This window comes from Streptomyces platensis, from assembly GCF_008704855.1.
GTDB lineage: Bacteria > Actinomycetota > Actinomycetes > Streptomycetales > Streptomycetaceae > Streptomyces > Streptomyces platensis.
The window spans coordinates 5,261,039-5,375,705 of sequence record NZ_CP023691.1 but is presented as its reverse complement, the minus strand read 5'-3'; the positions used below and the strand labels follow the sequence as shown (position 1 = coordinate 5,375,705).

Annotated in this window: 94 protein-coding genes, 1 pseudogene and 1 riboswitch (2 of these 96 cut by a window edge); of the genes and pseudogenes, 39 read left to right on the top strand and 56 right to left on the bottom strand. The window is 72.5% G+C overall.

Features of this window, described 5'->3' with window-relative positions:
• The 5 genes from CP981_RS23850 to CP981_RS23825 form a co-directional block, all read right to left on the bottom strand.
• Positions 1–516: the start of a hypothetical protein gene (locus tag CP981_RS23850; RefSeq protein ID WP_085927645.1), read on the bottom strand. Its footprint begins 1,002 nt before the window's first position; only the first 516 of its 1,518 coding nucleotides appear in the window; the start codon lies at positions 514–516; the stop codon falls past the left edge of the window.
• Positions 517–610: 94 nt separating this feature from the next.
• Positions 611–1,468, bottom strand: coding sequence for a hypothetical protein (locus CP981_RS23845; RefSeq protein WP_143659029.1), 858 nt, complete (start codon positions 1,466–1,468; stop codon positions 611–613).
• Positions 1,469–1,602: 134 nt separating this feature from the next.
• Positions 1,603–2,913: a VWA domain-containing protein gene (locus CP981_RS23840; protein WP_244329766.1), complete on the bottom strand. Its 1,311-nt coding sequence runs from the start codon at positions 2,911–2,913 to the stop codon at positions 1,603–1,605.
• Complete coding sequence (locus CP981_RS23830) at positions 2,910–5,360, bottom strand: DUF5682 family protein (RefSeq protein WP_244329765.1); 2,451 nt, start codon at positions 5,358–5,360, stop codon at positions 2,910–2,912. The genes CP981_RS23840 and CP981_RS23830 overlap by 4 nt, the downstream gene beginning before the upstream one ends.
• A complete protein-coding gene (locus CP981_RS23825; protein WP_085928719.1) occupies positions 5,357–6,511 on the bottom strand; it encodes an ATP-binding protein in 1,155 nt (384 codons plus the stop codon). Before CP981_RS23825 ends, CP981_RS23830 begins: the two co-directional genes overlap by 4 nt.
• A gap of 168 nt (positions 6,512–6,679) precedes the next feature.
• On the opposite strand from CP981_RS23825, the gene CP981_RS23820 reads away from it, so the two are divergent.
• Complete coding sequence (locus tag CP981_RS23820) at positions 6,680–8,035, top strand: SWIM zinc finger family protein (protein ID WP_085928720.1); 1,356 nt, start codon at positions 6,680–6,682, stop codon at positions 8,033–8,035.
• Positions 8,036–8,103: 68 nt separating this feature from the next.
• Complete coding sequence (locus CP981_RS23810; RefSeq protein ID WP_167536140.1) at positions 8,104–9,888, top strand: DUF5691 domain-containing protein; 1,785 nt, start codon at positions 8,104–8,106, stop codon at positions 9,886–9,888.
• Positions 9,889–10,031: 143 nt separating this feature from the next.
• Here the strand turns inward: CP981_RS23810 and CP981_RS23805 are convergent, their stop codons facing one another.
• Positions 10,032–10,490 (bottom strand): cobalamin B12-binding domain-containing protein, encoded by a 459-nt coding sequence (locus CP981_RS23805; RefSeq protein WP_042147443.1) that lies wholly within the window; start codon positions 10,488–10,490, stop codon positions 10,032–10,034.
• A gap of 372 nt (positions 10,491–10,862) precedes the next feature.
• Between CP981_RS23805 and CP981_RS23800 the strand changes: the two genes are divergently transcribed.
• Positions 10,863–11,795 (top strand): esterase/lipase family protein, encoded by a 933-nt coding sequence (locus tag CP981_RS23800; RefSeq protein WP_085926945.1) that lies wholly within the window; start codon positions 10,863–10,865, stop codon positions 11,793–11,795.
• A gap of 246 nt (positions 11,796–12,041) precedes the next feature.
• Positions 12,042–13,808, top strand: a complete 1,767-nt coding sequence (locus tag CP981_RS23795) for a M23 family metallopeptidase (protein WP_085926944.1) — start codon at positions 12,042–12,044, stop codon at positions 13,806–13,808.
• Between the two features lie 57 nt (positions 13,809–13,865).
• Here CP981_RS23795 and pcrA read toward each other — a convergent pair whose 3' ends face one another.
• The gene (gene pcrA, locus CP981_RS23790; RefSeq protein ID WP_085926943.1) at positions 13,866–16,346 is read right to left on the bottom strand and encodes a DNA helicase PcrA; all 2,481 of its coding nucleotides are present in this window, start codon (positions 16,344–16,346) and stop codon (positions 13,866–13,868) included.
• 290 nt (positions 16,347–16,636) lie between these two features.
• Positions 16,637–16,821, top strand: a riboswitch (cyclic di-AMP (ydaO/yuaA leader).
• 7 nt (positions 16,822–16,828) lie between these two features.
• Here pcrA and CP981_RS23785 point away from each other — a divergent pair.
• Positions 16,829–17,977 (top strand): C40 family peptidase, encoded by a 1,149-nt coding sequence (locus tag CP981_RS23785; RefSeq protein ID WP_085926942.1) that lies wholly within the window; start codon positions 16,829–16,831, stop codon positions 17,975–17,977.
• 118 nt (positions 17,978–18,095) lie between these two features.
• Here the strand turns inward: CP981_RS23785 and CP981_RS23780 are convergent, their stop codons facing one another.
• Positions 18,096–18,449: a hypothetical protein gene (locus CP981_RS23780; RefSeq protein ID WP_085926941.1), complete on the bottom strand. Its 354-nt coding sequence runs from the start codon at positions 18,447–18,449 to the stop codon at positions 18,096–18,098.
• Between the two features lie 324 nt (positions 18,450–18,773).
• Between CP981_RS23780 and CP981_RS23775 the strand changes: the two genes are divergently transcribed.
• Positions 18,774–19,958 carry a C40 family peptidase gene (locus CP981_RS23775; RefSeq protein ID WP_085926940.1) on the top strand — a complete coding sequence of 395 codons (1,185 nt, stop codon included), beginning with the start codon at positions 18,774–18,776 and terminating at the stop codon, positions 19,956–19,958.
• A 209-nt stretch (positions 19,959–20,167) separates the two neighbouring features.
• Here the strand turns inward: CP981_RS23775 and CP981_RS23770 are convergent, their stop codons facing one another.
• The 4 genes from CP981_RS23770 to CP981_RS23755 all read right to left on the bottom strand — a co-directional run bounded on the left by CP981_RS23770 (position 20,168) and on the right by CP981_RS23755 (position 25,420).
• Positions 20,168–21,292 carry an alpha/beta hydrolase gene (locus CP981_RS23770; RefSeq protein WP_085926939.1) on the bottom strand — a complete coding sequence of 375 codons (1,125 nt, stop codon included), beginning with the start codon at positions 21,290–21,292 and terminating at the stop codon, positions 20,168–20,170.
• A gap of 185 nt (positions 21,293–21,477) precedes the next feature.
• Positions 21,478–22,188, bottom strand: a complete 711-nt coding sequence (locus CP981_RS23765) for a LuxR C-terminal-related transcriptional regulator (RefSeq protein WP_085926938.1) — start codon at positions 22,186–22,188, stop codon at positions 21,478–21,480.
• Positions 22,189–22,277: 89 nt separating this feature from the next.
• Complete coding sequence (locus CP981_RS23760; protein ID WP_085926953.1) at positions 22,278–23,576, bottom strand: ATP-binding protein; 1,299 nt, start codon at positions 23,574–23,576, stop codon at positions 22,278–22,280.
• A gap of 128 nt (positions 23,577–23,704) precedes the next feature.
• Entirely contained in the window at positions 23,705–25,420 is a 1,716-nt protein-coding gene (locus CP981_RS23755) for a serine/threonine-protein kinase (RefSeq protein ID WP_244330068.1), read from the bottom strand.
• A gap of 331 nt (positions 25,421–25,751) precedes the next feature.
• On the opposite strand from CP981_RS23755, the gene CP981_RS23750 reads away from it, so the two are divergent.
• Together CP981_RS23750 and CP981_RS23745 are read left to right on the top strand one after the other, a co-directional pair.
• The gene (locus CP981_RS23750) at positions 25,752–27,182 is read left to right on the top strand and encodes a PspC domain-containing protein (RefSeq protein ID WP_085926936.1); all 1,431 of its coding nucleotides are present in this window, start codon (positions 25,752–25,754) and stop codon (positions 27,180–27,182) included.
• Entirely contained in the window at positions 27,179–27,409 is a 231-nt protein-coding gene (locus CP981_RS23745; RefSeq protein ID WP_085926935.1) for a hypothetical protein, read from the top strand. Before CP981_RS23750 ends, CP981_RS23745 begins: the two co-directional genes overlap by 4 nt.
• Before the next feature lie 91 nt (positions 27,410–27,500).
• Here the strand turns inward: CP981_RS23745 and CP981_RS23740 are convergent, their stop codons facing one another.
• From CP981_RS23740 to CP981_RS37850, 3 genes are all read right to left on the bottom strand, one after another.
• A complete protein-coding gene (locus CP981_RS23740) occupies positions 27,501–28,046 on the bottom strand; it encodes a TQO small subunit DoxD (protein ID WP_042147419.1) in 546 nt (181 codons plus the stop codon).
• 427 nt (positions 28,047–28,473) lie between these two features.
• On the bottom strand, positions 28,474–29,751 hold the full coding sequence (locus tag CP981_RS23735) for a hypothetical protein (protein ID WP_085926934.1): 1,278 nt from the start codon (positions 29,749–29,751) through the stop codon (positions 28,474–28,476).
• Between the two features lie 940 nt (positions 29,752–30,691).
• On the bottom strand, positions 30,692–30,850 hold the full coding sequence (locus CP981_RS37850; protein ID WP_158092681.1) for a hypothetical protein: 159 nt from the start codon (positions 30,848–30,850) through the stop codon (positions 30,692–30,694).
• Between CP981_RS37850 and CP981_RS23730 the strand changes: the two genes are divergently transcribed.
• On the top strand, positions 30,849–31,607 hold the full coding sequence (locus CP981_RS23730; RefSeq protein ID WP_085926932.1) for a bestrophin-like domain: 759 nt from the start codon (positions 30,849–30,851) through the stop codon (positions 31,605–31,607). The two genes, CP981_RS37850 and CP981_RS23730, sit on opposite strands and share 2 nt — an antisense overlap.
• A 127-nt stretch (positions 31,608–31,734) precedes the next feature.
• On the opposite strand, the gene CP981_RS23725 is transcribed toward CP981_RS23730, so the two are convergent.
• Positions 31,735–32,625, bottom strand: coding sequence for a class II aldolase/adducin family protein (locus CP981_RS23725; protein ID WP_280116722.1), 891 nt, complete (start codon positions 32,623–32,625; stop codon positions 31,735–31,737).
• A 37-nt stretch (positions 32,626–32,662) separates the two neighbouring features.
• On the opposite strand from CP981_RS23725, the gene CP981_RS23720 reads away from it, so the two are divergent.
• Positions 32,663–33,160, top strand: a complete 498-nt coding sequence (locus CP981_RS23720; RefSeq protein ID WP_085926930.1) for an SRPBCC family protein — start codon at positions 32,663–32,665, stop codon at positions 33,158–33,160.
• Between the two features lie 87 nt (positions 33,161–33,247).
• Here CP981_RS23720 and CP981_RS23715 read toward each other — a convergent pair whose 3' ends face one another.
• The 4 genes from CP981_RS23715 to guaA form a co-directional block, all read right to left on the bottom strand.
• The gene (locus CP981_RS23715; protein ID WP_085926929.1) at positions 33,248–34,189 is read right to left on the bottom strand and encodes an ornithine cyclodeaminase family protein; all 942 of its coding nucleotides are present in this window, start codon (positions 34,187–34,189) and stop codon (positions 33,248–33,250) included.
• The gene (locus CP981_RS23710; RefSeq protein WP_085926928.1) at positions 34,186–35,319 is read right to left on the bottom strand and encodes an aminotransferase class I/II-fold pyridoxal phosphate-dependent enzyme; all 1,134 of its coding nucleotides are present in this window, start codon (positions 35,317–35,319) and stop codon (positions 34,186–34,188) included. Before CP981_RS23710 ends, CP981_RS23715 begins: the two co-directional genes overlap by 4 nt.
• Positions 35,320–35,324: 5 nt before the next feature.
• Positions 35,325–35,969 (bottom strand): helix-turn-helix transcriptional regulator, encoded by a 645-nt coding sequence (locus CP981_RS23705; protein WP_085926927.1) that lies wholly within the window; start codon positions 35,967–35,969, stop codon positions 35,325–35,327.
• A gap of 137 nt (positions 35,970–36,106) precedes the next feature.
• Complete coding sequence (guaA, locus tag CP981_RS23700) at positions 36,107–37,693, bottom strand: glutamine-hydrolyzing GMP synthase (protein WP_085926926.1); 1,587 nt, start codon at positions 37,691–37,693, stop codon at positions 36,107–36,109.
• A 242-nt stretch (positions 37,694–37,935) separates the two neighbouring features.
• Between guaA and CP981_RS23695 the strand changes: the two genes are divergently transcribed.
• Positions 37,936–38,238 carry a chorismate mutase gene (locus CP981_RS23695; RefSeq protein WP_085926925.1) on the top strand — a complete coding sequence of 101 codons (303 nt, stop codon included), beginning with the start codon at positions 37,936–37,938 and terminating at the stop codon, positions 38,236–38,238.
• 885 nt (positions 38,239–39,123) lie between these two features.
• The gene (locus CP981_RS23690; RefSeq protein ID WP_107429569.1) at positions 39,124–40,215 is read left to right on the top strand and encodes an LPXTG cell wall anchor domain-containing protein; all 1,092 of its coding nucleotides are present in this window, start codon (positions 39,124–39,126) and stop codon (positions 40,213–40,215) included.
• 73 nt (positions 40,216–40,288) lie between these two features.
• Here CP981_RS23690 and CP981_RS23685 read toward each other — a convergent pair whose 3' ends face one another.
• From CP981_RS23685 to CP981_RS23675, 3 genes are all read right to left on the bottom strand, one after another.
• Positions 40,289–42,172: a GMC oxidoreductase gene (locus CP981_RS23685; protein WP_085926922.1), complete on the bottom strand. Its 1,884-nt coding sequence runs from the start codon at positions 42,170–42,172 to the stop codon at positions 40,289–40,291.
• A gap of 21 nt (positions 42,173–42,193) precedes the next feature.
• Positions 42,194–43,894 (bottom strand): succinic semialdehyde dehydrogenase, encoded by a 1,701-nt coding sequence (locus tag CP981_RS23680; RefSeq protein ID WP_244329764.1) that lies wholly within the window; start codon positions 43,892–43,894, stop codon positions 42,194–42,196.
• 130 nt (positions 43,895–44,024) lie between these two features.
• The gene (locus CP981_RS23675; RefSeq protein WP_085926921.1) at positions 44,025–45,947 is read right to left on the bottom strand and encodes a serine/threonine-protein kinase; all 1,923 of its coding nucleotides are present in this window, start codon (positions 45,945–45,947) and stop codon (positions 44,025–44,027) included.
• A 427-nt stretch (positions 45,948–46,374) separates the two neighbouring features.
• Between CP981_RS23675 and CP981_RS23670 the strand changes: the two genes are divergently transcribed.
• Complete coding sequence (locus tag CP981_RS23670) at positions 46,375–47,388, top strand: hypothetical protein (protein ID WP_244329763.1); 1,014 nt, start codon at positions 46,375–46,377, stop codon at positions 47,386–47,388.
• 70 nt (positions 47,389–47,458) lie between these two features.
• Here the strand turns inward: CP981_RS23670 and CP981_RS23665 are convergent, their stop codons facing one another.
• Positions 47,459–48,202: an MFS transporter gene (locus tag CP981_RS23665; RefSeq protein WP_244329762.1), complete on the bottom strand. Its 744-nt coding sequence runs from the start codon at positions 48,200–48,202 to the stop codon at positions 47,459–47,461.
• Between the two features lie 50 nt (positions 48,203–48,252).
• On the opposite strand from CP981_RS23665, the gene CP981_RS23660 reads away from it, so the two are divergent.
• Positions 48,253–49,584 (top strand): zf-HC2 domain-containing protein, encoded by a 1,332-nt coding sequence (locus tag CP981_RS23660; protein ID WP_085926915.1) that lies wholly within the window; start codon positions 48,253–48,255, stop codon positions 49,582–49,584.
• A 184-nt stretch (positions 49,585–49,768) separates the two neighbouring features.
• Here the strand turns inward: CP981_RS23660 and purU are convergent, their stop codons facing one another.
• Positions 49,769–50,659, bottom strand: coding sequence for a formyltetrahydrofolate deformylase (gene purU, locus CP981_RS23655; protein ID WP_085926914.1), 891 nt, complete (start codon positions 50,657–50,659; stop codon positions 49,769–49,771).
• Positions 50,660–50,691: 32 nt separating this feature from the next.
• Positions 50,692–51,150, bottom strand: a complete 459-nt coding sequence (locus tag CP981_RS23650; protein ID WP_085926913.1) for an SCO4402 family protein — start codon at positions 51,148–51,150, stop codon at positions 50,692–50,694.
• Positions 51,151–51,321: 171 nt separating this feature from the next.
• Between CP981_RS23650 and CP981_RS23645 the strand changes: the two genes are divergently transcribed.
• Entirely contained in the window at positions 51,322–52,668 is a 1,347-nt protein-coding gene (locus tag CP981_RS23645; RefSeq protein ID WP_085926911.1) for an ABC transporter substrate-binding protein, read from the top strand.
• 39 nt (positions 52,669–52,707) lie between these two features.
• Here the strand turns inward: CP981_RS23645 and CP981_RS23640 are convergent, their stop codons facing one another.
• Entirely contained in the window at positions 52,708–54,537 is a 1,830-nt protein-coding gene (locus tag CP981_RS23640; RefSeq protein WP_425282154.1) for a hypothetical protein, read from the bottom strand.
• Between the two features lie 207 nt (positions 54,538–54,744).
• Positions 54,745–56,139, bottom strand: coding sequence for an NsdA family TPR-like regulatory protein (locus tag CP981_RS23635; RefSeq protein WP_085926909.1), 1,395 nt, complete (start codon positions 56,137–56,139; stop codon positions 54,745–54,747).
• A 450-nt stretch (positions 56,140–56,589) separates the two neighbouring features.
• Between CP981_RS23635 and CP981_RS23630 the strand changes: the two genes are divergently transcribed.
• The 6 genes from CP981_RS23630 to CP981_RS23605 all read left to right on the top strand — a co-directional run bounded on the left by CP981_RS23630 (position 56,590) and on the right by CP981_RS23605 (position 64,508).
• Entirely contained in the window at positions 56,590–57,261 is a 672-nt protein-coding gene (locus tag CP981_RS23630; RefSeq protein ID WP_085926908.1) for a bifunctional DNA primase/polymerase, read from the top strand.
• A 131-nt stretch (positions 57,262–57,392) separates the two neighbouring features.
• Positions 57,393–58,277, top strand: coding sequence for an ABC transporter ATP-binding protein (locus tag CP981_RS23625; RefSeq protein WP_190142996.1), 885 nt, complete (start codon positions 57,393–57,395; stop codon positions 58,275–58,277).
• Positions 58,274–59,911 carry a transporter gene (locus CP981_RS23620; RefSeq protein WP_085926907.1) on the top strand — a complete coding sequence of 546 codons (1,638 nt, stop codon included), beginning with the start codon at positions 58,274–58,276 and terminating at the stop codon, positions 59,909–59,911. The genes CP981_RS23625 and CP981_RS23620 overlap by 4 nt, the downstream gene beginning before the upstream one ends.
• Before the next feature lie 114 nt (positions 59,912–60,025).
• Entirely contained in the window at positions 60,026–62,155 is a 2,130-nt protein-coding gene (locus CP981_RS23615) for a hypothetical protein (RefSeq protein ID WP_244329761.1), read from the top strand.
• Positions 62,145–63,458 carry a hypothetical protein gene (locus CP981_RS23610; RefSeq protein ID WP_085926905.1) on the top strand — a complete coding sequence of 438 codons (1,314 nt, stop codon included), beginning with the start codon at positions 62,145–62,147 and terminating at the stop codon, positions 63,456–63,458. The genes CP981_RS23615 and CP981_RS23610 overlap by 11 nt, the downstream gene beginning before the upstream one ends.
• A gap of 438 nt (positions 63,459–63,896) precedes the next feature.
• Positions 63,897–64,508 carry a hypothetical protein gene (locus CP981_RS23605; protein WP_167536238.1) on the top strand — a complete coding sequence of 204 codons (612 nt, stop codon included), beginning with the start codon at positions 63,897–63,899 and terminating at the stop codon, positions 64,506–64,508.
• Between the two features lie 63 nt (positions 64,509–64,571).
• On the opposite strand, the gene CP981_RS23600 is transcribed toward CP981_RS23605, so the two are convergent.
• Both CP981_RS23600 and CP981_RS23595 read right to left on the bottom strand, forming a co-directional pair.
• Positions 64,572–65,447 (bottom strand): alpha/beta fold hydrolase, encoded by an 876-nt coding sequence (locus tag CP981_RS23600; protein WP_085926904.1) that lies wholly within the window; start codon positions 65,445–65,447, stop codon positions 64,572–64,574.
• A gap of 495 nt (positions 65,448–65,942) precedes the next feature.
• Complete coding sequence (locus CP981_RS23595) at positions 65,943–66,635, bottom strand: iron-dependent transcriptional repressor DtxR (RefSeq protein WP_085926903.1); 693 nt, start codon at positions 66,633–66,635, stop codon at positions 65,943–65,945.
• A 185-nt stretch (positions 66,636–66,820) separates the two neighbouring features.
• Between CP981_RS23595 and CP981_RS23590 the strand changes: the two genes are divergently transcribed.
• Positions 66,821–67,588, top strand: a complete 768-nt coding sequence (locus CP981_RS23590; protein ID WP_085926902.1) for an SIS domain-containing protein — start codon at positions 66,821–66,823, stop codon at positions 67,586–67,588.
• Positions 67,589–67,601: 13 nt separating this feature from the next.
• On the opposite strand, the gene CP981_RS23585 is transcribed toward CP981_RS23590, so the two are convergent.
• Positions 67,602–69,041, bottom strand: a complete 1,440-nt coding sequence (locus CP981_RS23585) for a PAS domain-containing protein (RefSeq protein ID WP_425282219.1) — start codon at positions 69,039–69,041, stop codon at positions 67,602–67,604.
• A gap of 520 nt (positions 69,042–69,561) precedes the next feature.
• The gene (gene pdxH, locus CP981_RS23580) at positions 69,562–70,185 is read right to left on the bottom strand and encodes a pyridoxamine 5'-phosphate oxidase (protein WP_085926948.1); all 624 of its coding nucleotides are present in this window, start codon (positions 70,183–70,185) and stop codon (positions 69,562–69,564) included.
• Between the two features lie 469 nt (positions 70,186–70,654).
• Here pdxH and CP981_RS23575 point away from each other — a divergent pair, with 469 nt between their 5' ends.
• Complete coding sequence (locus tag CP981_RS23575; RefSeq protein WP_208852972.1) at positions 70,655–71,758, top strand: citrate synthase 2; 1,104 nt, start codon at positions 70,655–70,657, stop codon at positions 71,756–71,758.
• 542 nt (positions 71,759–72,300) lie between these two features.
• On the opposite strand, the gene CP981_RS23570 is transcribed toward CP981_RS23575, so the two are convergent.
• The 9 genes from CP981_RS23570 to CP981_RS23525 form a co-directional block, all read right to left on the bottom strand.
• Positions 72,301–72,924, bottom strand: coding sequence for a TetR/AcrR family transcriptional regulator (locus CP981_RS23570; RefSeq protein ID WP_085926231.1), 624 nt, complete (start codon positions 72,922–72,924; stop codon positions 72,301–72,303).
• Positions 72,912–73,697: an enoyl-CoA hydratase family protein gene (locus CP981_RS23565; protein ID WP_085926232.1), complete on the bottom strand. Its 786-nt coding sequence runs from the start codon at positions 73,695–73,697 to the stop codon at positions 72,912–72,914. Before CP981_RS23565 ends, CP981_RS23570 begins: the two co-directional genes overlap by 13 nt.
• Positions 73,698–73,865: 168 nt before the next feature.
• Positions 73,866–75,074 (bottom strand): RNA-guided endonuclease InsQ/TnpB family protein, encoded by a 1,209-nt coding sequence (locus tag CP981_RS23555; protein ID WP_085926233.1) that lies wholly within the window; start codon positions 75,072–75,074, stop codon positions 73,866–73,868.
• A 105-nt stretch (positions 75,075–75,179) separates the two neighbouring features.
• Positions 75,180–76,343 carry an acyl-CoA dehydrogenase family protein gene (locus tag CP981_RS23550; RefSeq protein ID WP_085926234.1) on the bottom strand — a complete coding sequence of 388 codons (1,164 nt, stop codon included), beginning with the start codon at positions 76,341–76,343 and terminating at the stop codon, positions 75,180–75,182.
• A 254-nt stretch (positions 76,344–76,597) separates the two neighbouring features.
• Positions 76,598–78,517 carry an acetyl/propionyl/methylcrotonyl-CoA carboxylase subunit alpha gene (locus CP981_RS23545; RefSeq protein WP_085926235.1) on the bottom strand — a complete coding sequence of 640 codons (1,920 nt, stop codon included), beginning with the start codon at positions 78,515–78,517 and terminating at the stop codon, positions 76,598–76,600.
• 7 nt (positions 78,518–78,524) lie between these two features.
• A complete protein-coding gene (locus CP981_RS23540; protein ID WP_085926293.1) occupies positions 78,525–80,123 on the bottom strand; it encodes an acyl-CoA carboxylase subunit beta in 1,599 nt (532 codons plus the stop codon).
• Positions 80,120–81,850 (bottom strand): acyclic terpene utilization AtuA family protein, encoded by a 1,731-nt coding sequence (locus CP981_RS23535; RefSeq protein ID WP_085926236.1) that lies wholly within the window; start codon positions 81,848–81,850, stop codon positions 80,120–80,122. Before CP981_RS23535 ends, CP981_RS23540 begins: the two co-directional genes overlap by 4 nt.
• Entirely contained in the window at positions 81,847–82,650 is an 804-nt protein-coding gene (locus tag CP981_RS23530; protein ID WP_085926237.1) for a TIGR03084 family metal-binding protein, read from the bottom strand. Before CP981_RS23530 ends, CP981_RS23535 begins: the two co-directional genes overlap by 4 nt.
• A 271-nt stretch (positions 82,651–82,921) precedes the next feature.
• Positions 82,922–83,806 carry an EamA family transporter gene (locus tag CP981_RS23525; protein WP_371874132.1) on the bottom strand — a complete coding sequence of 295 codons (885 nt, stop codon included), beginning with the start codon at positions 83,804–83,806 and terminating at the stop codon, positions 82,922–82,924.
• 189 nt (positions 83,807–83,995) lie between these two features.
• Between CP981_RS23525 and CP981_RS23520 the strand changes: the two genes are divergently transcribed.
• Positions 83,996–84,865 carry a LysR family transcriptional regulator gene (locus CP981_RS23520; RefSeq protein WP_085926239.1) on the top strand — a complete coding sequence of 290 codons (870 nt, stop codon included), beginning with the start codon at positions 83,996–83,998 and terminating at the stop codon, positions 84,863–84,865.
• Positions 84,866–84,899: 34 nt separating this feature from the next.
• On the opposite strand, the gene CP981_RS23515 is transcribed toward CP981_RS23520, so the two are convergent.
• On the bottom strand, positions 84,900–85,535 hold the full coding sequence (locus tag CP981_RS23515) for a MerR family transcriptional regulator (protein WP_085926240.1): 636 nt from the start codon (positions 85,533–85,535) through the stop codon (positions 84,900–84,902).
• A 235-nt stretch (positions 85,536–85,770) separates the two neighbouring features.
• Here CP981_RS23515 and CP981_RS23510 point away from each other — a divergent pair, with 235 nt between their 5' ends.
• Positions 85,771–86,307 (top strand): nuclear transport factor 2 family protein, encoded by a 537-nt coding sequence (locus CP981_RS23510; protein ID WP_085926241.1) that lies wholly within the window; start codon positions 85,771–85,773, stop codon positions 86,305–86,307.
• Here CP981_RS23510 and CP981_RS23505 read toward each other — a convergent pair.
• Genes CP981_RS23505 through CP981_RS23495 form a run of 3 tightly spaced genes read right to left on the bottom strand, consistent with a single transcriptional unit; the run spans position 86,292 to position 89,159 of the window.
• Positions 86,292–87,521 carry a cytochrome P450 gene (locus tag CP981_RS23505; protein WP_085926242.1) on the bottom strand — a complete coding sequence of 410 codons (1,230 nt, stop codon included), beginning with the start codon at positions 87,519–87,521 and terminating at the stop codon, positions 86,292–86,294. The genes CP981_RS23510 and CP981_RS23505 overlap by 16 nt on opposite strands.
• A 13-nt stretch (positions 87,522–87,534) precedes the next feature.
• On the bottom strand, positions 87,535–88,908 hold the full coding sequence (locus CP981_RS23500; RefSeq protein ID WP_167536138.1) for an NAD(P)/FAD-dependent oxidoreductase: 1,374 nt from the start codon (positions 88,906–88,908) through the stop codon (positions 87,535–87,537).
• The gene (locus tag CP981_RS23495) at positions 88,905–89,159 is read right to left on the bottom strand and encodes a ferredoxin (protein ID WP_425282153.1); all 255 of its coding nucleotides are present in this window, start codon (positions 89,157–89,159) and stop codon (positions 88,905–88,907) included. The genes CP981_RS23500 and CP981_RS23495 overlap by 4 nt, the downstream gene beginning before the upstream one ends.
• Positions 89,160–89,340: 181 nt before the next feature.
• Between CP981_RS23495 and CP981_RS23490 the strand changes: the two genes are divergently transcribed.
• Positions 89,341–90,000: a TetR/AcrR family transcriptional regulator gene (locus CP981_RS23490; protein ID WP_085926243.1), complete on the top strand. Its 660-nt coding sequence runs from the start codon at positions 89,341–89,343 to the stop codon at positions 89,998–90,000.
• A gap of 172 nt (positions 90,001–90,172) precedes the next feature.
• Positions 90,173–90,862, top strand: a complete 690-nt coding sequence (locus CP981_RS23485) for a hypothetical protein (protein ID WP_085926244.1) — start codon at positions 90,173–90,175, stop codon at positions 90,860–90,862.
• A gap of 89 nt (positions 90,863–90,951) precedes the next feature.
• Here the strand turns inward: CP981_RS23485 and CP981_RS23480 are convergent, their stop codons facing one another.
• The gene (locus CP981_RS23480; RefSeq protein ID WP_085926245.1) at positions 90,952–91,380 is read right to left on the bottom strand and encodes a hypothetical protein; all 429 of its coding nucleotides are present in this window, start codon (positions 91,378–91,380) and stop codon (positions 90,952–90,954) included.
• Between the two features lie 837 nt (positions 91,381–92,217).
• On the opposite strand from CP981_RS23480, the gene CP981_RS23475 reads away from it, so the two are divergent.
• The 3 genes from CP981_RS23475 to CP981_RS23465 are packed head-to-tail and all read left to right on the top strand — an operon-like array spanning position 92,218 to position 94,490.
• Positions 92,218–92,970: a DUF6879 family protein gene (locus tag CP981_RS23475; protein WP_085926246.1), complete on the top strand. Its 753-nt coding sequence runs from the start codon at positions 92,218–92,220 to the stop codon at positions 92,968–92,970.
• A 13-nt stretch (positions 92,971–92,983) separates the two neighbouring features.
• Positions 92,984–93,835, top strand: coding sequence for a helix-turn-helix domain-containing protein (locus CP981_RS23470; RefSeq protein ID WP_085926247.1), 852 nt, complete (start codon positions 92,984–92,986; stop codon positions 93,833–93,835).
• A 28-nt stretch (positions 93,836–93,863) separates the two neighbouring features.
• The gene (locus CP981_RS23465; protein WP_085926248.1) at positions 93,864–94,490 is read left to right on the top strand and encodes a DUF5753 domain-containing protein; all 627 of its coding nucleotides are present in this window, start codon (positions 93,864–93,866) and stop codon (positions 94,488–94,490) included.
• A 35-nt stretch (positions 94,491–94,525) separates the two neighbouring features.
• On the opposite strand, the gene CP981_RS23460 is transcribed toward CP981_RS23465, so the two are convergent.
• Both CP981_RS23460 and CP981_RS23455 read right to left on the bottom strand, forming a co-directional pair.
• Complete coding sequence (locus CP981_RS23460; RefSeq protein WP_085926249.1) at positions 94,526–97,468, bottom strand: FAD-binding and (Fe-S)-binding domain-containing protein; 2,943 nt, start codon at positions 97,466–97,468, stop codon at positions 94,526–94,528.
• A gap of 72 nt (positions 97,469–97,540) precedes the next feature.
• Positions 97,541–99,007 (bottom strand): FAD-binding oxidoreductase, encoded by a 1,467-nt coding sequence (locus CP981_RS23455; RefSeq protein ID WP_085926296.1) that lies wholly within the window; start codon positions 99,005–99,007, stop codon positions 97,541–97,543.
• A gap of 54 nt (positions 99,008–99,061) precedes the next feature.
• On the opposite strand from CP981_RS23455, the gene CP981_RS23450 reads away from it, so the two are divergent.
• Together CP981_RS23450 and serC are read left to right on the top strand one after the other, a co-directional pair.
• Positions 99,062–100,123 (top strand): helix-turn-helix transcriptional regulator, encoded by a 1,062-nt coding sequence (locus CP981_RS23450; RefSeq protein ID WP_085926250.1) that lies wholly within the window; start codon positions 99,062–99,064, stop codon positions 100,121–100,123.
• Between the two features lie 106 nt (positions 100,124–100,229).
• Positions 100,230–101,348, top strand: a complete 1,119-nt coding sequence (gene serC, locus CP981_RS23445; RefSeq protein ID WP_085926251.1) for a phosphoserine transaminase — start codon at positions 100,230–100,232, stop codon at positions 101,346–101,348.
• Positions 101,349–101,422: 74 nt separating this feature from the next.
• Here serC and CP981_RS23440 read toward each other — a convergent pair whose 3' ends face one another.
• Both CP981_RS23440 and CP981_RS23435 read right to left on the bottom strand, forming a co-directional pair.
• The gene (locus tag CP981_RS23440) at positions 101,423–102,286 is read right to left on the bottom strand and encodes an ABC transporter permease (RefSeq protein WP_107429551.1); all 864 of its coding nucleotides are present in this window, start codon (positions 102,284–102,286) and stop codon (positions 101,423–101,425) included.
• Positions 102,283–103,260: an ATP-binding cassette domain-containing protein gene (locus tag CP981_RS23435; protein ID WP_085926252.1), complete on the bottom strand. Its 978-nt coding sequence runs from the start codon at positions 103,258–103,260 to the stop codon at positions 102,283–102,285. The genes CP981_RS23440 and CP981_RS23435 overlap by 4 nt, the downstream gene beginning before the upstream one ends.
• Before the next feature lie 158 nt (positions 103,261–103,418).
• Between CP981_RS23435 and CP981_RS23430 the strand changes: the two genes are divergently transcribed.
• Both CP981_RS23430 and CP981_RS23425 read left to right on the top strand, forming a co-directional pair.
• Positions 103,419–104,189, top strand: a complete 771-nt coding sequence (locus tag CP981_RS23430; RefSeq protein ID WP_085926253.1) for a TetR/AcrR family transcriptional regulator — start codon at positions 103,419–103,421, stop codon at positions 104,187–104,189.
• A 37-nt stretch (positions 104,190–104,226) separates the two neighbouring features.
• Positions 104,227–104,646, top strand: a complete 420-nt coding sequence (locus CP981_RS23425; RefSeq protein WP_085926254.1) for a PPOX class F420-dependent oxidoreductase — start codon at positions 104,227–104,229, stop codon at positions 104,644–104,646.
• Between the two features lie 49 nt (positions 104,647–104,695).
• On the opposite strand, the gene CP981_RS23420 is transcribed toward CP981_RS23425, so the two are convergent.
• Entirely contained in the window at positions 104,696–105,691 is a 996-nt protein-coding gene (locus CP981_RS23420; RefSeq protein ID WP_085926255.1) for an esterase-like activity of phytase family protein, read from the bottom strand.
• Positions 105,692–105,833: 142 nt separating this feature from the next.
• Between CP981_RS23420 and CP981_RS23415 the strand changes: the two genes are divergently transcribed.
• Positions 105,834–106,538, top strand: coding sequence for a GDSL-type esterase/lipase family protein (locus CP981_RS23415; protein WP_085926298.1), 705 nt, complete (start codon positions 105,834–105,836; stop codon positions 106,536–106,538).
• A 27-nt stretch (positions 106,539–106,565) separates the two neighbouring features.
• On the opposite strand, the gene CP981_RS23410 is transcribed toward CP981_RS23415, so the two are convergent.
• Positions 106,566–107,150: a TetR/AcrR family transcriptional regulator gene (locus CP981_RS23410; RefSeq protein WP_085926256.1), complete on the bottom strand. Its 585-nt coding sequence runs from the start codon at positions 107,148–107,150 to the stop codon at positions 106,566–106,568.
• 119 nt (positions 107,151–107,269) lie between these two features.
• Between CP981_RS23410 and CP981_RS23405 the strand changes: the two are divergent.
• Positions 107,270–108,106 (top strand): annotated as a pseudogene (locus tag CP981_RS23405) (MFS transporter); the annotation flags it as partial.
• A gap of 468 nt (positions 108,107–108,574) precedes the next feature.
• Complete coding sequence (locus CP981_RS23400) at positions 108,575–109,573, top strand: aldo/keto reductase (RefSeq protein ID WP_085926257.1); 999 nt, start codon at positions 108,575–108,577, stop codon at positions 109,571–109,573.
• 221 nt (positions 109,574–109,794) lie between these two features.
• Here CP981_RS23400 and thpR read toward each other — a convergent pair whose 3' ends face one another.
• The 3 genes from thpR to CP981_RS23385 form a co-directional block, all read right to left on the bottom strand.
• Positions 109,795–110,364, bottom strand: a complete 570-nt coding sequence (gene thpR / locus CP981_RS23395; RefSeq protein WP_085926258.1) for an RNA 2',3'-cyclic phosphodiesterase — start codon at positions 110,362–110,364, stop codon at positions 109,795–109,797.
• Positions 110,365–110,455: 91 nt separating this feature from the next.
• Positions 110,456–111,883 (bottom strand): MFS transporter, encoded by a 1,428-nt coding sequence (locus tag CP981_RS23390; protein WP_085926259.1) that lies wholly within the window; start codon positions 111,881–111,883, stop codon positions 110,456–110,458.
• Between the two features lie 28 nt (positions 111,884–111,911).
• Positions 111,912–112,376: a MarR family winged helix-turn-helix transcriptional regulator gene (locus CP981_RS23385; RefSeq protein ID WP_018089673.1), complete on the bottom strand. Its 465-nt coding sequence runs from the start codon at positions 112,374–112,376 to the stop codon at positions 111,912–111,914.
• Positions 112,377–112,506: 130 nt separating this feature from the next.
• On the opposite strand from CP981_RS23385, the gene CP981_RS23380 reads away from it, so the two are divergent.
• Positions 112,507–112,698: a hypothetical protein gene (locus tag CP981_RS23380; RefSeq protein ID WP_085926299.1), complete on the top strand. Its 192-nt coding sequence runs from the start codon at positions 112,507–112,509 to the stop codon at positions 112,696–112,698.
• Here the strand turns inward: CP981_RS23380 and CP981_RS23375 are convergent.
• Positions 112,691–114,163, bottom strand: coding sequence for an NCS2 family permease (locus tag CP981_RS23375; protein WP_085926260.1), 1,473 nt, complete (start codon positions 114,161–114,163; stop codon positions 112,691–112,693). The genes CP981_RS23380 and CP981_RS23375 overlap by 8 nt on opposite strands.
• Before the next feature lie 294 nt (positions 114,164–114,457).
• Between CP981_RS23375 and CP981_RS23370 the strand changes: the two genes are divergently transcribed.
• Positions 114,458–114,667, top strand: partial view of a DUF2530 domain-containing protein gene (locus tag CP981_RS23370; protein ID WP_085926261.1) — the 5' portion only. Its footprint extends 48 nt past the window's final position; only the first 210 of its 258 coding nucleotides appear in the window; its start codon is at positions 114,458–114,460; its stop codon lies beyond the right edge, outside the window.

Below are 114,667 nucleotides of genomic sequence, written 5' to 3'. Positions count from 1 at the left end.
GGACGGGACGCCCGGGGTGGCGGGCAGCTTCGGAACGGCGGGCAGCGTGCCGTCCGTGAGGCGGCCGGCCTGGCCGAGGTCGGCGCCCTTGGCGGCCTTCTTGGCAGTCTTGACGGCCTTCTTGGCCTGCTTCAGCCCGGCGGCCTTACGCACCTCACCGGTGTCCGGCAGACCGGCACCGTTGACCTGCTTCTGCACGCCGTCGGCCGCACCGGACGCCTCGCCGATCTGCGGCAGCTTGCCGGTGGGCAGGTCCGGGGCCGACACGCCGCCGAGGGCGCCGGTGGCCTTGTCCGCCAGCTCGCCGGCCGTCTTCTTGGCGGTCTCGGTAGTCTTGGTCGTGGTGCCGGCCAGGTCGCCCGTGGGCAGCTGCTTGGCGGTGCCGGTGACCGTGCCGGTGGCCGGCAGGTCCGAACCGACGGGCAGCTCGGCGGCGTTGGCGGCCGCGGAGCCCAGGGCCCACAGACCGGTGGCGGCAGCGGCAACGACGATGGAACGACGGATGTGGGAGCGCATGGTGGTGAAGTCCTTCGAATTCGGAGAGGTTTGACGGGCAGACCTGTCCCGCCCCCGCGCGGCAGGTCCAGTTACAGACGCGGAGCGGTCTGCCCTAGCCCGGGAATTCGAGGATTTCTTCGGCACGCCGACGCGTCGGAGCGCCATCGGCCGTGCGGACGCCACCGGGCAGCAGCCGGAAGCGCGTGGGGTCCGCCGGGGCGGCGGCGTACTGGTCCCCGCCACGGGGGCCGTGGCCGTCACCGGCCGTGTGCGAGGCGGGCGCCACCGGGCCCTGCGGGTACTGCCCCGGAAGGCCGTCGTGGCCCGGGTCCCGCTGCTCGTGAACGGTGGCCGAGGGGCCCTCGGAGACCGGCTTGTGCAGGTCACCGAGGAGCTGAACCGCCGCGCCGGCGGCAGCGCGGCCGGCCGTGGCAGCAGTCCGCGAACCGGCCGACGGTGCCGTGCCCGGCGTACGGCCGTGGTGCGGGCCGCCGTCTCCGGGGTTTTCGGTGTGCTCACCGGACGGGAGGTGCACGGGCAGCGCGGCACCGGCCGAGTCCCCGATCTCCCGTACGACGCGGCCCACCGGATCGGTGACCGGTGCGGTCCGCTCGACGGCGGGCCGGACGGCCTTCGCCACCGCGTCGGACGCGGTGTGGGTGCGCTCGGCGAACCGCGCGCCGGTCTCCTCGCCCCGGTCGGTGACCGCGGCTCGGGAGCCGGACAGCCGGCTCGCCCCGTCCCGGGTGGCGGCCCGGTCCGGGGTCGGCACCTCGGCCGCGGGCCGCGCCGGGGCCGTGGCCCCGGGCAGCTCCGCGCTCTGCGCGCGGTCGTCGGCATGGGCGCCGGGACCGAAGGCGAAGCCGAGGGCGACGAAGCCCACCAGGAAGAGCCCGGCCAGCAGCGCACGCCGCACGGCCACCGTGCGCGGCAGGCGCACAGTGGCAGGCAGGGCGAACACAGCAGACAAGGGGGGACCTTCCCATACGGACGGGGACACCCGAGGAACCTGCCCTCGGAGTCACACGCGTCGCGGGCGATCGAGCGATGAGCTGATACTTGCATGAGCAACCAGGTGCCACGCAAGTCCCCCCGGGCTACCTGTCACCGTTGCTCCGCCATGTCCGGTATGGGCAGCGGCCGTTTCTCGATCGCGGCCGCCATCACGTCCGGGAAGAGGTCCGGAGTGCAGGCGAACGCCGGTGCGCCCAGGGCCGCGAGGGCAGCCGCGTGGTCCCGGTCGTAGGCGGGCGCCCCCTCGTCCGACAGCGCGAGCAGCGTCACGAACTGCACACCGGACGCCTTCATCGCGGCCACCCGCTTGAGCATCTCGTCCCGGATACCGCCCTCGTAGAGGTCGCTGATGAGGACGACGACGGTGTCGGCGGGGCGGGTGACGCGGGACTGACAGTAGGCGAGCGCGCGGTTGATGTCCGTGCCGCCACCGAGCTGGGTGCCGAAGAGGACATCGACCGGGTCGTCGAGTTGGTCCGTCAGATCGACCACCGAGGTGTCGAAGACGACCAGCCGGGTATCGAGGGTCCGCATGGAGGCCAGCACCGCGCCGAACACCGAGGCGTAGACGACCGAGGCGGCCATCGAACCGGACTGGTCGATGCAGAGCACCACGTCCTTCTTCACCGACTGCGCGGCGCGGCCGTAGCCGATCAGCCGCTCCGGCACGACCGTGCGGTACTCGGGGAGGTAGTTCTTGAGGTTCGCCCGGATCGTGCGGTCCCAGTCGATGTCGCGGTGGCGCGGCCGGCTGATACGGGCGGAGCGGTCCAGGGCGCCGGTGAGGGTGGCGCGGGTGCGCTGCGCCAGCTTCTTCTCCAGCTGTTCGACGACCTTGCGGACGACGGCGCGGGCGGTCTCCTTGGTCGTCTCCGGCATGACCTTGTTGAGCGACAGCAGGGTGCCCACGAGATGCACATCCGCCTCGACGGCCTCCAGCATCTCCGGCTCCAGCAGCAGCGCGGACAGCCCCAGCCGGTCGATGGCGTCCCGCTGCATCACCTGCACCACGGACGACGGGAAGTACGTCCGGATGTCGCCGAGCCAGCGGGCCACCCCGGGCGCCGAGGCCCCGAGCCCGGCCGAACGCCTGCCTCCGTCGGCCGTCTTGGCGCGGCCCTTCTCCCGTCCGTAGAGCGAGGCCAGCGCGCCGTCCATCGCGGCGTCCCGGCCGCTGAGCGCACACCCCGTCCCGTCCGCGCCGCCACCACCGAGCACCAGCCGCCAGCGGCGCAGCCGTTCGGCCTCGGGGGTGGGGGCGGGGGTGGGGGTTGGGGTTGGGGTCGGAGCGGTGGCCGGGTCGTCGGGCGTGGCCGGGGGCGGGGGCGTTGCCGGGGTGGCGGTCGTGGCCGGGGTGGCGGTCGTGGTGGTGGCCGTCGGGTCCGGTGTCGTGGTGGTCATGTCCGTGCCCCCGTGAAGTCGTCGGATGGGCGGGATGGGTCGGCCCGTCGGGATGGGTCGGCCGGTCGGGATGGGTCCGGTTGCTCGTCGTCGAAGCCGTGCTGTCCGATGCCCAGCAGCATGCGGAGCGTGGGGAGGACGGCCGCGGCACGGTCGCGGTCCAGGCCGGGGCCGAAGCCGGGCACGGCCGCGTCCGGGGCGTCGCCGGCCGGGTGGCGGGGTGCCGCCGCGGGACCGCGGCGGACCAGTTCGCCGAGGGTGCGCCGCACTCCGCTCTCGTACTCCGCGAAGGTGCGGCGCAGCAGCGGGAGGACGTCGGTGAACGCGGCGTCCGGCACACCCGTCAGCCAGCCGTCGACCAGCGCCAGCAGACGGGCGTCATGGACCAGCAGCATGCCGCCGTCCCCGCCGCCGGCGAAGCCCTCGATCCAGCCGGCGGCCTCGGTGGGCGGGGTGCCCGGCGACAGGGCGAGCCCCATCAGCCGCTCCGCTCCCCCGTCGCCCAACTCGCCGTCGTCCAGCAGGAGCCGGGTCGCCCGGCCACGGAGCAGACCGGGCACGGCGTCCCGTTCGCTGACCGCCCGGAGCACTCCGGCCCAACGGGTCCGCAGCTGCTTCCCTCCGGCCTGCCGCTCGCTCTCCGGCTGGCCGAGCAGACCGACGGCCTGGTGGGTGGCGTCGAGATGGCCGCGCATTTCGGCGGCACCGTCGGCGTCCAGCCCCAGGCAGGCCGGCGGCAGTCCGACGAAGACCCGCTCGGCCAGGCCCGTGGCCACCTCGCGGAGCGCGGCGGCGTCCGTGCCGCGCACATCGCCGTAGCGCACGGACCGTACGAGGGCGGGCAGCGCCTGGGCGAGATGGCCCACGTCCGCGTCCAGCGCCGCGCGGTCCGAGAGCGTCTGCATCACCACGGGGAGGGCGTCGGGGAGTTCGGCGAGCAGACAGCGCTCGGCGAGCGCCGTGACCTCGGCGAGGCCGGCTGCCCCGGCCGCCTCGGACGCGGCCTTGGCGGTGGCGGCCGAGAGCACGGTCGTGCCCCAGATGCCGGCCTCCGCGACCCGTACGGAGAGCTCCGGCTCCCAGCGCAGCCGCCAGGTCTCGCGGAAGGTGCCCGTGCTGCCGCGGGAGCGGGTGGGCTCGCCCCAGGGGATGCCGAGCAGCCGCAGCCGGTGCAGCAGTCTGCTGCGCCCGGCGTCGGTCTCCTTGCGCAGGTCCAGCTCCAGTTCCCGTTCCAGGGCTTCGGGTTTGAGCCGCAGGGTCCGGCGGCTGCGGTCGATGTCCTGTTGCAGCGGCACCGCGGGGGCGTCCTCCGGGACCTCGCCCAGCACCTCCCCGACCACCAGCCGGTCGTGGATCAGCGAGGACGGGGCGTCGGTGCCGTCGCCCATGACGGCGCGCACCGCGTCGTCCAGCTCCGTCAGCCCGGCGAGCGGACGGCCGCGCACCGTGGCCAGCCCCTCGGCGAGCCGTACCGCTTCGATGACATGCGCCGACGAGACGGCGTAGTCCTCCTCGCGGAGCAGCCCGGCGACCTTGGTCAGCCAGCGTTCGACGGGGCGGTCGGAGGCGCTGAACAGATGGCCGTACCAGCCGGGGGAGGCGATACCGGCGCCGTAGCCGCTGCGGCGGGAGAGCCGGCGGTGTGTCCAGGGCACCCAGGTCACCGCCGTCCTCACCTTCGGCAGGCCCTTGAGCAGCTGCCGGTCGGCGGTCATCGTGGTGCGCCGCGCCAGGGCCGGGACATGCCAGGCGCCACACACCACGGCGAGGTCGTTCCCGAACTCCCGTCGCGCGGCCCGCAGCCGGAGCCGCATATGGGCCTCCCGCACCGGGTCGCGGTCATGTCCCCCGTCGCCGTAGGTCTCCCGCAGTGCGCCCATCGCCTCGGCGAGCGCGGCGAACGGCGCCAGCGCGTCCGCGCCGGCTCCCCCGCTCCCGCGGTGCTCGATCACGTCCTCCCACCAGCGCTCGGGGTCGTCGTATCCGGCCGCCTCGGCCAGCACCCCGATCGGATCGATCCGCACCTCGGCGCCGGAGCGGGCCTCCTGCCCGCGGGTCGCCTCGTCCGCCGTCTCCTGATCGTCCGCCGTTTCCTCGTCGTCCCCCCGCGCCAGGGAGTGCGCCGCGGGCAGATCGATGAAGCGGACGGGGACGCCGTGTGCCAGCGCCCAGCGCATCGCGACCCACTCCGGGGAGAACTCGGCCAGCGGCCAGAACGCGGCGCGGCCGGGGTCGTCCTGCGCATGGGCGAGCAGCGCGACGGGCGGCCGCATCCCTTCCTGGGCGGCCAGCGGCACCAGTTCGTCCGCCTCCGGCGGCCCCTCGATCAGGACCGCGGCCGGCCTGCACTGCTCCAGGGCGGCCCGCACCGCCCGCGCCGATCCGGGGCCGTGATGGCGCACCCCGAGCAGCACCGGCCCGCCCCCGTTGGCCGTTCGCTCGCTCATGCGCTCACCTCGCGGCAGGCGCGGTAGAAGTCCTTCCAGCCGTCGCGCTCGCGCACCACGGTCTCCAGATACTCCTGCCATACGACCCGGTCGGCCGCGGGGTCGCGCACCACGGCGCCCAGGATGCCCGCGGCCACGTCGCCGGAGCGCAGCACACCGTCGCCGAAGTGGGTGGCCAGCGCCAGCCCGTTCGTCACCACCGAGATGGCCTCCGCCGTGGAGAGGGTGCCGGACGGCGACTTGAGCTTGGTCCGGCCGTCGGTGGTGAGGCCGGAGCGCAGTTCGCGGAAGACCGTGACGACCCGGCGGATCTCGTCCAGGCCCTCCGGTCCGGCCGGAAGGTCCAGCGAGCGCCCGATCTGCTCGACCCGGCGGGAGACGATGTCCACCTCCTCGTCCGGGGTGGCGGGCAGCGGCAGCACGACGGTGTTGAAGCGGCGGCGCAGCGCACTGGAGAGCTCGTTGACCCCGCGGTCGCGGTCGTTGGCGGTGGCGATCAGATTGAAACCGCGGACCGCCTGCACCTCCTGCCCCAACTCCGGGATGGGCAGGGTCTTCTCCGACAGGACGGTGATGAGGGTGTCCTGTACGTCGGCGGGGATACGGGTCAGCTCCTCGACCCGCGCGGTCATGCCCTGCGCCATCGCGCGCATCACCGGGCTGGGCACCAGCGCCTCACGGCTGGGGCCGTGCGCGAGCAGCCGGGCGTAGTTCCAGCCGTAGCGGATCGCCTCTTCGGGGGTGCCGGCGGTGCCCTGCACCAGGAGGGTGGAATCGCCGCTGACGGCCGCCGCCAGATGCTCGGACACCCAGGTCTTCGCGGTGCCGGGCACGCCCAGCAGGAGCAGGGCGCGGTCCGTCGCGAGGGTGGTCACGGCGACCTCGACGATCCGGCGCGGGCCGACGTATTTGGGGGTGATGACCGTGCCGTCGGCGAGGGTGCCGCCGAGGAGGTAGGTCGCGACCGCCCACGGCGAGAGCCGCCAGCGCTCCGGCCGCGGCCGGTCGTCGGCCGCCGCGAGGGCCCGCAGCTCGCCCGCGAAACTGTCCTCGGCATGCGGCCGCAGCGCCTCGCCGTCCGCGGCTTCCGGCGCCGCCCCCGCGGTCTGCCGGCTCTTGTCGTCGGTCGTCCCGAAGCTGTTCGCGGACATGGTTCCCCCTCGTCGCACGGTGTGCGGCCGGCACCCCGAAATCGCGGCGGCCGCTTGCGGAATCAACCCTGCACCACGCCACTGACAATCACCCGAAAAAGCAGCGCTGGCCTGCAAGTTCGTGGCGGACCACGGCGATTGTCAGTGGGGCGTCGTAGCGTCGGAGACATGAATCCGCAGGGGGAACGCTGGACGACGGATCAGGTGCTCGCACTGGCTCCTGACGAGGCATCACGCAAAGCGGGCGGCAAGCTCGCGGCGCCCGGGCCGTGGTCGGATACGGGCACGGACGGGGGCGCGGTGTGGGGGCAGTGCAAGGGCAGCGGCAAGAAGCCGTATCAGACGATCGTGGACATCAACGGTCCCGCCTTCAAGTGCAGTTGCCCGAGCCGTAAGTTTCCCTGCAAGCACGCCCTGGGGCTGCTGCTGCTCTGGGCGGGCGACGGCGGAGAGGTACCGGCCGGGAAGCCGTCCCCCTGGGCGGACGAATGGCTGGCCGGACGCCGGGAGCGGGCCGGACGGGCCACGGCCGCGCCTTCGGGCGCGGACGCCCCGTCGCGCGCACCCGCGGCCCCGGAGGCCGCCCGGCGGCGGGCCGAGCGCCGGATGCAGCGGATCGGCGCCGGCGCCACGGAGCTGGAACAGCGGCTGGAGGATCTGCTTCAGTCCGGACTGGCCTCGGACGGGGGCGGCTCCTGGGACGAGACTGCGGCCCGCATGGTCGACGCCCAGGCCCCCGGACTCGCCTCCCGTGTACGGGAGTTGTCGTCGGTGGTGGCGTCCGGACCGGACTGGCCGGCCCGGCTGCTGGAGGAGTGCGCCCTGCTGCACCTCCTCGACCAGGGGTTCCTCGGTATCGAGCGGCTGCCGGGCCCGCTCGCGGCGACGGTCCGCGCGCGCGTCGGGCTGACCACGGAGGCGGCGGATCTGCTGACCGGCCCCGATGCGGCGACGGTCCGGGACCGCTGGCTGGTGCTCGCCCAACAGGACAGCGACGACGGCATGCTGCTCACCCGCAGAATCTTTCTGCGGGGCGAGCGGACCGGCCGGATGGCGCTGCACCTCTCCTTCGGCGGCTCCACCGGCCGCCCCCTGGACCTGGCGCTGCCGCCCGGCCTGGTGCTCGACGCGGATCTCGCCTACTACCCGGGCGCCCGCCCGCTGCGTGCCACGTTCGGCGAGCGGCACGCCCCGGTGACCCACGGGCCGGTACCCCCCGGCGGTGGCATCGACGCCGCCCTGGCCGCGTACGGCGACGCGCTGCGCGACGACCCGTGGCTGGACTCCTGGCCGGTGGTGCTCAGCGAGGTCACCCCGATACCGAGCCGCGACGGGACGGGCTGGCAACTGGCCGACGCGGACGGCGAGTCGGCGCTCCCGCTGGACCCGCGCTGCGTCGGCCGGACGAGCCTGTGGCAGCTGGTCGCCCTGTCGGGTGGGGCCCCGATCACGGTCTTCGGCGAATGCGGCCATCGCGGCTTCCTGCCGCTGACCGCCTGGGACCCCACCCCGGTGCCCCTGTGACCCGCGCCCCGGCCACGACACCCCGGCCCACCCGGACGCCGTCCACCCCCGATGCCTGGAGGAAGGGCATGACGCGCACCACCCCCACCACTTCACCCACCCCCACCACGCCACCCCTCCCCTCCACTTCACCCGCCCCCTTCGCCGCGGCCACCCCGGCCGCACCCGCCCCCTGGTCCGAGCTCGTGAGCGCCGCGCTGCTGGGGACCGAGCGGCGGACACCGCCGGTGGCGGCGCGGCCGGGGCAGGGCGCCGCGACCGCGCTGCTGGACGCGGCCGCGGTGAGCACGGTGCGCCGCCGCGCCGCACTGCGCCCCGCGTTGGCCGGTGAGCGGCCCGCCCCGGCCCCGGTCGACCCGCGGCCCCTGCTGCCGCCCGCGGCCCGCCGCCGGCTGTCCCTGCTGCTCGCCGACCGCGGCGCCGGCGGGGGCGGCAGCCGCCGTGGCACGGCCCCCGACCTCACCGAACTGCTGCCCCAGTGGCTGACCGCCGCCGTCGACCACGGCTACCGCGCCCCGGAGGTCTTGCTGCCCGCACTGCTCGACGCGGCCCGCGCCCGTACGGATCTGCGGCCCGCCGCGCTCGCCCTGGCGGGGCCGCGGGCACTGTGGCTGGCCCGGCTCAACGACGAATGGAAGTTCGCACTCCGGGGGACCGGCAGCCGGGCCGGGCTCCCCGGTGACGGTGCCCCCGCGGCCATACGGCGCACATGGGAGGAGGGCCTGTTCGCGGAGCGGGTCGCCCTGCTGACCGCCCTGCGCCGCCAGGACCCGACCGCGGGCCTGGCGCTGCTGACCACGACCTGGTCCACGGAACGGGCGGAGGACCGCCTGATGTTCCTCGACTCGCTGCGCGAGGACCTCTCGGCCGCCGATGAGCCCTTCCTCGAACAGGCCCTGACCGACCGCAGCCGCAACGTCCGCGCCACCGCCGCCGAACTGCTCTCCACACTGCCCGGCTCCGCCCTCGCGGCCCGTATGGCGCAGCGGGCGCACACCTGCATCGGCCTGGACCGCACCGCCGGGACACCGGTGATCGCGGTGGAGGCGCCCCATGAGTGCGATCCGGGGATGCAACGGGACGGCGTGGCCGCCAAACCGCCCTCCGGGCGCGGCGAACGGTCCTGGTGGCTGAGCCAGTTGGTGGAGGCCACACCTCTGGACAGCTGGCACGCACGCTTCGGGGGCCGGGACGCGGCGGCGATCATCGCGCTGCCGGTGGGCGACGACTGGCGGACGGAGCTGCACGATGCCTGGTGCCGCGCCGCCGTGCGCCAGCGGAACGCCGACTGGGCGCGGGCGCTGCTGGGCGCTCCGGCCGCACCGTCCCAGGCCGCCGAGGTCGCCCCGGCCGGCTCGTCACGGGATCTGACGAAGCTGCTGACCGTACTTCCCGGGGACGAACGGGCCCGGTGGGTGGCGGAGTTCATCGCGGCCCACGGCCTGTCCGAGGCCTTCCGGATGCTCGGGGTGTGTGCGGTCCCATGGGCCGAGCCGCTCGGCGGAGCGGTGGTCGATGCCCTGGACATCGCCCGGGACGCGGGCAGCTATCCCTGGAGCTTCAGCGGGGTGATGGGCCTGGCCGAGCGCTGTCTGGACCCGGCCGCCGCGGACCGTCTCGACATGCTCACGGCCGTCACGGACGAGCCGGAGGGCGCCTCGCCCGGCTCCGGCGGCTACTGGTCCGAGGCCTTCCAGCGCCTGGTCGGCACCCTGCGCCTGCGCGCCACCATGCGTACGGAACTCACCCCGCCGCCTGACGGGGGCGACGCCGGCGCCGGTCCCGGTCCCGCACCGACCATCCCAGACGGGGCCACGCCAGGACCCCGCGCTCCAGCCCCCCGCGTGCCATGACCCCGCCCAGCAAAGCCGCGGGCACCAAGGCCAAGGACACCAAGCCCGCCCACACCGCGACCGCGCGTATCAGGGCCCGCCGCCGCGGGCCCCCGCAACGGCCCGGCCGCCGGGCCGGGCCGTTGCACCGGCTCCGCGGTGTCTCAGACCGCCAGCGAGCGGACGTTCGCGTGCACCCACTCCACGATCGAGGCGGTCGTGGCGCCCGGGGTGAAGATCTCCGCGACGCCCTGGGCCTTGAGCGGGGCGATGTCCGCCTCGGGGATGATGCCGCCGCCGAAGACCTTGATATCCGCCGCGTCCCGCTCCTCCAGGAGGGCGATGACCTTCGCGAAGAGGGTGTTGTGCGCCCCGGACAGGATGGACAGCCCGATCGCGTCGGCGTCCTCCTGGATCGCGGTGTCGACGATCTGCTCGGGGGTCTGGTGCAGCCCGGTGTAGATCACCTCCATACCGGCGTCGCGCAGCGCCCGCGCGATGACCTTGGCGCCCCGGTCGTGCCCGTCCAGGCCCGGCTTGGCCACGACCACACGGATCGGCCCCGACCTGCCCGCCGCGCCCTGGCTCCCCGCTTGCGCTCCGTCATGCCGAGCCACACTCATCACTGCCTCCAAGCCATGCACGGCACTGTGGTGCCGCCGAGCCGACAATCGATCGCGCGACCGCGATCCGGCGGCCACGAGCGTGAACGAACGTTATCGCCAGCATCCCGTACCCAGCCGTTTCGTGACATCCGGGGAGGGGGAAATCACACATGGGACACGTTCGCTACGCGCCGCGTCCCGCGTGTCGTGCCGCCGGAGCCGGGCGGCGCAGGACGCGGGCCGGGCGCACGGGGAGCCACCGCCGGGCCACCGAGCCGCCGGGCACGCATCAGCGCGGTCAGCCGCATGCCCGTCATCGCCACCCAGGGCTTCCCACGAGGGCATACGGGGGTCGACGCCGCCTTCCGCGTGCCGTTCGGGAGGTCGGCCATGCAGGCCCTGCCCTTTCTCTCCGCACCCCTTCTGATCGCGCGCCTGGTTTCGACACCGCTCCGGTGCGCGCGCCTGCTCCCCGACCGCGCCTCTTCACTTCTCCTGCGCAGCACGGTCGTGGACCTGGCGATCCTCGCCGGCCATCTCCTGCTCTATCCGACCGGCATCTCCCAGGAACGCCCCCTGCCACGGCCCGCACCCCACCCCGCGGCCGAGCCCCCGGAAGGACTCCTGGAGCCGGAGATTCCGCAGCCCGCCCCGGGCGCACCCACGATGCTGCCGACCGAGGGCCGGGCCCATCCGCCGGTCCTCCTGCTCCACGGCTTCATCGACAACCGCTCCGTCTTCCTGCTGCTGCGCCGCTCACTGCACCGGCACGGCTGGCGCCATGTCGAGGCGCTCAACTACTCCCCGCTGACCTGCGATCTCCGTAAGGCCGCCGAGTTGCTCGGCCGCCATGTGGAGGAGGTCTGCGCCCGGACCGGCCATCGCCGGGTGGACCTCGTGGGCCACAGCCTCGGCGGGCTCATCGCCCGCTATTACGTACAGCGGCTGGGCGGCGACACCCGCGTCCGTACGGTGGTCACGCTCGGCACCCCGCACTCCGGCACCCGGATCGCGCCCCTGCTGTCGGCGCACCCCCTCGTCCGTCAGATGCGCCCCGATTCCGAGGTGATAGCGGAGTTGGCGCGGCCCGCGCCGAATTGCCGCACGCAATTCGTGGCTTTCTGGAGTGCGGAGGATCAGGTGATGATTCCGGCCACGACAGCGAAAATCAGTCACCCTGATTTGCTCGCGTACAACGTGCATGTCGCCGGTGTCGGACATCTCGCCCTGCCGGTCAATGGCACCGTCGCCGCCGGAATACGGGAAGCGCTGACCGCGGCGGAAGCGGCGGAAGGAGCCGCGGACACCATTTCGGTGGCCTGACCGGGCGGCCGCGATGACCTGCCAGGCGTCCGCGGGAGGCCGTCACGACGCCGTATCGACGACATGATCTTGACGTGGAGTCGAACAAACATCGAACGAGGCGCCAAGAGCTCGCATGGGGACTGCCGAAAGGCGGCCAAATGCCCGATCTGGCCTAGCCCAAAACCAGTTGAAGATTGTCGCCGTCGCGTACCGCCGGGTACAGTCGCCGCTAATTCTCCTGCTGCCGAGGCGAAAGAGAAGTTGGTGAACGACCGTCACCCCTCGGAGGCCCAGCCTCCGACCGGCTCTCCTGCCGACGCCTCGTATGCGCATTACCCGGCTTACGACTCCTATGCACAGCAGGCCCCGGCCGGCGTCGCCGAATACGGCAACGGCGACCCCCTCTTCGGCTCGCTCCCCGGCTCGTACGAGACCGGTATGTACGACACCGGCACCTATGACACCGGGATGTACGACACCGGTACGCACGCGGCGGGCGCCTACGGCATGAGCGTCTACGGCACCGGCAGCTATGGCACCGACACCTATGACACGGGGACGTACCCGGCGGGCGACGGCTATGCCACCGGCGCGTACGACACCGGCGGCTACGCCTCACCCCAGTGGGACACCGGCGCGTGGGAGACCTGCGGGTGGGACACCGGCGCCTATGCCGCCGTCGACCCGCACGCGTCCGACGCGGGCTACGACCCGTACGCGCACACCGCCTACGACACCTCGGCGCACGACGCGACCGCGTACGCCCCGTCGGGACACGAGACGGCCGGTTACGACGCCACCGCGTACGGTCACGGCGGCTACGACACCGGCAGCTATCCCACCGGCGCGTATGACACCGGCCGTTACGCCACCGGCGCGTACGAGGCCACCGACTCCTTCGACGCCTTCGACCGGCAGGCCACCGCGCTCCAGGAGACCGCGAGCTACGAGGCCACCGCGATCTGGTCGACCACGGACCAGGACCTGATCGCCAATATCCCGGCGCAGGCCGGGCCGCCCCCGACCGACACCCTCCAGTGGGACAGCGCCACTTGGAACGAGGCCGGGCACTTCAGCAACGGCGGCCCCGACAGCGACCGGCCCGCGAGCGACCCGTACGACACCGGCCGGGCCGAGGCCGACGAGCACTCCCCCGGCGACGCCGAGGACTACAGCGAGGCCGCGGCCGTGGCGGACGCCATGACGCAGGCCATGCCGATCACCCCCGCGGCCCCCGCCCCCGCCCCCGCCGGCCGGCGGGTCGCCGGGCCGGACGCCGGGAAGGCCGTCCGCGGCCGGGGCCGGCGGCGTACGGCGAAGCGGTCGGCACTGCTGACGGTCGCGGTGCCCTCGGTCGCCGCCATGGGCGTGTGCGCCGCGGCCGCCGCTGCCGTCACCGATTTCGGCGGCGCCGAGAAGGACGAGGCGACCACCCAGGCCGCGCCCGACGCCGGGGCCGTCAAGCCGGCCGCGGCCAACAACAAGCTCGACACCCAGCTCGCCGGACTCAGCGCCAGCGCCGACGACTTCCGCGACCGGGCCAGCCGTACGCAGGAGCGGATCGACCTCAAGGAACGCCAGGCGCAGGAGCGCAAGCGCAAGGCGGAGGAGGCGGCCCGCAAGGAGGCGGCGCGGCCCAAGTTCCTGCTGCCGGTCAAGCAGCACGGGCTGAGCGCCCAGTTCGGCCAGGCCGGGGTGAACTGGATGTCGCTGCACACCGGTATCGACTTCCCGGTCAGCTACGGCACCCCGGTCATGTCCGCCACCGACGGCACCGTGCGCACCCAGTGGAACTCCGCCTACGGCAACATGGCGATCGTGACGGCGCCCGACGGCACCGAGACGTGGTACTGCCATCTCAGCAGCACCAAGATCCGCTCCGGGTCGGTCAAGGCCGGTGACCAGATTGCCTATTCGGGCAACTCCGGCAATTCCACCGGACCGCATCTGCACTTCGAGGTGCGTCCCGGCGGCGGCGCGGCGGTCGACCCGCTGCCCTGGCTGCGCGACCACGGCCTCGACCCGAACTGACCGCCGACGGCTCCGCCAAAGCCCCCGAGGCGTGTCCCCGGGGGCTTCCGGCTTCCGTTACAGCTTTTCCACCGGCGCATACCGCAGCAGCAGCCGCTTGGGCTTCTCGCCGCCGAAGTCGATCGTCGCCTCGGCGTTGTCACCGCTGCCCTTGACGCCGACGACCGTGCCGAGGCCGAAGCTGTCATGCGTGACGCGGTCGCCGATGGCCAGCGAGACGGCCGGGCGGTCCTGGGAGCGGCGGGTCGCAAAGCCGCTGGGGCCCTTGGCGCGCGACGACGAGAAGGAGGAGCCGAAGCCGCCTCCGCCGCCCGCCGACAGGCCGCCCATGGAGGCGGAGGGCGTCGCCGGGCCCGTCCGCTTCCACTCCACGTAATCGTCCGGGATCTCCTCCAGGAACCGGGAGGGCGGGTTGTACGAGGGCTGGCCCCAGGCGCTGCGCATCGTCGAGCGGGTGACATAGAGCCGCTCGCGGGCGCGGGTGATGCCGACATAGGCCAGCCGGCGCTCCTCCTCCAGCTCCTTGGTCTGGCCCAGGGAGCGCATGTGCGGGAAGACGCCGTCCTCCATGCCGGTCAGGAAGACGGTCGGGAATTCCAGGCCCTTGGCGGTGTGCAGCGTCATGAGGGTGATGACGCCGCTGCCTTCCTCGTCCTCGTCCGGGATCTGGTCGGAGTCGGCGACCAGGGCGACCTGCTCCAGGAAGTCCGAGAGGGTGCCCGGATTCTCCTCGCCGCGGTCCTGCTCGAACTCCAGGGCCACGGCGGCGAGTTCCTGGAGGTTCTCGATCCGGGTCTCGTCCTGGGGGTCGGTGGAGGCCTGGAGCTCGGCGAGGTAGCCCGTACGCTCCAGGACCGCTTCCAGGATGGTGGCGGGGCCGGCGCCGGACTCGACGATGGTCCGCAGCTCCTCCATGAGGACGTTGAAGCGCTTGACGGCGTTGGCGGAGCGGGCCGCCATGCCGTACGCCTCGTCGACCCGGCGCAGCGCCTGCGGGAAGGTGATCTTCTCGCGCAGGGACAGGGCGTCGATCATCGCCTCGGCGCGGTCGCCGATGCCGCGCTTGGGCACGTTCAGGATGCGGCGCAGCGGGACGGTGTCCTCGGGGTTGCTGAGCACCCGCAGATAGGCGAGCACATCGCGGACCTCCTTGCGCTCGTAGAAGCGCACCCCGCCGACGACCTTGTAGGGCAGCCCGACCCGGATGAAGATCTCTTCGAAGACACGGGACTGGGCGTTGGTGCGGTAGAAGACGGCGACATCGCCGGCCTTGGCGTCCTTGGCGTCCGTCAGCCGGTCGATCTCGTCGGCGACGAACTGGGCCTCGTCGTGCTCGGTGTCGGCGACATAGCCGGTGATCTTGGGGCCGGCGCCGGCGTCCGTCCAGAGGTTCTTGGGGCGGCGGTTCTCGTTGCGCTCGATGACGGCGTTGGCGGCGGACAGGATCGTCTGCGACGAGCGGTAGTTCTGCTCCAGCAGGATCGTGGTCGCGTCCGGGTAGTCCTCCTCGAACTGGAGGATGTTGCGGATCGTGGCGCCGCGGAAGGCGTAGATCGACTGGTCGGCGTCACCGACGACGCACAGCTCGGCGGCGGTTTCGGCGGGGCCGACCAGTTCGCGTACGAGGGTGTACTGAGCGTGGTTGGTGTCCTGGTACTCGTCGACGAGGACATGGCGGAAGCGGCGGCGGTAGTGCTCGGCGACATCCGGGAAGGCCTGGAGCAGATTGACCGTCGTCATGATGATGTCGTCGAAGTCCAGGGCGTTGGCCTCGCGCAGCCGTGCCTGGTACATCGCATACGCCTCGGCCAGCGTCTTCTCAAAACCTCCCCCAGACTCCGTCTGGGAGGTGCCCCCAGCCGCCGTCCCGGCGAAGGTCTCCTCGTCGATGAGCTCGTTCTTGAGGTTGGAGATCTTCGCGCTGAAGGACTTGGGCGGGTAGCGCTTGGGGTCCAGATCCAGATCGCGGCAGACCAAGGCCATCAGGCGCTTGGAATCGGCGGCGTCGTAGATCGAGAAGGACGAGGTGAAGCCCAGCTTCTTGGACTCGCGGCGCAGGATGCGGACGCAGGCGCTGTGGAAGGTGGAGACCCACATGGCGTTCGCGCGCGGGCCGACCAGCTCCTCGACGCGCTCCTTCATCTCACCGGCGGCCTTGTTGGTGAACGTGATCGCGAGGATCTGGCCGGGGTGGACATGGCGCTCCGCGAGCAGATGCGCGATGCGGTGGGTCAGCACCCGGGTCTTGCCGGAGCCGGCGCCGGCGACGATCAGCAGCGGGCCGCCGGTGTGCACCACGGCGGCCTTCTGCTCGTCGTTGAGCCCCTCCAGCAGCGCCGCCGGGTCGATGGCGGGGCGGGCGGCGCCATCGCGGTAATACGGCTCCCTGGGCGCGGGCGCGTCGAACCTCCCGCCGAAGAGGTCGGCGGGGATCTCCTCCGGGGCCGGGCCGTGCTCGTCCTCGGGGGGCGGGGGGTGCTCCTCCTCGCCCTTGTGGCCGAGGTCCGCCAGGAAGCTGTCGTCAAAGAGGCTGCTCATCGCCCACCGAGTCTAGGCCGCCGCACTGACAGTCCGCCGCGGAGTGGCGGATTGCGGGCCACCTCCGGGCGGTCCCCGGCGCAGCGCCAGGTCAGGAGGCCGGCGGCCGGGCGCCGGCCGGGCGGCGCTTCGTCTACCCGAATCCGACATCTGCCACAACAACCCCCGCATCGCGTTCAGGTCACGAAAAGGTTTCGGGCATATCGAACATCAGCCTTCACAGGAGCCACACGAGTTGGCTAACGTCCTCGCTCAGGCAGCCCGCCTCCCCGCGAACGACAGGTTCGCACGGGCCGCCGACGCCGAGTCCGGCCCTGCCCTCAGGCACCCGGAGCCGGGGACCCACCAGCACCACCGGGGTGAATCGATCCGTACGGCCGTCGCCAGTGGACGTCCGGACCGTAGGGCAAGCCTTCCGTCAGCGACACCGCCCGAACCCGACAGCTAACCCGGTAGGCGGTCCACGGAAGGAGTTGCCGGTCTTGGCGTCGCATCGCAAGCCGCGCACCAGCGTTCTCGCCTCACCCACAGGCCGCCGTACGGCGGCCGGGCTCACCACCGCCGCCCTCGCCTCGGTCACCCTGCTCTCGCAGTCCGCCGACGCGGCCCCCAGGGCACCCAAGCCCACCGTCGAAGAGGTCAAGCAGAAGGTCGACGACCTCTACCACCAGGCCGAGGTGGCCACCCAGAAATACAACGCCGCCAAGGAGCGCGCCGACGGACAGCGCCACACCGTGGACAGCCTGCTCGACGCCTCCGCCAAGCGCGCCGAGAAGATGAACGAGTCCCGGCGTCTGTTGGGCACCTTCGCCTCGGCGCAGTACCGGACCGGCGGCATGAACCCGACGGCGCAGCTGATGCTCGCCAAGGACCCGCAGCAGTTCGTCGACCGCAACCACCTCATGGAGCGGCTGACCGGCCGGCAGAAGCAGGCCGTCACCGACTACCAGGAGCAGCAGGCGGCGGCCACCAAGCAGCGCGCCGAGGCGACCCGCAGCCTGGAGCGGTTGCAGGCGTCGCAGGCCTCCCTCAAGGAGTCCAAGCGCTCAGTCCAGGACAAGCTGGCCGAGGCCCGGCAGCTGCTCTCCCGGCTGACCGCCCAGGAGAAGGCGCGGCTCGCGGAGCTGGAACGCCAGAAGGAGGCGGCGGCCAAGCGCCGGGCCGCGGAGGAGGCGCGCAAGCAGCAGGAGCGGGAGCGCCAGCGGCAGCAGGACGGCGGCGGCTCGACCGGAGGCTCCACCGGTGGCGGGTCCACGGGCGGCTCCACGGGCGACTCAGCCACCAGCAAGGGCGCCAAGGCGCTCGCCTTCGCCCGCGCCCAGATCGGCAAGCCGTACGTCTGGGGCGCGACCGGACCCACTTCCTACGACTGCTCGGGGCTGACCCAGGCGGCGTGGAAGGCGGCGGGTGTCGATCTGCCGCGGACGACCTGGGACCAGGTCAAGGTGGGCCAGCGGGTGGCCACCAAGGATCTTCAGCCCGGCGACCTGGTCTTCTTCTATGACGACATCAGCCACGTCGGCATGTACCTGGGCGACGGGAAGATGGTCCACGCTCCGAAGCCGGGCGCCAGCGTCCGGGAGGAGTCGATCTACTACATGCCGATATACGGGAGCGTCCGCCCGGGCTGACCCTGGCCCGCTCCCCCACCAGACCACCCCCCACGGTCACCCCCCACACGCCACCGCGCGGCCCTCGCTTCCGTATCCGGAGGCGAGGACCGCGCGGTGTGCCGTAGTGGGGCGCTCGTCAGGTCCAGAGCACCGCGATGAAGATGTTGGCCACGGTCAGGCCGCCGACCGCGCCGAAGAGCGGCTTGTCGACCGTCTCGTCGTCCCGCTTGACGTAGACCAGCGCCAGGATCACCACCAGGACGGCCATCTTGATGCCGAGCTTGATGTTGTTGAGCGGGTGGTCCTGGGCCTGGTTGAGGCCGACCAGCACGATGCCGGTGACCAGCATCGTCAGTGCGCCGTGCAGCATGGCCGGCACGAAGCGGGCGGTGCCCGCGCTCATCGCCTTCATCTGGGTCAGAAAGCCGCCCAGCAGGGAGGCGATGCCGATGATGTGCAGGCCGACGAAGATATTGGTTACTACGTCCATAGTGCTGGATCGTAGCCGCCGTATAGCACGGCCCTTCGGGCAGGGCGCCCACTATCGCCGCTTCGGTCAGGCCAGGCCGGTCCCGGCCGTACGGCCATGGCGCCGCGGTCACCCGCGTACCCGCCGCGGTCGAAAGCGGACAATGCCGGGCAAGCGCACTCACTGCCGCAACACCCAGGCTTAGCGTCCTCCTCCAGGCGGCCGACTCCCCGCCTCGCCGGTCTCCCACCGGCGTTCCGTCGGCCGCCCCCGCCGAGAGGTGCGGCGGCGGCCCGTTGCCCCCGTGACGGACCGCCGCCGGACCCGCGGCTCGAAGGGAAGGAAGTGACGGCCACCGTGGCCTCGCACCGCAAGCCCCGGCAGCATCCGCTCGCCTCGCTCACCGGTGGCGGCTCGCGCAGCGCGCGCACCGCCCGTACGGCCGCCACCCTGGCGCTGGCCGGTGCCGCCCCCACGTTCGGCCTCGCACAGGCGGCAGCCGCCCCCCTCACCCCCGACTTCGACGCCGCCGGCCACGCCGCACACCGGCTCACCCCCGCCCAGGTAAAGAACCGGGTCGACGCGCTGTACCAGGAGGCAGAGGTGGCCACGCAGAGCTACAACGGTGCGAAGGATTCCGCCGACACGGCACGCGAGGAGCTGAGCAGGCTCCAGGACGAGGCCGCCCGCAGGACCGGGAAGCTGAACGCCGCCCGCGCCGAACTGGGCGCCATGGCCGCCGGCCAGTACCGTTCCGGCGGCATCGACCCGAGCGTACGGCTGCTGCTGTCCGCGGACCCGCAGCGCTATCTGGACGGCGCCGCGGTGCTGGAGCGTACGGGCAGCCATCAGGCGACCGCCGTGGCCGGTTACGCGCGCCGGCTCGGCAGCGTCCGGCAGGTCCGGCAGCGGGCCGAGGACACCGTGGAGCGACTGGCGGACACCGAGGCGCAGCTGAAGAAGCACCGGGTCACCGTTGTGCACAAGCTGGACGCCGCCGAGCAGTTGCTGTCCCGGCTGACCGCGGAGCAGCGGCAGCGGATGGCGGCCCGGGACGGCGCACGGAGCGGGCCCGGCCAGGGCCGTACGGACCACGGGGACGGCAATGGGGGCGGCAATGGGGGCGGCACACTCAGCCGGCTTCCCGGCGCTGTGGGGGCCGCCGCGGCGCAGGCGCCCAACCCCCGCGCCGCCCGCGCCGTCTCCTTCGCCTACAGCGCCCTCGGCAAGCCGTACGTCTGGGGCGCGACGGGGCCCGCCGGCTACGACTGCTCGGGGCTGACCCAGGCCGCCTGGAAGGCCGGCGGGGTCGCCCTGCCGCGTACGACCTACACCCAGATCAGCTCCGGTCCGCGGGTCGCCCGCTCCCAACTCGCCCCCGGTGACCTGGTGTTCTTCTACTCCGGCATCAGCCATGTGGGGATCTACGTCGGGGACGGCCGGATGATCCACGCGCCGCACCCGGGAGCGCCGGTACGGATCGCGCCGATCGACCAGATGCCGTTCGCGGCGGCGACCCGGCCCGCGTAACCGGGGGGAGTGCGCGGCGGTACCACTCGACTGCCGCGCGCGGAAAGGGACTCGGGCCTTCGCGGCCCCGGTCCCGGTTTGCGGCGAGGGTCCGGTGGCGTCGCCGGTCCGGTTGCGGTCCCCGTTGCGGCGCGGGCCCGATGGCGTCCCCGGTCCGATGGCGTCCCCGGTCCGGTCGCGCCCGCGGGCCCGGCAGCGTCCCCCTGTGGTCACGACCTGAGCTGTGTCCCCAGCCAGCGGAAGATCTGCGGGACCTGCTGTTCCCAGACCGCCGTGGTGTGGCCGCCCGCGCTCGCCGGGATCAGCTGCACCGTCACCGTCGTCGGGAGCTGCGCGAACTGCCGCAGGGCGAGGCCGGACTGGTAGCCGTCACGGGCCGCGCCCGACACATACAGCGCGGTACGCGGCGGCTTGCCGGCCGCGTTGGCCGACTTCAGGATGTGCAGCGGGTTGGACTCGGTGCGCAGCTTGGGGTCCTTGCCGGCCAGCGAGTCGCGCTCCAGCGCCGGGTCGTTGTAGCCGGACATGGCGACCGCGGCACGGTAACGGTCGGGGTGGGCCAGCGCGAGCTTGGTGGCACAGTGCGCACCGGCCGAATACCCGGCCAGGGCCCAGGAGTCCGGCTTGTCGCCGGCCCGGAAGTTGTCAATGATCATCTTGCGGACATCGACGGTCAGCCAGCTGTCGGCGTTGACCTTGCCGGGGAGGTTGACGCATCCGGTGTCCACTCCGGGGAGCAGGTTGGTCCGGGGCGCCACCAGGATGGCCGGCTTGACCGCACCGCTCTGCATCAGCGGCATCAGCTGCTCGGCCGCGTGCAGCGAGCCCAGCCAGGACTTCGCCGAGCCCGGGTAGCCGGGCAGCAGCTGGACCACCGGGAACTTCTTGGTCCGGTAGGCGGGGTCGTTGTACTGCGGCGGCAGCCAGACGTACACCTCGCCCCGCACCCCCGAGATCTTGCCCTGGAGGTCGGTCATCTGGACACCGGCGCCCACCTTGGGGTCGTCGGCCGGGCGAAAGCGCTGGAGCTGCTTGGGCTCATGCGCGATCTGCCGGCCGCCCATGCCGTCGGGCCCGAGGTCGCGGGCCGCCTCGACATGGCTGTCGGTGCCGAGCAGATCGCCCCAGGTGTCGTAGAGGCTGTTGGCGTTGTTGACCAGGACGAAGACCACGGTGATGGCCGTGACCTGGGCGAACAGCAGCATCAGCAGCCGGGCGGCACCGCGCACCAGGGGCGGCCCGGCTATTCGGCCCCAGAGGGCGAAGGGCAGCACGACGGCGACGATCAGCAGCATGAGCGAGGTGAGGAAGAAGGGCGTGCCCGTCAGGCTCATCGGGATCTCGCTTCCAGGACAAACTACGCGAAGGACGTGGGGATGGTTCCGGCCCCGCCTTCGGCAGTGAGCCTCTCCGCGCCTTTAGATGGTGATCCGCGGGGTCCTGGTTGCCCTTCTTTGGTGCTTTGTTACTCCCTCGTCATGAAGCGGTGCGTGCGCCCGCCCCGGGCTGCTTCCGCAGGTCAGACCAGCCGCCGGGCCGCGGCCCACCGGGTCAGCTCATGCCGGTTGGAGAGCTGGAGCTTGCGCAGCACCGCGGAGACATGGGACTCGACGGTCTTCACGGAGATGAACAGCTGCTTGGCGATCTCCTTGTAGGCATAGCCGCGGGCTATCAGCCGCAGGACCTCCCGCTCGCGCTGGGTGAGACGGTCGAGGTCCTCGTCGATCGGCGGGGCGTCCGACGAGGCGAAGGCGTCCAGGACGAAGCCGGCCAGCCGCGGGGAGAAGACCGCATCGCCATCGGCGACCCGGAAGATCGCGTCGACCAGGTCCGTGCCCGTGATCGTCTTGGTGACATAGCCGCGGGCGCCGCCCCGGATGACGCCGATGACGTCCTCGGCCGCGTCGGAGACGGAGAGCGCCAGGAAGCGGACCGGGCGCTCGGCGTCGGTCATCATCGCGGCGCTGCGGCGCAGCACCTCGACGCCGCCGCCTCCGGGGAGGTGGACGTCCAGGAGGACGACCTCGGGGCGGGTGGCCGTGATGACCGTGAGCGCCTGGTCGACGTCGGCCGCCTCGCCGACGACCTCGACGCCGGTGCGCCCGGTCTCACCGATCTCGGCCTGGACGCCCGTACGGAACATCCGGTGGTCGTCGACCAGCACGACCCGTACGGTCCGGCCCTCGGCCGCCCCGCCGGTCCCGTCCTGCTGTGCGTCCTCGCTGCTCATCTCTTCCGCCCGTCCCTCGGTGTCTGCCCCGTCATCATCCCGTGCCCCGGCGCACGCTGTCGCCTCCGGCCGCCCCTCGCCCGGCCCGGTCATATCTCGCGCTCCGCCGCCGCGCGCTCGATTTCCAGCTCGACGACCGTGCCGCCCTCGGGAGCGGACCGGAGCCGGGCGGTGCCGCCATGGCGCTCCATACGGCCGATGATGGACTCCCGCACGCCCATCCGGTCCCCGGGGACCGCGTCCAGGTCGAATCCGGGGCCGCGGTCGCGCACCGAGACGAAGACCGTACGGCCCTCCACTTCGGCGAACACCTGCACCGCACCGCCCTCGCCGCCGTATTTCGCGGCATTAACCATCGCCTCGCGGGCGGCCTGCATCTGGGCGCCGAGCGGCTCGTCCAGCGGGCAGTCGCCGACGACCACGACCTCGATGGGGACTCCGTGGTGGTCCTCCACCTCGGCAGCGGACTTGCGGACCGCCTCCGCCAGGGTGGCCGGCTCCTCGTCCTCCTCCTTGCCGCGACCCTCGGGCTTGTAGAGCCAGGCGCGCAGCTCACGCTCCTGGGCGCGGGCCAGCCTCGCCACCTCCCGGGGGTCGTCGGCATTGCGCTGGATCAGGGTGAGGGTGTGCAGGACCGAGTCATGGACATGGGCGGCCACTTCAGCGCGCTCCTGGGCGCGGATGCGCATCAGCCGCTCCTCGGAGAGGTCCTGGGCCATCCGCACGAGATAGGGGCCCGCCAGCAGCGCTATGCCGACGACGACGGCGAGCGCGGCCTGAAGCACCGAACCGAGGTGGCGCACCGAGCCCTGAAGCACGACGATGCCCGTCACCCCGACGCCCACCAGCAGCACTCCGGCCGCACCCCGCACCATCGGCAGCAGGCCCTTGCGGCGGCCGAGCTCCAGCCACTGGGCGCGGCGGGAGTTGTCCGCCTGCCGCCACACCAGGGCGACACCGGCGCCGATCAGCAGCACCGGCCAGAGATAGCCGTCGGCCTGGCCCAGCTGGAAGCGGGAGGCGACGATCGAGGATCCGATGAGCAGCGCGATCAGCGCGAAGACCTGGCCCTTGTCGGGCCGGTGGCGCAGCAGGCGGCGCCTGCCGTCGGCCGGGGCGGGCTGCCGGTGCTCCACGCCTCCGACGCCCAGCGGGACGAAGAACCAGAACGCGGCATACAGCAGGGCGCCCATCCCGTCGGCCATGAACAGGGCCACGAACACGATCCGCACCCAGGAGACCGGCAGTCCGAGATGCCCCGCGAGACCCCGCGCGACGCCACCGAGCAGCCGCCCGTCGGCGCTGCGGTAGAGCTTGCGCACAGGCGGGTCGTCAGGGTCCGGCGCCGGGGCGTAGCCCGTCTCGGCGCGGGGTGGGGCGCTGGTCATGTCCCCGATCGTCACACGGTTCCCGAGCCCGGGGCATCAGGGTCGTCCCTGAGGCTGTCCCTGACGTTTCCGGGGAGAGGTCAGGGCCGGGGCCGTCGGCTGCTCGCGCCACCGTGCGACCCGGCACCTCAACTCAGCGGGCCGGTCCTGCGGAAGCCGTCCTTCACCGTCGCGAACACCTTCTCGTACTCCGCCCAGTCGGCCTCCGGTGCGGACACGTAGATCGCGTACTCCTTGCCGCCCTCACGGCCGAAGCCCAGGTCGATCCCCCGGAAGGTACGGGCCCGGCCGCCAAAGGTGAACTCCCAGATCGCGGCCGGATCGCCCTGGAAGACCGTGGGCTGCAAGCGCAGGTTCGTGTAGACGGGGTACTTCCGCTTGAAGGCCTTTTCCACCTCCTTGAAGTGCTGCACCTGGTCCCCCGAGGAGAAGTCCAGGACGCTGACAGTGAGCTGCGCGAGCTCCGAGGTGTAGACGATCTGCCGGCCGCCGTCCTGGGGCTCGCGCGTCCAACCGTCGGGGAGCGGGAACCTGACGCCAAGTGCGGTCTCCTTGACGCTGTGGTAACCGTCGGGCAGGGGCGGCGGCGGTCCGATGGTGTGGTCGGGGGCCTTGGGGAGCTCGGGTGTGGTGCTCTTGTTCGCCGTCGCCTTGCTGGAGCCACCGGATTCGGTGGGGTGCATCAGGTACCAGGTCGTGCCCGCGCCGCCGCCGGCGACCAGCACCCCGATGATGCTCCAGACCACGATCCGGGCGTGCTTCTTACGGGGCGCCGTGCCGCCGACCAGCACGTCGGCGCGGTCGGCGGACCGTCCGGCGCCGGTCACGTCCGGAACGGCGACCGGGCCGGTCACGGCGTCGCTGCCGGTGTTCGCAACGGCGCCGGCCCCCGCACCCGTGACCGCGCCCGTACGCGCCCCGTTGCCGGTGCCGCGGGCCGAAGTGGCCGCCACCTCGCCCGTATCGTGCACCGGGCGGGTGGGTGCCTCCGTCTCGCCGTCCGGGGTGGCCTGCTCGGGGCGGCGGCCCCGTCCGACCGTCCCCAGGGTCATCGTCGACCAGCCCATCAGCGCGGTCTCCGCGTCGGCTTCGGCCGCGCGCAGCGCCAGCTCGACGACCTCGGCCGTCGGCCGTTCCGCCGGCTCCTTGGCGAGCAGCGCCTCGATCAGCGGGGCCAGTGTCCCGGCGTTGCGGGGCGCCACCAGCGGGTCCATGGCGATCGCGTACGCCGTCTCGACCGCGGTGGGCTTCCGGAACGGCGAGCGCCCCTCGACCGCCTGATAGAGCGTCGCTCCCAGCGCCCACAGGTCGGAGGCGGGGCCCGGGGTGCCGCCCTTGACGCGCTCGGGCGCCAAGTAGTCGATGGAGCCCACCAGCTCGCCCGTCTTGGTGAGCGTGGAGGCGCCGGTGGCGACCGCGATGCCGAAGTCGGTGAGGACGACGCGGCCGTCCTCACCGAGCAGCACGTTGCCCGGCTTGACGTCACGGTGCAGCACACCGGCGGAGTGTGCGGCCCGCAGCGCCGCCACCATGCCCCGTCCGATACGGGCGGCCTCGCGCGGCTCCACCGAACTGTCGGTCCGCGCGGCCTCCTTGATGGCGTCGCCGAGCGTCGTGGAGGGCACGTACTCCATGACGATGCACGGCATCCCGGCGTCGTCCACGACGTCGTGGACGCTCACCACATTGGGGTGGTTGATGCGCGCAGCTGCCTGGGCCTCACGGGTGGTGCGCTCATAGCGCGTTGCCAGTTCGTCCTCGTCCAGCTGCGGTGAGACATGCAGACGCTTCACCGCGACCTGACGGCCGAGCAGCTCGTCCCGGGCCCGCCAGACGGTACCCATACCGCCCTGGCCTATCCGCTCAACCAGGCGATATCGCCCGGCGACCAGTCGCCCCTCGTCCACCGACGCCGCCTCCGTCACCGCACGCCCCTCCGGAAACCCGTACGTATCCAGGGCGCAACGATAGTCGCCGATGCCGCCGGGCAGCCCCCCGGCCACCACCCGTCCACATCTCTTCTTCCGCCCGGGCACGGGCGCAGGGGCATATGCGAGCGCACGAGGGGTTTCGGGACCCCCCTGGGGCATCTCAGGGCCGCCATCAGCGGATCTCAGGGATGTGCCAGGGTTTCCACGGATGTCGCGGCACTGTCGCCCTTGTCACCATGGCCTCATGAACGATGCAGCCCACATCGAGGAGTCGGCGCCCGCCGGCCCCGCCGGCCCCGCCTCGCATCCGCCGCTGCGCCGCAGCCGGCGGCACAAGGTGATCGGCGGAGTCTGCGGCGGGCTGGGCCGGCAGTGGGATCTCGACCCGGTGATCTTCCGGGTCGTGCTCGCCGTGCTCTCCGTCGGCGGCCTCGGGCTGATCGCCTATGGCTTCGCCTGGCTGCTCATCCCCCTCGACGGCGAGGACCAGAACGAGGGCCGCCGGCTGCTCTCCGGCCGAGTGGAGGGCCCCGCCCTGACGGCCCTGCTCTTCGCTCTGGTCGGCTGCGGACTGTTCCTGACGACCCTCGCCAAGGGCAGCATGATGTCGTTCGCCATCATGCTGACGCTGGCGGTGGCCGGTTCCGCCTATTGGTCGCGCCGGCGGCGGCTGGTGGAGGCCGAGGGCCCGCAGGCGATGGACACCGCCACGGCCCAGGCGGTGGCCGACGCCCCGCCCGAGACCAAGGCGCCCCCGGTGCCCGCCGGCCCCTCCTGGTGGCGCGCCCAGCGCGGGGAGGCGGCGGGCCCGGGCTATCTGTGGGGACCCGACAACACCCCGCTGCCCCTCGACCTCAGTTACCGGGGCGAGCACGGCACGGCCACGGCCCCGTACGGGCACGACGGCCGGTCCGACGCGGGCCGTCCGCCCGCGCCGCCGACCGGTGCGCCGCCGGCCCCGCGCCGGGGCCGCCGCGTCGGACGCCCGATCGGGGGCTGGACGTTCCTGCTCGCGCTGCTCGCCGGTGGCGGCACCGCGGTCGCCGTCTCCCGCCATGACGGCCTGGTGCCGTCCCTCCAGGCGGGCCTGGCGTGCGCATTGGTCGTCTTCGGCCTCGGGCTGGTGCTCAGCGCCTGGTACGGACGCACGGGCGGCGGCACGGTCTTCATGGTGGTGCTGACGGCCCTGCTGCTGGCGGGCGCGACGACGCTGCCTGCCAACATCACCACCCACTGGCAGAAGCTCACCTGGGCCCCCACCACGCTCAGCGCCGTCCGGCCGCAGTATGAGCTCGGTTCGGGAGAGGGGGAGTTGGACCTCACCGGCCTGCCCCTCAAGGCGGGCCGCACGGTCCACACCGGCGCGGAAGTGGGCGCCGGCCGCCTTCACGTGACACTGCCGCACGGGGTCACCGCCCGGCTCCATGTCTCGCTCGGCCTCGGCGATATCCAGCTGCCCGGCGAATCGCCGCACGACGTGGACCTCATGGCCGGACGGCGGACGGTGGACCTTCCCGCCGACGGCCTCAAGAAGGGCGAGAAGCCGCGCGGCTCGGTGGAGCTGAACGTCGAACTCGGCGCCGGCCAGGTCGCCGTCACCCGCGCCGAACCGGCCCCCGCCGCGCCGACCCCCGCCGCGCCGACCGCCCCGACCCCTGAGGGAGCCCACCGGTGAAGCGCCACCCCTTCGAACCGGCCCGCCTGATCTCCGGCCTCACCGCCCTCACCCTCGGCACGGCCTACGGCCTCGACGCCCTTGGCCTCTGGGATGCCCCCGGCCCATGGCTCTTCCTCACCCTCCCGGCCGGCCTGCTGCTCTCCGGCATCACCGCAGCCGTCTGGACCAGGACCCGCCGCCCGCTCCACCCGCACACCGACAGCACCTCCTCGAAAGGCTCCTGACACGACTACCGACGGCACCGCCACCGCGCCCCGGCATCAGCGCCCTCGCCCCGGCCCTCATGAACCGCCCCCGCCGCTTGCGGGACAGCCCTCAGCCGAACAACTGCGCCCCGTGCCGCTTACGGCGGTTCGCCAGGGCGGCGTCCAGGGAGAACCTCGGCGTACCGGCCAGCAGGAGCGGGATCCAGGCCACCAGGTAGGCGAGGTCATTGCCGTAGTAGTAGGGCGTGGTCGCCCAGCTCACGGTGAGCCACAGCGTCAGCGAGATCAGCGCACCGCCGAACGCCGCCAGCCGCCCCAGCAGCCCCACCAGAGTCCCGAGTCCCACCGCCAGTTCACCGGCCGCGATGGCATAGCCGAAGCCCACCGGACTCTTCTGCGCGATCTCCACGAGCTGCGGCAGCGCCGCCGCGTCATGGACCTGGCGCAGCATCTCGCCGAGCGAACCCGCGCCACCGGCCGCCAGGAACGCCGGATCCGTCAGCTTGTCGATGCCCGCATAGAGGAAGGTCGCCCCCAGAAAGAGCCGCAAGGGGAGCAGCGCATGCCGCGCCAGCTGCGCCCGCAATCCGGCGCCGGCACCCTCGACGCCCGCCCCTCCCAAGTCGGCACCGATCGTACGATTCGCGTGCACCATGACGTCCGCCTCTCCGTTGCCACCGGGCGCAGACGATTGTGCCCGCGCCCGCGCCTCCTGGGGAGATACGTACGCACGTGCGCGAGAGGTTCAACGGACCGATGCACTTCAGGCCACTGCGCCACACAGAATCGTCACGCAGCAGCACCCGGGCGCCACGGGCGGCACCGACCACGCCCGTCGCCGCCCGATGACCGGCGCCAGGCACCCGGCGAGGCGCCGCGCCAGGGTGCCGCGGGACCACCCATGATCCGCGGGACCCGACCCTGCCCCACAGGGCCGGGGACCCGCCCCCGCCCCGCAGGGCCCCACCGTCATCCGCAGGGCCCGACCATGACCCACCGGCCGGCCACGCCGCACACTCCGGCACCACCGAACCGCCGAATCCGCCGAATCCGCCGTCCCCACCGAACCCGCCCGCCATCGCCTAGTCCACGACGTCGATCACATACCCCTTCGTCTCCACGCCCGCCGCCGTGACCACGCGGACCTCCACCCGGCCGGGCTCGACGTCGACCGGTACCGGGACCGTCAGCACGCCGTCCGTCGGGTTGGTGAAGCCGCCGGCCACCGGGACCAGCGGGACGGGGACATGTACGTCTCCGATGCGTACGACGGTCCGGGCAAGCCGGTCGGGGGTCCCGGCGCCCGGCGGGACGAAACCGGCGCCGCGGATCTCGATGTCGTCGCCGGTACGGACCGGCGCGGCGAGATCGCCCAGCTCGCGGGAGCGGACGACCGAGAGGATCACCGGCCGCCCGCCCGCCACCGCCTTCCCCCACAGATAGGTCGCCCCGGAGAGCGCGAGGAGGACCACCAACCCCCAGGGGAGCTGCGGCAATTGCGCCGGTTGCCCGGCCAGCCGTACCAGCGCGCACCCCAGCACGGCCGCGTTCACCAGGACGTACTGCACGTCCAGGAGACTGCCCCGCCCCGCGTCGTCCGTCAGCAGATCGGCGGCCCGCGGCCGCTCCGCGGGCACCTTCTGAAGCCGTCCCGACCGCACCCGCGAGGCCACCAGCCCGTAGGCCAGCACGGCCACCGCGCACCCGAGGGCGAGCGCCACCAGCAGCGCGCCGGACCGTGCGAGCGCCACGCCCTGGAGCAGCGGGCGCCGCTCGTCCGGGCCCGCGGCCGTCACCTGCTGCACGACCACCGTCAGGACGGCGTACAGCACCGCGGCCGCCCAGCCCGCCGCGATCGTCCGTGAGGTGGACAGCCGCCCGTCCTCGCCGATCAGCGGCGCCAGCGCCCCGCCGTGCGCCCGGTGCCACCAGGCCGCCGCGGTGAGCCCCAGCGCCAGTACGACGGCTGCGGCCAGTCCCGCCGTGCGGGCGGCCGTCCAGCCGGTGCCGAGGGCGGTCAGCGCCTGTCCGAGCAGCAGCGCCACCGCCGCGCTCCAAACGGCGAGCAGGGTGCGCCACCGTACGGCCGCCAGCCAGGCGGCCTTTCCGGCGGCGCGCCGCCGGGCGACCTCCCTCGCGGACAGCGTGAGTTCGTCGGAGACCCACTGCCGGGCCGCACCGGCGGAACGCGCCAGTCCGGCCGGCACCCCGCGCCCGGCGGCGAAGTCCTCGCGGAGCGCGATGAACGCGGCAACCGCCTGCTGGTGCCCCGCCCGAGCGCCGTGCGGGCACCGTCCGCACCGGCACTCGCCGCCGGCGGCGCGCTCCGCGCCCTCCCCCGGCTCGCCCGTTCCGGCCATTCTGCCCGCCGCATCCACCGACACGTCCGTTACCGCCCGCCACCGCTGATCATCAACTTGAGTTCTCCGAAGGCGAATTGTGCCGCACCCCGCAGGAGGCGCCTCAAACGTCCAGTTGGTGGCGGGTGGCGGGCGCAGCGCTGTGTTGACGTCCGGCCGTGAACGGGCTCCGCCCCCGCGCCAGCCGCCCTCACAGCGGCGCCGGGCACCGCCCCACCGGCAGCTGAGCAACGGCACCTGCGCACCGAGGAACCCACGCCCCCGCACAGGGAATTCGCGGCCCCCGTACACCTGACCGGCGCGCCGGCCGGGGAACCGGGGCATGTCCCCTATTCGGGCGAACCGGGCCACCGCGAAGGCTGAGCGGTGGGCGCGTGGCGCAAGCTCTCGCCGTGCGTCAAATAATCGGAATTCACGGATCGCACAGCTGCGATGACCTGGTCAGACCGACTGCGCCGCGACGGCCGGACGGACCGCGCCCCGGCGGTCCCGGGCTGCGGACCGCCGCCGCGTTCCTTCTGCTGGCCGGGATCGCCGCGCTGCTCGTCATCGCGCCCGCGGCCACCGCGCTTGGCCGGCCCGACCGCCCGGTCACCGGCGACAATTGCGCCTACGCCGGAACGGCGCCGCCGGTGGACGTACCGACGGACTTCCCCATGCCGCGCGGCTGGCACTTCCCCTGTAGCCGGACCAAGCCCCCGCCGACGCCCTCCCACCGGCCGGCACCGCGCCCCCACGTCCCCAAGCCCGCGCCCCCGCCGCCCCGTGCCCATACCCCCCGGCCGGCACCTCCCCCGCCACCGCCACCACCGCCGCCACCGACACCGCCACCGCCACCCACTCCGCGCGCCCGTCCCACGGCGCCGCCGCCCCCGCCGAAGCCGAAGCCCCCACCCGTCGTCCGCCGCCCGGCGTCACCGCCACCCGTCCTGCCCCGCAGCTACGCACGGCCGTCCCACCGGCCGCGCGCCGGGCGCTCCGTGGTGACCACGACCCTGCTGCTCACCGCCCCGGCCGTGCTGGCCGGCGCCGCCCTCCGTCCCCGTTCGAGCTCCTCGTCCGGTTCCGCCGGGCGCCGTTCCTCGTAGGAGGTCTCCATGTCGCAATGGCTGGTATTGACCCTCGCCATGGCCGCTGCTTGCGGCGTCGTCCTGACCATCACGGTGCTGAAGGAGCGCCGGATCACCGAGGACGACGACCCGTCCGAAACACCCGATGTGATCGAGTATCTGACGATGATGGTGGGGGTGGTGTACGCGATCGTGCTGGGGCTGGCCATCGCCGGTGTGTGGGAGGCCAGAAGCGCGGCCGAGGACACCGTACGGACCGAGGCGCAGGCGCTGCACGAGGTCAGTGCGCGGGCCCGGGCCTACCCCGCACCGGTGCGGGACCGTATCCGCGCGGATGTCGATGCGTATGTGAGCCATGTGGTGCACAAGGAGTGGCCCGTGATGGCCGAGAAGGGGGAGCTGACCGGGCGCGGTACCGAGCTGCTGACGAAGGTCCGGGCGGATGTCACCGATTACCGTCCGCGCAATGACTTCGAGGGACAGTCGTACCAGCCCCTCGTCGACCAGGTCGCGGTGGCCGACGGGGCCCGCACCGCGCGGGCGAACGCGGCCGAGTCGACGCTGCCGGGGGTGGTGTGGTTCGGACTGATCATCGGGGGTGCCATCTCGATCGGTGTCATGTTCACCCTGCAAATCCGGCGTTCGGGGCGGGAGTTGCTGATGGCGGGCCTCTTCAGCGCGCTGATCGCCTTTCTGCTGTTCCTGGTCTGGGATTTCGACGCCCCGTTCAGCCGCGGCATCTCGGCGACGGCCTCGCCGTTCTTCGAACTGTTCCCGCATCCGTGAGGCGGGGTGCCCTGCGGGACCGCCGTACGCCCCGCAGGGCACCCACCCGGCCGCGGCCGCCGGGCCACCCGGCCACCCGGCCACCCGGCCACCCGGCCACCCGGCCACCCGGCCACCCGGGTGCGCCCTAGTCGAAGAGGTCCGGCTCGGTACGCACGATCTGCTGGTACAGCGGCTGGTAGTTGATCCAGGCGACCAGGTCGTTGCCCAGCTGTTCGCGCGTGTGGACGGCGTTGTGGTGGTCGATCAGCACCGGCTCGCCGGCGGCCTTGGCGGCCAGCTGGACCTGGCAGGACCGCTCCATCGTGAGGAACCACCACGCCGCCGCGTCCACCGAGTCGCCGACCGTCAGCAGCCCGTGGTTGCGCAGGATCACCGCCTTGTGGGGCCCGAGGGCGGCCGCGATCCGCCGTCCTTCCCCCTCGTCGACCACCACGCCCGTGTAGTCGTCGAAGAGCGCGTGGTCCTCATAGAACGCGCAGACGTCCTGGGTGATCGGCTCCAGCAGCTCGCCCAGTGAGGACAGCGCCCGGCCGTAGGTGGAGTGGCTGTGCGCCGCCGCGATGACGTCGGGGCGGGCCTGGTGGACCTGGGAATGGATGGCGAACGCCGCCTGGTTGACGTGGTAGCGGCCGTCGACGACCTTTCCCTCCGCGTTCACCATGATCAGATCGCTGACCCTGAGGTGCCGGAAGGACATCCCGAAGGGGTTGACCCAGAAGCAGTGCGGGAACTCCGGGTCGCGCACGGTGATATGGCCCGCGACGCCCTCCTCGAAGCCATGGCGCCCGAAGAGACGCAGCGCCGCGACCAGGCGCTCCTTGCGGTAGCGCCGCTCGCCCTCGACGGTCGCATGCGTCGGCGGCATCGCGAAGTGCAGCTGATCGGTGGGTATGGGCGTCGGCTCGGGCATCGCGGCCCTCCTCTGGCACGTACGGCGTGATGCTCGATGCGGAAGGTACCTTCCGCTACCGCAGGTAAACAGGGCCGCGACCGGCGCACTTCCCACTGCCTGCATGATGAGGGCACCAGGACCGGCAGCAGAGGGGCACACCATGAGGGCCATATCGGTCAGCAGGGACATCGTCGCCACACCGCGGGAGCTCTTCGACCTCCTCCGGGACCCGGCCCGGCACGCCGAGCTGGACGGCTCGGGAATGCTGCGCGGCCGCCCGCAGGGGCCGTCGCCGCTGGGGCCCGGCGACCGGTTCAGCATGGGAATGGCACAGGGCCGGATCGCGTACCGGTCGGTGAATGTCGTGGTGGAGTACGAGAAGGACCGGCTGATCGCCTGGGAGACCTGGGGCGAACTCCGTGGCCGGCGGCTGGTCGGCGGGCAGCGCTGGCGCTACGAACTGACGCCCGTGAACGGCACGGGCGGCACGGACAGCCCCGGCGACGGCAGCGAGGTCACCACCCGGGTCACCCACACCTTTGACTGGTCGCGCGCCCGGCTCCCCCGTCTCATCGTGGAACTCCCCGGCTACCCACGGCGGATGGGCCCGGCGATGACCACGACGCTGGAGCGGCTGGCCGCGGCCGTACGGAGCTGAGCACGCGGCTCCGCCGCACCGCCGTCCCCGCGGGCCACTACGGAGCACAGGAGCCGTGGCCCGGCCAGGGTGCCGGCTCCTGGGCGTTCACTCCCGGAGCCGGCCGAGGACGGCCGAGGCGAGCGCCGCGTCGAGCGCTCCGACACCGGTGAGGTCGGCGACCGTGATCGCGGCCTCCGGCCGGTCGACGGGCGCCTTGAGCAGCAGGCCGGCCGCGATGTCGCCGTCCTCGGCGGCGGCCCCGGCACGGACCGCGTGACCGAAGTCGCCGTGGTCCAGGCACTGGGCATGGTCGTCGGTGGCGATCAGCTGTGCGCGGTGGAAGAGGGCGGGCGGCAGCTCGTTCTTGTGCGGCATGTCCGTGCCGATGCCGGTCACATGGGCACCCGCACGCACCCGGTCGGCGTCCAGAACGGGGGACCGGGCCGGTGTCGCGGTGATGATCATGTCGGCCCGGGCCGCCTCTGCCGCCCCGGCGGGACGGGCGGCCAGGCCGTGCGCGCCGAGTGTGTCGCACAGGGCGTGGGCCTTGTCCGGGGTGCGGCCGTGGACCAGCACCAGGCCCACCGGCCGGAGTTCGGCCAGCCAGAGGGCCTGGAGGCGGGCCTGTTCGCCGGTGCCGAAGACGGCCAGCGTGCCGGCGGCGGGGCGGGCCATGGCATGGGTGATCAGCGCGCCCGCGGCGGCGGTGCGCCAGGCGGTCAGCAGACCGCGGTCGTCGAGGAGCGCGCGCGGCTGTCCGGTGCGGGCGCTGACGACGCAGACCAGACCGTGGTTGGCGGAGAGACCGCGCGCCGGGTTGCCGTAGAAGCCGGTCGCGATCTTGACGGTGAAGTCGGCGGCGCCGGTGATCCAGCCGGCTTTGACGTGGCAGTCCCCGTCGGCCTCGGCAAAGTCCAGATGCAGCGGCGGCGGCACGTGGGTGCGGCCTTCCGCGTGCGCGATGAGCGCGTCACGGATGGTGTCGAGGACCAGCCGCGAGGTGGTGGCCCGTTCGATGGCCGCCGCGTCGAAGACGGCGAGCGTCATCGGCGCGCCCGCATCCAGTCGGCGAAGGCCGCCAGGCCCTCTTCGGGGTTGCGGCGGCCGATGCCGATGCGGAAACGGTCGGCGGGAGTGGCGGTGAGTTCCGAGCGGTAGATACTCGCGGGCAGCAGCAGAACGCCGGCTTCCTCCACCAGGCGGGTGCAGAAGTCCTCCACGCCGTCGGCGCCGAGGTAGCGGGGGTAGGCGACGCATCCGCCGTCCGGCCGCTGCCATGCGAAGTCGTCGGCGAACTCGGCGAAGAAGGCCTCGAAAGCCGGCAGATTGGCCGCGATCAGGGCCCGGTTGCGGTGCAGGATCGTCTCGCGGGCCTTCAGCGCGATACGGGCCAGGACCTCGCTGGGCGCGGAGTTGCAGATGGTGGTGTAGTGCTTGGCCCGCTCCAGACGGGCACGCAGCGCGCGGTCCCGGCAGGTGATCCAGCCGATGCGCAGCCCGGGAAGCCCCAGGGACTTCGAGGTCACGTTCAACGACAGTGCACGCTCCGACACATCGGCGGCGTGCGGCAGGGTGCGGGCCGGGTCACGTTCCAGGCCGCGGTAGACCTCGTCGCTGAACAGGTGGATGCCGCGCTCGTCGCACAGACGGGCCAGGGCGAGGAAGTCAGCCGTGCCGAGGACTTTGCCGGTCGGGTTGTTGGGGAAGTTCACCGAGACGACCCGGGTATTGGGCCGGATCGCCGCCGCCACCTCGTCGAGGTCCAGGGCCCAGTCCCGGTTCGCGTCGAGGGCCACGCCGGTGACCTCGCACAGTGCCAGCGGCACGGTCTCGGCGGCCTGGTAGTTCGGGGTCACCACCACCGCGTGGTCACCGGCGCCGAGCAGCACATTCATCGCCAGATAGAGGGCTTCCTCGGCGCCCGCGAAACAGATGACGTCGTCCGCGCCGGCCTGCTCGTAGGTCTGGGCGATCACCTCGCGCAGGGCCGGGTCGCCGAAGGTCTCGGTGTAGCCCAGGGACAGGTTCTCGAAGGCTTCCCGGTCCGTGTCGTCGGCCAGCCCGAGCAGCTCGCCGAGTGTCATGGTCTGGACGTCGGAGGCGGTCAGATGGTGGCGGGCGGTGAACTCCCAGCGGGAGAAGTACGTTTCGAGGCGGAAGTCGGGCAGCCGGGTCATGGCGGTCAGTCCTTTGCGCTGGAGGCTCGGAGTTCGGCCAGCAGGCCGTAGACGGTGGACCGGGACACCCGCAGGGCCCCGGCGACGACCGGCGCGGCACGGCGCACGGCGAACACCCGGGCCTCGTCCAGCAGGCCGAGGACGGCCAGCCGGTCCTGGCGGGTCATGCGCTCGACGGGACGTCCCGTTTCGCGGACGTGGCTGCCGATGATGTGCTGGATGCGCTCGGCCCAGTCCTGCTCGAACAGCGGCTCGGGGCGCTGCACGGTGGGCGCGCCGAAGGCGGACAGGACCGCCGCGGCCTGTTCCAGCGGGGTGCGGTCAAGGTTGATGCACAGCACGGCCGACGGCCGCTCGTGGGCATCCCGCAGGACCGCGCTCACCGACGACAGCCGGCGGCCGTCCGCCAGCAGCTTCTCGTACGGCCCGTAGACGCCCTGCGGCGACGGGTCGAGCTCGTCCAGCTCACCGAGCAAAGAGGGGTCCCCCGGGCCGCGGGAGCCCATGGGGTTCCAGATCTCCAGGACCCGGTCGGTGTCCGGATCGTGCAGCACCACCTCGGCGTACGGACCGAGCAAACGCGCGACGGCCTGGCACACCGGCGCCCACATCCGCACCCGGGGGTCCTGGGCCTCTTCTGCATCTCCCATGCTTGGACTGTACGTCCAGACTGGACAGAAAGTCCATGGGCGGTGCCGCCCCCGCCAACGACAACGCCGCCGCTCAGCAGGCTGAGCGGCGGCGTCATCAAGCGACCGGCGGGATCACCCCGGCCCCATGGGTGGGATCACTCCCACTCGATGGTGCCCGGGGGCTTGCTGGTGACATCGAGGACGACGCGGTTGACGTCGGCGACCTCGTTGGTGATGCGGGTGGAGATGCGGGCCAGGACCTCGTACGGCATCCGCGTCCAGTCCGCGGTCATGGCGTCCTCGGAGGACACCGGGCGCAGCACGATCGGGTGGCCGTACGTCCGGCCGTCGCCCTGGACGCCGACCGAGCGGACATCGGCGAGCAGGACCACCGGGCACTGCCAGATCTCGCGGTCCAGACCGGCCGCGGTCAGCTCCTCGCGGGCGATGGCGTCGGCCTCGCGCAGCAGGTCCAGGCGCTCCTTGGTGACCTCGCCGACGATCCGGATGCCCAGGCCGGGGCCGGGGAACGGCTGGCGGTGGACGATCTCGTCCGGCAGGCCGAGCTCCGAGCCGACCATCCGGACCTCGTCCTTGAACAGCTGGCGCAGCGGCTCGACGAGCTCGAACTCGATGTCGTCGGGGAGCCCGCCGACGTTGTGGTGCGACTTGATGTTGGCGGTGCCCGTGCCGCCGCCGGACTCGACGATGTCCGGGTAGAGCGTGCCCTGGACCAGGAAGGCGACTTCCTCGCCCTCGGCGCCGGCCTCGGCGACCAGCTCGGCCTGGGCCTGCTCGAAGACCCGGATGAACTCCCGGCCGATGATCTTCCGCTTCTGCTCGGGGTCGCTGACCCCGGCCAGTGCGGTCAGGAAGCGCTCCTCGGCGTCGACGACCTTCAGCTGGACGCCGGTGGCGGCCACGAAGTCCTTCTCGACCTGCGCGGACTCGCCCTTGCGCTGGAGACCGTGGTCGACGTAGACGCAGGTCAGCTGGTCGCCGATGGCCTTCTGCACGATGGCGGCGGCCACCGAGGAGTCCACGCCGCCGGACAGCGCGCAGATGGCGCGCTTGGTGCCGACCTGCGCGCGGATCGCGGCGACCTGCTCCTCGACCACGCTGGTGGTGGTCCAGTTCGGCTCGATGCCCGCGCCGCGGTAGAGGAAGTGCTCCAGGACCTGCTGGCCGTGCGTGGAGTGCATGACCTCGGGGTGGTACTGGACGCCGTAGAGCTTCTTCTCGTCGTTCTCGAAGGCGGCGACCGGGACCACGTCGGTGGACGCGGTGACCGTGAAGCCCTCGGGGGCGGCGGAGCAGGCGTCACCGTGCGACATCCACACCGACTGCTCGGCGGGCGTGCCCTCGAACAGGGTGGAGCCGGGACGGGAGACGGTCAGCGGGGTACGGCCGTACTCACGGGCGCCGGTGTTGTCGACGGTGCCACCGAGGGTGGTGGCCATGAGCTGGAAGCCGTAGCACATGCCGAAGACCGGGACACCGGCCTCGAACAGCGAGCGGTCGAGGCTGGGGGCGTCTTCGGCGTAGACCGACGAGGGACCGCCGGAGAGGATGATCGCCTTCGGGTTCTTGGCGAGCATCTCCGCCACCGGCATGGTGGACGGCACGATCTCGCTGTAGACCCGGGCCTCTCGGACCCGGCGGGCGATGAGCTGGGCGTACTGTGCGCCGAAGTCGACTACGAGGACGACGTCCGGGGCAGCGGCAGGGGGCGCTGATGGCACTTCGGCGGCCTTCCGGCGGTGTGGAGCAGGGGTTGGACTTTCGATTCTAACGGGCTCATACTGAGCCCCATGAACAAGCAGCTGACCTTCGTCTTTACCTATGGCACCGGCCCAACCGGCTGCCATGGTCGTGCTGCTTGATCCACTGACGAGCAACTTCCCAGGCGCCCCGGGCCGAAAAGGTCCGGGGCGCCTGCGTCTGTCCGGGCCACCCGCGGCTCCGGGGCCACCCACCCCAGGAGATGACGGACATGAGCACCCCCACCAGCACCGCCCCCGACACCGGCGCCCGCTCCCCCGAGGCCGCCGGGATCATCACCGACGCCCGGCAGCGGATCGACGATCTCGACGGCCGGATCATCGGCCTCGTCCAAGAACGGATGGCCGTCTCGGCCGTCATCCAGCACGAGCGCGTCACCTCCGGCGGACGGCGGGTGAACCTCGCCCGCGAGATGGAGATCCTGACCCACTACAGCGACCAGCTCGGCAAGCCGGGCACCGCGCTGGCGATGACCCTGCTGGAGCTGTCCCGGGGCCAGATCTGAGGCGGCACGGGTCAGCAGCGTGGCCGGTTTTGGCTGGTGTGCGGTCGGTTTCGGGGCCGGGCGGGCGCGTGAAGGAACGCACGCGCCCCGGCGCAGCTGCCGGATCTGAGTTCGGTTGCCGACTCACCCATACGGCGCGTGACCGGCCGCTGCGAGGCTTCGTTGTTCCCGGTGCCACGCCAGCCAGGCGCGGCCTGCACGACTACGCGTAGACGCCGCCCCACGGGCGGAAACCCGGAGCGATGAGACGCCGGCCGCCAGCCGCGGCCCGCGTCGTGGGACCTCGCTCCGTGCCGTGGCCGGTCAGCAGGGGACAGCAGCCCGGTCACATCCGATGGGGTGGTCGGTCCTGGGGACGCCCGGGACCGACCGCATCCGGTCGAAACGGTTGCGCCAGGTGAGGCGCATCCAGGACGATGCTTGACGAACGACGCACCGCGTCCGGTAGGGACTGTGCACTGCCATGGGTCCGACCGTCGCGAGCTCCGCACCATCGCGCACCACCCCGAAAGCCAGCGGCGCTACCCCCCCCCAGCGCCGCCCCTCGGTGCCGGCGCTGCCCTGACGCCGGCACCGAAAGCCAAGGGCCCCGTGACCGTCCGCAACCCCCCTCGCGGATGGTGTCCGGGGCCCTTCGCTGTGCCCGGGGTGCGCCCGGCGCACGTCCGCCGTCGAGCGAATGCTGCGCACGGCCTTTGTGAAGCCTGTGAGGCTGCTGTGACAGGCGTGACCGGCATCACAACGGCTTTTCTGGTTGAGTGGACAACCTTTTTCGGCCATGGCCGGTCATGTACCTGCAATCGCACGGCCATACCGCGCCCCACCGCGACGGCCCGCAACCACTTGTGCCGGAAACCGGCACTTTGGACCCGAGAGGTCTTCTCGATGAAGCTTCGCCGTGCCCTGACGGCTGCCGCCGCGACGGCCGTCATAGCCCCCGCCGCCCTGCTGGCGGCCCCTGCCGCGTACGCGACCGGCCCCGAGACCGAGGCCGGCGCGAGTGCCGAGCCCACGCCGGGCACCCCTGGCTCGGAGCAGACCGACGCGCCCACCACGCAGCCGGAGACCCCGGCCGCCGGTGACGAGAACGCGACGGACGACACCACGCCGGGTGACACCACCCCCGGTGACGACACCAAGCCCGGCGAGGAGACCGGGGGCGGTGACGGCACCGGGCCGACCGCCCCGGCCACCCCCGGCGGCGACACCAAGCCGAGTGCCTCGCCCAAGCCCTCCACCTCGGCCAAGCCCACCGAGCCGGGCGAGCCCGGTGACGAGGACGAGTGCACGGTCGATGACGCCGCCATCAAGGTGACCGTCGCCCACCTGCCCTCCAAGCTCGTCGCGGGCGGCGGCTGGAAGGGCTTCAGCGTGCAGCTGGCCAACACCACGGACCAGACGCTGGACGAGGTCTACCCGGTCATCTACGCGGTGCCGACCGGCGACATCGACCACCCCAAGTCGCAGCTCGACCTGGAGTACCAGAACCCGGACACCGGCAAGTGGACCTCGTTCGACGAGTGGACCGACGGGGAGTACTTCGGCTGGTTCCAGCTCGACGCCCACCAGACCGCCGAGCTGAAGATGCGGATCCGTGCGGACAAGGGCGCCACGGCCGGTGACGGCTTCGCGCTGGTGGCGGGCGACTACCAGAACCAGGACGGCTCCTGCGGCTGGTCCGAGGAGCAGTGGTACGACTTCACCATCCTCTCGGCCGGCAGCAACCCGGGCGAGATCCCGCCGGCCAAGCCCGGTAAGCCCGGCAACAAGCCCGGTACGCAGGGCGGCGGGAAGCCGGTCGGCACCGGTAAGCCGAAGGACGGTATGGACAAGCTGCCGGTGACCGGCAACCTGGCCGAGACCGGTGCCTCCTCCGCGCTGCCGACCCTCGGCCTCGTGGGCGGAGTCGCCATGGTCGTGGGCGCGGGCGCGATCTTCGTCGTCCGCCGCCGCAAGACGGACGGCGCCGCCGCGTAACGGCAGGCGCAGAAGAGGAGGGCCGCACCCGGTTCGGGGTGCGGCCCTCCGTCGTACGTACGCAAGAGGCGCCCTAGGTGAGCGACTTCTTCGGCGGGACCGGCGGGACGGCCAGGAAGGGCAGGTTCAGCGCGCCGAACGCCTTCTTGGGGACGGCGGGGCGGACCGGCTCGACCGGTGCCAGCCGGCGGTACGCCCGGCCCGGGGCGGGGCGGGGGTCGGTCTCGCCCTTGTTGGGCCACAGCGACATCGCGCGTTCGGCCTGTGCGGTGATCGTCAGGGACGGGTTGACGCCCAGGTTGGCGGAGACCGCGGCGCCGTCGACGACCGAGATGCCCGGGTGGCCGTAGAGGCGGTGGTACGGGTCGATGACCCCGTGGTCGGCGTCGGCGCCGATCGGGCAGCCGCCCAGGAAGTGCGCGGTCAGCGGCGTCCCCATCAGCTCGCCGACATTGCTGCCCGCGAAGCCGTTGATCTCCTGCGCGAGCAGGGTGGCGGCCTCGGTGGCCTCGGGGATCTGCTCGGGGTTCGGTGCGCCGTGGCCCTGGCGGGCGGTGAGCAGGCCCTTGCCGAGGCCGTCCGGCTTGCGGTAGGTCGTCAGGGAGTTGTCCAGCGACTGCATCACCAGGCCGATGATGGTGCGCTCCGACCAGCGGCGGTTGGAGAGCGACCGGAGCAGCAGCAGCGGATGCCGCAGACAGTTCGCGGCCCACCGGCCGGCGCGGGAGCCGCGGCCGTCGACGGGCACCTGGAGGATGGACATCGCGCCCATCGCGTTGGAGCCCTTGCCGTAGCGGACCGGCTCGATATGGGTGTGCGCGTCGGGGTGGATGGACGAGGTGATCGCGACCCCGCGGGTGAAGTCGGCCTCGGTGCCGTGCCGTTTGCGGTAGCGGCGGTTGTCGGTCTGCGCGCCCACCAGCGCCTCGGAGTTCGTCCGGGTCAGCTCGCCCAGCCTGCCGGAGATGCCGGGCAGCAGTCCGCTGTCCTTCATCTTGTGCAGCAGGGTCTGGGTGCCGTAGGTGCCGGCGGCGAGGACGACCCGGCGGGCGGTGAAGGTGCGGCCCCGGCCCTTGCGCTTGTTGTCGGTGGGGAGGGTGGCGACGGCGAAACCGCCGCGGGAGTCCTCGGTGACGGTGACGACGGAGGTCATCGGGTGGATGACGGCGCCGGCCCGCTCGGCGAGGTGGAGGTAGTTCTCGTTGAGGGTGTTCTTGGCGCCGTGCCGGCATCCGGTCATGCACTCGCCGCACTCCGTACAGGCCTTACGGGCCGGGCCCTGGCCGCCGAAGTAGGGGTCGGGGACCTCCGCGCCCGGTGCCGCCTTCGACGTCCCGTCCGCGTCCTCGCCGTCCCCGAAGAAGACCCCGACCGGCGCCAGATGGAAGGAGTCGCCGACGCCCATCTTGTCCGCGGCCTCCTTGAGGTGGACATCGGAGGGCGTCATTGTCGGGTTGAGACGGACCCCCAGCATCCGCTTGGCCTGGTCGTAGAAGGGGGCCAACTCCTCCTGCCAGTCGGTGATATCGCCCCACTGCCGGTCCTCGAAGAACGGCTTCGGGGGGACGTAGAGGGTGTTGGCGTAGTTGAGCGAGCCGCCGCCGACGCCCGCCCCTGCCAGCACCATGACGTTGCCGAGCAGATGCACCCGCTGGATGCCGTAGCAGCCGAGCGCCGGCGCCCACAGGTAGTTGCGGATGTCCCAGGAGTTCTTCGGCAGGGTCTGCCGGGTGAAGCGGCGGCCGGCTTCGAGGACGCCGACGCGATAGCCCTTCTCGGTCAGCCGCAGTGCGGAGACCGAGCCGCCGAAGCCGGAGCCGACGACGAGCACGTCGTAGTCGTAGCCGTCAGCGTTCTGGGTGTCCTGAGCGCCGTCGGTGTCCTGGACGCCGCCGGTGTCCCGGTCGTCCCGGCCGCCGTTCGCGTCCGGGTTCCGGGCAGAGTTCTCCTGGGGCACTGGCTCTCCCTGCTGCTGTGGTTAGCGGAGCCGGAACGCCTTCATCGCGCGCAGGCTGCGGCTCATGAACTGTGCGTACTTCTCGTCGGTCATGCCGAAGGACGGGGCGAGCGGCATCAGCCGCTGGTGGGCGACGGTCTGCGCCTCGGTGTACTTGAGGATGCCCTCGGAGCCGTGCCGGCGGCCCAGCCCCGAGTCGCCCATACCGCCCATGGGTGCCTGCACGCTGGCGTAGCCGGCGGCGTAGGACTCATTGACGTTGACGGTGCCGGTCCGCAGCCGGGCGGCGACCGCGCGGCCGCGGCGGCCGTCCTTGGTCCAGACGCTGGAATTGAGTCCGTACGGGGTGGCATTGGCGAGCGCCACCGCCTCGTCCTCGTCGCGGAAGCGGTAGATCGAGACGACCGGGCCGAAGGTCTCCTCGCCGCAGACCGCCATCGGGGCCTGGACGCCGTCGAGGATGGTCGGCTCGTAGAACAGCGGGCCGATGTCGGGGCGGGGGCGGCCGCCGGCCACCAGCTCGGCGCCCTTGGCGACGGCCTCCTCGACATGGCGGGTGACGGTCTCCAGCTGGCGCTCGCCGACCAGGGAGCCCATGTCGGCTCCGTAGGCGAGGGCGTTGCCCAGCCGCATCGCCTTCGTCCGGGCGGCGAACCGCTGGAGGAAGTCGTCGGCGATGGACTCGTGGACGTAGAGCCGCTCGATGGAGATGCACAGCTGTCCGGCGGAGGCGAAGCAGCCGCGGACGGCGCCCGCGGCGGCCTTTTCCACGTCGGCGTCCTGGAGCACCACCATGGCGTTCTTGCCGCCGAGTTCGAGGGAGACGCCGACCAGCCGGGCGGCGGCGCCCTGGGCGACCTCGCGGCCCGTACGGGTCGAGCCGGTGAAGGAGACGTAGTCGGCGTGCGCGACGACGGCGGGGCCGACGACCGGGCCCTCGCCGATCACGACCTGCCAGACGTCCTCCGGCAGCCCGGCCTCGATGAGCTGCTCACGGGCCCACAGCGCGGTCAGCGCGGTCTCCGTGTCGGGCTTCATGACGACGGCGTTGCCCGCGACGAAGGCCGGCAGGGCGTCGCCGACGGAGAGCTCGAAGGGGTAGTTCCAGGGGGCTATCTGCCCGACCACGCCCCGGGGCTGGCGGAGTTCGGTGACCTTGGTGAGGGTCGGTACGACGCCGGTGCGGGCCTTGGGCCTGAGGTAGGCGTGCGCCTTGCGGCCGTAGTGGCGGGCGGTGACGGCGACCGCCTGGATCTCCTCATGGGCGTGCAGCCGCGCCTTGCCGGTCTCCAGCTGGATCAGGTCGAGCACCTCGGCCTGGCGGCGCAGCACCAGGTCGTGGAAGCGGAGCAGGACCGCGGCGCGCTGCTTGACCGGGACCTTGGCCCAGCGCTCCTGGGCGGCTCGGGCGCGCTCGAAGGCGGTGGCGACGTCCTCGGGGGTGGACTCCGGCAGATCGGCCAGCTTCTCCCCGGTGAAGGGGGTGTGGTTGGCGGTCCGGCCTCCCCCAGCCACCACACCGCGGGTGAGCCGGGCGGCGATCTCGGGGGTGACCACCTCCGCCGCGGTGCGGGCGCCCGCGGGGGTGGGGGCGACCGGGTTGCCGGCGGCGGGGGCCCCGTCGGGCGCGGTGGCCACGGCGGCCGCGGGGGCGTCCGTGGGGGCCTCGGCGGGGGCCTCCGCGGCGGAGGCGGCTGTTCCGGTGTCCTGCGAGTCCGTCATGCGGGCGAGCGTATTCCTCCCCCGGCGCTTTGTGTACCCGGCAGTAATGAGTTTTCACGCGGCACGCACAATCGTGCCAGTGTCCGCTGGCCGCAAGGGCGCTGGTCTGGGACGACCGGAAGGCCCGCGGTCACGTCCCGGACAGCCGGAACGCGTCGACGGCGGTGTCGAAGTGCCGCTTGGCCTCGGTGCGCGAGGCGAGCGGAGAGGAGATCCACACATCGACCATCCGGCCGCCCTCGTCCCAGCTGAGGTCGTAGGTGTACCGCGCGCCGCCGTCCTGGGCACTGCCGTCCCAGACGAACTCCCAGAGCCCGGCCTGGAGCCCGTTGTGGGTGGTCTCGGTGACCTGCCCCTGGCGGTAACCACGGTAATCGGCGGGGCCCTTGGCGTGCGCCGCGCGCATCGCGCCCAGCGGTCCCTCCGGCACCGGCTGCTGAAGCTGCACGCCGATCCGGAACCGCTTGCCCTGGGAGTAGTAGTAGACCCGGTCGTTCTCGTAGGACCGGGTGAAGCCCTCGGGGACGGCGAGTGCGAAACCGGCCGGGTCGCGGACGAGGCGGTAGCCGGCCGGGATCCTCGCGGCGCCCCCGGAGGCCGGTGGCGCGGTGACGGTGGGTTCCGCGGTGCCGGAGTCGCCGCCCTTCGAGGGCCCGGTGTCCGAGGCCTGCTGGGACCGGCTGGGCTTGCCGCCCGTGCCGGTGCCGCCGTCGGCTCCGCCCTGGTTCATCAGCAGTACGGCGATGCCCGCACCGGCGCCGCCGATCACCACCGCCGCGAGCGCGACCAGCAGGGCGGTGCGGGCGCGGCCGGTGTGCGGGCGGGCGGCCGCGGCCAGTGCCCGGTCGTCGAGCGCGTCCCGGATCGGCATGCCCGGGGTGCGGCCGCCCGTACGGCCGCCGGGTCTTCCGGCGCCCCCGGGGGCACGGCCTTGAGCGGCCGGGCCCGGGGGCGGCGTACCCGCGACCGGCGGGTCCTCGCTCGACGGGTGCTCGCCGGGCGGGGGTTCACCGGGCAGACCGCCGCCGGGGTCATCGTGCAGGGGGGCGTGGACGTCGGGCCCGTGGTAGCGCGGGATGTTCGGGCCCCCGGGGAGCGGGCCGCCGGCCTCGGCCGCGAGGCCCGTGGCACTGGCGCCGTGACCGCCGTGGTCCCCGTGACCGCTGTGGCCGCGACCGGAGCCGTGCCCCGGCGGCCCGCCCGTCCCGCGTTCCGGGGCGCGGCCCGACTGGAGATAGCCGCGCAACAGCCGCTCCGTCTCCGCGACGCCCAGCCTCCGCTCCGGCTCCCGGTCCAGCAGGCCGTGGACCACGGCGTGCAACGGGCGGGCGGCTTCCGGGAGTTCGATCTCGTCGTACACCACCGCGTGCAGCACCCCGCCCAACGAGTCGCGGTGGAACGGCGAGGCACCGCTGAGCGCCGCGCACAGCAGCACCCCGAGCGACCAGAGGTCGGCCTCGGGGCCGGTGCCGTGCCCGGCCATCCGCTCCGGCGCGGTGTATTCGGGCGAGCCGACGAAGCCGCCGGCGTCGGTCAGCGTCGTGACGCCGGGCACCTGGGCGATACCGAAGTCGGTGAGCACGACCCTGCCGGTGCCCGACTCCATCAGGACGTTGGCGGGCTTGATGTCGCGGTGCAGCACCCCGCGGGTGTGCGCGGCGCGCAGCGCGCCCAGCAGCGCGACGCCGATCCGGGCCGCCTCGCGCGGCGCGACCGGTCCGCCGCTCTGCAGCCGGTCGGCCAGCGACGCGCCCTCCACCAGCTCCATCACGATCCACGGCCGGCCGTCCTGCTCGACGACGTCATGCACGACGATCACATTGGGATGCTTGATCTGCGCGACGGTCCGCGCCTCGCGCATCGCCCGCTCACGCTGCACCAGCGCCTCGCGTTCGGCCGTTCCCTCGTCCAAGTGCAGTTCTTTCACCGCGACTTGACGCCCCAGCACTTCGTCGGTGGCCCGCCAGACCGTTCCCATTCCGCCGCGGCCCAGCCGTATTCCCAGGCGGTACCGGCCACCGATCAGTCGGCCCTCGCCCCCGAAGATCCCCATGGCCCCATCTTGCCGCACGGCCGCCCTTCGGGCAGGGGCAGCACCCCTCGTCCGGCCATGGTCATGCACACCCTGCCGCTGACCTGGTCCGCTGAGATCCACTGCCCGCATGGATGCAGTCGTGGCAAGTGCCGTGGCCGCCTTGGGCAACCTGTCGGGTTCCGGAATCAGCCCAAGAGGCCATGTTCCGGGGCCAGATGGTGACCGACGACCGGGTATACCTGACCCCAGGGAGCGGGATTCCCTCGCGGGCACGGCGCGGCAGTTGCGCTGATCAGCCGGGCGGGAGCCGGACGACACGGGGTGGAACCTCCACCGGCTCTCCCGCCGTCCTTGACACAGTGAGGCTGTTGTACGGGAACTGCCGGTACGGCGGCCACGAGAGGCGGATCGGGGGTCGGTCATGGTGATGCAGGACGGTGGAACGGTGGATGTCCGTCCGGGTCCCGATCCGCGCCGGGCCGCCCCGGAGCACAGCGGCGCCTATCTCGCGACCGGGCTGTGCCTGACGCTGTACGCCGCGGTGCTGGGTGCCTGGACGGTCTTCGGCATCACCCAAGGAAACGGCAGCACCTGGGACTTCGTCGAGGGCCTGTTCAATCCGGGCGCCTCCCCCACGACCCAGATCCTCGGCCCGTACGAATGGGCCTTCACCGCCGCGTTCCTGGTGATCGCCGTCCTCATGCTGGCCCAGCGGCGGGTGGCACGCTCCGCGGCGCTGCTGTCCGGTTTCGTACTGCTCGCCCTCTCGCTGCGCGAGGGCGTGGGCCTGCTGCATGCCGCCTACCGCCACCAGTACACCAACGACCCGCTGGGCAGCTGGGCGCTCGCCACCCGCGGGCTGGGGGTGGTGGTGGCGCTGGTCGTGCTGTTCTCGATGTTCCCGGCCACCGAGCGGCGGGAGGACGCCCCGCCGCCCGCGGCCGGTCCCGATGCCCAGTGGCGCCGCCTGTCCCGGATCTGCGGGGTGCTGTTCGTGGTCATGGCGCTGGCCGAACTCGGCTGGGCGGTCCGCGACATGACGGCCACCGGGACGGACACCGGCCGCTATCTGCGCGGGGTGGTCGACGGTTCGGTGCTCGGCGCCCTCGATCTCGCGGCGTCCGCCGAGTTCACCACCGTCGGCTCGGTGCTCGTCCTGCTGATCCTCGGGGTGCTGGCCCTACGGGGGCGCCGGGAAGTCCGGGGCGCGCTCCTGGTGTTCGCGGCGCTGGAGCTGTACATGACCGTACGGACGGTGGTCTGGCTGACCGTGTCCGACTTCTTCAACCGCTCCTTCGAGACCACCGAGGGCGCCCTCTCGATGGCCACGACGGCCTACGGCCTGGCCGCCATGACCTCGGTCGTCGTCCTGGCCACCGGCCGCGGCTTCGGCCCGTACGACGGCCGCCGCCCGGAGGGTATCCGGGCGGCGGCGGTGGGACGGGAAGGGTGGCTGTGAGGGGCGTACGGGCCGTCGGGCGGCCCGCGCTGCGGTGTGCGGAGCCCGGGGGGCCGAGCTCCGCCGGCCCTCATGACCCGATGGGCTGCTCCGCGGCGCTGTCGTGCTCCGGGGCTTCGGTGGCGGCGATCCGGGGCGGCAGTTTCGCGGCCACGAGGATCGTCACGACGGTGAGGCCGGCGGCGACGCCGAAGGCCAGCCGCATCCCGCTCAGTGCCGCGGGCGCGGCGGCCACGCCGTCGGCGACCAGCTGACCGCTGCGCGCGGACATCACGGTCACCACCAGCGCGGTCCCGAACGCCGCGGCGACCTGCTGCAACGTCCCGAGCATCGAGCTGCCGTGGGAGTACAGATGTGGCGGCAGCGCGCCCATGCCCAGCGTGAAGACGGGGGTGAACGTCGCCGCCAGGCTCACCATCAGCAGCGTGTGCAGTCCCAGCACCTGCCAGTACGGCATCGTCATCGAGACCTGGGTGAAGCCGCCGAGGGAGAGCACCATGCCGATCGAGCCGGGCAGCACCAGCGGCCGGCTGCCGAACCGGTCGAACAGCTTCCCCACGGTCGGTCCCAGCACTCCCATGGCCAGACCGCCCGGCATGACCAGCAGGCCGGTCTCCAGCGGGCTGAGTCCGCGCATGTTCTGGAGGTACAGCGGCAGCAGGATCATCGACCCGAGCATCGCCAGGAAGCCGACGGAGATGAGGGCCAGGGAAAGGCCGTAGGTGCCCGCGGCCCACGCTCCTCCCCCGCGGCGCCCACCGCGCCACCGGGGCCGCACGCGCCCCGCGGCCCACTGCCGTCGCACTCCCAGCACACCGGCCCGGGATCCTCCGCACCACCCGGTCCGGGCCATGGACGGTCGCGGTGACGGGCCCCGACGAGTGGGACGGCCGCGAGCTGCCCGGCAGCCCCGGTGAGCGGCCGCGGATACCGTCCCCGCGCTCCGCGGCCGAGGACCACGGCCCCCTTCCGGACACCCCGCCGGTCCCCGTCCACGACCCGGCGAGCGACACCGTCGAGGCCCTCCCGGACGCCGGGCCCGGGTCCGAGCCGCCGGCGCTCCAGCCGCTCCCGGACCCGGATCCCGCCCGGCCGCACCGGGTCCTCAAGTCGCTGCTCGGCGCCTGGGCGCTGGCGGCCTGCTCCGCGGAGGAGACGGCCGCCGTCGAGACACATCTGACCGACTGCGCCTCCTGTGCGGACGAGGCACTGCGGCTGCGCGATGCCGTCGGGCTGCTGCACCCCGCCGACAGCCTCGACCTCGATCCGCTGCTGCGCTCCCGCGTACTGGAGGGCGCTCTGGGCCGGCGGCCGGCCCGCATCCCGGTGCCCGACTGGGCGGCGCCGTACGACGCGGAGACCGCCAAGCTGGACGCGCTGCTGCATGACATGGGCGAGGCGGAGTGGCGCGCTCCGGTGCGGCTGCGCTGGTTCGAGGGCGACCGCCCGGTCGAGCGGGAGTCCACCGTCGCCGGTGTCATGGGTCATCTGATGGCGGTGGACGGCCTGGTCGCGACGGCCCTCGGGCTGACCGATCCGCTCGGCACCGCCGCCCCGCCCGGCACCCCGGACCCCCTCATCCGTACGGAAACGTTCTGGCGCGCGGCGGATGAGACCCAGCGTCCGCTCACCGTCCACGCCCCGTGGCGCGACCAGAGCTATGCACTGATGCGGCAGGTGTCGTTCGCCGGCAGCAGGGTCGCCGAACTCGCCGTCCCGTACGGCGACTTCCGGCTCGCGCTGCGCGACTCGTTCCTGGACCGCGCCTTCGAGTGCTGGGTGCATGCCGGCGATATCGCGGAGGCCGTGGACTACCCGTATGTGCCCCCGGCCGCCGGGCATCTCCACCAGATGGTCGACCTCGCCGCCCGGCTGCTGCCCAGTGCGCTGGCCGACCGCCGCCGGGCCGGGCTCGCCGCGCCGCCGCAGCGGCTGGTCGAGGCGGGCGCCCCGGGCCGTACGCTCCATCTGGAGGTCGAGGGCAACGGCGGCGGCCACTGGTACATAGCGCTGGACTCACCGGCCGCCCTGGGCACCCCGGAACGCACCGTCGCGCACATCGCCCTGGACAGCGCCGAGTTCTGCCAGCTGGCCGCGGGCCATATCTCCCCCGAGGAGGCCGCCGCGGGCCAGGACGGCGAACGCGACGCGATCCGCGAGGTGCTCTTCGCGACCGCGTCGCTGTCCCGGCTGTAGCTGTCACGGCTGTAGCTGTGCCGTTTGTGGCTGTCCCGGCTGTAGCTGTCCCGTTGTGGCTGTCCCGCTTGTAGGGGACATCCACCAAGGGGCGTCGAACAGGTCCCGTAGGGGTTCCGAGCGCCCCCTCGGGGCCCACAACGGGACGGGGGTGGAGGGTATTCCCGAGTGGGGGGAAGCGTGCTCAGGCGAAGACGACCGTGCGGCTGCCGTTCAGCAGTACGCGGCGTTCGCTGTGCCACTTCACGGCGCGTGCGAGGGCCTGGCACTCCACGTCGCGGCCGATCGCCACGAGCTGGTCCGGCGTGACCTCGTGGCCGACCCGCTCGACCTCCTGCTCGATGATCGGGCCCTCGTCGAGATCGGCGGTCACATAGTGCGCGGTGGCACCGATGAGCTTCACCCCGCGGGCGTGCGCCTGGTGGTACGGCTTGGCGCCCTTGAAGCTCGGGAGGAAGGAGTGGTGGATGTTGATGATCCGGCCGGACAGCGCCTTGCACAGATCGTCGGAGAGCACCTGCATATAGCGGGCGAGGACCACCAGCTCGACGTTCTCCGCCGCCACCAGCTCCAGCAGCTGCGCCTCGGCCTGCGCCTTGGTGTCGCGGGTGACCGGAATGTGGTGGAAGGGGATGTCGTACGAGGCGACCAGCTCGGCGAAGTCCGTGTGGTTGGAGACCACGGCCGCGATCTCCACCGGCAGCGCGCCGATCCGGGAACGGAACAGCAGGTCGTTGAGGCAGTGCCCGAACTTGGACACCATCAGGACGACCCGCATCTTCTCGTCGGCCCGGTGGATCTGCCAGTCCATGCCGAAGGAGTCGCCCACCGCCGCGAAGCTGGCCCGCAGCTTGTCGACGCTCACCGAGCTGTCGGCGCTGAAGTGGACCCGCATGAAGAACAGCCCGGTGTCGTGGTCGCCGAACTGCTGGCTGTCCTCAATGTTGCAGCCGGTGATGAAGAGGTAGCTGGACACGGCGTGCACGATGCCCTGCTTGTCGGGGCAGGACAGGGTGAGGACGTACTGATCGTTCCGATCGTGCTGACCGGGCTGGGTGGGCTGCGACTCGCTCATGACCTCATAGGGTCGCACACCTGCCGAGCAGGTCAGGCCGGGGCGTCCGCCTGACCGGTCATGATGGCCAGCACCTCCAGCGAGCGCGGCGCGGCATCGGGGTCCTCGCCGTCCGCCGTCGCCAGCTGTACATGGGCCTCACGGGCCGCCCGTACGGCCTCCGGCCAGCCCTGGTGCGCCATGTACGCGGTGACCGGGGCGTCCGCACCGACCTGGTGCATGATCCGCAGCACCCGCAGCACGGCGGCATCGACGAGCTGCGCCTCCTGGGCGTCCCGGAAGATCGTGCCGACGTACTTCTCGGCGGACCAGTTGTCCAGCCAGGTGTCCTCGACGAGCCGGTAGACGGCGTCGGTGACGTCTCCGTACCCGGGGCGGCCGGCCAGCCAGGTCTCCTGCTGGAAGGCGGGGTCGGAGAGCATGTGCAGCGCGGAACGCACATTGCTGCGCCAGCGCCACCACGGCATGTCGTTGAGTGGCATGCCGCCCATGGTGGTCGAGCGGCGGCCGCGACGGGAAGACTTCTCCGAACCTTGCACAGTATTGGATCGTACGTTCCGTGCGGATGATCTCAAGCGGGCCCCCGGAGTTCACCTTCACGTCACCATCCGTTGCCTTGTCGTCACTCGGCCGTTCCTGGCAGGACGGAAGGCTGCGGTGTCATGACCGGACGGCGACGCTCCTTCCCCCGCCCTTCTTCTCACGCCCCCGCCGTCGGTGCGGCGGTGGCATGTACGGCGGTCATCGCGTCGCTGCTCTCGGGCTGCGGCTCCCTCCCCGGAGCCTCGGGGGATTCCGGGGAGAAGGACCCGGTCACGGTCATGACCTGGGCCCCCGAGGGCACCAAGGCGACCAATATGCCGGGCATGCCGGCCATGGCGCAGGCCTACGCCCGCTGGGTCAATTCCCGGGGCGGCATCAGGGGGCACCACCTACGGGTGCTGACCTGCAACGAGCGCAATGACTCGGTGGCCGCCGCGCAGTGCGCCCAGCGCGCGGTGGACCGCGGCGCGGTCGCCGTGGTCGGCTCCTACAGCCAGTTCGGCCGCTCGTTCATGTCGCCGCTGGAGGTCAAGGGCGTCCCCTTCATTGGCGGCTACGGCGCCTCGGACGAGGAGTTCGAGAGCCCGCTGTCCTACCCCGTCAACGGCGGGCAGGCCTCCCTGCTCGCCGGGAACGGCCGCCAGTTGGCGCGCGGCTGCCGGCGTGTCGCGCTGGTCCGCCCGGACACCATCCAGGGCGACCAGATGCCGTCCCTGCTCAACTCCGGCCTGGAGAACGGCAGTCGGCACCCGGCCAAGGACATCAAGGCGCCCGAGGACGGCACCGACTACTCGTCCGCGGTGAACCGCGCCCTGGACGGCGTGGGTGCCGACCCCGCCGTCTACGGCAAGTCGAAGGCCGGCGGTAAAGCGGAGGGGGCCTGTGTGACCGCCTCGCTCGGCGATCACACCGATGCGTTCTTCGACTCGTTCCGGCGGCTCCAGGAGGACAGCCCCCGGGTGCGGGTCGCCTCCGTGCTCGGCAGCGTCGGCCAGGCGCTGGTGAACCGTACGGGCGGCAGGTCCGGGCCGCTGGAAGGTGCCGAGATCACCGGCTGGTATCCGGCCGCCGGAGATTCCCGCTGGGCGCCGATGCGCAAGGTCATCAACGACTTCGCGTTCAACGACAACCGCATCGACCCCGCCGACCAGGGCGCGCAGACCACCTGGATCGCCTACACGGTGCTGCGGTCGATGATCGAGCAGCTCGATGACCGGGGCGTCGAGGACATCACCCCGCACGCCCTCCAGACCGCGCTGGACCGCGGTGACCGCGCCGTCGACACCGGCGGGCTGACCCCGAAGCTGCGCTGGCGCGAGGACGACATGCTCGCCGTCCAGGACTTCCCCCGCATCGTGAACGGGACGGTGACCTACCAGGTCGTGCGGGACGGCGAGTTGGTGTCCGCCCAGCACGGTTTTGTGAACGTCACCAAGACGCTGGAACGGCGGCGCACGGACAGCTGAGCGGGACGGGCCGCCCGACGGCGCCCGCCCCGGCCCGGCTCAGAGCTGCTCGGGACGGCGCTCCGTCAGCCCGTACTTCTTGGCGAGCGGGTTCCAGATCTGCGCCGCCTGCTTCTTGGCGAGGGTGGCCTGCCCGCTGGCCGCGTTGCCCTGGGCGGTCTGCCGGGTGACCCGGGCCTTGCCCTTGTGGCAGCCCTTCTTGCCGCCGACCTGGCCGGCCCAGGCCGCGTAGTGGTTGTCCGCGGACGCCGAGGACTGCCAGGCCTTGGTCAGCGCGGCGGTCAGCCGGTCATGGTTCGGGATCTTGTCGACCGGCAGCTGCTGGAGCCGCTTCACCAGGTCGTTGCGCTGCCCGGCCGCGGCCCGCAGGTCCTTGGCCGCGCCACCGAGGTTGTGGCAGGTCTTGATGCCGTTGACGGCATTGATCACCGAGGAGCGGCTGTTGTTGCTGTCGCCCAGCAGCGCGTCCAGCCCCTTGGCCTGGGACTCGGCCGGGTCGGTGGTCGGCTTCTGCTTTTCCGGCTCCTTGGCTGCCTTGGTCGTGTCGGCCCCGGAGTCCTGCTTCTTGGTGGTCTCCTCGCTGCTGCCGCCGCTCAGCGCCCAGCCGAGGCCGAGGCCGGCGCCCGCGAGCGCCACGATGATGATGCCGACGATCGCAACCGGGGCGAGCCGGCGGCGTCCGCTGCCGCCGTCGTCGTAGGAGGCCGGCTGGTCGTAGCCGCCGGGCGGGAACTGCTGTCCGTAGCCCTGGCCCTGCTGCCCGTACGGCGGGCGGCCCGGGTCCTCGAAACGCGGCAGCTGCGCGGTGGAGTCCGGGGCGGCGGCCGGTCCGGCCTGGCCCGGTGCGCCCGGCCCGTCGCGGAACAGGCCGTCGAACTCGGAAGGGGTGGGGCGGTCACCGGGCGCGCCGGGGCGCACGCCGTACGGCGCGCCGGGCGGCGGGGGCGGACCGCCGGCGCCCACCGGGGCGATGAGCTGGGTCGCCTCGGCGTCGCCCGCGCCCTGGGCGCCGGGCATCGGCTGGGACTGCGGCATCGGCCGGCCCTGGGCACCGCCCTGGTTCGGCTTGATCGCGCGCAGCATGGTCGTGGACTCGTCGGGCGTCTCGGGGCGCGAGGCCGCCTCGGGCGGCAGCGGTGCGCTGCCCGGGCCGCCGACGGGCGGAATCAGCGCGGTGGCTTCCGCGTCGCCGGAGGCGGGCGGCAGCGGCGCACCGGTCTGCGGGGTCGCCCGCACCAGCTCTCCGGACGGGCCCAGGGGCTGCTGCCCGTACTGCTGTTGAGGCTGCTGGGGCTGCTGGGCCTGCGGCGGCTGCTGGCCGTACGACTGCTGGGCCTGCTGACCGTAGGGCTGCTGCGGGATCTGCCGGCCGTACGACTGCGGGCCCTCGGGCGGCAGCGCGCCGGGCGCACCCTGGCCGGGCTGCGCGCCGGGCGGCAGCAGCGCCGTCGCCTCGGCGTCGAAGCCGGGCTGCGGCTGCTGCTGGGGCGCCTGCTGCGGTGCCGAGGGCGGCATGGCCGGCGGCTGCTGCTGCCCCTGGGGCGGCGCCGGGAAGCCCTCGCCGCCCTGCGGCTGCTGCGGCACCGGGCCCTGCGGCTGCGGGGCCTGCGCCGGGGCGTAGTCCTGCTGCGGGCCCTGGCCGTAACCCTGCTGCGGGGCGGGCCGGCCCTGGGCGGGCGCCTCGCCGTACGGCTGCGGGGCGGCGGCCTGCTGGCCGGGTCCCCAGGGCTGGCCCCACGGCTGGCCGGCCGGCGGTGCGGCCTGCTGGTCGGGCACCCACGGCTCACCGTTGGCGGGCAGCACAATGCCCTCTCGCGCGGGACCGGCCGCAGAATTCTGCGGGTCGTGACCCTGTCCGCTCTGCGTCACCGTGACTCCTACCAACGTGCAGACCTACGGAATCGTCGGCTGCACGCTACCGGGTCGCAGCAACGTTCGACCACGTCGCCTGGTCACCGCCCCTGCCCGCTCCCCGGAACCCTGGGGCAGGCCCCGCTGCCTGGGCTTTCCGTCGCGCCACGACAAAACCCGACGTCACACGACATAGCAGTCGTCGCCCCTGTGGTGAGGCGCTGATCACGCCGCCGTGGCCCGCAATTCCAGCCGCGCACTGAACTCCCGCACCACCGGTTCGTCCCGATAAGGCTCCAAACGCAGCTGAAAGTCCTCCAGATACTCCGCGCCACGGTCCGAACGCAGCCCGCTCAGCAGGTCCACCGCCTGGGTGCCCGTGTGGCAGGCCTGTTCCACCTCGCGCTGCTGCACCTGGGCGCCGGCCAGCAGCAGCAGACCGATGGCCCGGCGCCGGGCCCGGCCGGCCGGATGCCCGTCCAGCGCCTCCTGCGCCCGCTGCGCGGCGGGCCCCGGCTGCCCCAAGTCGCGGTGGCAGTGGGCGAGTTCATCGGCCAGGTAGGCCGGGTCGAAATGGGAGATCCAGATCGGATCGTCACCCGCGTCGGCAGCCGCCTCGGCGCGCTCCAGGGCGGCGACCGCCCGGCCCGCCACCACCTCGAAGGCCCGCCCGTCGCCCATCAGCGCGTGTCCGCGCGCCTCCGCGGCGCAGAACATCGCCTCCGCGCGCGGGGTGACACGGCCGCGGGCGCCCTCCTGCGCGGCGCGCGCGAGCTGGGCGATCTCCCGTGGATTGCCGAGCGAGGCGGCGAGATGACTCATGCTCGCGGCGAGGACATAGCCGCCGTAGCCGCGGTCACCGGCCGCCTGGGCCAGCCGCAGCGCCTGGATGTAGTAGCGCTGGGCGAGGCCGGGCTGACCGGTGTCGACGGCCATGTAGCCGCCCAGTTCGGTCAACCGCGCGACGGCGGCGAAGAGTTCGCGGCCGACGGACTCCCGGTACGAACCGGCCAGCAGCCCGGAGACCACGCTGTTGAGGTAGTGCACGACGACCGGCCTGACATGTCCGGCGCCGAAACGATGGTCGAGTTCGCTGAGCGCCGTGGTCATCGCGCGGACCGCCTCGACGTCCGAGATCCCGACCCGGGCACCGGCGTTCCGGGCGACCTGGGTGTCCGCCCCGGTGATCAGCCAGTCGCGGCTGGGCTCCACCAGGGCGGACGCCGCGACCGTGGAGCCACTGAGGAAGTCGCGCCGGCCGACATCGCTGCGCCACAGCTCACAGACCTGCTCGATCGCCCCGAGGACGGTCGGCGAGAACTGCAACCCCACCCCGGACGCGAGGTTCTTGCCGTCGGCCATCCCGATCTCGTCGATGGTGACCGTGCGCGCCAGCTTGCGCCCCAGCGCCTCCGCGATGACGGCCGGGGCGCGGCCCCGTGGTTGCTGGCCGCGCAGCCATCTGGCCACGGAGGTCTTGTCATAACGGAGGTCGAGGCCGTGTTCCGCACCGCACATGTTGACGCGGCGGGCGAGGCCCGCGTTGGAACAGGCGGCTTCCTGGATCAGCGCCTGGAGCCGTTCGTTGGGCTGCCGTGCGACGAGTGGCCTGGCGGCCATGCTTGTACCCCCTGAGTACCGCTGTGCGTTCACCGCCGAACGCCGTTACCCGTGATCGATTCCCCAGGTATATGCCGGATATCCGAGAGATCCTGAATATGCGCGATAGCTGGGATCGTTGTGATATGCGCTGTTCCGAGGATGCTCGGTCCTGAGCACTTTTGCGCCAGGTCCGGTGCCTCCTCGACGCCAAGCGCCGTTCACGGGTGGGAAGGCTGCGCGGTGTCGTGCACAGATCGCGGCGCCGCCGTGCCGGGCTCCCCCCGGGTGCACCGCGGACTGCCGCCGGGCGGTCCCTCCGCCCGTCACGCAGGTGGCTACCCGCTCCTCGGGCCCCGCCCGCATACGCGCCCCCACCGGTGCACCCATGCGCCCCACGTGCGAGAACGATGCGCCCCGAGGTCCACCCCTGAGCCGTAACCCTTGGTGACGACAGAAGTTGTCCTCAGCGTGGAAAAAACCATCGGAGTCACAGAAGCCCCGCACATTCCCCTACAGCGCGGCGAGCAGCTGATAGACACTGCGGTGCGTTACGCGGAAGAACGGCATTGGGACGTGTTCCCCGGCGCATGGCTGGAGCACGACGGTAAGACCCCGCGCTGCTCGTGCGACGCCGCCGACTGCGCCGCACCCGGCGCGCACCCCACCGGACCCGGCTGGGCCGGACAGGCCAGCGGCAGCGCGACCGCCGTCCGCCGGATGTGGAGCAAGCAGCCGCACGCCTCGATCCTGCTGCCCACGGGCCGGACCTTCGAGGCGCTCGACGTGCCCGAGACCGCGGGCTGTCTGGCGCTGGCCCGTATGGAGCGGATGGGACTGGCCCTCGGCCCGGTCACCCGTACCCCCGCCCGCCGGATGCTCTTCCTCGTGCTCCCCGGCGCCTCGGTGAAGGTGCCCGCCCTCGTACGCACCCTGGGCTGGGCGCCGGCCGCGCTCGATCTGATCTGCCGCGGCGAGGGCGAGTACATCGCCGCACCGCCGACCCGGGTGGGCGCGCACGGCATGGTGCAGTGGGCGCGCCGCCCCACCCCCGCCAACCGCTGGCTGCCGGACGCGGAGGACCTGATCAGCCCGCTCGCCTATGCCTGCGCACGGGACGCGGCCGCCCTCCGGGCACGCTGATCCCGGACCGGTCCGCTCCCCTTGTCCCCAGGCTGTCCACAGTCCCGCCCCGACCCGGAATCCGCCCGTATCGTGGGATGCCGGACGGGGGCCGGGACCGGCCCCTGCGGGGACGTCGAAGGGCAGGACCGGTGGCGAACGAGCCGGAACACATCGAGGAGCGGGGCGCAGCGGCACCACCGCAGCGCACCACGGCCACTTCTCCGGACGGGCCGGCCGCGGCCCCCGGGGGCGGTGCGGCCGGTCCGCCCGCCGTCCGCATCCAGGGCCTGTGGAAGAAGTTCGGCGAGCAGATCGCCGTCAACGGCATCGATCTGACGCTGCCCGCCGGCCGCTTCATCGGACTGGTCGGCCCCAACGGCGCGGGCAAGACCACCACCCTCTCCATGGTGACGGGCCTGCTGCGGCCGGACGCCGGGGTGGTCGAGATCGTCGGACACGACGTCTGGCAGGACCCGGTGTCCGTCAAGTCCCGGATCGGGGTGCTGCCCGAGGGGCTGCGGCTCTTCGAGCGGCTGTCGGGCCGCGAACTCCTCGGCTACATAGGGCGGTTGCGCGGACTGCCGGGCGACGAGGTCGACAAGCGGGCCGCTCAGCTGCTGGACGTGCTCGATCTGGCCGGCTCGCAGCACAAGCTGGTGGTGGACTACTCCACCGGTATGCGCAAGAAGATCGGGCTGGCCGCGGCGCTGCTGCACAACCCCGAGGTCCTCTTCCTCGACGAGCCCTTCGAAGGCGTCGACCCGGTGTCGGCGCAGACCATCCGCGGCGTACTGGAGCGCTACACCACCTCCGGTGCGACGGTGATCTTCTCCAGCCATGTGATGGAGCTGGTCGAGTCGCTCTGTGACTGGGTCGCGGTGATCGCTGCCGGGCAGATCAGGGCGGACGGCCCGCTCGCGGAGGTGCGCGGCGCGGCGCCCTCCCTCCAGGACGCGTTCCTCGAACTCGTCGGCGCGGGTGACCGGGGCGCGGGAGCGAACCTGGACTGGCTGGGCGGTGGCGGCGCCCGATGAGCACCGAATCCGCCGCGGCGCCCGTACGACCGGCCGCCGCGCCGTCCCTGACCGCCGTCTTCGTGCGGCTGAAGCTGACGCTGCTGCGCAACGGGCTGCGCCAGTCGACCGGGCGCACGCTGGCGTATGTCTCCTCCGTCCTGGTGGGCCTGCTGTTCGCCGCGGGTGTGGTGACGGGGCTGATCGCGCTGCGCGGCAACGCCCATGTCGGCGCGCTGGTCGTGCTGCTGACCGGGATGCTCACCCTGGGCTGGGCGGCGATGCCGCTGTTCTTCCCGGCGAGTGACGAGACCCTCGATCCGACCCGGCTGGTCATGCTGCCGCTGCGGCCGCGGCCGCTGATCGTCTCGCTGCTGGTGACCTCGCTCGTGGGCATCGGCCCGGTCGTCACCCTCGCGCTGGTGACCGGTTCGGTGATCGCGGTCGCCGACGGGGCGGCCGCCGCGGCCGTCGGCGTGGTGGCCGTGGTCCTGGTGGTGCTGGTGTGTGTGTCGCTGGCGCGGGCCGTCGCCACCGCCTCGGTACGGCTGCTGACCAGCCGGCGGGGCCGCGATCTCGCCGTGCTGAGCGGCCTGTTCATCGCCCTCGGTGGCCAGGGCGTCAACATCGCCGCCCAGAAACTGGGGCGGCCGGACGGTCTGGCCGTACTGGAGCCGCTGGGCGACATCCTGCGCTGGGTGCCGCCGGTCTCGGCGGTGGCCGCCGTCGACGACGCCGGACACGGGGCATACGGGCGGGCGCTGACCGGCCTTGGGCTGACGGTGCTGGCGCTGGTCCTGCTGCTGTGGTGGTGGCAGCGCACCCTGACCACCCTGATGACGTCCCCGGACTCCTCCACCCTCCAGGCGGTGGAGAAGGACAGCGCACGGCGGGCCGACGGCGGGGAGCGGGGCCTGGCGCGGCTGCTGTCGCGCGGGCGCACCGGCACGGTCATCCTCCGTACGCTGCGCTACGGCTGGCGCGACCCGAAGTCGAAGATGGCGTGGTCGACCGCGCTCGGTGCCGGACTGCTGGTGCCGGTCATCTCGTCCCTCCAGGGCAACGGCAGCATCTACACCGCGTTCTCGGCCGCCACGCTGCTCGGCATGCAGATGTACAACCAGTTCGGGCAGGACACCTCGGCGTTCTGGATGGTCGCCTCGACGATCTCGACCCCGCGCGACGCCTACCAGGAGCTGCGGGCCCGCGCGCTGGCGCTGGCGCTGGTGGCCATCCCGTACGTCACGCTGGTCGTCGTCGGCAGCGCGGCGCTCATCGGGCCTTGGTCGGCCTTCCTGGAGGTGTACGGACTCTCGCTGGCGGTGCTGGGCGCGCTGCTGGCCACCGGGGCGCTGTCGTCGGTGTTCTTCCCGTACTCGATCCCCTCGGAGGGCACCAAGAACGTCGCGCCGGGACAGGGCGCGATCGCCTGGTTCAGCCTCTTCGGCGGGGTCGTGGTGGGTGCCGTGCTGTGCGCACCGCTGCTGGCGCTGACGATCTGGCTCCATGTCGCCGGTCTGCACCACCTGTTGTGGGTGCTGCTGCCGGTCGGTGCGGTCTACGGCGTGGGCATCGCGGAGCTGGGGCTGCGGGTGATGGCGCCGCGGGCCGCCCGGCGGTTGCCGGAGATTCTGGCGGCCGTCAGCAAGGGCTGAGCGCGCGCCGGCCGGGCGGCGGTGGCCTCGCCGGGGAGTTATCCACAGGCCGAACCGGCCGGCGCGCGGTGGCGGTAGCGTCATCCACGACCTGGACGAGGGGTGGTGGGGGCGGTGCGGCGCACCGGATGGGTGCTGGTGACGGGCTGGTTGGCGGTGCTGTTCTGCGCCGGGGCGGTGCAGGCGGCGCCGGCCGGCCCGCACGCGCCCGGCGACCCGACGCAGTACGCATACCTCGCCGCGCAGCTCCGCGAGAGCCCGGTCCATGTCAGTGACCAGATCCCGCGCGAGGTCCCCCGCTCGACCGCGCCCGCCTTCGCCCGCGAGGCCCGGCGGCTGGGCGTGCCGACGTACGTGATGGTCCTGCCGCAGTCCTCCTACGGCGCCGACGCGGACGGCCTGCTCGCCGGTGTCCATGACCGGCTGGGGCGCCGGGGCCTGTATGTCGCCCTGAGCGACTCGGGCCTGGAGGCGGCGCAGACCTATGGCGTGGACCTGCCCGGCACGGCGGACGCCGTCTCCGAATCGGTGTACGCGATGCCGTACGACGCCACTCCCCGCGAGGTGTTCCGGCACTTCGTCGAGGTGGTCACCTCCGGGCAGGCGCATCAGCGCGCCGAGGAGGCCCGCGCCGCACACGAGGACGAGGGGCTGGACGACGGTCCCGGTCTGCACACCGACACCACCGAGCGCGAGAACCAGAGCTTTGTGACCGGCATCGCCGTTCTCGGCATTCCGTTGTCCGTGCTGCTGGTGACGGTCCATGCCCTCCAGCGGCGCCGGGTGCGGCGGGCCGCGGCGGCGGGCGGAGGGGTGCGCGTACCGACGGCGCGCGGTGCGCGCGGTGGTGCCCAGGGCGGCGGCAAGAAGACCGGCGGGGGCAAGAAGACCGGCAAGGCGGCGGGGAGCGCCCGGCAGCGGCCGGTCGCCGGCCCCGGACCGTTCCCCCGTGCGCGGCTGCTGCCCCTGATGGCGGGAGCCGCCGTGCTGAGCGGGCTGATCGCCTTCACCGCGTCCCAGGTCTTCGACGACACGACCAGTGGCGACGGCTCCCGTCCCACGGCCGCCGATATGCGGGCCCGGATCGACCGGGTGTCCGCCGGGCTGCGCCGCGACCCGCTCTACCTCGACCCGGAAAGCCGGTCCACGCTGGACGGCGCCGAGCGCGACCGGCTCCGTAAGCGGCTGCGGGAGCTGGACGTTCCGGTGGTGATCGCCGCCCTGCCCACCCCGCCGGACGACGAGTCCGGGGGCAGCACGGAACTGCTGGCCAAGCAGGTGCACGACCGGCTGCGCCGCGATGCCCTGATGGTGTTCGCCGACCCATCGACCGGCGGCATCGAACTCGTCAACTACAGCCCCCGCGTCGATGACAGCTATCTCGTCGACCGCCCGCGCGACCTCACCTACACCGGGCCCGCCGAGGAGCAGCTGGGCCGTCATCTCGACGAGCTGCTCACGTATGTCGACAAGGCCCCGCGGGCCAAGACGGGCGGCAGGCCCTACGAGCCGCCGCCCGCCGACGACCCGGTCGAGGAGAAGGCGCTGCCCGGTCTGTTCACCGGGGACTTCGAACCCGGCATGGTGATCGGCACGTTCGCCGCAGGTCTGGTCTTCGGGCTGGTGGCGGCGGCCCGAGCCGTCGTCCGCCGGCTGGTCCGGCGCAGGAGGCCGGCGGCCCCGGGAGCGGGCGGCGCCGCGGCACCCGCGGCGCCGGACCGGCCCACTCTGGCCTGGCTGCGGCGCACCGCCCGGCAGGATCTCGACGCCCTCACCGCCGCGTTGGAGTCTTCGGCCGCGCCGCCCGAGGAGGCCCGGCGCCGGGCCTGGGAGTGCCTGGACGCCGCGGCGCTGCTGATCGACGGCGACAGCGACGGCCGGATCGACGCCGACGCCGGCCCCGTCGGCCTCGCCTGTGCCGTGGTGCTGGCCCGCGCCGGACGAACCGCGCTCGGGGAACCGGCCGCCGCGCGGCAGGTCTGCCACCGCAACCCGTTGCACGGCGCGGCCCGCCGACGCGCGACGACCCGGCCCGCCGACGGAGGCCCGGCGCGGTCGCTGCCGGTGTGCGAGGCGTGCCGGGTGACGCCCGGCCCGGTGCTGCGGCTGCGCTCCTCGGGGAGCGGCGGACGCGGCGGATACGTCCCGTACGGCACTCTGCCCGGACCACTGGCCGCGCTCGGCGACGGCGTCGGAATCGATCAACTCACCCGCGATGTACGGGAGTACTTCGGTGTGCACTGACCTCCTCCACCCCGCAGGCCCGCAGCGGGCCGCCGCCACCTCCCAGCGACTGCGCAGGGCCCTCGCCGTCGCCGTCGCGTCCGTCGCGCTGCTGTGCTGCACCGCACCGCCCGCCGCGGCCGCCGAGAGCCCGGGGCAGAAGATCGCCGACGCGCTGCGCCGCTCCCCCGTCCATGTCGACCCGTCCCTCGCCTCGGCCGTCGACGCGGAACAGCAGCGGGAGCTGGCCGCGCGGATCCGGCGGACCCATCTGCCGATCCGGGTCGCGCTGGTGCCGCTGGTGGAGGGCGACAGCTGGGGCGGCAAGCCGGAGCAGCTCGCCGAGGTGGTCCATGACCGGATGGGCGGCGGCCCGGCCATCCTCATCACCCTCGGGGAACAGCCCGGGGACATCTCCGCCCGCGAATGGCCCTCGGACGCGCATCAGTCGTTCCACGCCGCGGCCGCGGTCTTCTTCCAGAAGGACATGAAGGGCGCGGGCCCGGCGAAGCGGGTCGCCCGCGCGATCGACATCATCGAGGCCGGCAACGGCGATGCGGTGTACGAGCGGGCCACCGCCGATCTCGGTGCACCGGCGCCGACGCGGACCACGGCGGACGGCGCGGGCGCGAAGGCCGCGTCCGGGCGCGGCTCCCCTCTCGTGCGGCTCCTGTCCCTCGCCGTCGGGCCGGTGCTGTTGCTGGCCGCGGTGGGGCTGTTGCTGCGGCGCCGGTCGCGGCTGCGGGACCTCTCGACGCCGTTCGCGCTGCCGCGCTCGGTCTTCGCCGCCGCCCGGCAGGCGGACGAGGCGGGGCTGCGGGACCGGGCGGCCGAGGAGGTCGTCCGGCTGGGCGAGGAGGCGCGCACCGCACAGGGCGCCCCGGCAGCGGTCGAGCGGGCACTCGACGCGTATGCCGCGGCCGGCACGGTCCTGGACCGGGCGCGGGGAGTCCCGGATCTGGCAGGGGTCTTCGCGCTGGTCGCCGAGGGCCGGGCGGCCCTCTCCGGGGCCGCGGAGGCGCTCCCGCTGTGCTTCTTCCATCCCCTGCACGGCCCGGCCGTCCGCCGCATACCCTGGCGGCCGCTGGGCCGGCGCGAGCAACTGCGGGTGGCCGCCTGCGAGACCTGTCTGCGCGCGATCCGCACCCGGCGTGCCCCGGAGGTGCTGACCGACCGGCAAGACGGCCGCCCGGTGCCGTACTTCGAGGTCCCCGCCGAGGCCAGCCTCTGGGCGGCCACCGGCTACGGCTCCCTGCTGAGCGGCGCCGACGACTCCCTCGCCGGGCGGGTCCAGCGCGGCGACTTCACCCGCACCCGGGACTGACCGGGCCACGGTTACGGGCTGCTCGGTCACCCACGCCGCGGCATGACGGGCAGCCCACGCCCGCCGCCCCGTGCCACCCCGCGCTGCCCACAACCCGCATCCGGCCGCCGAAAGCCGGCGGCCGGAAGCCGGAATCCCCACCCCCGCACCCCCACCCCCGCTTTCGAAGATTTCTCCCGCAATTGATGCCGTATATCAATCGCGTTGAATTCACCGCCAATTGGACAAACACTCGGCAGAACACCCCAGCTTTTTCGGGAATTTCACGCGAATCACCGGTGACGGTCGCGAGCCCCTCGCACGGCAATGTTTCGACAAATCCGAAAGCCCCCTCCTATGCTCCGCTGACACAGCCGTTCGCACACCCATGGGGCCGCTCGCGCATCCATGGGAACTGAATGGTGCGACGGGGGAAACGTCTGTCAGGAGAATGCTGTGCTGCACAAGAAGACCGCTTTGCTGCGCGCCGCCGCGCCCGTCGCCGTACTGGCGCTGGCACTGACCGCCTGCGGCGGCAACAAGAAGAGCGCCATCGCCACCGACGACGCACCCAAGACCAAGACGGAAAAGGGATCGTCGGCCCCGGCGGACAGCGGTGAACTGAAGGCCGGTCAGGGCGGTACGGGGAAGTTCAAGGAAGACAGCGGGACCATCACTTACGAGGTCGCCGCGCAGAAGGTGCAGGTGAGCACCGAGGCCGAGACCAAGAAGCTGGTCTCGGACCCGAAGCGGGCCAAGGGCCTGGTGGCGGCCACCGCGTGGGTGAAGTACACGAACAAGGGCGGCGGCGTCGTCAAGGAATCGCCCGATGTGGCCGACGAGTCCGAGATCTACGCGGACGGCCAGCGCGGCGGTCTGCTGATCGGTGCCGCCGAGGACGGTCCGGGCTGTGAGGACACCCTGGACATAGAGAACTGGAAGGCGGGGCAGAGCCACACCATCTGCCAGACCTACATGATCCCCCAGGGCGCGAAGTCCGTGGAGGTCCACTGGGCGGGTGAGGGCCAGAGCGGCTCGCCGCTGGTCTGGAAGTTCGACAACGCCGGCTGAGCCGACGGCAGGCCGGATGCCGTGCGCCACGCCCTCAGGGCCGTGGCGCACGGCAGCGGGCCGTTACGCCGGCATCGTGGCGGCATGGAGGAACGGTTCGATGGCGGCGCACCAGGCGTCGGGCTGTTCCCACGGGAGCAGATGTCCGGCGTCGGGGATCTCGGCGTAGGCGCCGCGGGGCAGCACGCGGACCATCTCCTGGGCCTCGGCGCGGCCGAGTTCGGCATCGAGGCCGCGGACCACGAGGGCCGGACACGGTACCTGGGCGAGCTCCTCCCAGTGGGCGTCATGCACCCAGGTCTCCCGGGCGCTGAGCATCTGCCGGCGGGAGAAGACGGGCCGCCAGCCGTCGGCGCGCTCGGCCATCACCTCGGCGAAGAACTCCCCACGGGCGGGTCTGGGCCGCTCCAGGGTCGGATCGTCCTCGCCGAACCACTTACGGACATCCGCGAGGGTGGCGAACGGCACCGGCCAGGACCGGAACCACTCGGTCCATTCGCGCTGCGAGGCCGCGCCGAGCGCCGATGCCCGCATATCGCAGATGACCAGCGCACTGACCAGATCCGGGCGCCGGGCCGCTAACTGCCAGGCCGTCAGGGCGCCCATGGCATGCCCGACCAGGGCGACCGGGGCGAGGCCGAGCTGCTCGATGGCGGCGATGGCGTCATCGACATACGCCTCGCGGTCGAACGGCCCCTCGGCGGGCTTCTCGCTGCGGCCGTGGCCACGCTGATCCAGCGCGACCGGGCGGTGACGGGCACTCAGGCGGCGTGCGGTGGCCGCCCAGTGCGAGGCGCGCCCCATCAGGCCGTGGAGCAGCAGTACGCCCGGCCGCTGCTCGCCCTCCTCCAGCCCGCCGCCGATCTTGGGCGGGTCGGTGAACTCCCAGGCGGCGAGTCGCACGCCGCCGGCCCCTGCTACATCGATGCGCCGCACCATGTGCCCTGGCACCCCCAATCGTCCCTTGAGCAGCTCCACACTATCGAACCCCTATTCGAACGCACCGTTCCGACGCGAAACACCCCTCGTTCGAGTGACCTCGCTCAAGGATTGGCCGCGTCCGCCACGGGGAGACATTTGCCGGGAGGCGGGCCCTACCGGGAAGGGGGCCCGTGGGGACAGACCCTGGGAGCTCGGGGCTCCGGGTCTGGGGTGGGGGACATGGGGAGGCAGGGCCCCGGCTGCTCGCAGCGCCGGGGCCCTGACTGTCTCCCGCACATGTGGATGCATCCGAGCCCCCTCCCTGGCCAGGACAGGCCGATGCATGGCCATGCGTCAGGGTGGCACGAGACCGGCGGTATCGCACGGATTCGCACAAGTCCGTTCAGCGGGCAGGAACGGGCCGAGCCCGCCGAACGGCGCGTCGGCGCAGCTCAGCGGGCTCGTGGGCGAGATATGGGCGGACGTGCGAAAAGGAAACCAGCCGAAACCGAGTCAGCGCTTGGCGACAAAGACATGCGAGGCGATCTCGGAGTCCAGCTCGGCGGCCTCGCCGCTGCTGCCGACCAGCACCCCGGCCGGCGACTCCGTCACGCTCACCACGGCGCCCGGCTGCACACCGGCCCGCCGCAGCGTGTACATCAGCTGGGCGTCCGCCTGGATCGGCTCGCCGATCCGGCGCACCACGGCGGTCTTCCCCTCGGCCCCGGCGTCCAGGTCCATCAGGCTCACCATGCCGGCGTCCAGGAACGGGTCGCCCCCGGTCTTCTCGCCCAGCTCCTCCAGCCCCGGGATGGGGTTGCCGTACGGGGACTCCGTGGGATGCCGCAGCAGTTCCACGACGCGGCGCTCGACCGCCTCGCTCATCACATGCTCCCAGCGGCACGCCTCGGCGTGCACCTGCTCCCATTCGAGCCCGATGACGTCGACGAGCAGGCACTCGGCGAGGCGGTGCTTGCGCATCACCCGCGTCGCCAGCCGGCGGCCCTCCTCCGTCAGCTCCAGATGACGGTCGCCCGCGACCTGAAGCAGGCCGTCTCGCTCCATGCGCGCCACCGTCTGGCTCACCGTCGGGCCGCTCTGTTCGAGCCGCTCCGCGATGCGGGCGCGCATGGGCACCACACCCTCCTCTTCCAGCTCGAGGATGGTGCGGAGATACATCTCCGTGGTGTCGATCAGTCCGGACATGCGTGCCCCTCGATGTGTGGTGCGGTGGCCCTGGACTCAATTCTGACGCATCCCACTGACAACGGTGCCGCCTCGTCCACGCACCGGGCCGTCCCGGCCGTATTGACAGGGCACTGGTCCAGACCGCAACGTGATCCGCGCCACTGATCAAATGCGCCGAGATCCGACGAGAGGGGCCCGCGGCAATGGCTGAGAGCGACCGGAGCGACCGGCTGGCCGGGAAGTACTTCGACGCCGCGATCGACCTGCTGCGGCGGGTCCGCGACGAGGAGGGCGACCGGATCACCGCCGCCGGAACGCTGATCGCGGACACCGTCGCGGCGGGCGGCCGGGTCTTCTCCTTCGGTGCCGGGCACTCCTCGCTCCCCGCCCAGGACACCGTCTACCGCGCGGGCGGCCTGGCGATCATGAATCTGCTCTCCGTCCCGGGCGTGGTCGGCGTGGACGTGCGGCCCGCGACCCTCGGCAGCGCGCTGGAACGGGTCGACGGGCTGGCCGGGGCCGTATTGGACACCAGCCCGCTGGAGCCCGGCGATGTGCTGGTGATCATCTCGCTCTCCGGGCGCAATGCGCTGCCGGTCGAAATGGCTCGGCACGCCCGCGCACTCGGCATCAAGGTCATCGGTGTGACGTCGATGGCGTACGCGGAGGCCACCACGTCCCGGCACGCCTCCGGGGACTTCCTCAAGGACCACTGCGATCTCGTGCTGGACAGCCGGATCCCGGTCGGTGACGCGGAGCTGACGCTGAAGGGCATCGACGCGCCGTTCGCCCCCGCGTCCACCGTCGTCACCAGCGCGATCATGCAGGCCGTGGTGGCGACGGCCGCGGGCACCCTCGCCGAACGGGGCATCGAACCGCCGCTGCTGCGCTCCGGGAACGTCGACGGCGGGCACGACTGGAACGCCGGGGTGATGAGCGCCTACGCGGACCGGATCTTCTACCGGCAGTGAGCGGCCGGCGCGCTCAGCGCGAGGCCGCACCCGCGAGATCCAGGGCCGCCGCGATCCGGGCCGCGACCTCCTCGGCGTAGTCCGCGTCCGCGCGGTCGAACGGGCGGCGGGCGGGCGCCCGCAGAAAGGTGGCGACGCCGAGCCGGCGGCCGCGGCTGCACAGCACCACGCACAGCCCGTGCACCGTGCCGTCCGGCCAACGACGGGCCGCAGCCCAGCCCTCGGGCGAGGCGGGCCCGGCGCTGGTCCGCACCGAACCGCGCCGCTCGTACGCCTGGAGCGCCGGATGGCCCGGCATATAGGGCACGGGAATGCCGGTCGCCGCCGGCGTCCCGGACGGGCCGGGCGAACCGGCCGGGGAGGCCAGCGCCCGCACCAGCCGGGGCGTGCCCGCCGCCGTACGGCGCCCGGCGTCCGTGCCGGTGGCAGCGGTCTCCCCGGCCCCGGACCCCGGCTCGGCACCACCCGCCGCGCCCGCCGCGGGCTCCGCGCTCCACGCGCCCGCCGCGCCCTCCGTCTCGTACGCGTCGAGCGCATCGCCCTCGGCGACCGTCCCGAACGGTGCGGGCGCGGGTGTCGCGGCGAGGTCGACCAGGCCGTGGTCGGCGAAGCCCGCCAGGGCGAAGTCGAGGTGGACCGCGGCGGCCTCGGCCGGGTCCGGGCAGTCCGCGGCCGCCCGGCCGGCGCGGTGGAGCTGCTGGGCACGGAAGCGCAGCAGGGAGTTCTCCTGCTCGGCGCGCTTGGTGGCCGTGACGTCCTGGAAGAGCCAGGCCACGCCCAGCGGTACCGGCTCCTCCGCCAGCGGCGAGGCCAGCCGGACGAAGCCGCTGCGCCAGCACCGGCGCGGCACCTCGGCCTCCTCGGCGCGCAGCGTCACCCACAGCTCGCTGACGGCCGGCGGCGCGCCCTCGGCGAGGACGTGCTGAAGGGCGCACTCCAGCTCCTCGACACCCTGCGCCAGCAGCTCGCCCAGGGGGCGGCCCAGCAGGGCCGTGCGCCCCACGCCGAGGGCACGGGCGGCGTGCGCGTTGACGACCGCGGGCCGCAGATCGGCGTCGATCAGCACCACGCCCCACGACGCGTCCTCGAACAGCGCCTCGCTGAGCGCGATGGACCGCTCCAGGTCCAGCTGGGTGTGCACCTCGCTGAAGGCGCAGTACACCCCCGCGACCCGGCCGCCGGGGGCGCGGACCGCGGAGGACTGGGTGCGGACGAGTACGCGGTGGCCGTCCTTGGTCAGCAGGGCGAACTCATGGACCTGGCGGCCCGGGGAGCGCATCGCGGCCGCCAGTGCGGCCTCGATCCCGTCGGCGTCCTCCTTGCGGACCGCCCAGCCGGTCAGGCCCGTACGGCCGACGACCTCGGCAGTGGTCCAGCCCAGAATGCGCTCGGCCTCGTGGTTCCAGTGGGTGACCGTGCCGTCCGCGGCGAACGCGACCAGGGCGGCGTCCATACCGTCCAGCAGCGCGGCGAGCAGACCCGAGTCCTCGGTCTCGTCGGCGGCGCAGCGCGCCGAGGCCGACGCGGCGGAAGAAGCTGACGAAGCAGTCACTGGCACCCCTCACGAACGCGGCCACACATGCTCCACCTGGGAACATTCAACTGGAACGTGACACAGCACACACGGGATTCGCGGAAATCGTTGCCAAGGGGAAATTCCCTTGTGTGCGGCCGGACGTCTTCCTAGTGTGTTGAGCACACGAGAAGGGAGGTGGTTCGGCAGATGATTTCGCACCGGACGCGTGAGGTGGCTGCGGGCTAGCGGCCCGTCGCTTCACCGCAGTGCAGCGCCGGACCAGCGCATCCTTGAGATGCGCAGCCGGCCAATCCCAAGCAGTCACCCGACCCGCGGGCTGCCGGTTCGTCCGACCGGCCCTTCGCGCGACACAGCGCGGAGGAACGAGCCCGCGGGTCGTCTGCGTCTGCGCAACACGACAGGCGCACAACCCTGCGGGCCCCGGCGGCACCCGCCCTCAGGGCGCCAGGCGCTCCACGCTCCAGCCGGCGCCCGCCCGCACGTACCGCAGCCGGTCGTGCAGCCGGTTGAGCCGGCCCTGCCAGAACTCGACCGTCTCGGCGGCGATCCGGTAGCCGCCCCAGTGCGGCGGCGCCGGCACCTGCTCGCCCTCCGGATAGCGGGCCGCCAATTCCTCGTAGGCACGCTCCAGTTCGTCGCGCGAGGCGACCCGGGCGGACTGGTCGCTGGCCCAGGCGCCCAGCTGGGAGCCGTGCGGGCGGGTGCGGAAGTAGGCGGCGGTCTCGTCCCGGCCGATGCGCTCCGCGGTGCCGGTCACCACGACCTGGCGGGCGAGCGGATGCCAGGGGAACAGCAGCGAGATGGCCGGATTTTCGGCCAGTTCCCGCCCCTTCCGGCTGTTGTAGTTCGTGAAGAACACGAAGCCGCGGCCATCGAACGCCTTCAGCAGGACGGTCCGTGAACTCGGCCGGCCCGCCGGGTCCACGGTCGAGACGACCATCGCGTTCGGCTCGTGCAGACCGGCCACTGTCGCGTCCTTGAACCAGCGCGCGAACTGGTCGTACGGGCTGGCGGCGAGGTCGGACTCGACGAGCCCCTCGGCGCGGTAGTGGGCACGCATGGAGGAGGGGTCGGGGGTCTCGGCATGAGGCGCGTCGGCGGGGTGCACGGCCTCATCTTGCAACACCCGGTCTGACGCGGTCAGCCGGGAGGGGCGGAAGTCTGCCCCTCGTCGACCGGCCGTAACCCTCCCGACAGCAGATCGACCGGTGCGCGGGTCGCACCCCTCCGCGCAGGTGAGGGACCCGCCACAATCAGGGGCAGACCCCCTGTGACCCCCGGGCGGGGAGAGCTATCGTGTCCGTCCGGCCTGACGGGGCGCACCAGCGCACCTGCCCGCCCGCGGCCCGACCACTGCGGGCACGACCGTCGCGTGACCCACGCCCTGGCGGGGCATCACCGGGGTGACCGGTACGGACCGCGAGCTGCCGGCGCAGCCGCGGAGCCGCACCGGCACCGCACACCAGAGACTCGACCGCACGGCAGCTGGTCACGGACCGTTTGCCGTCCCCATCTTGAGGAGCTGCCTGATGTCCGACTTCGTACCCGGGCTCGAAGGAATCATCGCGTTCGAGACGGAGATCGCCGAGCCGGATAAGGAAGGCGGTTCGCTCCGCTACCGCGGTGTGGACATCGAAGATCTCGTCGGCAAGGTGTCCTTCGGAAACGTCTGGGGGCTGCTGGTCGACGGGGCGTTCAACCCCGGACTGCCGCCCGCGGAGCCCTTCCCCATCCCGGTGCACTCCGGTGACATCCGGGTCGATGTGCAGTCGGCGCTCGCCATGCTCGCGCCCGTATGGGGCCTCAAGCCGCTGCTGGACATCGACGAGCGGACGGCCCGGGACGACCTCGCCCGTGCCGCGGTGATGGCGCTGTCGTACGTGGCCCAGTCCGCCCGCGGGCCGGGCCTGCCGATGGTGCCGCAGAAGGAGATCGACAAGGCGGAGACCATCGTGGAGCGCTTCATGCGGCGCTGGCGCGGTGAGCCGGACCCGCAGCACGTCAAGGCCGTCGACGCCTACTGGACCTCGGCCGCCGAGCACGGCATGAACCCCTCCACGTTCACCGCCCGCTCCATCGCCTCCACCGGCGCGGATGTGGCGGCCGCACTGTCCGGTGCGGTCGGCGCGATGTCCGGCCCGCTGCACGGCGGTGCGCCCTCCCGCGTCCTCGGCATGATCGAGGACGTCGAGCGGACCGGCGACGCGTCGGCCTACGTCCGGCAGGCGCTGGACAAGGGCGGCCGGCTGATGGGCTTCGGCCACCGGGTCTACCGCGCCGAGGACCCCCGCGCCCGGGTGCTGCGGCGCACCGCCAAGGAACTGGGCGCCCCCCGCTTCGAGGTCGCCGAGGCACTGGAGAAGGCCGCCCTCCAGGAGCTCCGCAGCCGCCGCCCCGACCGGGTGCTGGCCACCAACGTCGAGTTCTGGGCCGCCATCGTCCTCGACTTCGCCGAGGTTCCCGCGCACATGTTCACCTCCATGTTCACCTGCGCCCGCACGGCGGGCTGGAGCGCGCACATCCTGGAACAGAAGCGGACGGGCCGACTGGTGCGGCCGTCGGCCCGATACGTGGGCCCCAATGCGCGTAGCCCGCGGGAGATCGCGGGCTATGACGACATCGCGCCTCGGTAGGTCTTTTCGACTGTCCGGCCGGTCCGCTGCGCTTTGCCTTCGGCCCACGTTTTCGGCTGTCCCGTCGTCTGGGACCTCGCCGTTGCGCCTGCGGCGGGCCAGGTGGTTTGTGGGTGCGGTGACGGACCTCCGGGGCCGGTGTGTGGGACTGCTTCGCTTTACGTCCCACACACCGGCCCCTCCGGCCCGTCCCCTCCCGTTGGGGGAGTGAGTGACGGTGGGTGGGGGCTGGCCATTCGTAGCCAGTTCACTGCGATCGGCGAGGCGCACCGGACCACCGACATGTGCCCCCACCGACCGTCTTTCCCACCCTCCAACGGGAGGGGACGGGTCTGCGCGGGTGGGGGTTTCCGGACGTAAAGCGAAGCAGTCCGGAAACCCCCACCCGCGCAGACCCGTCACCGCACCCCAACAGCCCCGCGCAGCGGCAACGCCCGCCGCAGGCGCAACGGCGAGCAAGCCGAAAACATCGACCGAGGCAAAGCGCAGCGGAACGGCGAGCAACAACCACGGCGGGAAAGCCGAAAACGTGGGAAGGCCCCCTATCGGCTAAGGAGGTCGTCGATGATCTTCGCCCACTCCTCGACGACCTTGGCCCGACGGGCGGAGTCGTCCGTCAGCAGGTTGGCGAGACCGAGGCCCCGGGCCATGTCGAGCAGGCCCTGGACGGTCTCCCGTACGCCGGGGGCGGATTCGTCGGCGTCCAGGAGCGCCACCGCCGTGCGGTGGGCCTCCCGGCCGACCCGGGCCTCCAGGGCCGTGACGCGGTCACGCAAGGGCTCTTCGTCGGAGGCGGCGACCCACAGATGCAGCGCGGCGCGGAACAGCGGGCCCGTGTAGAGGCCGACCAGCTCCTCGACGATGACCCAGGTGCGGGCGACGGACCCCGCCGGAGGCAGCTTGTGTGCGACCGCCGCGACGGCGGACTGCCGCTTCTCGGCGACGTGTTCGACGGCCGCCGTGAAGAGGTCCTCGCGGGTGCGGAAGTGGTGCTGGGCGGCGCCGCGGGAGACGCCGGCCCGCTCGGCGACCACCGCGACCGTGCTGCCGCTCCAGCCGCGTTCCGCCAGGCAGGAGATCGCGGCCTCCAGGAGTTTGAGGCGGGTGGCGCGGCTGCGTTCCTGTTGGGGCTGTTTGGGGCCGCGGGCGGGGGTCAGCGCGCCCATGCGGGGGCCCGTCGTTCCAGGAAGGCGGTCATGCCCTCGCGGGCCTCGGTGGAGCCGAAGAGCTGGGCGGACTGTTCGGCGAGCGTGTCGGTGTCGCGGTCGAAGGTGTCCAGCACCTGGGCGGTGACCAGCTTCTTCGATGCGGCCAGGCCCTGTGGGGAGCCCTTGCGCAGGCCGTCCAGCAGGGGGGCGAGGCCGGTGTCGACGTCGTCGGCGGCGAGGGTGACCAGGCCGATCCGGGCCGCCTCGGCCGCGTCGAACTTCTCGCCGGTCAGGTAGTAGCGGCCGGCGGCGCGGGGGTCCAGCCGCGGCAGCAGCGGCAGCGAGATGACGGCGGGGGCGAGGCCGAGGCGGGCCTCGGTGAAGGCGAAGGTGGCGTCCGGTCCGGCCGCGGAGATGTCGCAGGCGCCGAGCAGGCCCAGGCCGCCGGCCCGGACGTGTCCGGTGACCCGGGCGACGACCGGTTTGGGCAGCGCCACGATCGCGCGCAGCAGCCGGGCCAGGCCCAGCGGGCCGTCCTTCGCGGTGCCCGAGGTGGCTTCGGAGAGGTCCGCGCCGGCGCAGAACGTGCCGCCGGTGTGGGTGAGGACGACGGCGCGGGTGTCGTCGTCGGCCGCGGCGTCCGTGAGCGCCTGGTGCAGTTCGGCGACCAGGCGGGTGGAGAGGGCGTTGCGGTTGTGCGGGGAGTCCAGGGTGAGGGTGGTGATGCCGCGCTCGTGGGAGCGCGGGACCAGGGGTGCCGCGGGGGCATCCGTCTTCGGGGCGTCGGTCATCGGGGCGTCGAGCTCCTTTCCCTGGCGCGGAGTTCGCGCCGCAGGATCTTTCCGGTGGTGGCGCGCGGCACGCCGGCCAGGAATTCCACGCGGCGCACCTTTTTGTACGGGGCGACTCGTCCGGCAACTTGGCGTCCTCCTCGCCATGGGTGGCGGGGATTCCCCTTCTCAGGGGTTTCGGCCGGTCGCCCGGCTTACAGGTTCCTGCTTCGGGGACCGGCTGGTGCCGAGGTCTCCACAGGCTGGGAACGCGAGCCCCGCGTCCCTTTGATTCTTGGCCGCGTTCACATCAGCGTGGTCCCGGTGTCCGCAGGCGGTGCACTCGAAGGCCGCTTGGCTCTTGCGGCTCTTCGCATCCACATGCCCGCACCGGTTACACGTCTGCGAGGTGTAGGCGGCGTTGACGAGAAGAATCTGGCTGCCCGTGTGGCGAGCGGCGTTGCGTAAGGCTCGTTCGAACTTGTGCCAGCCCTTGTCGAGGATCGCTCGGTTGAGTCCGGCTTTCTGCCGGACGTTACGGCCCGGCTGGTCAAGTGATCCCGACGCGCTAGCGGTCATGTTCCGGGTACGCAGGTCTTCGAGGACCACAAGAGCCTTGCGGGCTGTGATGCGATTCGCGGTGTAGGCGCAAAAGTCAGTGCGCCGATCGGCAGCCCTGCCCGCGATCCGGCCCAACGCCGCAACAGTCTTGCGACGGTTCGTAGAACCCTTCTTCTGCCGCGCCAGCTTCTGCTGCAACCTGCGGTATCGCACCGTCTCGCCAGGAGCGATGAACTGCCGGTCGTGGAAGGTTCCATCGCTGGTGACGGCCGCCACCGTCACGCCCCGATCGATGCCGACAGCGGTGTCCGGCAGCGCATGCTTCTGCGGCGCCTCGCGCCCTTCGTCCACGAGAAAGGACACAAACCACTGTCCGCCCTTCCGGCTGACAGTCGCCGAACGGATCTCACCGCCAAGAGGACGAGACCAGCGGAACCGGACCCAGCCCAGCTTGAGAAGCTTGACACGCCCCCACTTGCGGCCCAGCCGTTCCACCGCAATGCTCTTCCCGGCTGGGAACCGGAAAGACGGAGACCACCGCATCTTCGAACGCCACCGGACACTTAACGTGCCGTGTTCACGGCACGCACGGTCCAAGTCCCGGAGAGTCTGCTGGAGCACTTGTGCAGGCGCGGTCTTCAACCACGGATGGTCGGGCTTGGCCTCAGCGAGTTCAGCAGTCTGCGGTACATAGTCCATCCACACGCCGCGCCGACGGTACTCCCTGCGCTGTTCGAGGCCGGTGTTCCACACGGCGCGACAGATGTCACCGAACTCTTGGCACTGCTTGGACTGTTCAGCCGTCAGTTCAAGCCGGTACCTGCGGCCCGACAGCATGGAAAGACCTCCTCCCACAATGATGCGACCACGCTAGCGCGAACCACTGACAACGCAGCAGGCTCCGCAAACGACTCCGCTTCCTTGACAAGCGCAGTCCCGCCCTCAGTACGACTTGGGCAGCCCCAGGGACTGGTGCGAGACAAAGTTGAGGATCATCTCGCGGCTGACCGGCGCGATCCTCGCCACCCGGGCCGCGGTGATCATCGAGCCGAGGCCGTACTCCTGGGTGAGGCCGTTGCCGCCGAGAGTGTGGACGGCCTGGTCGACGGCGTGCACCGCGGCCTCGGCCGCCGCGTACTTGGCCATGTTGGCGGCCTCACCCGCACCCAGATCGTCGCCCGCGTCGTAGAGATGGGCCGCCTTCTGCATCATCAGCCGGGCGAGCTCCAGCTCGATATGAGCCTGGGCGAGCGGATGGGCGACAGCCTGGTGGGCGCCGATGGGCTCCTTCCACACCTGGCGGGTACCGGCGTAGTCGACGGCCCGCCCCAGCGCGTAGCGGCCCATGCCGAGGGCGAAGGCGGCGGTCATGATCCGCTCCGGGTTGAGCCCGGCGAACAGCTGGAGCAGCCCGGCGTCCTCATCGCCGACCAGCGCGTCCGCGGGCAGCCGCACCTCGTCCAGGGTCAGTTCGAACTGCTTCTCCGGGGCGGAGAGTTCCATCGCGATCGGGCTGCGGCCGAAGCCGGGGGTGTCGCGCGGCACGATGAACAGGCAGGGCTTGAGGCGGCCCGTCCGGGCGTCCTCGGTGCGGCCGACGATCAGGGTCGCGTCGGCGATATCGACGCCCGAGATGAACACCTTGCGGCCGTTGAGGACCCAGTCCTCGCCGTCCTTGCGGGCGGTGGTCGTGATGCGGTGCGAGTTGGAGCCGGCATCGGGTTCGGTGATGCCGAAGGCCATCTTGCGGGAGCCGTCGGCGAGGCCCGGGAGCCAGGTCCGCTTCTGCTCCTCGGTGCCGAAACGGGCGATGACCGTGCCGCAGATGGCCGGCGAGACGACCATCATGAGCAGGGGGCAGCCTGCGGCGCCCAACTCCTCCAGGACTATGGAGAGTTCGACGATGCCGCCGCCTCCGCCGCCGTGCTCCTCGGGGAGGTTGACGCCGAGGTAGCCGAGCCGTGCGGCCTCCGACCAGAGGTCGTCGGTGTGTGCGCCCTCCGCCACGACGCGGGCGAAGTATTCCCGGCCGTAGCGGCTGCCGAGGGCGGCGACCGCTTTGCGCAGGGCGCGGTGTTCCTCGGACTCGATCGTGGGGGTGCCCATGGGGTCTCCTCGTGTCGTCGGTTGCGGTGCGTTGTTTTGTGCGGCGCCGTTTCCCGCCTTCGGCGGTGGGGGGTGTTTGGGGTGGGGCCCGGGTGTGTGGGGCGGCCGGTGTCGGGGCCTCCGGGGCCTGGTGTGTGGACTGCTTCGCTTTACGTCCACACACCAGGCCCCTCCGGCCCCGCCACCTCGCGTCTCGTGGCGGGCTCCACCCCGGTGGGGGGGAGGGGTGACAAAAGCCGCCGGGTGCGTCGTGGTCAGTCCGTGACGACGGCCAGGAGGGTGCCGAGTTCTACCTGTTGGCCTGGGGTGATGGGGAGGGTGGTGAGGGTGCCGGGGGCGGGGGCGGTGATTTTGTGTTCCATCTTCATGGCCTCCAGCCACAGCAGGGGCTGGCCGGCCTGGACCCGGTCGCCCTCGGCGAGGCCCTCGGCGATCCGTACGACGGTGCCGGGCATGGGGGCCAGGAGGGAGCCGGGTTCGGTGCGGGCGGTGGGGTCGGGGAAACGGGGCAGGGCGGTGAAGGTGTGGGAGGTGGGGGTGGTGGGCGCACCCGGGGTGGGTGGGGCGTCGACATGGACGCGGTCGCCGTAGCGGGAGACCGTGAAGTGGCGCCGTAGTCCGTCGACTTCGAGCACCACCTCGTCGGGGCCGAGGGTGAGCAGCCGTACGCCGGGGAAGTCATCGGCCCGCAGGCCGTCGCGGCCGAGGCGGTAGCGGATGGTGTGCTCGGTGCCCGTACCGGCGTAGGTCTTGGTCTGGGGGCCGGAGGGGACGTTGCGGAAGCCGCCGAAGCGGGAGCGGCCGTGGGCGTCGGCGAGGGCGGCGGCCAGGGCGAAGACCGGGGCGCCGTCGGCGTCGTGTGTGGTGAGTGCGGTGAGGTGGCGGTCGTAGAAGCCGGTGTCCAGGGTGGCGGGGTCGGTGAACTCCGGGTGGCGCAGGGAGCGTACGAGCAGGTCGCGGTTGGTGACGGGGCCGTGGATCCGGGCCCGCTCCAGGGCGCCTGCCAGCTTGCGTACGGCCTCGTCGCGGCTCGGTGCCCAGGCGATGACCTTGGCCAGCATCGGGTCGTAGTGGACGCCGATGGTGTCGCCGTCGGTCACGCCGGAGTCCAGCCGGACGCCGTCGGGCAGCGCCAGCCGGTGCAGGGTGCCGGTCTGCGGCTGCCAGCCGGCCGCCGGGTCCTCCGCGTAGAGCCGCGCTTCGACGGCGTGCCCGTGGGGGCGGGGCGGGGTGGTGTCGAGGGGCTGGCCCTCGGCGATGCTCAGCTGGAGGGCGACCAGGTCGAGGCGGTATACGGCCTCGGTGACCGGGTGTTCGACCTGGAGGCGGGTGTTCATCTCCAGGAAGTACGCCCGGCCGGTGCGGTCCACCAGGAACTCCACGGTGCCCGCGCCCCGGTAGCCGATGGCGCGGGCGGCCCGCTCGGCGGCCTGGTGGAGGGTGGAGCGCAGTTCCACGGACAGGCCGGGGGCCGGGGCCTCTTCGATGACCTTCTGGTGGCGGCGCTGGAGGGAGCAGTCGCGGGTGCCGAGGGTCCAGACCGTGCCGTGGCCGTCGGCGAGGATCTGCACCTCGACATGGCGGCCGCCGACGACATAGGGCTCGACGAAGACCTCGCCGTCCCCGAAGGCGGCTGCCGCCTCGGCCGCGGCCGTCTTCAACTCGGCTTCCAGTGCGTCGAGTTCGGTGACGACGCGCATCCCGCGGCCGCCGCCGCCCGCCGCCGCCTTCACCAGCAGCGGCAGCTCGGCCGCGGTGACCTGGCCGGGGTCGACGGGGGCCAGCAGCGGCACCCCGGCATCGGCCATCAGCTCCTTGGCCCGCGTCTTGGAGGCCATGGCCTCGATGGCGGCGGGGGGCGGCCCGATCCAGGCCAGGCCCGCGTCGGTCACCGCGGTGGCGAAGCCGGCGTTCTCGGAGAGGAAGCCGTAGCCGGGGTGGACCGCGTCGGCGCCCGCGGCCAGGGCGGCCCGCACCAGCAGGTCGGCGCGCAGGTAGGTGTCGGCCGGGGCGTCGCCCGGGAGCCGTACGGCGGTGTCCGCCTCCCGGACGTGCGGGGCGCCGGTGTCCGCGTCGGAGTGCACGGCGACGGTGGAGATGCCCAGCTCACGGCACGTGCGGAAGACCCGCCGGGCTATTTCGCCGCGGTTGGCGACGAGTACGGAACGGATCACTTCTGCCTCACATCCGGAAGACGCCGAAGCCGCCCCGCGCGCCCTCGACCGGGGCGTTGTGGAGGGCGGACAGGCACAGGCCGAGGACGGTTCGGGTGTCGCGCGGGTCGATGACGCCGTCGTCGTAGAGCCGCCCGGACAGGAACATCGGCAGCGACTCCGATTCGATCTGCTGCTCGACCATCGCGCGCAGCCCGGCGTCCGCCTCGTCGTCGTACGGCTGCCCCTTGGCGGCGGCCGAAGCGCGGGCGACGATCGAGAGCACCCCGGCGAGCTGCTGCGGTCCCATGACGGCGGACTTGGCGCTCGGCCAGGCGAACAGGAAGCGGGGGTCGTAGGCGCGGCCGCACATGCCGTAGTGGCCGGCGCCGTAGGAGGCACCCATCAGGACGGAGAGGTGCGGGACCTTCGAGTTCGACACCGCGTTGATCATCATCGCGCCGTGTTTGATGATGCCGCCCTGCTCGTACTCCTTGCCGACCATGTAGCCGGTGGTGTTGTGGAGGAAGAGGAGCGGGATGTCGCGCTGGTTGGCGAGCTGGATGAACTGGGCGGCCTTCTGGGACTCTTCGCTGAAGAGCACGCCCTGGGCGTTGGCGAGGATGCCGACGGGGTAGCCGTGCAGCGCGGCCCAGCCGGTGGTCAGGCTCGGTCCGTAGAGCGGTTTGAACTCGTCGAAGTCCGAGCCGTCCACGATCCGCGCGATGACCTCGCGGGGGTCGAACGGGGCCTTGAGGTCGCCGGGGACGATGCCGAGCAGCTCGTCCTCGTCGTACCGGGGCGGGGCGGCCGGGCCCGGGTCGGGGTGCGCCTTGCGGTGGTTGAGGCGGGCGACCACCCGCCGGGCCTGGCGCAGCGCGTCCGGCTCGTCCACCGCGAAGTGGTCCGCGAGCCCGGAGGTGCGGGCGTGCATCTCGGCACCGCCCAGCGACTCGTCGTCGCTCTCCTCGCCGGTCGCCATCTTCACCAGCGGCGGGCCGCCCAGGAACACCTTGGCGCGCTCCTTGACCATGATCACGTGGTCGGACATCCCGGGGACGTACGCACCGCCCGCGGTCGAGTTGCCGAACACCACGGCGACGGTCGGGATACCGGCCGCGGACAGCCGGGTGAGGTCCTTGAACAGCGCCCCGCCCGGGATGAAGATCTCCTTCTGGCTGGGCAGATCGGCGCCGCCGGACTCCACGAGCGAGATCACCGGGAGGCGGTTGGCGAAGGCGATCTCATGGGCCCGCAGGGACTTCTTCAGCGTCCAGGGGTTGCTGGCGCCGCCGCGCACCGTCGGATCGTTGGCGGTGATCAGGCACTCCACGCCCTCGACGGTCCCGATGCCGGTGACCAGCGAGGCGCCGACCTGGTAGTCGCTGCCCCAGGCCGCGAGCGGCGACAGTTCCAGGAAGGGGGTGTCGGGGTCGAGGAGCAGCTCGATCCGCTCCCGGGCGAGCAGTTTGCCGCGCTTGCGGTGCCGCGCGACGTACTTCTCCCCGCCGCCCTCGGTCGCCCTGGCGTGCGCCTCCTCGATCTCCGCCAGCTTCGCGAGCATCGCCGTACGACGCTCCGCGTACTCGGCGCCCGACGGGTCGAGCCCGGTTCCGAGCACGGTCACCACAACACCTCCGGTATGTCCATGTGCCGCGAACGCAGCCACTCCCCCACGGCCTTGGCCTGGGGATCGAACCGGGCCTGCGCGGCGACGCCCTCGCCGAGCAGCCCGTCGACGACGAAGTTGAGCGCCCGCAGATTCGGCAGTACGTGCCGGTCGACCGGCAGGTCAGCGGTCTCGGGGAGCAGTTGCCGGAACCGCTCGACGGTCAGCTCGTGGGCCAGCCAGCGCCAGGCCTGGTCGGTGCGGGCCCACACCCCGACGTTCGCCGAGCCGCCCTTGTCGCCGCTGCGGGCTCCGGCTACCAGGCCGAGCGGCCCCCGCCGGGTGGCCCCGACGGGCAGCGGCTCGGGGAGCGGCGGGTCGGGCAGCCGCACCAACTCCTGGGTGGCCGACGCCGGTTGGGCGCTGATGCGGGTGCCGTCCGGCAGTACGGCGCAGTGCGGCACCTCGGCCGCGTCCACCGCGACCGCCTCGAAGACCCCGTACGGGGTGCCCTTACCGGGTGGCGCGGTGACATGGAAGCCGGGGTAGCTGGCCAGTGCCAGCTCGACCGCGGCGCCGCTGACCACCCGCCCGACGACGTCCTGGTCGGGGTCCCGCACCACCAGGCGCAGCAGTGCGCTCGCCTCCTCCTGGACCGCCGCGTCGTCCCGGTCGGTGCGGGCCAGCGTCCAGCGCACCTCGGCCGGGCGGTGCTCCGCCGCGTCGAGGGCCGCCTCCATCTGCCGGCGGACCAGCGCGGCCTTCTTTGGAACGTCCAGTCCGGTCAGGACAAAGGTGACCTCGTTGCGCCAGCCGCCGAGGCGGGTCAGCCCGGTCTTGAGGGTCGGCGGCGGCGCCTCGCCCCGTACACCGTCGATCCGGACCCGGTCCGGCGCCTCCTCGGTCAGCCGTACGGTGTCCAGCCGGGCCGTCACATCCGGCCCGGCGTAGCGGGCGCCGGCCGTCTCGTACAGCAGCTGGGCGGTGACGGTGCCGGGGGTGATCGCGCCGCCGGTGCCCGGGTGTTTGGTGATCACCGCGCTGCCGTCCGCGGCGATCTCGGCGAGCGGGAAGCCGGGCCGCAGCACGTCATGGGCGTCGAAGAAGGAGTAGTTGCCGCCGGTGGCCTGGGTACCGCATTCCAGGACGTGCCCGGCGGCCACCGCACCGGCCAGCTGGTCCAGATCCTGCGGCCGCCAGCCGAAGTGCGCCTGGGCCGCGCCGCTGACCAGCGCGGCATCGGTGACCCGCCCGGTCACCACCACGTCGGCACCGGCCCGCAGACAGGCGGCGATCCCCCCGCCGCCCAGGTAGGCGTTGGCGGTCAGCACTCCCTCGCCCCACCCCCCGCGCGCCAGCAGATCGTCGCCCTCCACATGCGCCACCCGTACGGGCACCCCGGCCTTGTCCGCCAACTCCCGTACGGCGTCGGCGAGTCCGGCCGGGTTCAGCCCGCCGGCGTTGGCGACGATCCGCACGCCGCGCTCGACGGCCAGCCCGAGCCCGTCCTCCAGCTGCCGCAGAAAGGTCCTGGCATAGCCGCGGGTGGGGTCCTTCAGCCGGTCCCGGCCCAGGATCAGCATGGTCAGCTCGGCGAGATAGTCGCCGGTCAGCACGTCCAGCGGGCCGCCGGTGAGCATCTCGCGCAGCGCGTCGAAGCGGTCGCCGTAGAAGCCGGAGGCGTTGCCGACGCGGAGCACGTCGGGGTCGGCGCCTATGGGGCGTATCGCGCCGCGGTCGCTCATGAGGTGGCGGCTTTCCCGGAGGGCTCCCGCCCCTTGCCCGGCGGGCCCGCGAAGGCCTGTGCGATCTCCAGCCAGCGCTCCGCGTCCGCTCCCTCGGCCCGTACGGACGGCAGATCGGCGCGGTGCGCCCGCTGGGTCACCAGCAGACAGAACTCCAGCGCCGTACCGGTCACCCGCTGGGGGGCCTCCGGCGGCCCGTACTCCCACACCGTGCCGTCGGGTGCCCGCAGCTCGACCCGGAACTCCTCGTCGGGCGGGGTGAGTTGATGCGTCGCATAGGCGAAGTTGCGGGTCCGCACCCCGATCCGGGCGATATGCCGCAGCCGGGCGGTGGGCGGCCGGACGGCACCCAGGGCGTCGGCGATGTCCTGCCCGTGCGCCCAGGTCTCCATCAGCCGCGCGGTGGCCATCGAGGCCACGCTCATCGGCGGGCCGTACCAGGGCAGTTTCTCCCCGGCCGGCCGCTCCCTGAGCGCCCTGAGCAGCTCCTCACGGCCGGCCCGCCAGTCCGCGAGCAGCTCCGCGGGAGGTGTCCGCGCACCGGCCTCGGCGGCCTCGTCGACAAAGGTCAGCGGCGCGGCGAGGGCTTCCTGCGCGGCGCGCACGAACCCCTCCGGGTCGGTGGCCGAGAGCAGCGCCTGCCGGTCGGTCCAGGCCAGATGAGCGATCTGGTGGGCGATCGTCCAGCCCTCGGCGGGCGTCGGGGCCGCCCAGCGCTCGGCCGACAGCCCCGCGACCAGCGCGTCCAGCTGCTCACTCTCCGCCCTGAGATCCGCCAGTACGGCGCCGGGATCGGACACGCGGCACTCCCCTCATCGGCCCCATGTGGCCTACGGCCAGGGCGGGTTGACAGGCGTTGGTGCGGTACGGGTCCGAGCGTGGCAGCGCCGACAGAAACAATCAAGCACGCCTGCATGATTTTTCCTGCGAGGGCGCGAACTGCGCGGTGGTGGCCGGCTGCCATCGACTGAAGGGTCCTGACGGTGTGCATGACCCCGAAGCGGCGTGCGGGAGGCGTGCAGCAGGGGGCGGGGCGGCGGCCCAGGGGGCCGCCGCGGGCCGCCCCCTGGTTCAGCTGTGGGCCCCCGCGCTCCGTACGGCTCCCACACTCGCCAGCACGACCAGCCCGATGGCCAGCACCTCGGCCCAGCCCAGGGCCTGGTGCAGGACGAGGAATCCGGCGGTGGCCGCGGCGGCCGGCTCCAGGCTCATCATCACCGCGAAACCGGCGGCCGGCAGCTTGCGCAGGGCGAGCAGTTCCAGGGTGTAGGGCAGGACGGACGACATCAGGGCGACCGCGGCGCCCAGCCCCAGGGTGACCGGGTCGATCAGGGCGGAGCCCGCGCTGACGATGCCGAACGGCAGGCTGAGCAGCGCCGCGACCGTCATCGCCAGGGCCAGGCCGTCCGCCTGCGGGAAGCGCTGTCCCGTACGGGCGGAGAGCAGGATGTAGGCGGCCCACAGCCCGCCGGCCGCCAGCGCGAACGCCGCTCCGGTGAGGTTGAGCCCGTCGAGCCCCTCGCGTCCCAGCAGCACCACGCCGCCCAGGGCCAGCGCCGCCCACACCAGGCTCAGCAGCCTGCGGGAGGTCGCCACCGACAGGATGAGCGGCCCGAGGAACTCCAGGGTGACCGCGGCACCCAGCGGAATGCGGTCGATGGCCTGGTAGAAGAGCGAGTTCATCCCGGCCAGTGCGACGCCGAAGGCCAGCACCGTGGCCCAGTCGCCCCGCGCATGACCGCGCAGCTTGGGACGGCAGACGATCAGCAGCACCAGTGCGGCGACCACCAGCCGCAGGGTGACCACGCCCAGCGCACCGGCCCGCGGAAAGAGCAGCACCGCCACCGACGAGCCGAACTGAAGGGAGACGATCCCGCCGATGACCAGCGCCACCGACCCGATCCGCCCGCGCGCCCCGGCCCCGCCGGCTCTCCCGGCCTGCGCCTCCGCCGTCAGCACCTCGGGCGAGGGCGGTATCGGGTGCGCAAGCCCCCCGTCACGGGCGGGCGCGGTGTCGACGGGAGGGGCGGGGGTGGCGGGCGTACCGCCATCGGGAGTCTCGGGCGAAGCATTCACGCCACCACGCTACGGCCCGCCGTTCCGGTCCGTGAAATGCCTTTTCCCCTGTTGTTATGCTCCGCGCGCATGAGCATCGAGCTGCGTCATTTCCGCTGCTTTCTCGCCATCGCCGACACCCTCAGCATCACCCGCGCCGCCGAGCGGCTGCATCTGACCCAGCCCGCCGTCTCCCGCACCCTGCGCCAGCTGGAACAGGCCCTCGGCGTCCATCTCGTCGACCGCTCCACCCATCACCTCGCGCTCACCCCCGACGGGCTGTCCTTTCGCGACCGGGCCGCGGTCGCGGTGGCCGCCTTCGACCGGGCGCTCGGCTACGCCCGGCACACCGCCTGGCCGCTGCGGCTGGGCCACGCCTGGTCGGCCGCCGGTACGGACACCACCGCGCTGCTGCGCCGCTGGCACGAGGAGCACCCGGCGACCCCGCTCGAACTCCTCCGTATCGACGACCGCACGGCCGGTCTCGCCCGCGGCGAGGTGGACGCGGCCCTGCTCCGCGGCGAGGTCCGCGCCCCGGGCCTGGTCACCGAGCGGCTGACCACCGAGCCGAGAGTGGCCGGCCTGCCCGCCGACGACCCGCTGGCCGGCCGTACCGCCCTCTCCCTCACGGATCTGGCCGACCGCACCATCGCCGTCAACACCGTCTCCGGTGTCACCTCCCTCGACCTGTGGCCCCCGTCGGCCCGCCCCGCCGCCACGATCACCATCGGCAACACCGACGACTGGCTGGCCGCCATCACCGGCGGCCGCGCCGTCGGCGTCACCACCTCCGCCACCGCCGAGATGCACCCCCACCCCGCCATGGCCTACGTCCCCCTCACCGACGCCCCATCCGTCCCCGTCGTCATCGCCTGGCGCGACGGCCCGGGACATCCGCGGATCCCGGACCTGATCCGGCTGGCGCATGAGGTGATGGGGCGGCACGGCGGGGGTTTGTGAGGGACCGGGTTGCGGGCGGGGCGGAGGCGGCGCCTCAGAACCGCCGGGCCGACTCCTCCGCGTGGGCCATCCGCCGCAGGCTCAGCAGCACCGGTTCGTACAGCACCGTCAGCGCGACGGCTGCCTCGATCTGCCCGGTCGGGGTCGGCTGCTGCTCGACCATGTCCAGGTCGGTGACCGCCAGTTGCGCTGCCAGCCGCGCGTACGGCAGCAACTGCTCGGTGTCGCAGGGGTAGCCGAGCCGGACCAGCGCGGCGACCGAGTCGATGAGCCGCCGGTGGGCGGGGTTGCGCAGGTCCGGGCCGCGGCCGGCGGACCAGCCCAGCCGCTCCAGCAGCCCCGCCACCGACCGGCGGGCGGTCTCCACCGCCGGGTCGTCCCCGGCGGGCCGCTCGGCGCAGGGCAGCGCCCGGGTCGCCGCGCCCAGCCGCAGGTGGTGGTCCAGCGACTCGTCCTCCGCGGCAGCGATCACGTCGCGCGCGGCGGCCACCGGAACCCCGCCGATCTGGATCAGCGCCCGCACCAGGCGCAGCCGCCGCAGATGGTCCTCCCCGTATTCGGCCTGGGTGGCGGAGACCCGGCGCCCGGGCTGGAGCAGCCCTTCACGCAGGTAGTACTTGATCGTGGCGGTGGACACACCGCTGCGCTCACTCAGCTCCGCCAGCCGCATGCTCGTGCACCCTCCATTGGACAGTAGAACTATCCAATCATGGATGACGTCGCCGTCCAAGAGGCGACGGAGGGCTCATGGGCAGGCCGATATCCGGGTGACGGGCCACGGCCACCGCGGAGGGCGATGGCGATCCGCCCGTGCCCGGGTGTGCGGCACCCGGCCTCGGCCCGCCCTGGAGAAGTGGCCGCCGGCGGCCCAGAGTTGCCGCATCCCACACCTCCGAGGAGCCCTCATGCCCACCACCCCCGCCCACGACGACACCCTCGCCCGGCGCCTGCAGCACCTGGAGGACAAGGAGTCCCTGCGTGCGCTGATGATCCACGGCTGGCGGGCGCTGGACCGCAAGGACTGGCGCACCTGGATCGAGTGCTGGGCCGAGGACGCGGTCCTGGAGTTCGGCCCGTGGGACCACATCCACGGCCGTGAGGCGATCCTGGCCAAGGTCATCGAGGCCGAGGCGCCGTACGCCACCATGCAGCACCACCTCCTCAACATGGACTTCGAGGTGCGAGGCGACCGGGCGACCGGCATCGGCTACATGTGGTTCGTAGCCGTCACCGGCCCCGGAACGGCCGCCTCGCCCTACGCCATGGGCGGCCCCTACGCCTGGGAGTACACCCGGACCGCCGACGGCTGGCGGCTGACCCGCCAGCAACTCGGCGTCTGGTGGACCATGGGCGAGGACACCCTCGACGCGTTCACTCCGGCCGGTCAGGGCGTGCCTCCCCGGCCCACGGAGACCGGCGAGGCGCCCTACGACACACCCTGAGGGCCGTCCGGGACGAGCTGATCGAAGGCGACCAGCAGCTGTTCCGGGCCGCGCAGGACGGCGTTCTCCCGGTACGGCGGCGGGTCGGCAACCAGGCGCGGCGAGCGGAGCCTGCGGGCCAGGGCGGTGAGCGCTATCTGCGCCTCGGCGCGGGCGAGGGTGGCGCCGATGCAGTAGTGGATTCCGCCGCCGAAGCCGAGGTGGGCGTTGTCCCGGCGGTCGGGGACGAACCGGTCGGGGTCGTCGAAGCGGGTGGCGTCGCGGTTGCCCGCGGCGAGCAACAGGCGGATGCGGGAGCCCTTGGGGATGGTGGTGCCGGCGAGGTCGATGTCGGCCAGGGCGCTGCGGCCGGACATCTGCACGGGCGGGTCGTAGCGCAGCACCTCCTCCACCAGCGGGGTGGCCAGGTCGGGGTCTTCGCGCAGCCGGGCGAGGGCGTCGGGGTTGCGCAGCAGGGCGAGGGTGCCGTTGGCGATGAGGTTGACGGTGGTTTCGTGACCGGCGATCAGCAGCAGGCCGAGGGTGACGCGCAGCTGGACCGGGCCCATCACGTCGTCGGGATCCTGGTGGAACATCAGGCCGGACAGCAGGTCGGTGCCGGGCTCGGTGCGGCGCCGGGCGATGACCCCTTCCAGGTACTGCATCAACTCGCCGCGTGCCTGGTCGAGTTCGCGGAGTTCTTCCTCGGTCTGGGTGTCGATGGGGTCCAGGCCCCGGGTGAGGCGGCGAGCGATGCTGCCGAAGAGGGGCTCGTCCTCGCGGGGCACGCCGAGCAGTTCGCAGATCACCGTGACCGGTAGCGGATAGGCGAGATCGGCGACCACGTCGAGCCGGCCGGGGCGGTCGCCGGCCTGGGCGTCGAGAAGCCCGGAGACCAGCGCGCCGAGGTGGTCCCGCATGCCCGTGATCCGGGGGATGAACTCCTGGGAGACCACGCGACGCAGCTGGTCATGCAGGGGCGGGTCCTGCACGAGCAGACCCCTGGCGGCCTTCGGGACCTTGGTCTGCGGGTTGAGCCGGTCGGCACTGCTGCGCGGGTCGTGCAGCAGCTGCCGGATCTCCCGGTGGCCGCTGACCAGCCAGGAGCCGTCGTCCATACGCACGACCGGCTCCCGGCGGAGCTGGGCGTAGTACGGGTAGGGGTCGGCACGGTGGTCGTACCGCATGGCCTGGGCGAAGAGGTCCGTTGCCGAAGGTGCGGTGGAAGTCGTCATGAGAGGTCTCCGTTCACCGGTGTGCGGTCTGGGCCGGCGCGAGGGCCGAGGGCGTGCGGATGTCGTGCTCCTGGGGGCCGCCGGCAGCACGGCCGGGGAAGCCGGCATCGACGGGTTCGAGCCGGTCCGGTCCGTCCGTGGCGCCCAGCCGGGGCGGGAACGGCGCGCGGGCTTCGATGAGGGCCGCGTAGCCGTCCAGCACCCGCGGGGAGTCGACCGACACGACGCCGACCAACCTGCCCTTGAGCCCGTATGCGGCGACGAACTGCCGCTGGTCGAGGGCCCCTTGGGTGACCACGACCCGATCGGCGACGGCCGGCACTCCGACGGACTTGAGGTAGCGGCCGAACTGCTGGGACCAGAAGGCGGGCAGCGGCTGGTGGTCGCGCCGTTCGTCCGGGCCGCGGGTGAGGTTGTATGCGGCGGTGCGGGCCTGGGCGACCGCGTTGTCCCAGTGGTCCAGGCGCAGCAGCTGCCCGGGGTAGAGGGGGTGCGGCCAGCGGGCGACGTCACCGGCGACGAAGACGTCCTCGACCGGGCGGCCGGAGCCGGCCACCGCCCGGCAGTCGCCCTCGCTCACCACTCCCCGGTGGTCGGCGGCGAGCCCGGAGCCGGCCAGCCACTCGGTGTTGGCCACGGCGCCGGTGGCGATCACGGCCACCTCGACGGGCATCGCCGTGCCGTCGGACAGCACCGCCCGGCGCAGCCGGCCGCAGGCGTCACCTTCCAGGGCCTGGACCGTGGTGTTCAGCCGCAGATCCACCCCCACCTCGCGGTACCACTCGGCGGCGGCCCGGCCCAGCACCCCGCCCAGCGCACCGGCCAGCGGGGCCGCGCTGCGCTGTGTCACCGTCACCGGGATCCCCAACTCCCGGCAGGAGGAGGCCACTTCGCCACCCGTGAAGCCGGCGCCGACGACCAGCACCCGGCGCGGGCCGGCCGCCAGGGCGCCGCGCAGCCGCTCGGCGTCCTCGCGGGTACGCAGCACATGCACACCCTCCAGCCCGCCGCCGGCCTGGACGGGCCAGCGGCGCGCCCGGGTGCCGGTGGCTATCAGCAGCCGGTCGTACCCCAGGCTCCGGCCGTCGGCCAGTTCCACCCGGCGGCCGGGTACGTCCAGCCCGGTGGCGGGCGTGCCCAGCAGCCAGCGGGCGCCGATGTCACGGACCCGGGGCAGCGCGATGTGGTCACTGTCCAGCCGGCCGGACAGCACCGCCTTCGACAGCGGCGGCCGGTCATAGGGCTCGTGCGGCTCGTCCCCGATCAAGGTGAGTTCCCCCGTGAACCCCTCGTCGCGGAGGGCTTCGGCGGCGCGCAACCCGGCCAGCGAGGCGCCGACCACCACCACCCGGCCGGTACGCAGCCCCGCTGCGCCCGCCGCGGTCACCGGCCGCCTCCGCACGCGACGGGCGCGGGCTCCGTGGCACCGCTGAGCGTGATCGCCTGGACCGGGCAGGCGGCCGCCGCGCGCTCCACCTCGCGCCGGACGCCGTCGCCCGGCGCGTAGTCGTACTCCAGCGATTCCTCGCCGTGGAACCGGAAGACCGTCGGGGCGGCGTAGACGCACTGTCCGTAGCTCTGGCAACGGTTGAGGTCCACCACCAGCCGCAGGGGCTGCGGCGGGGGCTGCGTGATCATCTCTCTTCCCTTTCCTCACTGGTCAAGGGGCGAACTGCGGCGATGCCTGCGCCATGCACGGCTGGCCGCCGACGACCCCGGACTGCGATAGCGAGCAGCATTTAAATAGTGGCTGCTATTCAGACTGTACACGCTATCCGAGCGTTGACATGGTGATCCCTATCTGAATAACCTCGTCAACATGAACGCTGAGAGTGCTGAACCCGCCCGGCGGCGCCTGACCCGGGCGGAGGCCAAGGCCCGCACCCGTGCGCTCCTGCTGGACGCGGCGGCCCGGGTCTTCGCCCGCAAGGGCTTCACCGGTGCCTCCGTGGAAGAGATCGCAGAGGCGGCCGGATTCTCCATCGGTGCGCTGTACTCGAACTTCGGCAGCAAGGAGGCGCTGTTCCTCGAACTGCTCGCCGACCGCCAGACCGACCGCATCGCCGAGGCCGCCCAGATGCTGGAGTGCCACCCGTCGGGTACCGGCGAAGCCGCCGCCGAACTCGGCCGGCTGCTGATCGATGTCGCCGACAAGGACACCGACTTCGCGCCGCTCCAGGCCGAGTTCTGGCTCTACGCGGTCCGCAACCCCGAGGTCCTGGAAACCATGGCGGCCAACCTGCGCACGCCCCGCCGCGCACTGCAACAGGTGATCAGCACGTCCCTGGCCCAGCAGGACGCCCCCGCAGAGGTCTCCGCCGAGGCCGTGGCCACGGTGGTGGCGGCCCTCTTCACCGGCCTGGTGCGCCAGCGGCGCATCGACCCCGCCAGCGTGCCCGAGGAACTCTTCGGTGACGCCCTGAAGTGGCTCTTCGCCGGCATCAACGCCAGTGGGGCGGCCCCTTCCGGCACCGAGTGATCCACACCCCCGCGTGCCCCGTACCCACGAGCGGCCCGCCACCCGCAGGAGCGCACCGGCCCCGGCAGCGATGACGGCACGTCACTGAGCCTGCTGTGGGGCGTCGGCACGTACACCGACGCCCCACAGCGCCCCGTGAACGCCTCCCCGCTTCCCCGAAGGACCCCCCTTCATGAACGCTCACCGCAAGACCGCCGCTGCCGACGACACGGCGACTTCCGACGCCGCAACGGCTTCCGACGCCCGCAAACTGCGCATCCGCTATCTGGCCGCAGGGTTCTGGATAGCGTTCACCTGGATCGGCGAAGGCGACGCACCGGCGTGGGAACACGCCCTGCGCACCCTCGTCATCCTGCTGATCCTGCCGCCCTCCCTCTTGCGGGCCAACCGCCACTTCACCCACAAGCTCTACGAGAGCGCGCGCCCCGGCCGGGTCATAGCCCAGCTGATCACGGCCAGGATCGTCATCATCACGGCCGCCTTCGGTACCAGCAACCTGCTCGGCCGCCTGCTGGACCCGGGTACCGCCCACCCCCCGGTCCTCCCGGCCATCGGCTTCGCGCTCCTGCTGCTCAGCATCCCCGCCCAGATCCGCCACGCCCACCGCACCCGGGCCCGCACCACCCACCCCGCGGCCCAGCCCACCCTCTCCGCACCACGCCTGATGGCCGTCAAACTCATCAAGGTCACCGCCGCCCTGATCGCCCAACTCCTCCTGACCCCCTACCTGCCCAACGCCACCTATGTCGTCGCAGCAGCCCTCTTCCTCACCAGCGCCACCCTGGGCCCCAAGATCCACCGCAACTTCCTGGTCACCCACCCCGCAACCAAGAACGAGGAGGCGGTGCGGGTGGCGGCCTGAGGGGCTGTGGTCCTGCTCCCCCGTCCAGGACTCGTCGGGCATCGGCCCCCCCGGCGCACGCCGGGCCCCGGTCCTCCCACCCTGGACGGTTACGGATCACCTCCCCGGGGCCACCTCAGCGGACAGCCCCTCTCCGGCCGCTCCCGGTGCGGACTACAGGCGATCAGGTTCAGCGACAGAAACCGCCCACCACTCACCCACCAGCCCCCGACCCGGTCCTCGCCTACGGACAGGGCCCGTACGATCTCCTCGTACGACGCCTCCGGCGGATACGAGCCGACGAACAGCCCTGCGTAGTGGCCGAGTTGTGCGACATACCAGTCCGCCGCCTCCTTCGGCTCCTCGAACGTCACCTCGATCCGGCCGGCCGGCTTCAGCAGCCAGTCCGCGCACGCCAGCGGCATCACCTGCGCGGAGCGGAACTCCGGGTGATCCGGCCGTCGGTGCGCGTCCCCCGGCTTCACGAGGACATCGCCGCTGCCTAGCCAGACGTAGGCGTGGTGGTGGGGTCCGGCCATCTCACTCCCTGGATTCACACGTTCTGCTCCGCGCACTGGTCCGAAGGGCGGCCCCCACCCGAGGTACGGGACAGGGGGCGCCCGGTCCACGGCCTACGGCCCCGGACTACAACCCCGGACTACGGCCCGGCCTACTGGCGGCCACAGCCCTGCCCGTCACCGCAGCCTCCGTTGGGGTTGCCTCCCTGGTTGTCGTCCTCGTCACCGCCGTACTTGACCGGGTCGAGGCGGTAGCGCATGGTCATCTCCTCGGGTGCTCAAGTCGCCGCGCGGTCGGTCCACGCGTCGTCGTGCACTTGCGAGGGCCCCCTTGCGGGCCCACCCGCTCCGGCCGTGCCCTGCCAGGGAATGGCGGCCGGGGCGGGAGTTTTGGCAGGGCCGGCGGCGTGAACATCAGCGGTTCGAGGCGCTGCCGTACCGACACCGGCCCGTTCATGAATGCCGTCTACGTCGCCGCCCGATGCCGAGCGCGATGGCGCGTGATGAGGACGTTGAAGTCGGTCACCCTGCTGAGATCCCGGGCCGCGGCGGCCTGCCTCCTGCCGCGCTCCAGGTCGTCGCACTCGGGGCAGCTATGCGTCCTCGGCGCGCCAGCGGGAGTGCTTGTCCGGTCGCCTTGACGGTCCCCTGCCACTGCTGCTGCGCGTGTTGGTGCGGTCATGAGCAGGACGTTAGGAATCGGGAGAAAGCGCCGCCACGCAATGTTCTCCAATGTTCTCGAAGAATGGCCGAATGTTCTCGCTTGTTCTCACGCTATGGAGTGCAACCTGTGGTGCGACGCTCCGAAGCCCGGTGATGCTGGAGGCTCGCAACCTTCACCAAACGAGGGAGACGGCCATGGCACGGCGCCTGCGTTTCAGGGGCACGGACAGCAAGCAAGGCAACTGTCCCGCGCTGCACGAGGACGTAGAAACGGGCGAGATCATCGTCCAGGGAGCACCGCTCAGCGACGCCTTAGACCTTGAACAGCTCCAACACTTCAGCCCGGGGGATTCGGCGGTCATCGTTCCTCGCGAACTGCTCGTGAACTGGGGCCCGAAGGAGATCGATCACGTGCCGGAAATCATCGATCAGGAGGAGTTCCGCAAGCTCTTCGAGGCCTTCGAGCATTCGGCATGGCACCTCGAATCCCGCCGCGGCTACGCCTCTGACCAGGAGGACGAGGACTACCGGAAGTTCCTCGATACGGGCACCGTGACGTGGAGCCTGGATGACGCATGGTGCACGAACATCCGCGCCCAGACGGCGGCCGGTAAGCACGTCGGCCGGGTCCGCATTGTCGACAACCCTCCGACGTCTGGTCAGCTCTACCTACTCGGCTACTCGCAGTGCAACGCCGCCACCGGCGAGGACGTACGCAACCTGTGGCGCCGTGACGCGGAACGTCTGCGCCTTCCCGCCGAGGATTTCTGGATCTTTGACTCCCGATTGGTCGCCCTGCTGAACTTCGACGATGCCGACGTGCTTCTGAACGTCGAGCTGATCACCGAACCGGCTGAGGTCGTCCGATACTGCCAGGTGCGCGACGCCGCATGGCATCACGCCATCCCGTACGAGACGTTCGCGGCGGAGGTGTCTGCCGCAGAGTAGCGAGTGTGAACCGGTGAGCACCGACTATCAGCAGGCCCGGGCCGCCCTTGGGGTCAGACTCCGAGAACTACGGGAGTCCTGCCCGACGGGCAAGCTCACCGGTCCGCAGCTGGCCGCCCGCCTCGGCTGCGTCCACTCCAAGATCTACAAGCTGGAGAACGGAAATCAGACAGCCACCGCCGAAGACGTGCGGGCGTGGGCCGGGGCGACAGGTCATCCGGAGGCTACGGCCGAACTGCTCGCCCGGCTTGCGGGTTTCGAATCCCACATCCGTTCATGGCGCCGGCAGTTGGCGTCCGGACACTTTCCGGTGCAGCAGAGCTGGAACGCAGAGGTGGCACGCTCAAAGGTCCTCCACATATGGGAGGAAGCCGTTATCGCCGGCATGTTGCAGACCGCCGAATACGCACGTCACGTCTTCATTCGTTACGCGGAATTCCAGCAATCGAAGCCGGATGCAGACGAAGCGGTGAGAGCGCGGATGAAGCGACAGGAATGGCTTTACGAATCGGGAAAGAAGCTCCACGTCCTGATGTGGGAAGCAGCCCTACACGCTCTCATCTGCCCACCCTCCGTACTCGCTGCCCAGCTCGACCGACTCGCCGGAGTCATCGGCATGGACAGCGTCTCGCTGGGCATCGTCCCCCTCGGGGCACCGCTGAAGCTCGCCCCGGCCAACGGATTCTGCGTCCTGGACGACCGGCTGGCCATTACTGAGGACTGGCATGCGGAACTGTGGCTGGACGACGCGCACAACGTCGCCACCTACATGAAGGTCTGGAACACGCTCCGGGACTCCGCCGTCTACGGCACCGAGGCACAGAACGTGATCAGCAGAGCCCGTCGGTCGCTCTGTTCGCCATGACGCCCCCAACACCACCAGGATGCACACAATGTCGCATTCAACGAACCCCGAATCCACACATACCGAGTGGCGCCAGCAGATGCGCGACGGGCTGAAGCCGCTCCAGAACAGTTTGGTCCAGTTATTCCAGGAGACCCGGCTGTTCCGTATCTACTCCTCCACCCTCATGCCCGGGCTACTACAGGCCGAGGGCTACGCGGCAGCAGTGCTGCGAACCGTCGCCGCCTTTCAGGAACTCCCCTTCGACGACAGCGCGGAGGCTGCGCGTGCCCGCGTAGAACGGTCCCGCGTCATTCATGAGCCGGAGCGCCGTTTCGAACTGCTCATCGAAGAAGTAGTGCTGCACCACCAACTCGCAAACACGGAGGTGATGACTGCCCAGTTGGACTACCTGCTCGCCACCGCCGCCCTGCCGTCTGTGTCACTCGGGATCATCCCGATGGCGACGCAGGAGCGGGTGCAGTGGCCGCGCGAGACGTTCCATGTGTACGACGACAACCTGGTGTCGGTCGAGTTGCTTTCCGCAGAGGTGAAGCTCACCCAGCCCTCCGAAATCGCCCAGTATCTAAAGGCGTTCGATCAGCTCCGCAGCATGGCCGTGTACGGGTCGGAGGCGCGGGCGCTCGTTCTGAAGGCGCTGGAGGCGTTGCGCTGAGGCCGATACGGCTCGGGCCCCCGACCCCCGCCTCCTCAGCCCCCGTCCTCGCCCGGCTCCTCCCTCAACCCCTCCGCCAAAACCTCAGCCAAGTGCCGTCCCCGCCGTTCCCCCAGCTGCTCCAGCTGGGTGCGGCACGAGAAGCCGTCGGCGAGGATTTCCGCTTCCTCGGGTGATTCCCGGACCGCGGGGAGGAGTTGGTCCTCGGCGCAGGACACCGAGACGTCGTAGTGGCCGCGTTCGAAGCCGAAGTTGCCGGCCAGGCCGCAGCAGCCGCCGGTCAACGTTCCCGTGAGGCCGGCGCGGGCGCGGAGGTGGCGGTCGGCGGTGTCGCCCAGGACTGCGTGTTGGTGGCAGTGGGTCTGGCCGGCGATGGGGCGGTCGATGCGTGGGGGTTGCCAGTCGGGGGCCAGTTCTTCCAGGGCTTGGGCGAAGGTACGGACGGAGCGGGCCAGGCGGGCCGCCCGGGGATCGTCGGCGAGCAGTTCCGGCAGGTCGGTGCGGAGGGCGGCGGCGCAGCTCGGTTCGAGGACGACCAAGGGGTGGCCGTCTTGGAGGAGGGGGCTCAGGACGTCGACGGTGCGGCGCATGACGCGGCGGGCCTGGTCGAGTTGTCCGGTAGAGATGTAGGTGAGACCGCAGCACAGGGGCGGGCGGTGGAGGCGGGGCAGCGCGGGCTGGGGGAAGGCGCCGCCGGGCTGGCGTAGCGGGGCGGTGGGTGGGAGGAGGGGGCGCAGGCCGGCCGCTTCCAGGACGCGGACCGCGGCGCGGCCGACCTCCGGGGAGAGGTGGTTGGTGAAGGTGTCGGGCCAGAGGATGACGGTGCGGGCGTCGGACGGCGCCTCGTTCCCGGCCGTCGTCTTCCGGCGGCGCCACCACCAGCGGGTGAAGGTCTCAGTGGCCAGTGCGGGAATCGGCCGCTCGGGGGCGATTCCGCCGAGGCGTTTGGCGACGGTGGCCAGCGGTGTACGGGCGAGGGCGTTGAGGGCGGGGGCCAGTGGGGCGGCGGTGTGCAGCCACTGCGGGAGGCGGCCCATGGAGTAGTGGGCGGCGGGGCGTAGGCGGCCTTCGTAGTGGTGGTGCAGGAATTCCGCCTTGTAGGTGGCCATGTCGACGCCCACGGGGCAGTCGCTGCGGCAGCCCTTGCAGGAGAGGCAGAGGTCGAGGGCGTCGCGCACCTCGGGCGACTGCCAGCCGTCCGTGATGACCTCGCCGGCCAGCATCTCGTGCAGCAGGCGGGCCCGGCCGCGGGTGGAGTGCTGCTCCTCGCCGGTGGCGCGGAAGGAGGGGCACATGACGTCCGCCGAGCCCGGCCCCGTAGTGGTGTTGCGGCATTTGGCGACGCCGACGCAGCGCCGTACGGCCGCGGAGAAGTCGCCGTTGTCGTGCGGATAGCCGAACTCGACCGGGACCGGGCCCTTGGGCAGCGGCGCGAAGCGGAGGTTCTCATCGAGGCGGGCGGGGTGGACCAGCATGCCGGGGTTGAGGCCGGCGGCCGGGTCCCAGAGGGCTTTGAACTGTTCGAAGACGCCGACGAGTTCGGGGCCGTACATCTTCGGGAGCAGTTCGGCGCGGGCCTGGCCGTCGCCGTGTTCGCCGGAGAGCGAACCGCCGTGCGCGACGACCAGATCGCCCAGGTCGTGGGAGAAGTCCCGGAAGCGGCGGATGCCGGGGGCGGTCAGCAGGTCGAAGTCGATACGGATGTGGATGCAGCCGTCACCGAAGTGGCCGTAGGGGGTGCCGCGCAGGCCGTGCTGGGTGAGCAGGGCGCGGAAGTCGCGGAGATACGGGCCGAGTCGGTCGGGCGGGACGGCGCAGTCCTCCCAGCCGGGCCAGGCCTCGCTGCCGTCCGACAGCCGGGTGGCCGTGCCCGAGGCGTCCTCGCGGATCCGCCAGAGCGCGCGCTGTCCGGCCGGGTCGGTGACGACGGTGTGGTCGGTGCTGCCGTCGGCGGCGGCCGCCCGGCAGAGCGCTTCGGCGCGGGCCGCCGCCTCGCCGGGGCTCGCGCCGCCCATCTCGACGAACAGCCAGGCGCCGCCTTTGGGCAGCCCGGCGGCGTCGCCCACCAAATCGGCGGCCATCCCCTCGACGGTCATCGGCCGGTGCGGGAGGAGGGTGTGCGCGGCCTCGGCGGCGGCGCTCTCGTCCGGGTAGGCGAGGACGGCGAGGACCCGGGCGGCGGGGGTCTCCACGAGGCGTACGGTCGCCTCGGTCAGGACCCCCAGGGTGCCCTCGCTGCCGGTGAGGGCGCGGGCCAGGTCGGTGCCGTTCTCCGGGAGCAGCGCGTCCAGGGCGTAGCCGGAGATCCGGCGGGGGAGGTCGGGGTAGCCGGTGCGGAGGAGCGCCAATTCCGCGTCGACCAGGGCTTTTACGCCGTCCCTGAGGCGCGGGGGCAGTCCGGTGGGGGCGCCGGTGGGGCCGGTGCCGCGGCCGGCCCGTACCCGCTCGCCGCCGTACGTCAGCAGCTCCAGCTCGCGGACGCTGTCGGCGGTGGTGCCCCAGGCCACCGAGTGCGAGCCGCAGGAGTTGTTGCCGATCATGCCGCCGAGGGTGCAGCGGCTGTGGGTGGAGGGGTCGGGGCCGAAGGTCAGGCCGTGCGTTCCGGCCGCCGCCCGCAGGTCGTCCAGGATGACGCCGGGCTGGACGACGGCGGTGCGGGCGGCGGGGTCGAGGGACACGATCCGCCGCATGTGCCGGGTGAAGTCCAGCACCACCCCGACGCCGGTCGCCTGCCCCGCGATGCTGGTCCCGGCGCCGCGCGGCACCACCGGCACCCCGTGCTCCCGGCACACCCGCAGCGCCGCGGCGACATCCTCGGCGTCCAGGGGCGCGACCACCGCTCTGGGCACCCGCCGGTAATTGGACGCGTCCATCGTCACCAGTGCCCGGTCGGCCGCGGCGAACGAGACCTCCCCCCGTACCGCGGCCGCCAACTCCTTCGCCAGATTCCGCTTCTCCGTCTCCGTACGATCAGCCATGTCTCCAGCCTGCCCACTGGGGCGGGTTCATGGGGGTCGGCAGGCCCGATCGCCGGGAGAGTTTCCGTGCCGTCAGACGGGAACGGCGGCCGGGGCCGGGGTGGCGGCGGGGTGGAAGCGGAAGAGGTTCGCCGGGTCGTGGCGGGCCTTGAGCCCGGTCAGCCGGTGGTGCGCGTCGGTGTCATGGATGCTGCGCGCCACCTCGGCGGCGTCCGGGCGGTCCCCGTGCGGGCCGAAGAGGAAGTTCACGCTCCGGCCGAGCCGCCAGGGCGCGACGGCCGCCAGTGCCTCGGCGTGCAGTGCCCGTACGGCCGCCAGGGCGGCTTCGTCGCTGCCGGGGCCGTCCTCCGTGGCGCCGGCCAGCGGCGACAGCACGCGCAGCGCGTACCGGGCGTCCCGGTGGCCGATGGTGCCGGCCGCGGCGCCGCCGGTGGCCAGCGCGCCGCCGAGATGGTTCAGCTGGACCACGCACATGTCCGGGGCGGCCGGTCCGGTCAGCGCCGCCACCCGACGCAGCGCGGCCGCATCCAGCCCGCTGAGCAGCGCGTTGTCACCGTCGTAGGCGTGTGGATCGGTGGGGTCGCGGTGGATGGTGTGCGACTCGGCGTACGGCATCTCGCGCAGGTCGTCGCTCACCCGTGGACCCACCGCCCGCAGCGGCGCCACCAGCCGCTCGCCCTCCGCGGCGCTTCCCGTATAGGCGATCCGGATCTGCGCCAGGTAACGGCCGCGCAGCGGCTCGGGCAGCTGGGGGAGGTCCGGGTAGGCGATCAGGGCGAGCGAGGAGGTCAGCTCGTCCGGCACGGTTTCGGTCCAGCGCAGGTACGCGGCCGGCGCCCCGTCGAGCTGCTCGCCGCCGAACACCAGCTGTCCGCCGTAGAGCCGGGCCACCGGCACCAGTCCGAACTCCATCGCGGTCACCACGCCCAGACCGTGGCCGCCGCCGAGCAGCGCCCGGAACAGCTCGGGGTCGGTGGCCGCGGTGACCTGGCGCAGCCGGGCGTCGGCGGTGACCAGGTCGACGGACCGCACCTGGTCGGCGGCGAAGCCATATGTCCGGGCCAGCACCCCGACGCCGCCGCCGAGGGTGTACGAGATGACGCCCACGCCCGGAGAGGAGCCGTTGAGCGGGGCGAGTCCGTGCGGGGCCGCCGCCTCGACGACCTGGCCCCAGACCACGCCCGCCTCGACCCGTGCGGTGCCGGCCGCCGCGTCCACCCGCACCCCGGCCATCCGCCGCGTACTGATCAGCAGCCCGCCCTCGGTGGCCGCGGACAGCCCGTGCCCGGTGGCCTGCACCGCGACCGGCAGGCCCTGGTCCCGGGCGAAGCGCACCGCGGCGACCACGTCCTCGGCGCACTGCGCGCCGACGATCACGGCGGGCCGGTGCCTGCGGGCCAGCTGGAAGCCGGACCGCTCGGCGTCGTAGCCGTCGTCACCGGGGAGCAGGACCGGGCCCCGGACATGGGTCATGAGCGGGGCGAGGGCGGCGGGGTCGAGTGCGGGGGCGGACGGCGGGACGAGATCGTTGATCTTCATGTCCGGCACTCTGCCGCGATAACTTGACACCAGCCGTCATATATAAATCCGGGTGTGAAGTCGGCCCGTCTGCTCTCGATCGTCCTGCTCCTCCAGACCCGCGGCCGGGTGCCGGCCGCGGAGCTCGCCGAGCGGCTGGAGGTCTCGGCCCGGACCGTCTACCGCGATGTCGAGGCGCTGTCGGCGGCCGGTGTGCCGGTCTACGCGGAGCGCGGGCGGCACGGCGGGATCGCGCTGCTGCCCGGCTTCCGTACGGATGTCACGGGGATGACCGCCGACGAGGCGCGGGCCCTGTTCATCCTGGCCGCGCAGGGCGCCCACTCCGCGCTCGGCCTGGACGACGCGCTCCGCTCGGCGCTGCGCAAGGTGATGGCGGCGCTGCCCGCACCACACCGCCCGGCCGCCGAGCTGACCGGCCGCCGCATCCTGGTCGACCCGGACAAGTGGACGCCCCGCCCGACGTCCGCCGCCGCCCCGGACGGCGGGCCTTCCGGCCGCGGCCCCGCGGTGGAGCTCGATGTGCTGCACTCGGCCGTCTTCACCGATCTGCGGCTGCGGATCCGCTACCGCCACAGCGGCGAGACCCGGCCGCGGACCTACACCGTCGACCCGTACGGGCTGGTGGCCAAGGCAGGCACCTGGTATCTCGTCGCGGACCGGCGCGGCAGGCCGCAGCTCTTCCGGGCCGACCGGGTGGTGTCCGCGACCCTCACCGAGGTCCCCGTACGGCGCCGCGCGGGCGTCGAGCTGGCCGCGGTCTGGCAGCAGTTGCGGCGCCAGGTGGAGGACCGGCCCGCGGAGGTACGGGTGACCGCCCGGATCCGCCGCGAGCGGCTGGATCTGGCGGTGCGGATCCTGGGTGGGGCGCTGACCGGGCCGCCCCGTACGGGTGACGGCGACGGGGCGGGTGACGGCGACGACGGCTCCGGAGACGGGACCGGGGACGGCGGCTGGGCCACCCTCGACCTGGCGTTCCCCGTCCTGCCCGCGGTCCGTCAGCTGCTCCAGTTCGGCGATTCCCTCGAGGTGCTCGCGCCGCCGGCGGCCCGCCGGGTGATGGCCGAGGCCGCGGCCGCGCTCACCGCCGTCTACGCCGCGGACACTCCGCCCGGGTAGCCGGGCCGGAGGGCCCGCCGCCCGGCCGTCCACCGTATGGGCGGGCCGCATCTCACCCGCTGGACGCGCCGCCGAAGGCCGCAGCGCGACGGATTAGGCTTCGTGCGTGGCTGATATCCAGATTCCCGCTGACATCAAGCCCGCCGACGGACGCTTCGGCGCGGGCCCCTCCAAGGTGCGTACGGAGGCGCTCGGCGCCCTCGCCGCCACCGGTAGCTCCCTTCTCGGCACGTCCCACCGCCAGCCCCCGGTCAAGAACCTGGTCGGCAAGGTGCGCGACGGCGTACGTGACCTCTTCCAGCTCCCCGAGGGCTACGAGGTCGTCCTCGGCAACGGCGGCTCCACCGCCTTCTGGGACATCGCGACGCACGGTCTGATCGAGCGCAAGTCCCAGCACCTCAGCTTCGGTGAGTTCTCCTCGAAGTTCGCCAAGGCCGCCAAGCTGGCGCCGTGGCTGGAGGAGCCCACCGTCGTCTCCGCCGACCCGGGCGACCACCCGGACCCGGTCGCCGAGCAGGGCGTGGACGTCTACGGCTTCACCCACAACGAGACCTCGACCGGTGTCGCCGCGCCCATCAAGCGCGTCGCGGGCGCGGACGAGGGCGCGCTGGTCCTGGTCGACGCCACCTCCGGCGCGGGCGGGCTGCCGGTGGACATCAGCGAGACCGATGTCTACTACTTCGCCCCGCAGAAGTCGTTCGCCTCGGACGGCGGTCTGTGGCTGGCGGCCTTCTCCCCCGCCGCCCTGGAGCGCGCCCGCGCCATCCACGCCTCCGGCCGGCACATCCCGGAGTTCTTCTCGCTGCCCACGGCGATCGACAACTCCCTGAAGAACCAGACGTACAACACCCCGGCGCTGTCCACCCTCTTCCTGCTCAATGAGCAGCTGGAGTGGATCAACGGCCAGGGCGGCCTGGACTGGGCGGTCCGCCGCACCGCCACCTCCTCGCGCACCCTCTACGGCTGGGCCGAGGACGCCAAGTACGCCACCCCGTTCGTCACCGACCCGGCCAAGCGCTCGCAGGTCATCGGCACCATCGACTTCGACGAGGGCATCGACGCCGCTGCCGTCGCCAAGGCCCTGCGCGCCAACGGCATCGTCGACACCGAGCCCTACCGCAAGCTCGGCCGCAACCAGCTGCGGATCGCGATGTTCCCGGCGATCGACCCGGCGGACGTCGAGGCCCTGACGGCCTGCATCGACCACGTCATCGGCAAGCTGTAGCCGGCTGCCTTCGCGCATCACGGGCCCCGGCGGACGACCGCCGGGGCCCGTGCGCGGTGCGGTACGGTCCCGGCTCAGCGGCTCAGCCGCTGGAAGCGCCGTACCGCCAGCGGCAGGAAGACCGCGGTGAGGGCGACCGGCCAGAGCACCGCCATCAGCACCGCATGCTGTTCCACCCAACTGCCGCCCGTGGTGGCCGGGTTGCCGAAGAGCTCCCGGATGGCGCCGGCCGTCGAGGAGACAGGGTTCCACAGGGCGATCGCGCCCAGCCAGTCCGGCATCATCGACGGCGGGGTGAAGACGCTGGAGATCATGCCGAACGGCATGGCGACGGCGTAGAGGCCGCCGGCCGTTTCCTGACCGGGCACCAGCAGGCCGAGATAGACACCGATCCAGATGAGGGCGAAGCGCAGAAGCAGCAGCAGCCCGAAGGCGGCGAGGGTGGCGGCCGGACTGCCGTGGGAGCGCCAGCCGACGATCACGGCGATCACGGCCAGCGCCACGAGATCGACGCTCGCGCCGATGAGATCGGAGACCCCGCGCCCGCTGACCACTGCCGACGGTGCCATCGGCAGGGAACGGAAGCGGTCGGTGACACCGCGGTCCCGGTCGACGACGACGGCCATCGCGGTGTTCATGAAACCGAAGGAAATCGTCATCGCGAAGATGCCGGGCATCGCGAACGTCGGGTAGTCCACCCCGCCGCCGACATGCATCGCGCTGCCGAAGACATAAACGAAGAGCACCACGGAGACGATCGGGAAGCCCAGCTGCCAGGCGATGATGACGGGCTGCCGGACGAGATGGGTCAGATCCCGGCGGACGATGGTCAGGCAGTCGGCGACGGCCCAGTAGAGGCGGCGCGCGGGGCCGTCGTCCGGGCCGGCCGGGCCGGGGCGGCCGTCGTGCGGGATGTGCAGCACGGTTCCTGCGCTCATGCGGACGCCTCCTCGCCGGTCCTGGCCGCCGGGCGTCCGGTGAGCCGCAGAAAGACCTCGTCGAGCGTCGGGCGGCGCAGCCCGATGTCCTCGACGCCGACGCCCGCGTCCTGGAGGGTGCGCGCGACCTCGGTCAGGGCCGCCACGCCTGCCGTCACCGGGGCCCCGACCCGCCGCTCCGCCTCGTCCGCCGTGGGCCGTACGCCGTCCGCGGCGACCCGCGCCACGGCCCGTACCGCGTGCGGGAGGTCGGCCGGGTCGTGCAGCACCACATGCAGGCTCTCCCCGCCGACCTGCCGTTTCAGTGCGGCGGGTGTGCCGTCGGCGATCGTCCGGCCGTGCTCGACGACGGAGATCCGGTCGGCCAGCCGGTCCGCCTCGTCGAGGTATTGGGTGGTCAGCAGCACGGTGGTGCCGGCCGCGGCGAGCCGGCGGACCGCCTCCCAGACCTCGTTGCGGCTGCGGGGGTCGAGGCCGGTGGTCGGCTCGTCCAGGAACAGCACCTCGGGGGCGAGGATCAGGCTCGCGGCGAGGTCGAGGCGGCGGCGCATCCCGCCGCTGTAGCCCTTGACGGATTTCCCGGCCGCGCCGCCCAGTCCGAACTGTTCCAGCAGCTCGGTGGCCCGGGCCCGGGACCGGCGGGCGCCGAGGTGGAAGAGCCTGCCGAACATCTCCAGGTTCTGCCGTCCGGTCAGGATCCCGTCCACGGCGGCGTATTGACCGGCCAGACCGATCCTGGCGCGTACCCGGTCCGGCTCCCGCGTCACCTCGTGCCCGGCGACCGCCGCCCGGCCGCCGTCCGGGCGCAGCAGGGTGGCCAGGATGCGGACGACCGTGGTCTTGCCGGCACCGTTCGGTCCGAGCAGGCCGTGCACCGTGCCGCGGCGGACGGTGAGGTCGAGGCCGTCCAGCGCCCGCTTGTCGCCGTACCGCTTCTCCAGTCCCTCCGCGAGCACCGCCACATCGGGCGGCATCCGCCCGGCCGGCCCCGTCTCTCTCCGCGTCCCGCGCCCTGTCCCGCTCATGCTGACGGCCATCGCCGCTCCCCTCCGGATCGGAAACTGAGTACACCGTACCCGATTGCGCGTACGCCGTACTCAGTTTTTGCCCGGCGGCATAGGATGACCGCACGATGACGACGACAGAACACAGCGGCAGCGGCGATGTCTCGCGCAGCCTGGAGCTGCTCTGGGGCCTCGGCGACCGGCCCAGCCGCGGACCCAAGCCGGGCCTCACCCTCGACCGCATCGTCACCACGGCGGTGGCGGTCGCCGATGCCGAAGGGCTCGGTGCGCTGTCCATGCGCCGGGTCGCCACCGACCTCGGCGTCGGCACCATGTCCCTCTACCGCTACGTCCCGGGCAAGGCCGAACTCCTCGACCTGATGCTGGACAAGGTCGCGGAGTTCGACGCCGACGCCCACCCCGACCCGGCCGCCGGCTGGCGCCCCGCGATGGAGGCCCTCGCCCACGCCAGCCGGCGGCAGTACCACCGGCACCCCTGGCTGCTCCAGGTCGACCAGGCCCGCCCACTGCTCGGCCCCAACGCCCTGGACTCCCTGGAGTACTCGGTGCGCGCCCTGGCCGGCACCGGTCTGACCGACCGCGAGAAGATCCACGTCCTGGTGTCCTTCGGCGGCTTCCTCGCCGGCATTTCCCGCACCGAGCTCAACTCCACGCTCGCCGAGAAGCGGACCGGCATCAGCGATGCGGACTTCTGGCAGTCACAGGAGCCGGTGCTGTCCAAGGCGATGCTGAGCGGCCGCTACCCCGCCCTCGCCGCCCTGGACGAGAACACCTTCGCCGGTGACGACTCCCCCGTCTTCGAGCTGGGGCTGTCCGCACTCCTGGACGGATTCGCGGCGCTCATCGCCGCCCGTACCGCCCGAACGGACGCACCATGAGGTGACGAAACAGGACGGATGTGCCTGTATGGGAGCCATGACGAATCCCCCGAGCCCCGGCCTCGCCCCCTTCGAGCGGCAGGGGGCGATTCTGCTGACCTCGTACAAGCGGGACGGCACCGGCGTCGGCACCCCGATGAATATCGCCGTCGACGGCGACCACGCCTACTTCCGCACGTACGGCGACGCCTGGAAGACCAAGCGGATGCGCAACTTCCCGGAGGTGGAGATCCGCCCCTCCACCTGGCGGGGGCGGCCCACCGGACCCGCCGTCAAGGCGCGGGTGCGGCTGCTGGATCCGCAGACCCGGGAGTACCGGCGGGCCGAACGCTCGCTGACCCGGAAATATCCGCTGCTTCACGGGCTGGTGGTGCCGCTCGTGCACCGGCTGAAGAAGCAGCGGACGCTCCATTACGAGCTGCGGCTGACCGAGGGGGACGGCCCGGCGGGAGCCTGACGGGGACCCAGGCGCGCCCGGTGGATCCGCCCACGCCGCCGGAAGGGGCCTACCGCCTCCGCAGCAGCCTGCGGAGCGCGACGACCAGCCCCGTGGCCAGGGCGAGGACCATGGCCCCCTTGATGAAGCCGGGGTCCAGCTCCGTCGCCGAACTCCCCTTCCCGCCCTTCCCATTGGCGCCGTCACCGTTCGCCGGGTCGTCCTTGGCCGTGTCCGGCAGCTGCTCATCGCTCAGCCCGACCGGCTCCACCGCGCTGTCGGCGCCCTCGGAGCCGTACATCAGGGTGCGGCCGTCCGCGGTGAAGGTGACCGCCTCGCCCTGCTGCTGCACCGGTACGCCCACGCTGCCGAGGTCCTTCGGGCGGCCGTCCTGCCAGCGGTAGATCCGGGCGCCGAAGTAGCTGCGCAGCACCAGCCGGCTGCCGTCGGGGGAGAACGCGCCGTCGGTCACCCACAGATCGACCGGGGCGACCTTGCGGAAGGTGTTGACGCCGGAGGTGGTGAGCCGCCGCGGGCCCTCGTAGAGCGCGCCACCGCCGCCCTGCTTCTTGCTGGCGATATAGACCCGGCCGGTCTTGGGATGCACCATCAGCGCCTCGGCGTCCCGCGGCCCGTCGGCGTACTTCACATCGAACTGGGTGGCGGTGACGGTGGCATCGCGCAGCCGCTTCGGTTCGGGAAAGCGGTAGATCCAGACGTGGCTCCAGCTGCCGCCGAGGTTGTCGCCGATGTCGCCGACGTAGAGGTCACCGTCCGGGCCGACCGAGATCGCCTCGACATCGCGCGGCGTACCGATGCCGCGCAGCGTGATCCGGGCGACCGTACGGCCGGACTTGCCGTCGACGGCGTAGATGTACGGGCCGTCGTCGCTGTCGTTGTGGGTCCAGTAGATCCCGGGGTGCGTCCGGCTGGCGGCCAGGCCGCTGGCCTCGGTGATCCGGGGATCGCCGATGGTGAAGCCGTCGGGCTCGTCGGCGGCCGCGGGCACGACGGCCGCCGACCACAGGATTCCCGCGGCACCGGCCGCGCACAGAAGCGAACGCATGGGCACAGACTGCCATCCCGGGCCGCGGCACGGGGGCGCGGCGGCCGCCCGGCCCCCGGCGCCCGTGGTGGGCGCGGGTGGCGTGTCCAGCGTCACGTACCGGCGGGTAAGGATTCTCGGCCATCATGTCCGGATGAGGATCATGTTCGTCGGCGACTCCATGACGATCGGCGCCACCGGCGACTTCACCTGGCGTTACCGCATGTGGCAGCACCTGAACGCGACCTGCGCCGGGCCGTACCGCATCGTCGGACCGCGCCACACGCTCCATGACCCCGCCGAGGGCACCGCCGCCTCCACCGCCTACGCCGACCCCGGCTTCCCCGACGAGGCCCGCCGCCATCTCGCGGGCTGGGGCGAGGGCTGGCTGCACATGGCCCCGCTGATCGGCGACGCGGTACGCGGACATCAGGCCGACACCCTGCTGGTCTCGCTCGGCCTGATAGACCTCGGTTTCTACACGAACGCCGAGCAGACCGCGGAGAACGTACGGCACTTCGTGGCACAGGCACGCCAGGCGGCGCCGCACATCCGGGCGGTGCTGATGCCGGTGATCCCCAACGTCCGGGCGTCGGCGGACCCCGCCTTCGGCACCGAATGCACCCGCTTCAACGAACTCCTGGCCAAGGCCGTCGCCGATCTCTCCACCCCCGCCTCCCCGTTGCTGCTGACCTCCGAACCGGAGGGCTGGGATACGGGCCGCGCCACCTACGACGGGACCCATCCCTCGGAGCACGGCGAGCACTTGCTGGCGGGCGCGTTCGCCCAGGCGATGCATCAGGCGTGGGGCGTCGGCGGGCCGTACCGCGCCGAGGTGGCGTCCGGGGCGGCCGTACCGGCAGGGTGAGGTGCGCGGGTCGCGGGCCGGTGCCGCTCAGGAGCCCGGCGCCGTCCATGAGTCGGCCAGCGCGCACAGTTCCGCCAGCGCCGCCTCGGTGCGCGCGCGGTCGCCGGTGACCAGGAAGTCGGTCTGAAGGCCCGCGTAGGCGCTGTTCAGGAAGGTGGCACGGACGCGTGCCGCGGCGGGGGCGAGACCGCGCGCCTGGAGGGCGCCGGCCACGAACTCGGCGCGGTCCGCGAGGAATGCGGGGACCCGGCCGCCGAGCCGGCCGGCCGCCGCCAGGCCCTCGATCTCGTGGATGAGCCGGGTCGCGCCGATGTTCTCCGGCTCCAGATGGCGCCGCCAGGAGTCCCGCACGAGCGCCCCGATGCCGCGGGTGGTGTCGTCCCAGCCCTCGGTGGCCCGCAGCTGCCGGTGCTGGATCTCGTCCAGCCGCCGCAGCACTGCCGTCAGCAGCGCGTCCTTGTCCGCGAAGTGGTGGGTGAGCACCCGTGTGCTGTGCCCGAGCGCCTGGGCCAGCGGGCGCAGGGAGAGGTGGGCGATCCCGGTCTCGGCGAGGTGGCCGATGACCGCATCGAGGATCTCGGTACGGCGGTGCGGGTCGCGGGGCCTGGCCATCGGTCGGACTCCTCGTGCTGCGGGGATCTCTGGCCCCCACTGTGGACTCCCCGGGCTCCGGGTACCGCGGCGGGGCATCGCCCACCCTAATTAGGGCAACGACTGTTACGTTAACTCTCATGTCCACCACCTCCCCTTCACGCGGGCGCCTCCCCGCCCCCTGGCTCTGCGCGCTCACGCTCTGCGCCTTCGCCCTCCAGACCGACGACTTCGTGATCGCCGGCGTACTGCCCGCCCTCGCCCGCGGGCTGACGGTCAGTGAGGCCGCCGCCGGACAGCTGGTCACCGTCTTCTCCGTGCTCTGCGCGGTGGCCGCCCCGGTAGCCGCCGTCGGCACCGCCCGGCTCCCCCGCCGGACCCTCCTCACCACCGCCCTGACGCTCTTCTGCCTCGCCAACTTCGCCGTCCTGGGCGTGCGTTCGTACGCCGCGATGCTGGTGTTACGCGTCCTGGCCGCGCTCGCCGCCGCCGTCGCACTGCCCACCACCCTCGCCGCGGCCGCCGGGCTCGCCCCGCCCGAACGGCAGGGCCGCAGCCTCGCCACCGTCATGGCCGGGCTGACCGGCGCCGTGGTGATCGGGGTGCCGGCCGGTACCTGGGCCGGGGCGGCACTGGGCTGGCGGGCGCCCTTCGTCCTCGGCGGGGCGCTCGGCCTCGCCGCCCTGCTCTACGTCCGCGCCGCCGTCCCCGAGCTGCCGCCCGCCCCCGCCGTCCCGCTCACCGCACGGCTGCGCCCGCTCGGCCGGCCGGCTCTCCTGTGCGCGCTGCTCGCCGCGACCGTCGCCGTCCTGGGCAATCTGCTGCTACAGACCTATCTCGCGCCGTTCCTGCACGACCTGTCGGGCGTCAGCCCCGGCACGCTCGGTCTGCTGCTGGCGGTCACCGGCGTCGCGGGCATCGCGGGCGCACGGGCGGGCGGCACGCTGGTGGACCGCCGGGGCGCCGGGGCCGCCTTCTTGACAGCAGCCGTGGTGTTCGCGGCGGCGACGGCCGGGCTCGCCCTGTGCGGCGCTGCGGCCCGCGCCGCTCCCCCTCGTCGTGCCGCTGCTGGTCGTCTGGGCGGCCGCGGCCTGGGCGGTGCCGCCCGCCGTACAGGCCCGGGTGCTGGCACTGGCCGGTCCCGCGCACGGGCCTCAGGTCCTCGCGCTCACCAGCAGCGCGGTCTACGTCGGCGCCTCGCTGGGCGGCGCACTCGGCGGCCGGCTGCTCAGCACGCACGGCCCCGGCGCCCTGCCGATGGCAGCGGCCTGCTGCGCACCGGTCGCCCTGCTGCTCTTCACCGCCGCCGGACGCCGGACAGCCGGCCCCGCCGCCGCTCCCCCGGTACGGGACACCCTCCCGCTCTCCCCACCGCCGCCGGACGCACCCTGACGGCCGAACGGTCCCTTGCTTCGAGCGCACTTCAAGGCGTTGGGTGGACCACCATGAAGTACACGCAGCTCGGACGCACCGGACTCAAGGTCAGCCGACTCGTCCTCGGGACGATGAACTTCGGGCCTCAGACGGACGAGGCCGACAGCCACACCATCATGGACGCGGCGCAGCAGGCCGGCATCAACTTCTTCGACACCGCCAATGTCTATGGCTGGGGTGCCAACAAGGGCCGTACGGAAGAGATCGTCGGCTCGTGGTTCGCCAAGGGCGGCGGCCGGCGGGACAAGACCGTGCTGGCCACCAAGCTCTACGCCAACATGGCGACGGACGACGGCAAGGTCTGGCCCAACCACGACAAGCTCTCCGCGCTCAACATCCGGCGGTCGGTGGACGCCAGCCTCAAGCGGCTGGGCACCGACTACATCGACCTCTACCAGTTCCACCACGTCGACCGGGACACGCCCTGGGACGAGATCTGGCAGGCCATGGACGTGCTCGTCCAGCAGGGCAAGATCCTCTACGTCGGCTCGTCCAACCACGCCGGGTGGCATATCGCCCGCGCCAACGAGACCGCCGCCCGCCGCGGCTCGTACGGCCTGGTCAGCGAGCAGTGCCTCTACAACCTCGCCGAGCGGCGCGCCGAGATGGAGGTCATCCCGGCCGCCGAGGGCTACGGCCTGGGCGTCATCCCGTGGTCCCCGCTGCACGGCGGGCTGCTGGGCGGTGCCCTGCGCAAGGAGCGCGAGGGCGGTGCGGCCCGCTCGGGCGCCGGCCGCTCGGCCGACGCGCTCGCCAACTCCACGATCCGCGCCCAGATCCAGTCGTACGAGGATCTGCTCGACAAGCACGGTCTGGAGCCCGGCGAGGTGGCCCTGGCGTGGCTGCTCACCCGGCCCGGGGTCACCGGCCCGATCGTCGGCCCGCGCACCGCGGACCAGCTCGCCTCCGCGCTGCGGGCCGTCGAACTGACCCTCCCGGACGAGCTGCTCGCCTCGCTCGACGAGATCTTCCCCGGCCCCGGGCCGACCCCGGAGGCCTTCGCCTGGTGAACGCGCCGGGCGCCCGGCGACCGGTTCCGGCCGGACCGCCGGGCGACCCCGCGGGGCCCGGGGCAGCCGTCAGCGCAGCGCCGCCGCCACGATCACAACGACAAGCAGCACGGCAAGCAGACCGGACATGATCCGGTTACGGGTTTTGGGATCCACCCTCTGAGCGTAACCGGGGCGCCCCCGAACCCTTCAGCGGGCCGGGCACGGACGGCCGCGGGCCCTCAGTGCCCCAGCGCCCAGGACCCCACCGTTTCGTACCGCGGCTGTGTGCCCGCCACGCCCGCGACCGGGGGATGGCTGCACACCAGGGCGAGGGACTCGACCGTCCAGGCGGTGCCGGCGAAGTCCTTGAGGGCGGTCGCGTACGGGCGGAGGTCCAGGCCGGGGACGCGGTTTCTGGCGAGGGTGAGGTGCGGGGTGTACGGGCGGTGCTCGTCGTCCATGCTGAGACCGGCCCGGCGGCCCGCCGCGGAGGACGCGTCGGCCAGATGGCGCATGGCGGGGCGGTCGCCGTCGGCCCCGGCCCACACCACCCGGTCCGAGAAGCGGCCGCCGCCGGCGATCCGCAGCTCGTAGGGGTCGCGGCGGTGGGCGGCCCGGGCCAGCCGCTCGGCCAGGTCGGGGACGGTCTCCTCGGGCACCTCCCCGTAGAAGGCGAGGGTGAAGTGCCAGCTCTCCCGGCCGGCCCAGCGCAGCCGGCCGGCGGCCGGGAGCTTCTTCAACTGCGCCACCTCGGCGGCCAGTTCCTCGATCGCGGGAGCGGGGGGCAGGACGGCGGCGAAGAGTCTCATACGGCCAGTGTGGCCCAGCGCACCGGCCGCCCGGCGGGACACGGCGTGCGACGGCCCGGCCCCGCGGCGGGGCCGGGCCGTGGTGCGTGCACTACGCCGCCGGTGTCAGATTCCGCTCCGCGGACCGATCGTCCGGGACCCGGGGCACGAAGGCGAGGTGCTGATGGCCGCGGCGCAGGTCGATCTTGAGGCGCAGACCGCCCACCCTGGCGAGGATCAGACCGATGAGGAGGGCGGCCGCCAGTGAGACCACACCGCCCGCCATGAAGCCGATCCGCGGGCCGAAGCTGTCGGTGATCCAGCCGACCAGCGGTGCGCCGAGCGGGGTGCCGCCCACGAAGACCATCATGAACAGGCTCATCACCCGGCCGCGCATGGCCGGATCGGTGGCCATCTGGATGCTCGAATTGGCCGTGACATTGATCGTCAGACCGACCGTGCCGATCAGGACCAGCAGCGCCGCGAACACCCAGAACGACGGGGCCAGCGCGGCCGCGATCTCCAGGGCGCCGAAGAGCATCGCCGCCCCCACCACCAGCCGCAGCCGGGAGCTCGCGCGACGGGCCGCGAGCAGCGCGCCGATCAGCGAACCGGCCGCCATCAGCCCGTTGAACAGGGAGTACGTCCCCGCACCCTGGTGGTAGACGTGGTGCACGAACGCGGTCAGCCAGATCGGGAAGTTGAATCCGAAGGTCCCGATGAAGCCGACCAGGACGATGGGCCAGATCAGGTCGGGGCGGCCGGACACATACCGCAGGCCCTCCCGCAGCTGACCCTTGCTGCGCGGGACGCGGTCGACCTTGTGGAGTTCGGCGGTGCGCATCATCAGCAGGCCCGTGAGCGGGGCGATGAACGAGAGACCGTTGAGCAGGAAGGCCCAGCCGCTGCCGAAGGCGGTGATCAGGACACCGGCGACGGCGGGCCCGATCAGCCGCGCGGACTGGAAGTTGGCGGAGTTGAGGCTGACGGCGTTGCGCAGCTCGTCCTGGCCGACCATTTCGGAGACGAAGGCCTGCCGGGCGGGGTTGTCGAGGACGGTGACCAGGCCGAGCACGAAGGCGGTCAGGTAGACGTGCCAGACCTGCACCTGCCCGCTCAGCGTGAGCGCGGCGAGGGCCAGGCCGGTGACGCCCATGGCGGACTGGGTGAAGAGCAGCAGCTTCCGCTTGGCGAATCGGTCGGCGATGACGCCGCCGTAGAGGCCGAAGAGCAGCATCGGCAGGAATTGCAGCGCGGTGGTGATACCGACCGCGGTGGACGAGCCGGTGAGGCTCAGCACCAGCCAGTCCTGGGCGATGCGCTGCATCCAGGTGCCCGTGTTGGACACCATCTGGCCGGTGGCGAAGAGTCGGTAGTTGCGTATGCGTAGGGAGCTGAACGTGCCCGTGCGCGGTGTGGCGGCGGGGCCGGCGGCGACAGCCGGGGCGGAGCCCGGAGCGGTCGCGGTCGCGTCGTCGGAAACCGTGTCGTCGTGGGAGTTCGGTGCGGGGGCGGAGTCTGCTCCGGATCCCGTACTCAAAGTCGGTTCGCCTCCTCGGCCTCGGGTTCTACAGCTGCGCGAGCTTCTCCAGCACGGGCGCGGCGGCCCGCACCTTCGCCCACTCGTCCTCGTCCAGCCCGGAGGCCAGCTCGGCGAGCCAGGCGTTGCGCTTACGGCGGCTCTCTTCGAGCATCGCCTCGGCCTGCTCGGTCTGCGTGACAACCTTCTGGCGGCGATCGTCGGGGTGCGGTTCGAGCCGGACCAGTCCCTTGGCCTCCAGCATGGCCACGATGCGGGTCATCGACGGCGGCTGCACATGCTCCTTGCGGGCCAGCTCGCCGGGGGTGGCATGGCCGCACCGGGCGAGAGTGCCGAGCACCGACATCTCGGTGGGGCTCAGCGATTCGTCGACCCGCTGGTGCTTGAGTCGGCGCGACAGGCGCATCACGGCGGACCGCAGGGCGTTCACCGCGGCCGCGTCGTCAGGGGGCACCTCCGGCCCGTCGGGCTGAAGGGAGGACAGTTCCGGCATAGTCTTTAGCGTAACTCATTACCCTTTCTAAGGAAAGCCGGGGAGGGCCGCCCGCCACGAGTCACCCATATGAGTGAGGACGCCGCCGAAAGTGACCCGCCTGACCGCGTACGGACGGGACCGTGTCCGGATGGGATCGAAGGTGCTCAGCCTGCGTGTGGACGGGGAACTGCTGGACCGCATTCGGCAGCACGCCGCAAAACGCGGAATGAGCGTCCAGGACTATGTGGTCCGGACGCTCATTCGCGAAGACTTCGACGAGCGGTTCCAGTCCTCCGTCGACGAGACGGAGAAGCTGGGGATCCAGTGGTCCGCTACTTGACCCCGAGGGCCTGCTCGATCGGGTCGAGCAGGAAGTAGACCAGGAAGCAGAGGCCGACCGCGTTCAGCAGCCAGGGGACCTCCTTGATCCGGCCGGTCGCCGCGCGCAGCAGGATGAAGGCCAGCACGCCGAGGCCGATGCCGTTGGTGATGCTGTAGGTGAACGGCATCGAGACGAGCGTCAGGAACGCCGGGATGCCGATGGTGAAGTCGCCCCAGTCGATGTCCCCGACGTTCGAGGCCATGATCAGGAAGCCGACGACCACCAGCGCGGGCGTCGCGGCCTGGGCGGGGACGACGGTCGCCAGCGGCGTGAAGATCAGCGCGAGCAGGAAGAGGCCGCCGGTCATCACGTTCGCGAGACCGGTGCGGGCGCCCTCGCCGACTCCGGCGGTGGACTCCACGAAGCAGGTGTTGGCGGAGGCGGAACCGAAGCCGCCGCCCGCGACCGCGATGCCGTCGACCATCAGGATCCGGCCCATGTTCGGCAGCTGGCCGGTCTCGTTGTTCAGCAGGCCGGCCTCCTCGCCGACGCCGATGATGGTGCCCATCGCGTCGAAGAAGCCGGAGAGCAGCACGGTGAAGACGAAGAGGCAGCCGGTCAGGATGCCGACTTCCTTGAAGCCGCCGAAGAGGCTGATCTGACCGATCAGTCCGAAGTCCGGGGTGTCGATGATCTTTTCCGGCAGGTTGGGGACCGCCAGGCCCCAGGCCGCGTCCGGGATCTTGACCACGGCGTTGATGCCGATCGCGAGCAGGGCCATCGAGATCATGCCGATCAGGATCGCGCCCCGGACCTTGCGCACGATCAGCACGAACATCAGCGCCAGTCCGATGATGAAGACCAGCACCGGCCAGCCCTTGAGCTGTCCGCCCTGGCCCAGGCCCATCGGGACGGTGGTGTGCGCGGCGTCCGGGTTACGGGTCACAAAGCCCGCGTCGACCAGGCCGATCAGCGAGATGAACAGACCGATGCCGATGGCGATGGCCCGCCGCAGCCCGTTGGGGATCGCGTCCATCACCCGCTGCCGCAGACCCGAGGCGACCAGGAGCATCAGCACCAGACCCGCGAGCACGACCATGCCCATGGCGTCCGGCCAGCTCATCTTGGGGGCGAGCTGAAGCGCCACCACGGCGTTGATGCCGAGGCCGGCGGCGATGGCGATCGGGACATTGCCGATGACGCCCATCAGGACCGTGCTCAGTCCGGCAATCAGCGCGGTGGCGGTGACCAGCTGGGCGTTGTCGAGATGGTTGCCGAACTTATCGACTCCGGAACCGAGAATGATCGGGTTCAGCACGATGATGTAGGCCATCGCGAAGAACGTCGCCAGCCCGCCGCGCAGTTCGCGGCCGACCGTCGACCCCCGCTCGGAGATCTTGAAGAAGGCGTCGAAGCCATTCTTGGGAGGCTTCGGACCTGGGTCTTTGAGGGCGTCGACCGGCGTGGTGGCCGAGGGGGACATGCGGGGACCTCAGTCGGACGGGCCTGGGCAGGCGCGGGGGCCCGAGGGCCCGGAACATGAACAAAAGCGGAACGCACTGGATCAGGTTGGAGGAATGAACGAAACAATCCAGCCGCATCCAGAAAGGTTCAGTATGAATAAACAATGCGGTGATCGCTATCTCCGCGCGTAGACCCTTGCGGCACATGGCCCTGGGTCCACACCCCACACCTCCGGCACCACCGCGCACCGCCACCGGCCCCCTGCCCACCGCCGCCCGCCGAGCCGTCAGCCGCTCCCCGTAAGCTGAGCACCATGTGGAAGAAGTCCGAACTGCGCGAGGCCCCGGCGCCTCTCGAAGGTCCTGTCGTCGGCACGATCATCGGCGGCACCATCATCTGGTTCGTCCTCTTCCTCGGTCAGCTCCCGTTCTACGGCTGGTTCGCCGACAACGGCCACGCCTGGTGGGTGTGGACCTGTCTGGCCGGCGGCGGCCTGGGCCTGATCGGCATCTGGTACGTCCGC

Excerpts from the sequence above, each read along its gene's own strand:
- purU (WP_085926914.1), bottom strand. The coding sequence starts at position 50,659 with ATGAGCGAGTCGCAGCCCACCCAGCCCGGTCAGCACGATCGGAACGAT.
- CP981_RS23765 (WP_085926938.1), bottom strand. The coding sequence starts at position 22,188 with ATGAGCAGCGAGGACGCACAGCAGGACGGGACCGGCGGGGCGGCCGAG.
- CP981_RS23460 (WP_085926249.1), bottom strand. The coding sequence starts at position 97,468 with ATGGCTGATCGTACGGAGACGGAGAAGCGGAATCTGGCGAAGGAGTTG.
- CP981_RS23750 (WP_085926936.1), top strand. The coding sequence starts at position 25,752 with ATGAACGATGCAGCCCACATCGAGGAGTCGGCGCCCGCCGGCCCCGCC.
- CP981_RS23800 (WP_085926945.1), top strand. The coding sequence starts at position 10,863 with ATGCAGGCCCTGCCCTTTCTCTCCGCACCCCTTCTGATCGCGCGCCTG.
- CP981_RS23570 (WP_085926231.1), bottom strand. The coding sequence starts at position 72,924 with ATGGGCGCGCTGACCCCCGCCCGCGGCCCCAAACAGCCCCAACAGGAA.
- CP981_RS23725 (WP_280116722.1), bottom strand. The coding sequence starts at position 32,625 with ATGCAGGCAGTGGGAAGTGCGCCGGTCGCGGCCCTGTTTACCTGCGGT.
- CP981_RS23810 (WP_167536140.1), top strand. The coding sequence starts at position 8,104 with ATGACGCGCACCACCCCCACCACTTCACCCACCCCCACCACGCCACCC.
- CP981_RS23690 (WP_107429569.1), top strand. The coding sequence starts at position 39,124 with ATGAAGCTTCGCCGTGCCCTGACGGCTGCCGCCGCGACGGCCGTCATA.
- CP981_RS23635 (WP_085926909.1), bottom strand. The coding sequence starts at position 56,139 with ATGGCCGCCAGGCCACTCGTCGCACGGCAGCCCAACGAACGGCTCCAG.
- CP981_RS23565 (WP_085926232.1), bottom strand. The coding sequence starts at position 73,697 with ATGACCGACGCCCCGAAGACGGATGCCCCCGCGGCACCCCTGGTCCCG.
- CP981_RS23375 (WP_085926260.1), bottom strand. The coding sequence starts at position 114,163 with ATGTCCCCCTCGGCCACCACGCCGGTCGACGCCCTCAAAGACCCAGGT.
- CP981_RS23420 (WP_085926255.1), bottom strand. The coding sequence starts at position 105,691 with ATGCGTTCGCTTCTGTGCGCGGCCGGTGCCGCGGGAATCCTGTGGTCG.
- CP981_RS23680 (WP_244329764.1), bottom strand. The coding sequence starts at position 43,894 with ATGACGGACTCGCAGGACACCGGAACAGCCGCCTCCGCCGCGGAGGCC.
- CP981_RS23425 (WP_085926254.1), top strand. The coding sequence starts at position 104,227 with ATGACGAATCCCCCGAGCCCCGGCCTCGCCCCCTTCGAGCGGCAGGGG.
- CP981_RS23505 (WP_085926242.1), bottom strand. The coding sequence starts at position 87,521 with ATGACGACTTCCACCGCACCTTCGGCAACGGACCTCTTCGCCCAGGCC.
- CP981_RS23510 (WP_085926241.1), top strand. The coding sequence starts at position 85,771 with ATGCCCACCACCCCCGCCCACGACGACACCCTCGCCCGGCGCCTGCAG.
- CP981_RS23830 (WP_244329765.1), bottom strand. The coding sequence starts at position 5,360 with ATGAGCGAGCGAACGGCCAACGGGGGCGGGCCGGTGCTGCTCGGGGTG.
- CP981_RS23755 (WP_244330068.1), bottom strand. The coding sequence starts at position 25,420 with ATGGGTACCGTCTGGCGGGCCCGGGACGAGCTGCTCGGCCGTCAGGTC.
- CP981_RS23555 (WP_085926233.1), bottom strand. The coding sequence starts at position 75,074 with ATGCTGTCGGGCCGCAGGTACCGGCTTGAACTGACGGCTGAACAGTCC.
- CP981_RS23760 (WP_085926953.1), bottom strand. The coding sequence starts at position 23,576 with ATGACCAGCGCCCCACCCCGCGCCGAGACGGGCTACGCCCCGGCGCCG.
- CP981_RS23465 (WP_085926248.1), top strand. The coding sequence starts at position 93,864 with ATGTCGCATTCAACGAACCCCGAATCCACACATACCGAGTGGCGCCAG.
- CP981_RS23585 (WP_425282219.1), bottom strand. The coding sequence starts at position 69,041 with ATGGACGCCGCCCTGGTCGCGTTCGCCGCGGACGGCACGGTCACCCAC.
- CP981_RS23600 (WP_085926904.1), bottom strand. The coding sequence starts at position 65,447 with ATGGTGCGGCGCATCGATGTAGCAGGGGCCGGCGGCGTGCGACTCGCC.
- CP981_RS23780 (WP_085926941.1), bottom strand. The coding sequence starts at position 18,449 with ATGGACGTAGTAACCAATATCTTCGTCGGCCTGCACATCATCGGCATC.
- CP981_RS23650 (WP_085926913.1), bottom strand. The coding sequence starts at position 51,150 with ATGGGCGGCATGCCACTCAACGACATGCCGTGGTGGCGCTGGCGCAGC.
- CP981_RS23455 (WP_085926296.1), bottom strand. The coding sequence starts at position 99,007 with ATGAAGATCAACGATCTCGTCCCGCCGTCCGCCCCCGCACTCGACCCC.
- CP981_RS23440 (WP_107429551.1), bottom strand. The coding sequence starts at position 102,286 with ATGAGCGCAGGAACCGTGCTGCACATCCCGCACGACGGCCGCCCCGGC.
- CP981_RS23715 (WP_085926929.1), bottom strand. The coding sequence starts at position 34,189 with ATGACGCTCGCCGTCTTCGACGCGGCGGCCATCGAACGGGCCACCACC.
- CP981_RS23385 (WP_018089673.1), bottom strand. The coding sequence starts at position 112,376 with ATGCCGGAACTGTCCTCCCTTCAGCCCGACGGGCCGGAGGTGCCCCCT.
- CP981_RS23675 (WP_085926921.1), bottom strand. The coding sequence starts at position 45,947 with ATGGGGATCTTCGGGGGCGAGGGCCGACTGATCGGTGGCCGGTACCGC.
- pcrA (WP_085926943.1), bottom strand. The coding sequence starts at position 16,346 with ATGAGCAGCCTCTTTGACGACAGCTTCCTGGCGGACCTCGGCCACAAG.
- CP981_RS23430 (WP_085926253.1), top strand. The coding sequence starts at position 103,419 with ATGACGACGACAGAACACAGCGGCAGCGGCGATGTCTCGCGCAGCCTG.
- CP981_RS23730 (WP_085926932.1), top strand. The coding sequence starts at position 30,849 with ATGTCGCAATGGCTGGTATTGACCCTCGCCATGGCCGCTGCTTGCGGC.
- CP981_RS23550 (WP_085926234.1), bottom strand. The coding sequence starts at position 76,343 with ATGGGCACCCCCACGATCGAGTCCGAGGAACACCGCGCCCTGCGCAAA.
- CP981_RS37850 (WP_158092681.1), bottom strand. The coding sequence starts at position 30,850 with ATGGAGACCTCCTACGAGGAACGGCGCCCGGCGGAACCGGACGAGGAG.
- CP981_RS23495 (WP_425282153.1), bottom strand. The coding sequence starts at position 89,159 with ATGATCACGCAGCCCCCGCCGCAGCCCCTGCGGCTGGTGGTGGACCTC.
- CP981_RS23620 (WP_085926907.1), top strand. The coding sequence starts at position 58,274 with ATGAGCACCGAATCCGCCGCGGCGCCCGTACGACCGGCCGCCGCGCCG.
- CP981_RS23705 (WP_085926927.1), bottom strand. The coding sequence starts at position 35,969 with ATGGGAGATGCAGAAGAGGCCCAGGACCCCCGGGTGCGGATGTGGGCG.
- CP981_RS23805 (WP_042147443.1), bottom strand. The coding sequence starts at position 10,490 with ATGAGTGTGGCTCGGCATGACGGAGCGCAAGCGGGGAGCCAGGGCGCG.
- CP981_RS23645 (WP_085926911.1), top strand. The coding sequence starts at position 51,322 with ATGACCGGACGGCGACGCTCCTTCCCCCGCCCTTCTTCTCACGCCCCC.
- CP981_RS23410 (WP_085926256.1), bottom strand. The coding sequence starts at position 107,150 with ATGGCCAGGCCCCGCGACCCGCACCGCCGTACCGAGATCCTCGATGCG.
- CP981_RS23595 (WP_085926903.1), bottom strand. The coding sequence starts at position 66,635 with ATGTCCGGACTGATCGACACCACGGAGATGTATCTCCGCACCATCCTC.
- CP981_RS23475 (WP_085926246.1), top strand. The coding sequence starts at position 92,218 with ATGGCACGGCGCCTGCGTTTCAGGGGCACGGACAGCAAGCAAGGCAAC.
- thpR (WP_085926258.1), bottom strand. The coding sequence starts at position 110,364 with ATGAGACTCTTCGCCGCCGTCCTGCCCCCCGCTCCCGCGATCGAGGAA.
- CP981_RS23520 (WP_085926239.1), top strand. The coding sequence starts at position 83,996 with ATGAGCATCGAGCTGCGTCATTTCCGCTGCTTTCTCGCCATCGCCGAC.
- CP981_RS23435 (WP_085926252.1), bottom strand. The coding sequence starts at position 103,260 with ATGCCGCCCGATGTGGCGGTGCTCGCGGAGGGACTGGAGAAGCGGTAC.
- CP981_RS23590 (WP_085926902.1), top strand. The coding sequence starts at position 66,821 with ATGGCTGAGAGCGACCGGAGCGACCGGCTGGCCGGGAAGTACTTCGAC.
- CP981_RS23840 (WP_244329766.1), bottom strand. The coding sequence starts at position 2,913 with ATGACCACCACGACACCGGACCCGACGGCCACCACCACGACCGCCACC.
- CP981_RS23515 (WP_085926240.1), bottom strand. The coding sequence starts at position 85,535 with ATGCGGCTGGCGGAGCTGAGTGAGCGCAGCGGTGTGTCCACCGCCACG.
- CP981_RS23380 (WP_085926299.1), top strand. The coding sequence starts at position 112,507 with ATGGGATCGAAGGTGCTCAGCCTGCGTGTGGACGGGGAACTGCTGGAC.
- CP981_RS23575 (WP_208852972.1), top strand. The coding sequence starts at position 70,655 with ATGTCCGACTTCGTACCCGGGCTCGAAGGAATCATCGCGTTCGAGACG.
- CP981_RS23820 (WP_085928720.1), top strand. The coding sequence starts at position 6,680 with ATGAATCCGCAGGGGGAACGCTGGACGACGGATCAGGTGCTCGCACTG.
- CP981_RS23710 (WP_085926928.1), bottom strand. The coding sequence starts at position 35,319 with ATGACCCGGCTGCCCGACTTCCGCCTCGAAACGTACTTCTCCCGCTGG.
- CP981_RS23720 (WP_085926930.1), top strand. The coding sequence starts at position 32,663 with ATGAGGGCCATATCGGTCAGCAGGGACATCGTCGCCACACCGCGGGAG.
- CP981_RS23480 (WP_085926245.1), bottom strand. The coding sequence starts at position 91,380 with ATGGCCGGACCCCACCACCACGCCTACGTCTGGCTAGGCAGCGGCGAT.
- CP981_RS23535 (WP_085926236.1), bottom strand. The coding sequence starts at position 81,850 with ATGAGCGACCGCGGCGCGATACGCCCCATAGGCGCCGACCCCGACGTG.
- CP981_RS23415 (WP_085926298.1), top strand. The coding sequence starts at position 105,834 with ATGTTCGTCGGCGACTCCATGACGATCGGCGCCACCGGCGACTTCACC.
- CP981_RS23490 (WP_085926243.1), top strand. The coding sequence starts at position 89,341 with ATGAACGCTGAGAGTGCTGAACCCGCCCGGCGGCGCCTGACCCGGGCG.
- CP981_RS23825 (WP_085928719.1), bottom strand. The coding sequence starts at position 6,511 with ATGTCCGCGAACAGCTTCGGGACGACCGACGACAAGAGCCGGCAGACC.
- pdxH (WP_085926948.1), bottom strand. The coding sequence starts at position 70,185 with ATGCGTGCCCACTACCGCGCCGAGGGGCTCGTCGAGTCCGACCTCGCC.
- CP981_RS23695 (WP_085926925.1), top strand. The coding sequence starts at position 37,936 with ATGACGGACATGAGCACCCCCACCAGCACCGCCCCCGACACCGGCGCC.
- CP981_RS23485 (WP_085926244.1), top strand. The coding sequence starts at position 90,173 with ATGAACGCTCACCGCAAGACCGCCGCTGCCGACGACACGGCGACTTCC.
- CP981_RS23770 (WP_085926939.1), bottom strand. The coding sequence starts at position 21,292 with ATGAGCCTGACGGGCACGCCCTTCTTCCTCACCTCGCTCATGCTGCTG.
- CP981_RS23735 (WP_085926934.1), bottom strand. The coding sequence starts at position 29,751 with ATGGCCGGAACGGGCGAGCCGGGGGAGGGCGCGGAGCGCGCCGCCGGC.
- CP981_RS23400 (WP_085926257.1), top strand. The coding sequence starts at position 108,575 with ATGAAGTACACGCAGCTCGGACGCACCGGACTCAAGGTCAGCCGACTC.
- CP981_RS23740 (WP_042147419.1), bottom strand. The coding sequence starts at position 28,046 with ATGGTGCACGCGAATCGTACGATCGGTGCCGACTTGGGAGGGGCGGGC.